This window comes from Rhizobium sp. IBUN, from assembly GCF_000510625.1.
GTDB classification, from domain to species: domain Bacteria; phylum Pseudomonadota; class Alphaproteobacteria; order Rhizobiales; family Rhizobiaceae; genus Rhizobium; species Rhizobium altiplani.
On sequence record NZ_AZNV01000021.1, the window covers coordinates 1 to 107,898 of the forward strand.

The following is a 107,898-nucleotide window of genomic DNA, read 5'->3' on the forward strand; positions in this document are numbered from 1 at the left end:
GACGAAACTGTCATAGACCATGCGCGGCAAAGGCAGGCGCGCATCGATCCACTTCTCAAGGCCGGTTGATGGCTCGTAGCTGGAATGGCCACTCATAAATCAGTCCCCCTCAACCGATCTTGATTACTTTATCGGAAACGAACGAATAGGTCGGGATCGCCAGGTTCTGCGGCGCCGGNCCTTTGCGGATGCGGCCGGCCGTGTCGTAGACCGAGCCATGGCAGGGACAGAACCAACCATTGTATTCGCCGGCCTGGCCGAGCGGGATGCAGCCGAGATGGGTGCACGAGCCGATCATGACGATCCAGTTTTCCTTGTCCTTGCCGGCCGAACGGTCGACGCCGGTCGCCTGCGCGTCGGACGGCAGGTTGGCGTTGCGCGCCACCGGGTCCTTCAGGTCGGAAAGCGGCACCTCATCGGCAGCCTTCACTTCCTCGGGCGTACGGTTGCGGATGAAGATCGGCTTGCCGCGCCACTTGGCCGTCAGCGACATTCCCGGCTCGAGGCTGGAAACGTCAACCTCGATCGAGGCCAGCGCCAACGTCGAAGCATCCGGACGCATCTGGTCGATAAACGGCCATGCAACCGCAACGGCCCCAACCGCCCCCGCCATGCCTGTGGTGAGATAAAGGAAATCACGGCGAGTCGGCTCGTTTGCGGCTTCCTGGTTCGTGCTGTCTGTCACGCGTTTGACCTTTCGACGCTTGGATCGATCGCTTCGCCGACTGGCGTCCCCTTGCTTAAGCAAGCGGCTGAACAGCGATTATGACCTAAATAGGTCGAAGGGCGCTGCCGGTATTTGCGCTCCCTCAAAGATCGCTCCGCTCGCCCGACCGCCCCGGCAAAACAGATCAACTTTCCTACGGTCCTTGCACGCAAGAGGAAGTGCAATTGAGACTTTGCTTCTCCAAAAACGTGTGCTACGGTTTTTGCTGTGGGGGAGCCGCCATGACCGATTTGATCGACAAAGCTCCGAAGGAAATCACTCCCCGCGGACGGCGGCGGGTCGAGGTCCTTGCTTTCCTCGTTTTGGCGTTTGGAATCTGGCCGCTCGTTGCCGTTGGCGTCGTCGGCGGATACGGTTTCCTCGTCTGGATGTTCCAGATCATTTACGGCCCGCCGGGGCCGCCTGCGGGTCATTGAGGGCGTCATGCGGACAGAGCCCATCTCACGTCGAGCGTTGTTTTTCGGCCGACCTGCCAGGAGAAACATCGGCATCTGTCCTCCTGGGGCGACGGCCGAAAGCCTCAACGGGTGCACGGGGTGCGGGCTTTGCGCCGAACGATGTCCGACCGGCATCATCCGGCTTTCGGACGGGATGCCATCGATCGATTTCGCTTTTGGTGAATGCACCTTCTGCGGCGAATGCAGCTCGGTCTGTCCCGAACCCGTCTTTTTGACCGTGAACGCCGATCGTTTCCCGCATGTCGCGGTTGTCGGCGACGACTGTCTCGCGAAGCGCCACGTCGCCTGCCAGTCGTGCGGCGAATGCTGTCCCGAGCAAGCGATCCGCTTCCGCCCGCGAATGGGCGGCCCGTTCGTCCCGGAACTGAACGAAGCGCTCTGCAGCGGTTGCGGCGCGTGCATCAGCATATGCCCGGTCAGCGCCATCGGCCTTCAGGCCCACGAAGCCGAGGCCGCCGATGTCTGAGCAGCCGCAGCGCTATCATATTTCCAGCGCGGTGATCGCGACGGTGCCGGCGCGAACCGAAGCCGTCCTGGCTGCAATCGCCGGGATGGAGAATGTCGAAGTCTATGGCCACGGCGGCGGCAAGATCGTCGTCGTGATCGAGGGAACGAATACGGGCATGCTCGGCGAATGCCTGACGCGCATTTCGCTCCTCGAGGGAGTGATCACGGCGAGCATGGTTTTCGAGCACGTCGAGACAGAGGAGATGCGAAGCGATGACCGGAACACTGACGCGGCGTGACATCCTGAAGGCCCACGCCGCCGGCATCGCCGCGGCGACCGCCGGTATAGCACTACCCGCCGCCGCCCAGCCGGTACCAGGTGGCGTCGAGGCACTCGAGATCAAATGGTCCAAGGCACCCTGCCGCTTCTGCGGCACCGGCTGCGGCGTGATGGTCGGCGTGAAGGATGGCAAGGTAGTCGCCACCCATGGCGACATGCAGGCCGAGGTCAATCGCGGCCTGAACTGCATCAAGGGCTATTTCCTTTCCAAGATCATGTACGGCGAGGACCGGCTGAAGACGCCGCTCTTGCGCAAGCGTAACGGCGTCTATGCCAAGGACGGAGAGTTCGAACCGATCACCTGGGACGAGGCGTTCGACGTGATGGCCGAGCAATGCAAGAGGGTGCTGAAGGAGAAGGGACCGACGGCAGTCGGCATGTTCGGCTCCGGCCAGTGGACGATCTTCGAGGGCTATGCGGCGACGAAACTGATGCGCGCCGGCCTGCGCTCCAACAATCTCGATCCGAACGCTCGCCACTGCATGGCCTCGGCGGCCTACGCCTTCATGCGCACCTTCGGCATGGATGAGCCGATGGGCGTCTATGACGATTTCGAGCATGCTGACGCCTTCGTGCTCTGGGGCTCGAATATGGCGGAGATGCATCCGATCCTGTGGACCCGCGTCGCCGACCGCCGTCTCGGCCACCCGCATGTCAGGGTTGCGGTTCTATCCACTTTCACCCATCGCAGCATGGATCTCGCGGACATACCGATGATCTTCAAGCCGGGGTCGGACCTGGCAATCCTCAACTACATCGCGAACCACATCATCCAGACCGGGCGGGTTAACCAGGACTTCGTGGATCGGCATACGCGGTTCGCCCGCGGAGTTACCGACATCGGTTACGGGTTGAGGCCGGATAATCCGCTGGAATTGAAGGCTGCCAATGCGACCGATCCGGCGAAGATGGAGCCAATTGACTTTGCCGCCTTCAAGAAATTCGTGTCCGAGTACACGCTGGAAAAGGCAGCTGAACTGAGCGGCGTTGATGCAGGCTTCCTGGAGCAGTTGGCGGAACTCTACGCCGATCCGCAACGCAAGGTCATGTCGCTCTGGACGATGGGCTTCAACCAGCATGTGCGCGGCGTCTGGGCGAACCAGATGGTCTACAACATCCACCTGCTGACGGGTAAGATATCGGAACCCGGCAACAGTCCCTTCTCACTGACCGGGCAGCCGTCGGCCTGCGGTACCGCGCGCGAGGTCGGCACCTTTGCCCATCGCCTCCCGGCCGACATGACCGTTACCAATCCCGAGCACCGCAAGCGTGCGGAGGAAATCTGGCGCATCCCGCATGGCATCATCCCGGAAAAGCCGGGCTACCACGCCGTTCAGCAGGACCGCATGCTGAAGGATGGAAAGCTCAATTTCTACTGGGTGCAGGTCAACAACAATATCCAGGCAGCACCCAACACGAGCAACGAGACCTGGCAGGGATACCGAAACCCGGAAAACTTCATCGTCGTCTCCGATGCCTATCCGACAATCACGGCGATGAGCGCCGACCTGATCCTGCCGGCTGCGATGTGGGTTGAGAAAGAGGGCGGCTACGGCAATGCCGAGCGCCGGACCCAGCTCTGGCGCCAGCTTGTCCAAGCCCCCGGAGAGGGACGGTCGGACCTCTGGCAGATCGCGGAATTCTCCAAGCGCTTCAAGACCGACGAGGTCTGGCCCGCCAATATCCTCGACGCCAATCCGGAATATCGCGACAAGAGCCTGTTTGACGTAATCTTCCGCAATGGCGAGGTCGACCGCTTTCCCCTCAGCGAACTCAATGCCGACTACGACAATCAGGAAGCGAAGGCCTTTGGCTTCTACATTCAGAAAGGCCTGTTTGAGGAATATGCCACCTTCGGGCGCGGACACGGCCACGATCTCGCACCCTTCAACATGTACCACGAGGTGCGCGGGCTGCGTTGGCCGGTGGTCAACGGCCAGGAGACGCTGTGGCGCTATCGCGAGGGCTTTGATCCTTTCGTGAAACCTGGCGAAGGCGTGAACTTCTACGGCCAGCCGGACGGCAAGGCGGTCATCCTGGCCGTCCCCTACGAGCCGCCGGCGGAGGCCCCGGATGATGAGTTTGACGTCTGGCTGGTGACTGGCCGCGTGCTGGAACACTGGCATTCGGGTTCAATGACGTTGCGCGTTCCCGAGCTCTTCAAGGCATTCCCGGGTGCACGGGTATTCATGAACGCGGAGGACGCCCGCAAGCGAGGCATCAACCAGGGTGCGGAAGTGCGGATTGTGTCACGTCGCGGCGAGATCCGGTCGCGTGTCGAGACGCGCGGGCGAAACCGCATGCCGCCCGGCGTCATCTTCGTTCCCTGGTTCGACGCAAGCCAACTAATCAACAAGGTTACTCTCGACGCCACCGATCCCATCTCAAAACAGACGGATTTCAAAAAATGCGCGGTCAAGATTCTCCCCGTCGCCATTTGAGGCGGCCTGATTGGATGCTGGTCACGGCGGGTATTCTGCTTTTCGTCGCGACGGCCACGATTGCCCAGGTATTGCCGGAAACGGCACCGCAACTGGTTGGGCGAGTGCCGTCGATGGCGATCGGCCCGGCGGCGCCACTGCCGAAGTGGATCGTGGACGACCGCCGCAGGATGCGCGCCTATCCCGACCAGCCGCCAGTGATCCCTCATTCGATCGAGGGATACGAGCTCTCGGTGAACGCGAACCGATGCCTTTCCTGCCACAAACGCGAGTTCACCCAGGACTCCGGTGCGCCGATGATCAGCGTGACACACTACATGACCCGTGATGGCCAGATGCTCGCGGATGTCTCGCCCCGTCGCTACTTCTGTACCGCCTGCCACGTGCCGCAGGCGGATGTGCGTCCGCTGGTGAACAACCTGTTCAGGGATATGAGCGAAATGGGCGTCAAGCCTGCCGGAAGCGAGTGACGCCGATGATCTCATGGATCAGGAAAGCGATTGTCTGGGCCTGGTCGATCCTGACGACGCCGGCGGCCACGATTGGGCTCGGCGTGCTGACGCTCGGCGGTTTCATTGGCGGCGTGATGTTCTGGGGCGCGTTCAATACGGCGCTGGAACTCACCAATACCGAGAAGTTCTGTACCTCCTGTCATGAGATGCATGACAATGTTTACCAGGAACTGTCTCGCACGATTCACTTCTCGAACCGCTCAGGCGTCAGGGCTACCTGTCCGGACTGTCACGTGCCGCATCAATGGACCGACAAGATCGCTCGCAAGATGCAGGCATCCAAGGAGGTGTGGGGCAAGATATTCGGCACGATCAATACGCGGCCCAAATTCCTGGAGAAGCGGTTGGAGTTGGCACAGCACGAATGGGCGCGTATGAAGGCCAACGACAGCCTGGAATGCCGCAACTGCCACACCGCGGTGGCAATGGATCTGCAGAAGCAGACGCAGCGCGCTGCCGAGATTCACACCCGATATCTGCTATCTGGACAGGCAACCTGTATCGACTGCCACAAAGGGATCGCACATGAGCTTCCAAACATGGAAGGCGTCGACCCCGGCTGGAAGATGCCGAAAGAGCTGGAAGGCAATGCGATGACGAGATCGACGCCGATCGAGGATCTGCAGGATGCCATAGCCAGAGCGCATGGATCCGCCTCCTCGCAGATGGTTGATTGATCTGCCGCGGAAACCGCACGCGAAGTGGCCATTCATTGGAAGGACGGCAAGTGGATGAGACCGCCTTCCGCCGAGTGACTGACAGCCGAACACGATCGCGGTGAGAACCTCGCCCTCCCCCGTGAGAGGAAATGTTTTATCGGTCGTTCTTCTTCACGTGGCGTGTAACCACACGGGCGCGATCGAACGAGATGACAGTCGCCATTCAAGCACCGTTCGAAGCCCCGGCATTTTGACGACACTGCGACGGATCGGTTCATTCGGTGGACAGATAGGGCGGCGGCTGGTTTGCATAGTACCGGCCTGCCTCTTCAATCTCTTCGGGCGTCATCGCGCGCGCAACGTTGCGCATCTGACTGCTGATGTCGTTCTGCCGCGAGCCAGATACGAAGGCCTGGAGCTGGGTCTTGAGGTAAAGTTCGGACTGGCCCTCGAGCCACGGACTGCCCAGCTTGTTTTCAATAGTGCCATGACACGAACCACAGGGCGCGATTCCTCTTGTTGGCGCGCCGCTGATCACGATGCGCGGGGCCGGATTGGCCCCGGCGGGATGAAAGCCCGGCAGTCGCGGCAAGAAGGCGTAGTATGCGGCAAGGTCCTGCATGTCCCGCTCGGTCAGTTTCGCCGTGAACGGGCTCATGACAGCGTTGACACGAACGCCGTCCTTGAAGTCGCGAAGCTGCTTATAGACCACGCTCGCATACTGGCCGGCCAGATTCGGGGAGTCTGCGCGGCTTATGCCTGTGGGGCCGTGACAGATGGCGCACTGCTGCGCAAGCGTGGCTCCTCTGCCTATCGCCTCCTCGTTGCGAGTTCGCGAAACTGCGGTTGCAATCTTCACAAGAGACGTCTTGTAACCTGGCTGCACGGGTTCAGAAGCTTCTCCGCGCTGCGGCAGCCCGGCGGCCCGGCAGATGGTATCCCATAAGCCCACCACCTGCTCCCTTGCGTCAAGGCGCGGAAGCAGCACAAAGCCCAATAGCGCGGCGACAACGAAGATTGCGGCTGTGACGAAGACGCTGGTCAGCGTCCACCGGTTCCGAAAGCTGGTCAGCCTGTCGCCGTTCATCACCTTTCTCCCACATATACCGCTGGCACGGAGGTGTCATTGCGTATGGCAAGTTGAAGGATCGGATATCCATAGTTCGTGATCGTCAGTGCTACCATCAGGCCAACCCAAAGACCGTAGCTGTTCAGGGCAGCAGGAACTCTCGTGGTAGGATGGACGGCCAGCGCGAACCGATACTCCTCCGGCTGGCTCGGCGAAGCGAGATGCGAGCGGATAAGAACGACAAGGAAAAGAATACCCGAGGCAACGAGAATGAACCCGCCAATTGCCGAGAGCACGACCGAAACCGCCTCGTTCGCAAGCGCCGGATCCGTATAGTCGAAGAAGGACATCCGGCGCGGCATGCCGAGGATCCCGACATAGTGCCAGGGAAAAGTCGTCACGATCATTCCGATGAACCAGAGCCAGAGCTGGAGCCTGACCAGACCAAGGCTGACGAGAGGACGTCCCGTCAGATGGGGCCACAGGTCATAAGCGATGGCGAAATACATTATGACGATCGCGCCGCCGAAAATGAGATGAAAGTGTCCGGTGATCCACTGTGTGTTGTGGATCGACGCGTCGAGCTGGTAGCTCATGTTTATGAGCCCCCCGGCCCCGCCGAAGCCGAGCATGATGAAGGAGAACGTCACCGCCAGCATCATGGGGTTGCGCCAGGGGAGCGCTGTCAGCCAGCCGAAGGCGCCTCTGCCACCTCGCGCACGCGCCGCGATTTCCACAGACGCCAGTATGGTGAAGACGGTCAGCAGCGTTGGAAGTGCGACCAGGGCGGTGAAAGTGGAATGGATGAACTTGAAACCTGCACCGACCTGAGGGTCGGCGAAGGCGTGGTGGATGCCGATCGGCATGGCAACCACGAGAAAAAGTATGAACGAGATACGCGCCATGCTGTCGCTGAAGACGCGACCGCCGATCGCCCGCGGAACGATCGTGTAGTAGGCGATATAGGTCGGCATGAGCCAGAAATAGACGATTGCGTGCAATGTCCACGAGAAGAACACGCGCGCAAGTCCGGCGTCGATCGTCGATTTGAACCCGAGTGCAACCGGGATGATTTGCAGCAGTAGCTCCAGGGCGGCGCCGACGGCGGTCCATGCCCATAGATACGAGCCGGCCACGTTCGCAAACATGGCGAGTGGCACTGGTGCGCCCGGATTGGCCCTTTTCCAAACCCTTAGATTGATGGACATGAGAGCCACCCAGATCCAGGAGCCGACAACGACCATCACAACGCCGATATAGTAGAGCGCGCTTCCGATCAAAGGCGGGTAGAAGGTGTAAAGCACTGACGCCCGACCAAGGGACACGGGGATCATCGCGATAACAGCGCCGACCGCAATCAGCCAAAAACCAGTCCAGGCCCAGCGGACTCCAACGAGGGCCTGTTTCAGGGAAGCCTCGCTGATCGCATAGCCGAAGGCCATTGCGACGAGCGTTGGGAACACATAACCCATCACCGTGCCATGAGCGGTCAGGGAACGGTAATACCATTCAGGATTGCTGATCCAGGGGGAGAGCGGACTGCGGACGTACATCTGCCAGGCGCCGAGCGGCAGGGCAAGGCCAAAGGTCGCGAAGGCGAGCCAGAAGTGCGCCAGAATTAGCCTGCGATTATGGAGCACAGGAAAGCCTCCTCTTGTCCGCAATTTCCGAAAGGAACTGCTGCTTGTCGACGGCCTTCACTTTCGCCCACATGCCTTCGTGGCCAACACTGCAGAACTCCTGGCATGGCATGAGGTGTTCACCGGGTTGGTCGAAGCTGGCCTTCTGAACCGATACGTAACCAGGAACAAGCATCGTGTTGATGTTGGTGCCCTGGATGAGGAAGCCATGCACGACGTCGGCGCTGGTGGCCCTGAAGGTAACCGGGGTCTGAGTTGGAACGACGATGCAGGGCGGGGAGAACGAATACTGCTGGCCGATCGCCCTTACCGTCACGGAGCCATCCTGCTCAACCGCGCTGCCCAGATTGGATTCAATGAACTCGCCCTGGAGATGGATCGTGGTCGGGTCGATGGTTTCGACTGCTGTCTGCGGCATGGTCGTCTGATGTATCCCGGCGAACGCCGCCATCCCCGCCAAAAACACAATAATCAAGATCGCAACGGTCGCCCAGCGCCGTTCGACGCGTTCAGCGACCGCCGCCGCTTCGTTGTGAACATCGCTCATCAGACACTCCGGGGCACGAACACAAGCAGATAAAACAAGACCCACATTGCAACGACGGCGGCGGTCGCAATCCCGGCCACAACAACTGCTCCTCGTGGCCCTTCAGCGACAATGCGTTCGACCATCCGGTCGTCGGGGATATGGGCAGGCTCGTCAGGATTGATCATGTCGTCCTCATTGCAGTGGAGCAGATCGAAGCTTGTTCGCCTCGGCGGCGCTGACCGGGGTGCCACGGTTGCCCCATGCCGTCCTGATATATGATGCTACCGCGGCGACCTCGTCATCGGAAAGCGTGACGGCAAATGGCGGCATGCCATGCGGCATGGGGTTCTTGGCGGTAGCCGGCGGATATCCGCCGTTAAGAACCATGCGAATACCATTTACGGCCGATTCCATCTGGATCGACTGGTTTCCGGCTAGCGGCGGGTAATGAGGAGGCTTTCCTTCGCCCTCAGCCCCATGACAGCTCGCGCAGTGCTTGTCATAGACGGTCTTCCCGAGACTGATGAGGAGGCTTGCTTCTTCGGTCCTGACGGAAGGTTTTGGCGGGGAAGGTTCATCCTGCGCGATGCTTTTCAGATAGACGGCCATCGCGCGCGTGTCCTCGTCGGTCATGTACTGAAGACTGTTGTACACGACCTCGGCCATCGGCCCGTAGACCGCTCCGCGCGTCGATATTCCCTTCTGCAAAAGATCCGAGATCTCCTCGATCGACCAGTCGCCCAAACCAGCTTCCTTGTTCGATGTCAAAGATGGAGCATACCAGTCCTGCATCGGAATCAAGCCGCCCTGAAATGCTTCGGATTCGCGGCTCCCACCGAGTGCGTTGATGGGCGAATGGCACATGGCACAGTGGCCGAGCCCCTCCACGAGATAGGCGCCCCGGTTCCACTCGTCAGACTGTTTTGGATCCTGTTTGAATTCACCCTCGTTGAAGAAAAGGGTTCGCCAACCAAGGATCAGAGACCTGTTGTTATACGGGAATTGCAAGTCATGCGGCCGGTTCGTCTGGCGCACCGGCGGAATCGTCTTCAAATAGGCGAAGATCGCATCGCTGTCGTCCCGCGTGACCTTTGTGTAGGAGCCGAAAGGCATCGCGGGATAGAGGAGACCGCCGTCCGGGAATCTCCCGCTGTGCATCGTCTTGTAGAAATCGTCGGCCGACCATTTTCCAATGCCCGTTTCGGCGTCGGGCGTGATGTTCGAAGTATACAACGTGCCGAAAGGCGTGGGCATCGAACGCCCCCCAGCAAATAATTTGCCCTCGGGCGCCGTATGGCATGCGACGCAGTCCCCGGCTCGCGCCAGATACTCTCCCTTTTTGACGACATCGCCCGATTGCGGCGACTGTGCGGCAGCCGGCACCAGCGTTGCGGCTATCGCCAACATCGATGACACGACAAGAGCGGTTGATATTCGAAAACGCGCGCTCATGGCGTCCTCCCCTTCTCGGGCTGGCTGCCGCACGCAAAGGGCAACGAATAAGAGCCGGCGGCAGATGGCGCAGGATCGGCGGGCTGAGCCTGATTGGCGAGATAAGCTGCGACGGCTCGAACATCGTCTTCCGTCAAACGTCCCGCGACGAGCTGCATGCAGTCGGGCGCAGTGGCCGTGCGTGTTCCATAGCGCCATCCTCCGAGCTGAGCACTAATGTAACTGGCGCGCAAACCGAGGAGGCCGGGAATACCAGGCTCCTGGCCAGTCAGGGAGCCGCCGTGACAGCTTACGCAGGCCGGAATAGAGCGGTCCAGGTCGCCCTGCGTCACAAGCGCGTGCCCGTGATCAAGGGCTGCCGCGCTGGCATCGGTTGGCGGCTTCTCGGGAAGCGCCGGCCGCTGATCGGCGAAATATGCCGCAAACTGCCGCAGATAGTCGTCCGTCAGGAACGCGAGGAGATAGTTCATTGGCGGATATTTCCGCCTGCCCGATTTGAACGCTTCCAGCTGGTTGTAGAGATATCCGGCGGGCTTGCCCGCAAGCCGTGGGAAATACGGATCGTTGGTGCCCTTCCCCTGCTCCCCGTGACAGGGTGTACAGGCCTGGACACGGTCAGCCATGTCCGGAGGATAGGTCTCCTCCGCAGACGCCACCGCGCCCAGGAGGCTTAGACAGCTTGCAAGGAAAACCCCTCGTACGAACACCAGCGCCCCCCACAGCATCGCACTTAAAAATCGTGATGCGATAGGATATCGCGCGAAGGCGCCTGTCAAGTGTGCCGAGGTATAGCTTTTCAGTGGGCGGTCGGTCGGCTAACCAAAGGACTTGGTCAAAGTATTTTTGTCGCTTAAAGGCAGAGTTTCTTTAGCTGACTTTGCCAACGAAGCCGCGCTTCGGCACGGCTGCCAAGATGGCAAGCCGTAGAGATGTAGTTGACGACACGGCGTACCCCGAAGACGCGTTCCACCGGTGCCTCGGCAGCGCTTCATGTTGATGCGCTCGCAAGCGTTCTGCGCAATGTAACCACGCCGACCGACGGTCGCCCTGACGATTTGATGGATAAGTCCAAGCTTTGGTTGAATTTGATTTCGCATTGCTGCCTGGCGGGTTTCCGACACGCGTGAAACGATCTCGACAGGCTGATGCGACTTCCTCAATCGACCGGACGTGCGGGTCGGTGCTTCGACCTCTCCGGGAGCAGCACATGAAGCGGGACGAATACGGTTCCAATGCAGGAAGGAAGCGCTGGAACAGCTCGAAAAAAGTGATCTTCAGAACGCGGTCGTATCGATGATGGGGAACATGAAGCGAGGTCCCGGCGCTATTCCTGTCGCGGGATTGGCCGTGGTGTAACCCTTGGTGGCATGTGAAAACATGATTACACCTATCTTCGTACCGAAATTGGAAGCTAACCGATAGTCCGACATACAAGCTTAGCGCGATTATTTACGATTTTACTGATCTCGATAGCATCAACGGACATGATGCGAGATTCGCCACTCTCCTGCATGATTGCGCCGCACAGTTCGGATACACGTCGACGAACCAGAGCAAGGCCAACTCCGACGTCTTTCGCGAATATCCGCCATCCTTCGGCGTCTATCTCGGCAATGTTTGCCCGCTTGCCGATTCTCATCGCCATCTTTGGCGAAAGGTCAGGATAGGCTACCGTGGAAAGCAAATCATACAACGGCGCCATTCTCGGCCCCTGGCTGTCGTAGAGGATCGAATAATTCTTGCCATGAGCGTCGGCATTTCCGACAATCAGATTGAAAATTGCTGCGTCCAAGAGTTTAGCGATATCAGTTGCAGGCCTTGCCGATACGCGCCGCAGCAGCTCGAAGCAGTCCTTGAAAGTCGGCCCGCCTTCGCTGGCATATTTGCTTTCCGGTGGCACACCGAGCGCCTGACAAAAGTCTTCCTGATGGATGCGGCGCATGATGCCGAGGTTATCCCGCACGCGGTCATACCGCTCGACCAAGAGAAATGGACGGCCCTCCACAGACCTTGCTTCGACAGACGCAACGTCGAGGCCTATCTCGGCGGCAAGGCTCATCACAAATGCTTCGTTTTCAGTCGTCCCTTTAAAGCGCGCTATTGGCGGCTTCAGGATGTGCGTGGTCGGCTGCCCCGGCAGTGGGAGAGCAATCTGGCCATCTACGACAACAACAGGGACCTTCGATTGCGCGCCAGCCAAGGATAGCCTCAATCCCTCCTCGCCGGCCAATAGCGGCCTGTTCGGAAGGGCGTCCAATATTCGAACGATCCCGGCGTTATCCAGAGGCGTCGGCTGGTTTCCAGCATTCATCGTTGCATCAGGCGGAACTTCGCCTTCCGGCAGCAACTGTAGCGCGCCGGCAACGTCGCCGCCCAAACGATCGAGAAGCGCGAAGTCATTGCCAGGTGAAACGCCCAAAGCCTGTGCCGCAACCAGGCGCTGGCTTTCTTCGGGGAGAAGCCCCCCGAAAAATGGGCGGCACTCACGGCGCGAGAACTGTTCCGGCCGCTTCGGTAAAGAGGCGGAAAGTGGCGGCGTAGTCTGGTCGCCAAGCCATGCCTCCGCGTACTGAAAGGCAATATCGCCGTGCCTGTCCTGGGTAAACTGGCCAACGACACGATTGTCCCACCATACGCTGAGAACCTTCGTCATCATCGTCTGCGCTCACCAGGTTCTAAGATATCGATGGAACAACCAAGCGTCTGCAGAACTTGCAACACTTTCCCAATCTGTGCTGTCGGCTTGCCGGCTTCAAGATCGACAATGAACCGCAGGCCAACTCCGGCAACGCCGGCAAGCTCGTCCTGCCGCAGGTTTTGCTCCTTGCGTGCTGTCCTGACCAAGGCGCCGATATCGGCTGGACTTCTGACCTGTTTCGCCATCTTGAATTTCCCGATCGGGAAGATAGCAGCATATTTGCTGCGTTGTCGAGAAAATTTTCCCGATCGGGAAAACAATCCAAGTTAGCGCGGAAAATACTCACAAATTTCCCGAACGGGAATATGCTCACGCAGCTAACTGACGGTCCAAGAACTTGATCGCTTTCGCGTCTCATGGATTGAACCGACAAAATTCTTCTAGTCGATCATAGGTCAAGAGAGTTACGGCATGCGCAATTTGGTCCGCCGCGAAGCTCATTGGTACTGTATGTGCAAACACAAGCGCACCGTCCACTATGGTTTCGCCAAGCTTCAAGTGAGCGCTGAATGCCGCTTTATGCTCATTTGTCAGCCTTACGCGCTTCAAAATGCCTGGCCAACAAATCCGGCCGCCCTTTCTCGTCGGTTTTGCCGCGGAATTTTGATAACTGCTTTGCAATCTCGCTTGGCGTTTTAGCAAACTGAAGATCTTCGCATTCCAAGAGCATGACACGGCCATCCAAGTGCCACGCCAGAACGTCAATGTCGCCAGGATCTTCCGATAGGCCCCTTCCGAGAACTTGCGAAAATTTCCCGCCACGGCGAGCATCCCAGCTCTTGCAGACGGGCAACAACGTGCTCCTCCGCACGTCGGTACGCCGCGACCTGCGACACGAAGTGGAAGAAGGCGAACGACACCTCGACCGCCGGCGGCAAGATCCTGGAGCTGGCAAGCTTATGGACGGAGCAGCGCGCACTTGCGAAGCCCACTCGGTCAGTCTCCTCGCCAACACGCCAGCCATTGCCGTCGATACGCGCGAATTTAGACACGATATATCCGCCGAGAGTGTTGGCGACTGCTGCTGATTGTTCGGTGGCAGAACTATCAATGTGGAAGGAGTGAGTGGCTAGTCTAGCCATAACTGTGCATATATTCGTCTTCTTCGAAATCCTCGAAACCTTGGGACCAGCGCTTGCCGGGCCAGATATAGTCCACTCTCCCTTCCACGGGGCGGTAGACGGCAGTGTAAAGCGTCGGAAAGGAACCGTTCCTGGAATACAACGGCGGTAAAAGAAATAGATCGGTCAGTCGCGAGAGTGTCATGGTTGGATCATCGATCGCCTGCTGAATCAGATGCTGGCGCGCCAATGATGACGATGAGGGCCTGGCGGTTCGCTGATGGTTCGTGCAGGCCTTCAACCTTGTAACTATCGGCCGCTGGTGGGGAGCGAGCAGCACTGTGGCGTAGTGCCCTGAACGGTCGAGGACGGTCACGTTTTGTGGGAGCGCTACTGGTATTCGGCAGAGCGTCGCCACCGCCTGACTTACATCGTGGCAAGTTTCGAGGATGTAGCGGATGATCAAAATGATCGAGAAGCCAAGTCCTTGAGCACGGCTGCCGCCAAGGGTGACACTGGCGACAAGTCCGTCCTCGTTCATACCATCGACACAGCCTCCCCAGGGCCGCTGCGCCTTGCAGATCACCCGCATTCCCGACCAGGCTGTGATCTCAAATCGTTCCGAAACAATATCGGGTGGGTAATCGAAATTGCGGATGAGGGCTGGCCCTCCTCTTCCCAACCAGACGGCCTGACTGCAGCCGTGGCGTTCTGGCGCAGGACGGAAGTGACTGAGCATTCGATGCGCCACGTCATCGTCGCCAACGAGGTCGCACGCGCGGTCGTAGTGGAGCGTCAATTTCGGCATGTAATTCACCAAGGCCGCGCGGCAATCCTTCGCCGTTGGCGTCGGTGATACTTGATGGCCGAAATACCATCGTTCTGCTTCCGCTCGCCCAGCAACGAACCGGGAAAGCCAAGCCTTTCCGGGGCGATCTTCCCGTTCCATGAGAAATCTCTTGAACATTGTGCAGCTATTGTAACCCGCTGCAAGCGGTGCGGCTACGTCGCTCTATTGCTCTAAACAACAACCGATCGTTCGGCTCTGCTGCGGCGGCAACTCGGCGTAGTCACCCGGTTCAAGTTCAGGCTGCACCCGCCAGGCCCGGTTGCCTGGTCGCGCGCCGCTACAATTGGAAAGGAGGATTTTGGGCGGATATCACAGATGAGGCGATTGATTCGTGGCCCGGTTGAAGATTGGCGGCCTCATTGCCGAGCTGTTCGAGGGTGGCGTCGGTTCCGCCTTTAAAAGGTCGCCGGCGACGACGTCACAATCACCCGAAGCATACTGTTCAAACAGACGCACTTAGACGATCTCAGTCGCGAGCTGCGCGTCCAGAACGGTCATGCCCTCATGTCGCGCAAGTGCTTTCCGGATCTGCCCTACGATTTCCCGTTCGGCCTTGATGCGTCGCCGCATCAAGCAGAAGAACGATCGCAGGAGATATCCGATGGCATCCCACGACAGCCTGCAGTCGCCGTTCTTCAAAGCCAGCAGGACGTCGACAACCTCTTGCGCGGCATCCATGTCGAACAGGCGTTCGGTGGATCGTCTATTTTCGGCCTCCACGCGATCATGGTCCGGCATGATTGCATGCAGTGACGCAGAAACAACATGTTCCTCCAGGCCATGGGTTGCCTGGAGCAGCGGGATCAGGCCGCCCGTCACGGTGTCACACAGCCTCTCGTCTACGTGGCAGGGAAGAAAATCGGCAATCGCTTCCAGAAGGTCGCACCACGATACAAGCTGCCCGTAGCAGGCCTCGAGCTCGGCGAATTTGTTCGGCATTTGCATGATCGCCATCTACCTTTGCAGAAAGAGGCTTGCGGCGATCGCAACGGCGGCAAGGACGGCTGACACGACGCCCGTCCGCTGCAGGACGCCCATGCGGTAGAGCGTGATTGCGAAAATGACGATCACAGGGGTGGCTATGGAAAGTCCGATCTGGGCGTCGGTCATCATGTTCTCCTTTGAATCGGACCATAGGCCGGTCGAGAACAGACGTCTTTGAGATCGATCAAAGAGACAACAGCAGGCCCGGAGGCGACGGAAGGAGCGAGAAGAAGTCGGGGAACGGGCTGGCTACTCAATACGAAATGCCAGCCTTTGCCGTCCCGGATATCGTCTAGGACGGCACCAAGGTCTCATGTCTTGGTAAACAAAACCTTGCCGACAGGATTGACCGCTGATGCGAGGACCCTGGGGTTTTTGCGTTTCCTCAAAGAAGAAAGCAGATCCATTGCCTATCGAGGGCGCATGACCTCGACGACATCAGACGATCTCGCGGAGCCTGGAACTGGCGACCTGCTTGTTTGGATTCTTGCCTGGAGCGAACTGGCCGCGTTCGGGGCTCTCCTGGCTGCGTTTGTGATAGCCTCCTGGATCAGTCCGGAGGACTTCCTCGCAGGCAGGGCAAGGCTGGACACCACCATACCCATGGCAAACACCGTCGTCCTGCTTGCAAGCGGTTGGTTTGCCGCAATGGCCGCCCGGCAAACGAGATTGTTGGGGCGGCGGTTATTGTTGCTCGCAGCTGCGGCAGGAGGGTTTCTCTTCACTGCCCTGAAGATCCATGAGTACGGTCAGGAGGGAGCGACCCTTCTTTCAAACGACGCGTTCTCGACGCTCTATGTGCTGATAACGGGCTTCCACCTGGCGCATGTGCTCTTCGGCTCTTGCGTGCTCGCCCTGATAGCTCGCTTCCCTTCCCGTGAGAACGTCCACCTGATGACGACCCTGTGGCACGTCATCGACATTGTGTGGCTCGTAATGTTTCCGCTGGTTTACCTTCTATGAAAATCGAAAACCGGACTTCCGCAGGTCCGACCAAGGCGCTTGCCTATCTCTTCGCGCTCACCGGATGCATTGCCATCGGCTCGACCTATCTGGGCGTCGCATCAAGACCGGCGTTCATGGCGCTTGTGGTCGTTGTTGCGATCGCAAAAGTCAGATTGGTTGCTGCCGATTTCCTTGGACTTCGCGGTCGCCGTTCGCCGATTTACCCAGCCTTGATTGCATGGGCGATGACCATCCTTTCCATGGCATTGCTGAAGACCCTCGCTTCGGGCACGTTTTTCTAGATCGCACTGGTCCAGAGCAGACAAAGCAATCCGTCGAGCGCGGCAAGGTAATCGGGTCGGTGCCGGCGCAGGTGCCCCTCGCAATGGACGCTATTTTGCGATCGACCGAAGGTGCCGTCGGAGCGGGCTTCGACGTCTTCCCGGTGTCCAGCCCGGCCACGTTGGCCTGTCGACATCCGGCTGCCTTTCTATGACGCCCGCCGCCAAGCTCAGACCTCACCAACAATGCGTAATCCTTCGCTTACTTGCGAATTGACAAAGACCCCCCGGCGGAATTCGGCCATCCACCAATAACGAGCCCCTGGCTCGATTTCCGACGTCACGGCGGCACCGCCACTGACATGAAAGGATGATCGATGGCTGAACGCCTGACCAAAACCGCGGCCCGAAACGTGTTCTACGGCGGGTCCGCTTTCTTCTTCGCTATATTCGTGGGCCTTACGGCCCACAGCCACTATTACATTCGAACGGTGTCCACCAACGAGGCGACCCTGACAGAAGGCGTCGCCCGCGGAAAACACATCTGGGAAAAGAACTCCTGCATCAACTGCCATACGCTTGACGGTGAAGGCGCCTACTTCGCGCCGGAACTGTCGAACGTCTGGATACGCTGGGGCGGCGACAAGGATCCGGCAAGTGCCCGCGAGGCGCTTCATGCGTGGATGGCCGCTCAGCCATCAGGCATCGAGGGGCGCAGGCAGATGCCACAATTCAATTTGACTGACCAGGAGGTCAACGACCTTGCCGATTTCCTCGAATGGGTCAGCAAGACGAACACCCAAAACTGGCCGCCGAACCAAGCCGGCTGACAGGGAGAGGTTTTTAAGATGAAGTACAAAACTCAGAGCGTTGCGATGCTCTACTTCTACGGAGCGCTCGGCCTCTTCATGGCACAGCTCCTGTTCGGCGTGATCGCGGGCACAATCTACGTGTTGCCCAACACTCTCTCCGTCATGCTGCCTTTCAACATCGTTCGAATGGTACATACGAACGCACTGATCGTATGGCTGCTCATGGGCTTCATGGGCACCACATACTTCCTCCTTCCCGAGGAGTGCGAGACGGAGCTTTACAGTCCGAAACTCGCAAAGGCGCAGTTCTGGATCTTCCTCGTGGCCGCCGCACTGGCGGTCGTCGGATACCTCTTCCATATTCACGAAGGCCGGGAATTCCTGGAGCAGCCCTTTGCCATCAAGGTCGGTATCGTCATTGTCGCCCTGATGTTCCTGTTCAACGTTACGATGACGGCTCTCAAGGGGCGCAAGACCACCATCACCAACATCCTTCTGTTCGGTCTATGGGGCGTTGCAATCTTCTTCCTGTTCGCCTTCTACAACCCCGTAAACCTTGCGCTGGACAAAATGTACTGGTGGTACGTCGTTCACCTGTGGGTCGAAGGCGTGTGGGAACTGATCATGGCCTCGGTTCTGGCCTTCCTCATGATCAAGTTGAACGGTATCGACCGCGAAGTCGTCGAAAAGTGGCTCTATGTCATCATCGGCCTGGCCCTCTTCTCGGGGATCCTCGGCACCGGCCACCACTACTACTGGATCGGCGCACCGGGATACTGGCAGTGGATCGGCTCGCTGTTCTCCACCCTCGAAGTCGCGCCGTTCTTCACCATGGTCGTCTTCACCTTCGTCATGACCTGGAGGGCTGGACGCAAGCATGAGAACAAGGCGGCCCTCCTCTGGTCGATCGGATGCTCGGTAATGGCCTTCTTCGGGGCAGGCGTCTGGGGCTTCCTGCATACGCTGTCGTCGGTGAACTACTACACCCACGGCACGCAGGTCACCGCCGCTCACGGTCACCTCGCCTTCTTCGGTGCATACGTGATGCTGAATCTCGCCGCCATGGCCTACGCCATCCCGCAGATCCGCGGACGCGCGCCATACAACCAGTGGCTCTCGATCAGCAGCTTCTGGATCATGTGCGGGGCAATGTCGGTCATGACTTTCGCGCTGACCTTCGCGGGCGTCATCCAGGTTCATCTGCAGCGCGTTCTCGGTCAGTCCTACATGGACGTCCAGGACCAGCTCGCCCTCTTCTACTGGGTCAGGCTCGGCTCCGGCGTCTTCGTCTTCATCAGCGCGCTGATGTTCATCTGGTCGGTGCTTGTCCCCGGACGCGCACGCATGCCCAACGCAGCAGTACAGCCCGCCGAATAAGGCGGGCCCCCTCACTGGAGATCAGTCATGACAAAAGCCCTCAATCATCCGCTGCATCCAAAGGACGAAATTCCCTACTATGCGCCTCAAGGCAATGAATGTGCCCTTTTCGAAAGCGCCTGGACCCGGCAACTTCCGGTCCTGCTGAAGGGCCCGACAGGATGTGGCAAGACCAGGTTCGTGCAGCATATGGCAGCCCGCCTGGGGCTGCCCGTTTCGACGGTATCCTGCCACGACGACCTGACCGCGGCAGACCTGACCGGTCGCTACCTCCTGAAGGGAGGCGAGACCGTATGGATCGACGGCCCGCTCACAAAGGCGGTTCGCAACGGTGGCATCTGCTATCTCGATGAGATCGTCGAGGCGCGCAAGGACGTGGCAGTGGTCCTCCATCCGCTCACCGACGATCGCCGGATCCTTCCCCTGGAAAGAACCGGCGAGCTTCTCGAGGCACAGTCGGGCTTCATGGTCGTCGTTTCCTACAATCCCGGCTACCAGAACCTTATGAAGGCGCTGAAGCCCAGCACGCGGCAGCGTTTCGTCTCGATCGAATTCGACTTTCTGCCGCGGGACAAGGAAATCGCCACCGTCTCGCGCGAGAGCGGGCTTCCTGAAGCCAGGGTCGCGTCTCTCGTCGATCTCGCCCGACGGCTCCGCTCGTTGAAGGGACAGGATCTCGAGGAAGGCGTTTCGACCCGGCTCCTGATTTATTGCGCGACGCTTGTCGAGGCCGGAATTCCCATGGTCGAAGCCGTCAGGGCCGCAATTATTGAACCACTGACCGACGAGGCCGATGTCAAGGCGGCGCTCGTTGAAGTTGCCAAGGCGACGATAGGCTAGGTGCGAGATGCTTGAGTTTCTGGAGCTGGAAGAAACCGTTGGACGCACCTGGCATCGCCTCGTAGGCGATACCAGCTCCTGGAAGCGCCATCCGGAGCATGCTGTCCATCTTGCCGACCTAAAGGCGCAGCTCGCGGTCTGCTTCCGCGCCTTTGGTGGTGGGCGCACGCTTCAGATCCAGAAGGCGCGCCAGAAAACCTCGTCTCATCGTCTGCGGCTTCGCCAGGTTGTCGGTCTCGGCGAGGAAAGAAGCGATCATCCATCCTGGGACAGTTCCGCGATCCATCTACCGGCCACGATCGACCTCTTCCACGACGAGAGGCTCAATCGTGACCTCTACTTCTGGCTCGCGGGATATATCGCTGTCGCACAGATGCCGGGGCCGGCCTCCAGCGACAGGATGCTGGGCGACATCGCCCGGATCGAGGCGGGGCGCAGCAATTGTGCGCGGTTGGTCAGGGAATTCCCCGGAATGGCAGAGCGATATGCCCGCCTCAGCCATGCGGTCCTTTCCTGCCGCGTTCGCGGGAAACTCCCTCAGGCAGAGATGCTTGTTGAAGATTTCGTGAAGAGTGCCCTCTCCTTCCCCTTGGAGCATGTCCTCCCGTCGGGGTGCAGGCCCGCTCTTGCGGCGGCTCCTCCCGGATACCTGCCGATGCTTCCCGTTCCCCTCTGGCCCGACTTCACCGGGCGGGCGGAATGCCAACCGACCGACCGAGACGACCTTCCATCCGACGACACATCATCTGATGACGATGGAAAGCGAGTTTCTCACGAGGCAAAGCGGAAGGACGATGCCGCCGATCGAAAGCGCGACCCGTTTATTCTCAACCGCTTCGAGAAGATCCTCGCCATGGCGGAAATGGTCAATGTAGACCGCCCGACAGACGACAAGGAGGACGACGAAACGTCGGCTGCCGACGAGCTCGACGACATCACGCTCAGCGGAACCAAGGAGCGGCCGAAGTCAAAGTTCCACTTCGATCTCGACCTCTCCCCCGAAGCCGTTGATCCTTCGCGAATAGAAGGCGAGTTGCTCTATCCGGAATGGAATTTCAGGACACAACAGTACGCTGAAGACCATTGCCGGGTTGTGCTCGGGACAATTCAGGACGCGGAGATTTCTCCGATTGCAGGCGACCAGTCCGTGATCCGGAAGGTACGCAAGCAGTTCGAGATCCTTCGGCCAAGACGTGAGATCTGCCGAGCACAGTTGGACGGAAACGAAATCGATCTTGAAGCGGTGGTGCGCTCGCGCATCGATCTTCTAGCCACCGGTTATCCTGATGACCGCATCTACGAATCGTCGCGTCCTGCGGCCCATGAGCTGGCCACATCCATCTTGGTCGACGTCTCGCTATCCACGGATTCGTGGCTCGACAATCGGCGGGTGCTCGACGTGGAGATGCAGGCGCTTAACGTGCTGGCTCGCGGCCTCGACGCCTGCGGCGACAGCTTTGCGATCGACACGTTCACGTCTCGCCGACATAGCTGGATCCGGGTGGACAGTGTAAAGCGCTTCGAGGAGAAGTTCTCCGCCACGACCGCCAGGCGCATCGCCAGCTTGAAGCCCGGCTATTACACCCGCATGGGCGCGGCGATCCGACACGTGTCTAAGCAACTCGATTTACAGGGGGCAAGGAAGAACCTGCTGCTGATTCTGACCGACGGAAAGCCGAACGACGTGGACCACTACGAAGGCCGGTTCGCGCTCGAGGACTCCCGGCGTGCGGTGATGGAGGCCCGCAATCGCGGCCAGGCTGTGTTTGCGGTCACCGTCGACCGCAATGCTGGCGATTATCTTCCCGCGATCTTCGGGCGGTCGGGCTTCTCGCTGGTCTCGAATATTGCGAAGCTTCCGAGTGCTCTTCCTGTGATCTACCGAAACCTGACGGCATAGCGGGACTACGATCACTGCCAGGGGGCTTATGTGCGGGCGTCTGTGCGGGCGATCCAGGCGGTTCTTCTGACATTGGATGGGGGCCGACGTCGAGGCTGAGGGGTTGGGACGATTTCCGACGGCGATCGCGCAAAGCCAAGTCGCCCTTGGCTCTGCGACTGGTCGCCCGCAAAAGGGGCGCCGGAAAGGAGCGTCGAAACAACGATGTTGCCATCTCGCGGACCATCCCATGTCACGCCGACCGTTTGACGAACGATGGCGCCTTCTGGCGGTGAGTTTCACCGAAACTGGCTCACCGCGAACTTCCGTCCACGAGATGCTGCGCGACAGGATTGAGATCGGCAGGCCGGCGACGGTGCTCGCAAGGGGAGCCTGGCCGCCAACCCTGCCAATGGCGACGAGCGAGACCCCAGAGATTGCCGGAAATGGCGGATACGGTCTGGCGGGTTGCGTCTGGCCGAAACCGTCCCGGCCAGCAGAGAAGGCGAAAGGTCAACACCCCATGAAGAAGCGGGCGCCGATCAGGTTAGGCTGCCTTGCTGTGAGATCGTCCCAAGGACCCGAAATAGGCGTCGAACGCGGCAGCAACCGCCCTGACCATAAAGCGGGAGCTGCGGGAAACGACCACCCGGCCCTCCTCGATCGTGACGACGCCGTCCGAGACAAGCGCCTGCAACCGGTCGTTCCTGTCGAGCAGAAAACCGCTCTCGTATCCTGATTCCTCGGCCAGCTTCGGCAGATCCACCTCGAAGTCACACATCAGGCGCTCGATCACTTTGGCACGAAGCTTGTCTTCCCCGGTTAGCATATAGCCTTTCGCTGTGGGCAAAACACCGGATGCGACCCGTTCAGCATAGCGGCCCAGCGCCACGTGATTTTGGTAGTAACCGGACGGCAGCCTTCCTATCGCGGAGGCGCCAAGGCCGATCAGGGTGGCACAGTCATCCGTGGTGTAACCTTGGAAGTTCCTGTGGAGGGTGCCGGCGCTGGAGGCAACTGCGAGCTCGTCACCTGGCAGCGCAAAGTGATCCAGGCCAATGCGGACATAGCCACAGTTGACAAGTTCCTCCGCCACCGCCTCGGCCTGCTCGTTTCGCTGCGCGGCATCCGGCAACGCGGCTTCATCTATAAGCCGTTGATGCTTCTTGAAGGCCGGGACATGAGCATATCCAAAAACAGCGAAGCGCTCGGGGCTCAATTCGACTGCCTGTCTGACCGTATCCACGCACGATTGGACAGTTTGATGTGGCAGGCCATAGATCAGGTCGAAATTGATGCTCGTCACCCCGAAGGAGCGCAACCCTGCGACGGCTGCCTGGGTCTGGCCAAAGGTCTGGATGCGGTTGATGGCCTTCTGTACGACGGGATCGAAACTCTGCACGCCGAGGCTGGCACGATCAACGCCATTCTCTCCCATCGCCGCGATCATTTCTGGCGCGAGTGTGCGCGGGTCGATTTCGACGGCCACGCTGGCGTCGTGCTCGAGCTGAAAGGCGCTCCTGAGTTTCATCATGAGCGCCGCGAACTCGTGGGGCTTCATGATGGTGGGTGTTCCGCCTCCGAAGTGGACGTTCTTGACCGGCACATTGTTTCCGGCCGCAAACGACACCAGTTCGATCTCCTGGCTCATGACGTCGAGATATTCCAGGATCGGTGCGTCCTGCCGGGTGATGGTCGTGTGGCAACCACAGTACCAGCACATCGAGCGGCAAAAGGGTACGTGCAGATAGATCGAGACAGGGTCCGAGGCCGATATGGCTTGAAGTCCTTGCGCGTATTCGTCAGGTCCCACTGTCGCAGCGAATGCCGGTGCGGTTGGATAGCTTGTGTAGCGCGGGAGTCGGGCGTCACCGTACTTGGCGACCAGAGCTTCCGACATGTCGATCTCCTTTCTTGAGGATCATCGCGCTCTTATGTCTGCCCGCCGCCTGCATTTCCTTGTCATATGTCAATGAAAACGAATTCGCACGGGTCAAACCTCCTCGATGTTTGTTCGCTGTCAAAGTGCCCCAATCCGCGCAAGCCTATCGTTGCCAACTGACAACGGATGCGCCGCGGTCCCGTCGATCATCATGCCAGCGGCTGAAGGAACAATCACATGACTGACGCGCCCTCCACGCGAAGCGAAATCACGCATATCGACGTGCGTGTCCTGCCGCCATTTGAGCGTCATCCCCAAATCTTCGGCACGCTGCATACGCTGACGCCTGGAAAGGTTTTGCATATCACCAGTGATCACGAACCCCGGCCGCTTCAATACCAGTTGGAAACGGCACTTCCTGGAAAGTTTTCCTGGGAGTACCTCGAGCAGGGGCCGGAGGTCTGGCGTGTGGAGATCACCCGTCTCGACGCCGGCTGCGACTGCTGCTGCGGCAGCCACTAGCACCGGAGAAGCACGATGATGCCAATCGGCGCCAGTCTGTCGCGATGGACCATGTGCTACTTCGGCGCAGCGCTCCTCTTTCTGCTGTTTGCGGAGGTTCTGCTGTCAACAGGAAGCTGGGCGCCATCCGTCGACGTCAGCGATCCTCGCGCCCTCATCGTCGTGCACTCTGTAACGATTGGATGGCTTGCCCTCTTGATGATTGGCGCGCTGCTCCAGTTCGCACCGGTTCTTACGGGGTTGAGCCTTCCCAAAGGACGGTACGACGTCCTTGGCCTCGGCGGCATCGTCGCCGGGCTTGCTCTTCTGCTGCTGGGCTTCCATTTGATCGACCGTGGATCCGAACTCTCGGGCGGGGTGATGCTCGCTGCGGTCGCCACTCTGGCGCCTTCGCTTTCCTGGGTGGGAACTGCGTTGCTGCTGGTGCTGTGGCGCGGTCGCAAAAGCCATCCGGCATCGCCCCTCGTCCTGATCGCAATCGGTTGCCTCGCGGCAACAGCCGCCCTCGGCTCGCTCTTTGCTGTCACCGTTTCGGGTGTCTCCCAGGCACCGGTTTTCATCGTCCTTCTGCTCCACGGGATTCCCTTCCACGCAAGCTTCGGCCTCGGGGGGTGGATGACGCTGGCGGCCATCGGCGTAAGCTATAAATTGCTCCCGATGTTCCTGTTGTCCGACGACATGAAGCGGGCGCAGCTTATCGCCAACATGGCTGGCGTGAGTATGGTCGTGCTGGCGGTGGCGACTGCGATTTCACTGACGTGGCCGACCGTTTCCCAATGGTTGCTCGCAGCGGCAGCAATAGTGTTCGCCGTAGCGATCGCCATCTATGTACTGGAGTTGATATCGGCCTACAAAGGACGCCGCCGCGGGCCTCTGGAGGTGAACATGTCCGGATCACTTCCGGCCTTCACGCTACTCGGACTGTCAATGTCGATGCTGGCCACAGGCCTCGCATCCAACGTGGGGAGCCATTTTCTCGCAGCCGCGGTCTATCTGTTCGTCTTCGGCTGGCTGACGGGCCTGGGTCTTGCCCAGTTGCTCAAGATCGTTCCCTTCCTGACGTGGATCGAGGTCTTCGGCCCCCTCCTCGGACGCCGGCAGACGCCGCGTCTCTCCGATCTCGTATCGGGAGGCCGGGCCGCGATCTGGCTTTGGCTCTTCTACGGCGCGGTTGTCGTCGCGTCGCTTGCAATATCTTTGGCTTTCGACGGCCTTTTCCGTGTTGCCGTCATCTTCCAGACCTTCTCGACCGCTGCCCTCATCATCGAGCTTGTCCTTGCTCGCTCACTCGCGAATATTGATGCTTCGATGAAGACAGCACCATTCAAAAAGCCGGCGCTTCTTTTCGCCGTTCATCAAAGGGGTAACGCCAATGGTTCAGCTTCGTGAACTCGACGTACGTCAGATCCTGCGGGACGGCGGGATGCCGTTCCAATTGATCATGGATACCGTCTCCAGCCTTGATCCTGGCGAGGGACTTAGGCTCCATGTGATATTCCAGCCGGTTCCCCTGATCCGTCAGCTCGAGCAGCGGGGCTACTCGCACGTCGCTCGAAAGCTTTCGGAGGATGACTGGGAGATCGATTTCGTCCCCGGCGACCAAGCTGTCGAACCTGAGCCGGCGGCCCCGGCGACCGAAGCCATCTGGCCCGATCCGGTTTGGAACCTCGATCTAACCGACCTTCCGCCTCCCGAACCGATGGAGCGTATCCTCGCGCGGCTCGAGACGATGGAAAGCGGCGAAGTCCTTTTCGCCCTGCTGAACCGTGAACCGGTTTTTCTCTTCAATGAGCTGAAGGACCGCGGCCATGAGTGGATCGGGAACTTCGACGACAGCGGAAAGGTCTACAGGATCATGATCAGAGCGACGCCGGCAGGTTCGGATGGCTGATCTCTCTCGGAATATGATCCTCGACGTGCTCCGGGGAATCAAGGACCCGGAGGTAGGAACCAGCATCGTGGACCTGGGTCTCATCTACGAGATAGATACCGACCCCACAGGCATCGTAAGGATCAAGATGACCACGACCACGCGCTTCTGTCCGGTATCGGGCTTCATCGTCGAGGCGGTAAAGAACCGTGCCGCCGAGGTCGACGGCGTGATCGATGTCGTTGTCGATCTCGTCTACGATCCTCCATGGTCGCCAGACATGGCCGCGCTGTTTTCAATCGAACAGCCAGCCTGACGACGGCCAAGATAGAAAGGCATCAAACTGTGAACATCGACCTTGATAACCTGGCCGTAGATGCTTCCTATCTGGCAGGCCGGTTTGGCCTGTCGGCAGAGACGCTTCGAGGCTACATGAAGCGGGGCCTTGTCCGTGGCACAGTCGAGGCCGGTGTTGGTGACGACGCCGGCAGGACGCGCCTTTCGGTCCGTTTCGGCAACCGCATGTGGATTGCAATCGTGAGCTCAAACGGCAGCATTTTGAGCGAAGAGACAAGATTTGTCGCAAAGGGACCGCAGGGCTCGTAATCGGGTACGAAGCGGTTGCCCCGCCCTGTCGCTTGTTCCCGCCCGTCTCTCTGGAGCGTTCGCTTGCTGATGGCCCCGACCTCGTGAGCGCCACAGGACCGTCATCGCGCGTCTTTCCGCTTCCCCTTTCGGCTGTCGGACGACCGCGCCGAAACGCTCGGCGCGGAACGCTGCCCGACACTCATTTTCCCCTGACGGTCAACGGCTTGCGGCCAGTGCAGAGCATCGGGGCATGCTCGAATGCAAACATTGCCAACGCAGCCATCCATCCGATCGCCGAAGTCATCAATATCTGTGCAGTGAACGATGGCGCGATTTCTGCAAGCGGTCGCAGAAGAGCCACGAAGGCAAGAACGACATAGGATGCGTTCGTCATCCTGCTCGATTTGAGCTTGCGTCCGGTATGGCCGCGAGTGGCACGCGTCATGACGGCCAGCATCATCAGCGAAATGGCGCCGATGGCGAAGACATGCAGCACTGCGATCTGGGGTAGTCCTGCGGCACCAAGAGCGACGGCGGCAAATCCCAATGGAACGAAGGCAAAGGCGGCATGTAGAACGAACACGATCGGCTCCGCCCAAGTGGTCCAGCCGCGCCAACGGTACAGGCGAATGACATTCATCACCGTCGCGACAGCGGCGACGATGCCGGTCGCGATCGCGTCTGGCCGGACCGCCCAGGATCCGAGCGCGACTGCGCCCACGATGATCGTTGCCGCGTCATACCGATTGTACGGTACGGGAAAGTCGGTTCGCCCGAACTGGTTCAGCCAGTTGCGGGTAAAACTGGGAAGGATTCGGCCACCGACGATTGTCACCAACAGCACGTAGGCGCTCAGCCCGAGACGAATAGGCAGCTCGGGGTTTATCCCGTTGATTGCCTTCACCTGGAAGCAGATGTTGGCGACGGACAGGATGAAAAGCCCGGCGACAACCTTCAGGTCCTTCCATTTCTTGCCTGCGACTACTTCTCGCGTGCACAGGACAAGCATTGCGGGCAAGAAGAGGGCGTCGACAAAAGCGGCTGCCACAACCCCTGTAAGACCGCTCGCCAACATCGCGAGGCGACCAGCGCACCAGATCGAGAACAGGAAGGCCAGCGGTCGCCCAGCTATCGGAAGTCTGCCCGTCCAGTTCGGTATTGCCGTGAGCAGAAATCCCGCCAGGATTGCCGGCGCGAAGCCGAACAGCATCTCGTGGGCGTGCCAATATAGTGTCCCATAGTCTTCAGCGACCGGAACGCCAAGCGTCAGATAAGCGGTCCAGAGGCCCATGCTGACAATGCCCCAAAGCGCGGATGCTAGAAAGAATGGCCGGAAGCCATACGAGAAGAGGACAAGGCCGGTCCGCGACATGCCGCGGGGGACGCGCGTCTCGGCGTCCATGGTCTTCTGCATGATCGTAGTCTCCAAATTGACGGCCAAGCAATGCCAAGTTTTGGAGCGCAGGTCGTTGATATTACGCAAATAGGGACAGTACAACTTTGCGCTGCCACAAATAGCAAATTTGCGCCAAGTCAAAGAGTTTGACCGCCTTTTCTCTACTCTCCTTCTCGACAGGGCGGGGTTCGCTCGCTCTTCGACCACAGGAGTTGGGAAATGACAAACACAATGCAAATGACCCGGCGCACCATGCTGACCGGCGCCGCTGTAGGGGCGCTTACACCCATCATCGTCGCGAGCACCGCTGCCCATGCCGACGATCATGCCGCCCCCGCGGAACTCAAGGGTGCCAAGAAGGTCGACCTGTCGAAGCTGGCTCGTGAAAAGGTCGAACTCGTAAAGCCGCCGTTTGTGCACGCCCACGATCAGAAGGCCAAGGGTGGCCCAAAGATCAAGGAATTCACGCTTACCATCGAGGAAAAGAAGATGGTGCTGGACAAGGACGGCACGGAAGTGAACGCCATGACGTTCAACGGCTCGGTCCCCGGCCCGCTGATGGTTGTCCACCAGGATGACTATGTCGAATTGACGCTCGTCAATCCCGAAACCAACACGATGCAGCATAACATCGACTTCCACGCCGCGACCGGCGGCCTTGGGGGTGGCGCTCTGACCGTCGTGAACCCCGGTGAAAGCACCGTCCTGCGCTTCAAAGCCACGAAGGCAGGCGTCTTCGTCTATCACTGCGCTCCTCCCGGAATGGTGCCTTGGCACGTGACATCGGGGATGAACGGGGCAATCATGGTGCTGCCGCGTGAAGGCCTGACAGACGGTCACGGAAAGCCGCTCGTCTATGACAAGGTCTATTATGTTGGCGAACAGGACTTCTACATCCCTCGGGATGAAACCGGGAAATTCAAGAAATACGAAAGCCCCGGCGAGGCCTACGAGGACACCGTTGCGGTGATGAAGACCCTTACGCCGACCCATATCGTCTTCAACGGCGCGGTCGGTGCATTGACTGGCGACAACGCGATGACCGCCAAGGTCGGCGAAACGGTCCTGATCATTCATTCGCAGGCCAACCGTGACACGCGTCCGCATCTCATCGGTGGCCATGGCGAATACGTCTGGGCAACCGGCAAGTTCGCCAACGTGCCCGACATCGACCAGGAGACCTGGTTCATTCCGGGCGGTACCGCAGGCGCTGCGATTTACACCTTCGCTCAGCCTGGCATCTACGCCTACGTGAACCACAACCTGATCGAGGCGTTCGAACTTGGTGCGGCGGCCCACTTCAAGGTCACGGGGGACTGGAACGACGATCTCATGACGTCGGTCAAGAGCCCGCAAGCAAGTTGACCATTGGCGGGGGAGGTGCGCGGACGGGGGTGGTCCGCGCACCGTTTTTTATAAGGAGGCGCTACTCGCGAAAAGACCATGAACAGGCACGCTGAGACTGGATCGGTTTCAGGCATTTCGATCGCTATTCCACTCGCTCTTCTGGCCGCGCTCTCCGGAGCGGTTGCCGTGAAGACGGGTTTTGCTTCGTCCGGTCAACACGACGGTGGAGTTACCGCTCCGGAAGTGGTCACCATACAGCCTCATTCTTTCGAGTATCGCGAGGCGACCGAATACTTTCGCAAGGGGCTTGCCGTCGACGCGCCAAAGCACGACGCGAAGGTCCGCCTCCCGCTCGACGTCATGAAGTTTCAGACGAGCCGCGCAGAATATCAGCGCTGCGTGCTGGACGGCGCGTGTGCACCGGCCGAATATGAAGGCCAGGCCGGGCCTGACCTGCCGGTTACAGGGGTGAGCTACGACGATGCAGTGCAGTACGCGGCATGGCTATCGCAGCAGACAGGCGAGAACTGGCGCCTGCCGAGCGACTTTGAACTTGCATACGCCGCAGCCGACCGCTTTCCTGACGATGCGCTCGGCATCGACGCCGACGACACGAACCCGGCGACACGTTGGCTTGCCGATTACGAGCGCGAGGCCCGCCGCGCGGCGTCGACCAACCCCAAGCCGCAGCCGAGAGGTTCGTTCGGCATCAGCACGACCGGCCTTGTCGACTTCGCGGGCAATATCTGGGAATGGACCTCCACGTGCAACAGGCGCGTCGATCTAGACAAGGCAGCAGAGACGGAGACACTGGATCCAGCCGGCTGCGGCATTATAATAGCCTCTGGTAAGCACAGGTCGCCGATGAGCAGCTTCGTTCGAAATCCCAAGGGCGGGGGCTGCGCAGTCGGAGCGCCGCCCGACAATCTCGGTTTCCGGCTCGTCCGCCGTCCCACGTTTTTCCAGAGCGTGGTGGCGTTCGCCCGCAGGGCCGCAACGGACGCTCTTGGCCCCCATATCAGCGCCCAGACGGAGCAGAACGAAAATGAAGGTTGATCGCGCAGTAGTGAAGTCCCTGCCGCTCTTCGAGCGGATGACGGACACCGACCTCGACACGATGCTCGAGCATGCTGTGCCGCGTCGCATCGCCCAAGGAGATACCGTTTTCGAGCAAGGGGCACAGGCGAAGTCGTTCTTCCTGCTGCTGCATGGGCGGCTCAAGGTGACGCAGGTGACGCAGGACGGCCAGCAGATCATTGTCCGGATGGTACACCCCGGCGACTTGTTCGGTTTCGCCATGGCGTTTCGCAGGACCGACTACCCAGGCACGGCCCGTGCCGCGGCCGAGAGCTTGATCCTCGGATGGCCGACGGACATGTGGGGACGCTTCGTCGAACAGAACCCACGCCTGGCGATGACTGCGATGCAGACCATCGGCCAGCGGCTTGAAGAGGCCCACGTCAGAATTCGCGAGATGTCGACGGAGGAAGTTGAAAAGCGCGTCGCGCACGCCGTGCTCCGCCTGTCCAAGCAGGCGGGAAAGGCCGACGGTGTTGGCATCCGGATCGACTTCCCGATATCGCGGCAGGATATCGCGGAGATGACCGGAACGACGCTTCACACGGTCTCACGCATCCTCAGCGCGTGGGAATCAAAGGGTATCGTCGAGGGCGGGCGGCAGAAACTCACCGTCACCGATCCGCAGCGCCTTCTGAAACTGGCCGACGGCGAACGCGAGTAGACCGCCATGGCCGTGATGTTGGACAATGGCATACGGCTGCTTCTTTTGGCCGCTGGGCGCCATCCCTTCCGGGTTACGATCGCCGAGACCGCCGAGGCTTTCGGGGCGTCACACCCACACCTTGCGAAGGCAGCGAACCTTCTGGTTCGTCGCGGTTTTTTGGCGAGCCGGCGCGGCAAGAGAGGAGGCCTTTTCCTTGCGCGGTCGCCAGAGACGATCTGCCTTGCGGAGGTTGCCGCAGCGCTCGTTTCCTGCGAGGCCAGGTCGGATGCGCTGGACACTCTCCAAGGATGGCGGACGATAGAGCAAGGAGCTGCCCTCGCCTATAAAGGTCATCTGGCCAGACATACGCTCGCTGACCTCCTTAAACCCGCCAATTCCAGGTAGCTCCCCCTTACACCTTTGAAGCGCTGCGGCATGCGGGATGTCTTCGCCAGGGGCGTATGCGTCGATATTCGCCTTCCGTTTCCCGATAACTTTGATGGAGGTCAAAGTGCGCTCTTGCCTGCTTCGCTAGGCTTCGTGCAGGCACTGAATCAATTGCTCGCCCAAGCGGGTTCAACGGAAAAGAAGTGAAAAGAACCATGAGACCACAGCAGAAGCCGTTCGTCGTAGAGATCAAGAAGCGCAGAGCTCCCCGTGCAGCCGGAGCCGAACACAAGCACGACCTTGATGCGCGCACCGGCAAGGTCGACACGGACAAGCTTTGCCGGCTGGTCTTCGGTCGTCTGCAGCGTTCCTGAAACAGGCTGATGCCTTGTGCGCGGCCGGCGATTTTTCCAATCCTTCCGGGGCACTCAGAAATCCCTCCGCTCCAGCGGTTTTCCATCTCGATAGTGTTTTGCGATGGAGAGCTTTGATCGGTCGCAATCGATGGTCACCCCATCTGATTGGTTTGCCTCGCCGACGGCTGAATGATGCCCTCTTCCCACAAGAGGTGTCCTTTTCAACAGGCCGGCAACCCTGGAGCGTCGCTAGCTGAACGCCGCCCGGCCGACTGCAAAGGTCAACGTCGGAAGCGCCAAGAGGCACGTCGCCAGGAGCCGCCGGCCGAAACACCGGTCGTACAGACCAGTGATCTGATGGCAAAGTGCGACAGACCAGACGGCGGCCGCCAGAACCAGCGCGGTTCTTAGATCGTCGGCGATGGGCAACATGATCCCGTCCATCCGCAGCTGCGATATCGTGAGCGACAGAAGGCCCGTGAACAACGAAGCGGAAGCAAGGGGAATGAGGGATTGTGCGAGGTGATGCATCGGGCGGACGCGATTGCGAAGGATCCAGGCGCTCGCTGCCAGAGGAAACCCAAAAGCGATGGTCGCCAAGGCAGCTGACAATGCGAGAAGCGCAAGCAGGGACACCGCGTCGACGATCGTCATGATATCGCTGGCTTCAGGGTAGTTGGTCAACAGCCACCATGGCAGCCGTAACGAAAGCGGCCACATCAGCTGTGCGTCGAGGCAGGCTTCCACCAGCCACTGGCGTATGGCCAGAAACCAGTCGCTGCCCGACCAGGTGAGCGCTGCCGGGACGAGACCAAGCATGACCGGGAGCAACATCGCAGTCTCCCATCCGGTCGCCATCCGGCCGGATCCTCGCACGATGTCGATCGCCGGCTTTCGCCACGCCAGCCGGATCGCGCCCCTATGTCCGGAACAACGGCCGCACATGTGACAGGCGGCAGCGCCCTGCATGGTCTTGATGGGGACCAGGGGCGCACAGTTCACGGCGTCGGGTCGGCCGCCTGGCGCGTGGCGCCAGCTCGCGGGATCCACCCTGAAATGGAGGGGCGCAATCTTCGACACGATGCCGAATACGCCGCTGACAGGACACAGGAACCGGCACCACACTCTCTTGGCCTTGCCATATCGAGCGCCTACGGCGATTGCTGCGAATGTCGAGCCGCCGAGCAGAAGCGCGGCCGGCTTGGGATACTGATAAATGCTCGTAAGCTGACCGTACACTGTGGTGGAAATGAACGACAGGACCGGCCAACCCGACCACTTCATCCAGCCAGGAATCGCCCTCCCCGCGCCCCGCTCACTGGCAAACTCCGAAAGCGCGCCTTCCGGGCAGAGTATCCCGCACCAGAACCTGCCGACGAGCGCCGTTGCAAGGATCACAAACGGCCACCAGAGGCCCCAGAACACAAATTGAGCAAAGCGCGTCAGGTTCGTCCATATGAAATCGGTACTCGCAGGAAGAGGCAGGACGACGGGCACGGCCAGAAGCGCCGCATAGCCTGCCACGATCCCCCATTGAAGGCGCCGGATGAACACCTGCCACCGCAGGAGAAGATCGCCGAAGCCGCCAAGAAGCGCCTGCGCGCCAATCTGGATGGAGGTCATGCAGGAGCCTTCGCGCGTAGCGGCGGCATGTAAGCCAGAGAGGCGGTGAGCCAGTAGGCGCCGATGCCCAGAAGAGGAAGAAGTTCTGGACGGGCCCGATAGCCTGCGAGCCCGGCGAGGAAGGCGCCGGCCCCCCTGCCATCGTCGAGAAGCCAGCTCAAGTCCCATAGCGGTGCGGTCAAGGGCGTCAGGATGCCAAGGGAAATCGACTTGTCGATGACGGTCATTGCCAGGCCGCTTCCGAGGATGATGAGGAGCGCCTGACTGATCCGCGACAACACCTTCTTGGATGCCATCGCCGCACCGGCCCTAAACGCCCAGAACGTTCCCGCGGCCAGCACCAGACCAACTGCTCCCGACACGACGACAATGCCGGTCTGCCACCCTTCGGACGCAGAGAGCATTCCATAGAGAAAAATGACTGTTTCGGCTCCTTCCCGGGCTACGGCAAGCGCCGCCAGGGAAGCCAGACCCAGCCAGTTGCCAGCCCGTACATGCCCGAGCGCCTCATTGCGCAGTCCCCCGGTATCGCCCTGTTCCATCCGGCGCATCCAGAACACCATTCTCAGCATGAGGACTGAGGCCAGCGACGCCATGATCATCTGGAGTATTTCCTCGGCATCCCCGTCGAGCAGTGCGGAGGCCCGGCTCATGATCAGCGCCAGGGCGGCGGCGAACAGGATGCCGGAGGCAACGCCCGCCGCAATCCATCCGACGGCTGTTCTTTGAGCGGAAGGCCCCTCCCGCAACGACCAGGTCAAAAGGATTCCGACGACGAGCAAGGCTTCCAATGTTTCCCGCCAGACCACGGATGCGATCTCGAAGGACTGCAGATAAAGGTTCGCGCTCATTTGGCGACCATGCTCGCCGGTGGCATGTCGAGGTGAAAGTCGTCGAAGAAGGCATAGGTTCCGACATCCAACGAGCGAAACACGAGAAAGCTTGAGGCGCCTGGAGCGAGCACCTTTTCCTTGCGCAGCGGAATGCTTTCGAATTCGACCGGCGTCGAGCCGTCGTTGTGAAGCTCAAGCTTGAAACGCGTGTTGGCTGGCACCTCGATGACGGACGGCGAGATCATCCCATTGCTGAAGTGAATCTGGATGACCGGATCGTCGCCCTGCGCAACGGCGGGCGTGACCGCGAGGCAGACCGAGAGCCCCGAAACGAGTGTTCGCAGCCACATCAGTAGCCGCCCTTCTTTCCGACGCCGGCAAACACGAATTCATATTTCAGGGTAAATGCTTCAGGCCACGCGGCCACTCCGGTCTCCTTGTCGACATGCCGGCCGAACGACATCATGCCGTGACCGCCGGGGTGCACGGTGAGTTCAAGCGCATAGCGGCCCGGCCCTGAGAGCTTGACGTTGTCGCCGTAGTGCGGCCCGTCGCTTGCGACCATCGCCTCAAGGGCACCCCCCTGTTCGGCGCCGTTGTCCAGGTTCTTCACCCTGTATTCGACATGAAGACCCGGCACCCAGTCGCCCTCGGCAAAGCCATTCGCGTTCTCGGCCGTGGCGTGTATGTCCGCTTCCAGATGAACGTCGGATTCGGCCGTTGCAAGCATCATTCCCGGAGGATCCATTTCGACCGGCTGAAGATAGACGGCTGCCACTTCCATCCCACTCGCGAGCTGCGGCGCTCCGATCGGATATTCCGCGGCGCGCACAGCAAAAGGCATGGCGGCGAGAAGAACAGGCGCGAGGCAAAGGCAGGTAGCTCGAAGCATTGTGTGCGATCCGTAAAAGGTGACTGAACGGCTCACCTTTATCAGCGCAATTGCTCCGCTCTTTGCGCTGGCGCAAAGATGAGGACTTCGCAAGGCTGATTTGACATTCCTCAACGCCCGTTCGTGCAGATCGTGCCATCGACAAGAAAAAGGAGGCGAGCGTGACCGAATTTCTAGCCGCGTTTGTGGTGTTTCTGGCGCTTCATTCGATCCCTGCTACACCAGCGGTTCGAGCAGGCATCATCAGTCGGATTGGCAGGCGGACCTACTTCGTCGCCTATTCAGCGGCCTCGCTGCTGGCCCTGGCATGGTTGTTTGCCGCTGCGCTAAAACTTGACTACGTGCCTTTGTGGGACCTGCAGCCCTGGCATGCGGCGATCACGTTTGTCCTGGCCCCCCTGGGCGGCTTCCTGGTGATTGCAGGACTTATTAGTCCCAATCCCCTTTCGATCACCGTCCGGTCATCGGAAAGACCTGGCGCCGTGGTTGGCATCACCCGCCATCCGGTACTCCTCGGGTTCGCGATCTGGGCAGCGGGACACATCATCGCCAATGGCGATCTGCGGTCCATTCTGTTGTTCGGCGGTTTCGCCCTCTTTGCCATCGGCGCCATACCGATGATCGAGAAGCGGGCAAAGCGGCGGCTTGGATCACGGTGGGAGAGCCTGGCTGCGCCGACCTCGATCCTGCCTTTCCGGGCGTTTCTGGCTGGAAGGCGACCCGCCTTCGACGTGCCCTTGGTCGCCTCCATTCTCCTGACCGGTATCCTTGTTGGCTGGCTCTTGTTTGGCGGCGGTCATGCCCTGCTTTTCGGCGCCGACCCTTTTGCAATATTCGGCTGATCGAATAACGCCTCGCCAAGCCAGGCGCGCGATTGATGCGGGACAGGAAGTCCAAGCAGATCGACTGCCCGACGAGCGAGGTGGTCTACCACGTCCTGGACGGACTCGGGCCGATTGTAGAATGCCGGCACGGGCGGCATGACGATCGCTCCCATTTCCGTGACGGTGACCATGTTGCGAAGGTGTCCGAGGTGCAACGGCGTCTCGCGGGTGAGCAGGACCAGCCTGCGCCTTTCCTTCAGTTGAACATCCGCCGCCCGAGAAATCAGGTTTTGAGACAACCCCGTGGAGATCGCTGCCAGCGTCTTCATGGAGCAAGGTGCAACAATCATGCCGGTGGCCGGAAACGAACCACTCGCGATAGCCGATCCAATGTCGTTGTTGTCGTATGTCCTATGTGCCTTGATCAGCATGCGCCCGTGGGCTTCAGCCCCAACTTCGTGAGCGAGTGTCCGGCAGCCACTGTCGGAAACAACGAGATGCACCCTTACATTCAGCGAGACCAGCAAATCGAGCGCGGCGACGCCCAGCGCTGCGCCTGACGCTCCTGTCACGGCAAGCACGACATCCTTGTGTTCAGATACCCGCATCACGTCGCAGCCTTTCCCATGTTTGCGCGGCCTTTTCCTCAAGGTTTTCGTGCATCTCCAGCACTCGACCCCATTCCCTTTCGGTCTCAGCGCCGATCTTGTTGGTGGCGTCCAAGCCCAACTTGGCGCCGAGCCCGGACTTCGGAGACGCGAAGTCGAGGTAGTCGATTGGCGTATTTTCCAGCACCACCAGGTCCCGCGAGGCATCGAACCGGGTTGCGACCGCCCACATGATCTCCTCCCACTTCCTGACGCTGATATCCGGATCGACGACGATGATGAGCTTCGTATAGTTGAACTGCGGGAGCATCGACCACAGCCCCATCATGATGCGGCGTGCCTGACCCGGATAGCGCTTGTCGATCGAAACGACGACTGCCCGGTAGGAGCAAGCTTCCGGCGGAAGCCACAGATCCCTGATCTCCGGAAACTGGCGCTTCACGATCGGGATGAAAAGCTCGGTCATCGCCTCGCCCAGCCGTGATGGTTCGTCTGGCGGGCGCCCGGTATACGTCGAGAGATAAACCGGCGAGCGCCGCGTGGTTATCGCACTCAACCTGACGACTGGAAACGGCTCCACGCAGTTGTAGTACCCGGTATGATCTCCATAGGGTCCCTCTGGCGCAGTTTCCTCCGCGGAAACGTAGCCTTCGAGAATTATTTCGGCATTTGAAGGAACCGCAAGCGGGACAGTGAGCGCGCTCGAGACCTCGGTTCTCGATCCGCGCAGAAGGCCGGCGAAGTTCAGTTCGCTCATGCCTTCGGGAAGTGGAATGACGCCGGCGAGAAGCGTCGCCGGATCGGCCCCGACCACAACGGCGATCGGCATATCGAGGCCCTTACGCTGCCACAGCCGAAAATGCTTCGCGCCACCACGATGGGCCAGCCACCGAACGATCAGCGACGAGCGGTCGCGGACCTGCATCCGGTATATGCCCACGTTCACGTCCCTGGGGTCGTCGGGATTGCATGTAATCACCAGCGGCCAGGTCACGAGAGGCGCCGGCTCGCCTGGCCAGCACCATTGTACCGGAAACTGCCCGAGATCGATCTGCGGTCCCTTGTAGACGACCTCCTGCGAGGCAGCCGCCCTGCGCAAGCGAGGTCGCATGCTGCCCACCGCCTTGAGCATTGGCAGCTTGCTCCAAGCATCGGCGAGCGACACGGGTGGTGTCGGCCGCTGAAGCTCGGCCAGGTCATTCGCGAGGCCCGTCAATCCCGCTTCGCCGACGCCAAAGCCGAGCTCGATCCGCTGCCTTGTACCGAACAGATTTACAACGACGGGTATCGGGGAGAACCGTCCGTCGGCGTGTACGGGTTTTTTGATGAGGAGGGCGGGGCCACCCTCGGAAAGCACTTTCTGGTGCAGGGCGGTCAGTTCATGCACGAGCGACACCGGCTCCTCCACGACAAGCAGCAGCCGTCGCTGCTGCAGATCGAAAAGGAAGGACTGCAGGTCGCCATGCCGTTTGGCTTTTGGTTCTTCATTACGCATGACGCTGAAATCGACGAGGAAACCGTCCTTGTCTTTGTCTCAGATCAAACAGAGCCTCGCCAAGAAAAACTAGGATGGCTTGTTCAATCTGAGAGGCCGTAATGCTCGCCCCATCTCGCCTGATGGCGACCGCCCGCATCATTCCATTGCCGATCGTCGGGCGCATCGCCGACTTCCTGCTCAAGGAGGTTCTTTCAATTCATCCCAAACTCTTCGACCGGCTCGGTGAGTACAGCCAGTCCCGCTTTGCATTCGTGCCGTCGGACTTCCCGTTTTCATTCCTGATTTGCCCAAAAGATCGCACTGTCCAAGCCTTTCGTCGCGGTACCCACATGGCCGCTGACACCACCATCTGCGGACCGCTGGTCCTGATGCTGGCCCTTGCCGAGGGCAGGATCGACGGCGACGCCATATTCTTCGCCAGAAAGCTCACTGTCACGGGTGACATGGAAGCGGTGCTGGCACTTCGAAACGCCCTTGATGACAACGAAATAGACCTCGTTGACGCCGTCGGGAGATTGTCGGGCCCGATGACCCGTTCCATCACCGGAGCCCTCGGTTCGGTCCGTCGGCAAGCGCTGAAGGCGCATGGTGTCCAATGGAGCTGATCTGCCCTGCAGGAACCCCTGCATCATTTCGCGAGGCCGTCGATGCGGGGGCTGATGCCGTCTACTGCGGCTTTCGCGACGAGACAAACGCGCGCAACTTCCCGGGTTTGAACTTTGATGTCGCCGAGCTTCGTGATGCAATGGGCTACGCACGCGCGCGAAAGGTGAAGACGTTTGTCGCTCTCAACACTTTCATGACCGCTGGCAAGGAAGATCTCTGGTACCGCAGGGCAAGGGAAGCGTCGGAAGCGGGCGCCGACGCCCTCATCGTTGCAGATTTCGGATTGATGGCGCATGTCGCGGAACATCACCCGGCACAGCGCCTCCACATCTCCGTTCAGGCGTCTGCCTCCAATCCCGAGGCCCTTTCATATCTGGTCGACTGTTTCGGTGCTGCCCGCATCGTGCTGCCGCGTACCCTCACCATCCAGGACATCGCCCGCATTGCACGAAGCGTAGACTGCGAATTGGAGGTTTTTGTCTTTGGCGGATTGTGCGTCATGGCAGAGGGGCGCTGCTCGCTGTCCTCCTACGCGACCGGCAAGTCGCCAAATATGAACGGCGTATGCTCGCCAGCCAGCCACGTACGCTACCGGCAGGCCGGCGTCGACCTGGTGTCTGAACTGGGTGGCTTCACCATAAACCGGTTTTCCGAAGAAGAACCCGCTGGCTATCCGACGCTGTGCAAGGGTCGCTTCGCAGTCGGACAAAGCGCGACCTACGCTTTCGAGGATCCGGTGTCGCTGGACGTCATGGACCAGCTCGACGAACTTCGGGCGGCCGGCGTCAAGGCATTGAAGGTCGAAGGCCGTCAACGCGGCAAGGCCTACATCTCGGAAGTCGTTTCCACGCTTCGCGCCACGCTGAAGGCGGCGCCCGCGGACCGCCCGGTCCTCATGTCACGCCTTCGCAAACTCAGCGAGGGACAACAGACGACAAAGGGCGCCTATGAGAAGCGCTGGAGGTAGTCGATGAAATCTCCCTTGAAGCTTACCTTGGGGCCGCTCCTCTATCTTTGGCCGACAGAGCGCTGGCGCGACTTCTATTTCGAAATCGCCGACCAGTCGCCTGTCGACGTCGTGGTGCTTGGCGAGACCGTCTGTTCCAAGCGGTTGCATTTCATGGAACCCGAGTTCGTGGCTGTCGTTGAACGCCTGGAGGCGGCGGGAAAGGAAGTCCGTCTCTCCACGCTCGCCCTTGTAACCCTCGATCGTGAATCGAAATATCAGAGATCAGTTGCAGCCGATGAAGATCACCTGGTCGAAGCCAACGATCTTTCCGCCCTTCAGATGCTGAAGGGCCGGCGTCACACCGTCGGCCCCTTCGTCAATGTCTATAATGGACCGTCGGCCAAGCTTCTCGCACGAAACGGCGCGGCCAGCATCTGCCTGCCCCCGGAGCTGCCGGCAGCGTCGGTCGCCGAGATCACGCGATCCTGCCCCGGAGGCGATTTCGAGCTCTTCGCGTTCGGCCGCTTACCCCTCGCCATCTCGGCGCGCTGCGCGCATGCCCGATCCAAGGGAAAGACCAAGGACAATTGTCAGTTCGTTTGCCAGGAAGACCCCGACGGCCTTTCCGTAGGCACGCTTTCAAACCAGCCGTTTCTCGCATTGAACGGCGTACAGACGGTCTCCCACTCCTGCCAGGCGCTCCTGGAAGGGCCGGAGGAGTGGGACGCACTGGGCGTCAGCTCACTGCGCCTCTCGCCGCAGGATTGCGACATGGTTGCCGTGTCCGCGCTCTATCGAAAGATGCTCGACGGTCACCTCGAGCCGGCGGAGACGGGCTCAAGAATACGAAGCCTCTATCCCGACGTCCCGTTGTCGAACGGATTTCATCACGGGCGCGCCGGTGCGGAATGGATCGCAAGACAAAGGAACACAGAAGGAGCGAGCAGATGACAGGGAAGCAATCGCGAAGCGGCAGTCTCGCCGATAATCATATTCTTGCAGCGGTTCGCCAGATCAAGGCTTTTGCGAAAAATCCGGCGCTCGATTGCGGTTGCTCCACGGTTGTGGGCCAGGTCCTGGTCAGCCTGGTGCCGAAACAGCGCGCTGCAGTCGTCCAGGAGCTCTTTCTGTCTGCCATGCGACAACGGGACAAAGTGTCGACCCTTATGGAACTTCTGAAGGAACTCGACCAGTTCGGACCGGCAACAGAGATCGGGGAGGTTGAGGAGGCGGCGTTGATCTTCGACGACCTGGCCCAGCAGGCGCGGTTGGGATCGCAGCTCCTGAGAGCCTTCGCCTTCAATCGAAACGACATACTCGCTCCATCAACCAAGCATGTTGAGGTGCAGGAGGCCTTGTCGTGAATTCCGAACGGAGCTGGCAGAGACATATCGACGCTCTGGAGTTCGTCAGCCTTTGGGGAGCGTCTGGCGGCGAGCAGCGGGCCGTCCTGGAGGCGTTCCTTTTCCATTCCCGCGGGTGGTTCTCGAAAGATCCGGGTGACCTGCAAGACCGGCTTTGCAGGGAACGCTCCGGTGAATAGCCTTCATTCCAGTTCGCGTTCATCGAGTGCGAGTTCGAGCCGGCTTCACGAAGGTATTTGGGCCCGGCAGGTATGATGTCACGGTTTGACCCAGATCAAGGTTTTGGGAGAGCGCATCGCTCATCTTCGCAGAACTTCGGCAAGGGATCGGCGTCAGCGGCGCTTTTGGTGCGCGGCAAGGAGGGAGCAAGTTTTGCGGTATACGGTAGTCGCTGCGTGGCTGGACGGAAAGGAGAGATCCGGGCGCATCGTTTTGCAGGCAGCCGGTCGTTCACGGACGATCGTTGTCACGCGACGCGCGCTCCTCAATGTCGACACCCCTCCCCGCGCCACGGAGGAACGTCTCCTTCAACATCTTGATAGTTTCTGTGAGATGGCGCTCGCCTTCATCGGCGATCGCCAGGACGACTGCGAGACGCTCCTTGTCAGAGCGACCGACGTTCGCAACCGCAGAAAAGCAGAACCGGTTCCGGAGCCGCTGTGGACCTGGCAAGACCAGTGGGGCTCCTGGAAACAGAAAGGCAGTCGTTCTCGGCTCGGGTTGGTCTGAGCGGCAGGATCGCCCTGGTCGTCAATATCGCGCCGCTCGGCGCTCATGCCTTCGGCTTTGCGCATTTGCGCCGGACTTTCGGCGTTCAAGGTTCATCAAGCCACAGCGCCGTCGCCAGGTAACCGGCAGCGATCGTGCTGCCGAACAGATAGACAAACATGCCCTGGGCGACATAATAGTCGGGCACTTCAATACCTGCGCCCCAGGAGCCGACCCTCCAGATAGCCAATCCAGCCACGGATCCGATTGCGAATCCGGCCGAAAGGCGGGTAAGCAGAAACCAGATCAAGTGAGGCATCGCGGTACCTCCATCCATGTCCCAGCATAACACGTCGTGTGGCGACAAGTTCTCCCAAAATGATCAATGTCAATGTGGCCGACGTCGCATCGTGCGAGCGGCGAGTTTCACAGGATACGGACCATGAATGACCTCAGCTTTGCACTTGGTGCTTTCACACTTCTGATACTGCCGGGACCGACCAACGCATTGCTCGTCATGGCGTCGCACGGCCTATCTCGCATTGGCTTACTTGAGGTGCTCGCCGCTGTTGTCTTCGCTTACCTTGCGATCATAATTCCCGTTTCAAGCGTCGCTGGTCCTTTCCTGCATGCTCACCCTCTCGCGCTGCAAGTCGTGAAGGCCATCTCCGCCGTCTGGGTGCTCTATCTTGCCTTCAAGCTTTGGGGGCGCAGTACCGTCGCCTCGACGGAATTTGCGGGTCCCCGGCACGTGTTCGTGACGACATTGCTCAATCCGAAGGCAATAATAATCGGATTGACGATCATTCCCTCCGCGCAGGATGGACTTGCGCTCAGCACGATGATGGCGTTCGTCGCCGTGGCACTCTCGACTTCCCTGATTTGGCTTGCCGCCGGCAGGCTGGTGATCGGCGAAAGCGATCACATGCCCTTGATCGCCAGGCGTTGCGGTTCAGCAGCCTTGATGATCTTCTCCATCGTTTTGACGGCGAGTGCTCTTCGCTAGGAGACGAGCCGTCTTTCCCCAGCAATTTGCGCTGGCTCAATGAAGGGATCCGGGAGGTCGCTACTATTCGCTCCGTTCATACCGGAGGAAATGCGATGCTCGGCGACGACGGCGAACTCGCTGCATATTTCTCGGCGCTCGCGAATGCCCATCGCCTGGCCGTGTTGAGAACACTCGCCGAGGGCGAGATCTGCGTCAGGGAACTCGCGTTCCGCATCGGTCTGGGTCGGTCTGCCCTGTCGCAGCACCTGAACATCCTTCGACGGCATCAGCTGGTCAAGCAGCGTCGTGAAGCGCAGACGATCTACTATTCTCTGTCTGGCAGCAGAAGCGACAAGGCGCTCCTGCTCGTTAACACCATTCTTTTTCCTTATGGGGTCCAGTTGTCGATGTTCGGGTTTTCGGACGTCACGCGGGACGGCGTGTAGGCATTCGTAGAAGCGGATCCGGCTTGCGCCCTGGAGGTGCCCGAAATGCGCGTAAGTCAAATCATGACAGAAGGCGTCATCACGATCACTGAGCGGGCGACCGTGATCGATGCTGCAGAACTGATGCTCTACCATCGCATCAGTGGCCTTCCGGTGCTTGATGCGCGGGGCGGCCTGGTGGGCATGCTGAGCCAAAGCGACCTGGTGCGGAGGACGGAGGCGCAGACCGAGACGCGCCGTTCATGGTGGCTGCAACTCTTGACGGGTCAGGACTGCCTTGCCGACGAATATGTGGCCTTGCGCGAACGGCGCGTTGGTGAAGTCATGTCGCGTCCGCTTGTGACCGTCTCTCCTTATGCGACGCTGACCGAGGCGGCAGAATTGATGGAGCAGACAAGTGTAAAGCGGCTGCCGGTGGTCGTGGGGGACAGCCTCGTCGGCATCATTGCCAGAAAGGACTTCCTCAAGCCGCTTCGACAATCGCGATCGGTCTCGGTCTTTCCGATTGATGACAGGACGATCCTATCGAACGTCGAGGCGGAATTGCAGACCAGGGAATGGGCTCGATGTGGACAGATCCGCGTCAGCGTCAATGCCGGCATTGTCGTGTTGAGAGGGACGGTTCCCGACGAACGGGTGCGGGCGGCCGTAAGAGTGGCGGCGGAGAATGTCGCCGGCGTGCAGGACGTTCGGGACGAACTCACCTGGATCGATCAGAGCTTCAGGATTTTGGCGCCGTCACCGACCGTCGAAGAGAGGCTGAACTGAACGCGCCTCAACCGGCGGCTTGACCGTTGCAAAAAGCCGCATGGCCGGCCCCGACCCGATGACGGGAGAGGCAAAAGTGCTGACGCCAATATGCATTGCGGCAGTCTTGCCGGCGATGGCGAGCTTGCTGCGATATTCTAAGACATCAACCTTCTGCAGCACGTTTTGCGTGACGTTCGGTTGCGTTCACTGGCGAGCCACGAAACTCGGGTAGGAGACTTGCGCTTCGAGGAACCAGGTGCCTTGCTGACAACGCCGTCTGACAAGGCCGTTCGCTATTGCGACGCCGGGGTGAAGCGCGCTACCAGTGCGTGCCGGTCGCCGGGATAGGTGAAGCGCACGTGAGTGACTGGCCCGACATTGCTCCAGGTGCGGCGTTCGACGACCAGACAGGCCGTGTTGCGCGGGATGTCCAGGGCGGCAGCCTCGTCCGCGCCGGCCGATACGGCATGGATGCGGTGCTCGGCGCTACTCCATGGGATCTGATTGATCAGCCAGGCACCGGGTGCCATCTCGGAAAAATCGGCGTCGGCTGCCTCGGGTACGGTCGACAGACTGATTAGCCTTTCCTCGAGGCAGAATGGCCGTCCGCCCGCGTGATGAATGCAGGCCACGTCGACAACGGAAGAGCCCGGCATGACGTCCAGGCGTCCGATGTCCTCGGCCCTGGCCTTGCGTTGCACGCGCTTTGAGACCGTGAAGGCATAGGCGAGATTCAATGACTTGACCTCGGCGCCGATGTCGTGGATCTCGAGGACGGCCGATTGTGCCTGCGGCTGTGTGACGAAGCTGCCGGACTTTTTCCGACGCTCGATGAGGCCCGCCTTGGCGAGCTGGGTCAGCGCCTTGTTCACGGTCATGCGCGAACAGTCATATTGCTTGGTGAGATCCACTTCGAACGGGATGCGGTGACCCGGTGGCCATTCGCCCGAGACGATGCGGCCTTCGATGTCACTCACGATCCGCTGATGCAAGGTGATGTCCTTGCTTTGGTTCATCGTCACGCTCCGGTTATACCTCCCGCTCTAATGTGAATGTCGGGACCTGGAAAGCCCTATGCTGAAAGAAGCTCGCCCATCGCCTTCAGGAACCGGCGATTGATCGCCTCGCGCGCTACGTGGCGGCCGCCTTCCACCTGCTTGCGGCCGAGCGCCCAGACACTGTCGACCGCGACACCGCCGGCAAAAATCCAATGATCGAGCAACTGGTCGCCTGAAAGGTAGGGCACGGCCGTCGTGTCGAGCGAGATGAGATCGGCGTGATGACCGACGGCAATTCCCCCAGGGGCCTTCAGGGCGGCGCCGCCGCCGGTTATTGCATGATCGAACAGGCTGCGCGCCGTTGAGCCGCCGGGTGCAGCCACCACATTGCGGGCCCTCAACGCCAGACGCTCTGAGTATTCAAGCTGGCGCAGTTCGCCGGAAAGCGAGATCGCCACGTTGGAATCGGAGCCGACGCCGAGACGTCCGCCTTGTTCGATGAAGAGCGGTGCCTCGAAGGTGCCATCGCCGAGGTTGGCCTCGGTAATCGGGCAAAGGCCGGCGATGGCGCCGCTACGGGCCATGCCACGGGTTTCCTCGTCGCTCATGTGCGTCGCGTGGATCAGGCACCAGCGATCATCGACGGGTTGGTTGGCAAGCAGCCATTCGACGGGCCGGGCGCCAGACCAGGCAATGCAATCCTCGACTTCCTTGACCTGCTCGGCAATGTGGATGTGGATCGGGCCGTTACCGGCAAGCGGGACGACCGTCGCCAGTTCCTCGGGCGTGGCGGCGCGCAGGCTATGTGGGGCAAGGCCGAGCTCGGCACCTTGAAGCCTCATCGTCACCTTGCGGCAGCCGTCCATCAGGGCGGCAAAACTGTCCAGCGAATTGATGAAGCGCCGTTGACCCTCGATCGGTGCGGCGCCGCCGAAGCCAGAATGGGCATAGAATACGGGAAGCAGCGTCAGGGCGATGCCGCTGACATTTGCCGCCGCCCCGATGCGCTCGGCCAGCTCGGCAATGTTGGCGTAGGGTGTGCCGTTCTTGTCGTGGTGCAGATAGTGGAATTCGCCGACCCGGGAAAAGCCGGCCTCCAGCATCTCCATGTAGAGCTGGGCGGCAACGGCTTCGACATGTTCAGGCGTCATCGACAATGCGAACTTGTACATGACGGTGCGCCAGCTCCAGAAGCTGTCATTGGCTGGTCCCCGCACTTCGGCAAGGCCGGCCATGGCGCGCTGGAAAGCGTGGCTGTGGAGATTGCCCATCGCGGGCACAAGCGTGCCGTGACGATCATCGGCTGGCGTCGGAGCGACGTTGGCCTCGATGGTCGCAATCAGGCCGTCCTCGATCGTCACGCGCACGTCCTTGCGCCATCCCTGCGGCAGAAGTGCCGCGCTCGCATGAAGTCTGGTCGCCACCGTCTGAGCCATAACGCTTTTTCTCCTCTTTGGCGCCGCGCATCTTTCTTTTCCATGGAAGCGCACAAAATTTCACTTGTCATCGGTTTATTATGTATATACATGTTTCCGCATAAGGAAAGGCGCAAAGCTGATGAATGGGAACAAATTTTCAAGCCATGAGCCATCCGGCGACGTCCGTCCGCATCTGTGGCGGAATGTGCGCTTGGCAACACTCGACCCGCAAAAGCAGGGCCTCGGCATCGTCGAAAAAGGCGCCCTCGTCACCGAGGGTGGGCGCATAAGCTACGTCGGCTCCGAGGCCGAACTGCCGGTTGCCGCGATCGAGCGCGCCGAGATCACGGATCTCGAAGGCCGCTGGATTACACCGGGCCTCGTCGACTGCCACACCCACATCGTCTTTGGCGGCAATCGCGCCCGCGAGTTCGAGATGCGCCTCGAAGGTGCGACCTATGAAGAGATTGCGCGCGCCGGCGGCGGCATCGTCTCGTCCGTCAAGGCAACAAATGCGCTCTCGGTCGAAGGCCTCGTCAAAGCGGCGCTTCCCCGCTTGGATACGCTGATCCGCGAGGGGCTGACGACGATCGAAGTCAAGTCCGGCTATGGGCTGAACGTCGATGGCGAGCTGAAGATGTTGCGCGCTGCCCGCCAGCTTGAGCGCCTTCGCCCGGTGCGCGTCGTCACGTCCTATCTCGGCGCTCATGCAACGCCGATCGAGTACAGGGGGCGCAACAGCGACTACATTGCCGAGGTCGTCCTCCCAGGCCTCGAATACGCCCATGCCGAGGGCTTGGTCGATGCAGTCGACGGGTTCTGCGAGGGCATCGCCTTTTCCACCGCCGAGATCGCCCGGGTCTTCGACAAGGCAGAGGCACTCGGTCTGCCAGTCAAGTTGCATGCCGAACAATTGTCCAATCTTGGCGGCGCCAAGCTCGCCGCCTCCCATGGTGCGCTCTCTGCCGACCACCTCGAATATCTCGATGCCGAGGGTGCTGCCGCCATGGCTGCGGCCGGTACGGTCGCTGTTCTCTTGCCTGGCGCTTTCTACGCCATCAACGAAAAGCAGAAGCCGCCCGTTCAGGCGCTGCGCGACGCCGGCACCCGTATTGCCATTGCGACCGACTGCAATCCCGGCACCTCGCCGCTCACCTCGCTGCTTCTGACGATGAATATGTCAGCCACGCTCTTCGGCCTGACTGTCGAAGAATGCATTGCGGGGGCGACCCGTGAGGGTGCACGCGCCCTTGGGCTTCTGGGCGAGACAGGAACGCTCGAGACCGGCAAGTCCGCGGACTTTGCGATCTGGGACGTCGAAAGCCTCGCGGAGCTCGTTTACCGCATCGGCTTCAACCCGCTTCATGCACATGTTTTCAAGGGCGAAAGGATCGACCGTTGACCATTACCCTTCATCCAGGCTCCGTTTCGCTCAGGGATCTGGAGACGATCTACTGGACCGGTGAACCGGCGAGGCTCGACGCATCTTTTGATGCCGGTATCGCCAAGGCCGCTGCCCGCATTGCAGAGATCGCGGCCGGCAATGCACCGGTCTATGGCATCAATACCGGCTTCGGCAAACTTGCTTCGATCAAGATCGACAGTGCTGACGTGGCGACGCTCCAGCGCAATCTTATCCTGTCCCACTGCTGCGGCGTCGGCGCGCCATTGCCCGAAAACATCGTTCGCCTGATCATGGCCTTGAAGCTCGTTTCGCTCGGTCGCGGCGCCTCCGGCGTCCGGCTCGAACTGGTGCGGCTGATCGAAGGCATGCTCGAAAAAGGCGTCATCCCGGTCATCCCGGAAAAGGGTTCCGTGGGCGCTTCGGGCGACCTTGCGCCGCTGGCCCACCTGGCCGCCGTGATGATGGGCGAAGCCGAAGCCTTCCTTGCGGGTGAACGCCTGTCCGGCGCGGCCGCCCTTGCGAAGGCTGGCTTGAAGCCCGTTGTGCTGGCGGCCAAGGAAGGCCTTGCGCTCATCAACGGCACGCAGACCTCGACGGCATTGGCGCTTGCCGGTCTCTTCCGGGCTCACCGCGCAGCTCAGGCAGCACTGATCACCGGCGCCATGTCGACCGATGCGGCGATGGGCTCGTCCGCGCCTTTCCATCCCGATATTCACACGCTACGCGGCCACAAGGGCCAGATCGACACGGCCGCGGCACTTCGCGCGCTCCTCGAAAGCTCCGTCATCCGCCAGAGCCATATTGAGGGCGACGAGCGTGTGCAGGATCCCTACTGCATTCGTTGCCAGCCGCAAGTCGATGGTGCCTGCCTGGATCTTCTGCGCTCGGTCGCGCGCACACTGGAGATCGAGGCCAATGCCGTCACCGACAACCCGCTGGTGCTTTCGGACAACTCGGTTGTCTCGGGCGGCAATTTCCATGCCGAGCCGGTAGCCTTTTCAGCCGACCAGATCGCCCTCGCCATCTGCGAAATCGGCGCGATCGCGCAAAGGCGCATCGCCTTGCTGGTCGATCCCGCGCTTTCCTATGGACTGCCGGCCTTCCTGGCAAAGAAGCCGGGCCTCAACTCAGGCCTGATGATCGCCGAGGTAACGTCGGCAGCGCTGATGTCGGAAAACAAGCAGATGTCGCACCCGGCCTCCGTCGACTCGACGCCGACATCCGCGAACCAGGAAGATCACGTTTCGATGGCCTGCCATGGCGCGCGTCGTCTGCTCCAGATGACCGACAACCTCTTCAGCATTATCGGCATCGAGGCATTGACCGCAGCGCAGGGCGTGGAATTTCGTGCGCCACTCACGACAGGTTCCGAACTGCAGAAGGCGATCGCCACCATCCGCAGCGTGGTACCGACTCTGGAGCTCGATCGCTACATGGCGAACGATCTGAAGGCGGCGGGCGACCTCGTCGCGACAGGCGCGCTGAATGCATCAGTCTCAAGCGGCATCCTGCCGGCTCTGGAGGTCTGAGATGGCTGTCGTCGACGTCAAACAGGGTTCTTCACCCATTATCCTGGGTTTTCCGCACACCGGAACTGACGTGCCCGCCGGCATCTGGGAGCGTCTGAATGATAACGGCAGGATTCTTGCCGATACCGACTGGCACATCCACGACCTCTATGACGGCCTGCTTGCCGATGCGACGACGGTGCGCGCGACGTTCCATCGCTATGTCATTGACGCCAACCGAGATCCGGCAGGCGTCAGCCTCTATCCCGGCCAAAACACCACCGGCCTGGTTCCTGAAACGGACTTCGACGGCAAGGCGATCTGGAAGGATGGACAGGCACCTGATGAAGCCGACATTGCGGCGCGGCTCAGGGACTTTCATGCTCCCTATCACGCAGCCCTTGCCGCCGAGGTCGAGCGTGTGAGAGCAATTCATGGCGTGGCGATCCTCTATGATTGCCACTCGATCCGCTCGCATATTCCTTTCCTTTTCGAAGGCAAGCTGCCGGATTTCAACATCGGCACCGATATGGGCAAGACCTGCGATGGGGCCATCGAACAGGCGACGCTCACGGTCGTCGAGGCGGCCGAAGGCTATGACTGCGTGCTCAACGGCCGCTTCAAGGGTGGGTGGACGACGCGCCACTACGGCCAGCCTGAAACGGGCGTGCACGCCATCCAGATGGAACTGGCGCAATCGACGCATCTTGAGACTGAGGCGCCGCCGTTTGCCTACGACGCGGCCAAGGCAGAGCGCCTTCGCGTCCACCTCAAAGACATTCTGGTGCGTATCGAACAGATCGCGCCGGGCCTGAAACGATAACGATCACTCGACAGGGGGAACCCCGCATGACCTCAAATCCACGTCACAACATTCGCGAGATCCGCGCCCCGCGCGGCAGTGAACTCAACGCCAAGAGCTGGATGACCGAAGCGCCGCTGCGCATGCTGATGAACAACCTCGACCCTGACGTCGCGGAAAATCCAAACGAACTGGTGGTTTATGGCGGCATCGGCCGTGCAGCCCGCACCTGGGACGATTTCGACCGTATCGCAGCGACCCTGAAGACTTTGAACGAGGATGAAACGCTCCTCGTGCAGTCCGGCAAGCCAGTCGCCGTGTTCCGCACGCATAAGGATGCCCCCCGCGTGTTGATTGCCAACTCGAACCTCGTGCCGCACTGGGCGACGTGGGATCACTTCAACGAGCTGGATAAAAAGGGCCTTGCCATGTACGGCCAGATGACAGCCGGCTCATGGATCTATATCGGCACGCAAGGCATTGTGCAGGGAACCTACGAGACCTTCGTCGAGGCCGGCCGCCAGCACTACGATGGCAACCTCAAGGGCAAATGGATCCTGACCGGCGGTCTTGGTGGCATGGGGGGCGCACAGCCGCTCGCAGCCGTGATGGCGGGCGCCTGCTGCCTGGCCGTCGAATGTGACGAGACGCGCATCGATTTCCGTCTGCGTACACGCTACGTCGACGAGAAGGCGAAGACACTCGATGAGGCCCTGGCGCTGATCGACAAGTGGACGAAGGCCGGCGAAGCAAAGTCGGTCGGACTGCTCGGCAACGCTGCCGAAATCTTCCCGGAACTCGTTCGCCGCATGAAGGCCGGTGGCCCTCGCCCCGATATCGTGACCGATCAGACATCCGCGCACGATCCGCGCAACGGTTACCTGCCAGCCGGCTGGACTGTCGAGGAAGCCAAGGCCAAGCGCGAGAGCGATCCGAAGGCTGTCGAAGTGGCCGCGCGCGCTTCTATGAAGGTCCACGTCGAAGCGATGGTTGCCTTCTGGGATGCTGGCGTTCCGACGCTCGATTACGGCAACAACATCCGTCAGGTTGCCAAGGACGAGGGCCTGGAAAACGCCTTCGCCTTCCCGGGCTTCGTGCCTGCCTATATTCGCCCGCTGTTTTGCCGCGGCATCGGTCCCTTCCGCTGGGCAGCCCTGTCGGGCGATCCTGAAGATATCTACAAGACCGACGCCAAGGTGAAGGAGCTTCTGCCTGACAACAAGCATCTGCACAACTGGCTGGACATGGCCCGCGATCGCATCGCTTTCCAGGGATTGCCGGCGCGCATTTGCTGGGTCGGTCTCGGCGATCGCCATCGTCTTGGCCTTGCGTTTAACGAGATGGTCAGGAACGGCGAGTTGAAAGCACCCGTTGTCATCGGCCGCGACCACCTCGACTCCGGCTCCGTCGCTTCACCGAACCGCGAGACCGAAGCGATGAAGGACGGCTCGGATGCTGTCTCCGACTGGCCGCTTTTGAATGCGCTCCTGAACACCGCATCGGGTGCGACCTGGGTGTCGCTCCATCACGGTGGCGGCGTCGGCATGGGCTTCTCGCAGCATTCCGGCATGGTCATTTGCGCCGACGGCACTGATGAGGCGGCGCGCAGACTTGAGCGTGTTCTCTGGAACGACCCGGCAACCGGCGTCATGCGCCATGCCGACGCTGGCTACGAGATCGCGATCGAGTGCGCCAAGGAACAGGGCCTGCGCCTGCCCGCGATCCTCGGAAACTAAGCCTCACATCAGTCGAACAAGGCCGCCGCATCGTGCAACGGTCTTGTCGACGATGAGAAGGATCAATGCCTCCGAAAGCCTGTGCCATGAGGAGAGGATCGAAGGCACCTCCCTAAATAGGGGGAAAGGTTTCCACTGTCGCTCAGTTCCAGCCGGTGACAGTGAGTTCACAATGATGGAGCAAAAATGACCCGTGCCGCCGTCCTCAGAGCCAGCAATTATCGCCGCATGCCGTGGAAGAACGGCGGCGGCGAGACCGTTGAGGTCGCCGTCTCGCCCGAGGGGGCGGCCCTTTCTGATTTCGACTGGCGCGTCAGCATGGCAACGGTCGCGACCGATGGCCCCTTCTCGATCTTTCCCGGCATCGACCGGACGCTTTCGATTATCGACGGCAACGGCATGCAGCTCGCAATCGATGGGGATGATCCGCTGTTGCTGACCCAGGACAGCGCTCCCCTTGCCTTTGCCGCCGATGTCGCTGTCGCTGCAGCGCTTGCCGAGGGACCCATCACGGACCTGAACGTCATGACGCGTCGCGACGGATTGCGCCACCGGGTCGAGAGGGTTGATATCGATTCCAGGGCCACCTTTCAGCCCGCAGCGCCGACGTGGCTTCTCCTGTGTCATCGGGGCGCGCTCACCGTTGAATGGAGTGGCCAAAGCGTGGATCTTGGCCAAGGCGATACGCTTCTGCTCGAGCAGGTCGGGGATGCCGAGCTTCTGCTCGAGCAACCCGGGGATGTCGAGCTTCTGCTCGAGCAACCCGGGGATGTCGAGGTGAGCGGCAGAGCGCGCTGCTTCCTGATCCTTATCGATCCGGTCTGACGCCATTTCCCAATTATGGTGCCGATCGAGGACCCTCAGCCGGCCGAGGCGCGAATGTTTGCGCCTCAACTCAATCAAAAAACAATATTGTTCTTATATTCTATAAAATAGATAGTTTTTCCTGTGTCCGCTGAAGCATCCGCCCTACGGTTCCAAGCGTCGAAACAAGTTCAGGCGCTGAAGCTGACGCTCAGCTGCAAGGGGGCGAAACATGAATATCAGGACATTATTGGCGGCGATCACACTCGGTTCCGCGAGCCTGCTGGCAACATTTTCCGTAGAGGCAGCCGACAAGAAGGTCGTGGTGGCCTATCAGACGGATGCGCTGCCGTCGTCGGTCGCAATCGCCAATGGCGAATTTGCGAAGGCAACCGGCTACGACATCGATTTCCGCAAGTTCAACTCCGGGGCTGAAATCTTCGCGGCCATCGCTTCGGGCGATGTGCAGGTCGGCTACGTCGGCTCGAGCCCGTTCGCAGCTGCGACCTCGCGCGGACTGGAGGTCAAGGCCTTCTACCTTTCCTCGATCTCCGGCATCGACGAGGCGCTGGTTGTTCGCAACGGCTCGGGCATTGCGTCTCTGTCCGACCTCAAGGGCAAGAAGCTCGCTGCCGCGCCGGTATCGACCGACCACTATCAGCTTCTTGCGTTGATCAAATCTCTCGGACTGACGGAAAAGGATGTTCAGGTCTTTGCAATTCCTCAGCCCGAGATCGTCGCCAGCTACAACCGCGGCGACATTGACGGTGGCTTTGTCTGGGATCCGGCGCTGAGCGAGCTGAAAAAGAACGGCAAGGTGCTTGTCACCTCCAAGGATGTCGCCGACAAGGGCGCGCCCACTTTCTCCGCATGGGTTTCCGCATCGAAGTTCGCCGATGAGAACCCGGCGTTCCTGAAGGGCTTCGCCAGCGTGGTCAACAAGTATTACGCCTCCTTCGCGGCAGACAAGAAGGCCTGGGACGCAGACAGCGAAAATGCCAAGCTGCTTGCCAAGACACTTGGTGGCACACCCGAGCAGCAGGCTGCCGCACTGAAGAACCTCACGCTGCTGACCCCTGAGGTGCAGGCGTCCGAGGCCTGGCTCGGTGGTGGCGAAAAGTCGGGCGCTGCCAAGATCCTCAAGGACACAGCCGCCTTCCTGAAGGACCAGGGCAAGGTGAGCGAGGTGCTGCCGAGCTACGCGGCTTTTGTCACGCCGGATGCACTTGTCAACGCAAGTAACTGAAATAACGAACCAATCTTCCCATCCTGCTACGCTGGCGCGATATCGCGCCAGCGCCACAACATGAAGAGACGGCACATGCTCAAAGTCGATCACGCAAGCGTCTATTTCCGGACGCGGGATGGCCGGACGGTCCATGCCCTGGATCGCGTTTCTCTCGATATTCCAGACAACAGCTTCGTCGTGGCACTTGGTGCATCGGGTTGCGGCAAGTCCACACTCCTCAATGCGATCGCGGGCTTCCTGCCGCTTTCCTCGGGCACGATTACTCTTGATGGGCGACCGGTCACGCGCCCTGGCGCGGACCGAGGCGTCGTGTTCCAGAAGGATACCCTGCTGCCTTGGAAGTCGGTCGTCGACAATGTCGCACTTGGCCTTCAGTTTACGGGTACTCCAAAAGCTGCGCGGCGTACCCGCGCTGAAGAGCTTCTGTTTCTCGTCGGTTTGAAAGACTTCGCGAAAGCCTTTCCCTACGAATTGTCGGGTGGCATGCGCCAGCGCGTCGGGATTGCCCGCGCCCTTGCCGCCGATCCTGATGTTCTTTTGATGGACGAGCCTTTCGGAGCCCTGGACAGCCTGACGCGTGAACAGATGCAGGAACTCCTCGTATCGATCTGGAAAACAACGGGAAAACGCATTCTCTTCATTACACATTCGATCGAGGAAGCTCTGTTCCTCGGGACGCAGCTTGTGGTGATGTCGCCGCGTCCCGGCCGCATTGTGGCGCGCTTCGAACTCGATTTCGTTCGCGAATTCGCCCGCACTGGCGACGCCCGATCGATCAAGATGGCACCGGAGTTTGCCGGTTTGCGAGAAGAAATCCGGACCATTCTGCATGGCTCCGACGAGATCAGGAGTGCGGCGGAATGAGCAATGTCATCGAAACGGCGGGCGTGGTCGTGCGGGCCGAAACGGATCAACCGAAGACCGTCGAGATGAACGGGTTCGGCGTCGGCGAACGCAATACGCCTGTCATCAGCTTCGCGACAGCCGTCGCTTTGATTGGAACCTGGTGGCTGATCGCCAGGCTGGGGTTGGTACCGCGTCTTTTCCTGCCGACACCACAGGAGGTCGCCACGCAGATCGGAGCCGTCTATCGTGACGGCTATGCCGGTGCGTCGCTCGGCGAACATATTTCGGCAAGCCTGTTCAGGATTGCAACGGCAGCTGCCATCGCCATCGCCGCCGGCATCCCGATCGGCCTGCTGATGGGGCTCAATCGCTGGGCGAAGGGCATCTTCGACACACCGATCGAATTCTACTGGCCGCTACCGCCCCTCGCCTATCTGCCGCTGATGATCATCTGGCTCGGCATCGGCGAGACGTCGAAGGTAACGCTTCTCGTGCTTGCCATGTTCGCACCGATCTGCCTTTCGGCGCAGGCTGGCGTGCGCGCCCTGCCGATCGAGCGCGTCAACGCGGCGCGGTCCCTTGGCGCCCGGCCCTGGCACCTTCTTGTCAGCATCGTTTTGCCATCGGCTCTGCCGGAGATCCTGACGGGTATCCGCATTGCGCTTGGCGTCGGATGGGGCACGCTCGTCGCTGCGGAGTTGATCGCCTCCAACCGCGGCATCGGCTACATGATCATGTCGGCGTCCCAGTTTCTGGCAACCGACGTTGTCTTCGTTGGCATCGGCATCATCGCTGCCTGTGCATTTGCCTTCAGCGCTGCCGTTCGCCTCTTGGAAGCAACCCTCGTTCCGTGGAAAGGTAAGAGCTAGGGGGTACGCAAAGCGTCCCTCGTGGCTCAAGACGGTGCCGGGTCTACCGGCCCAGGGAATGATTGTATGGAGCAAATGCAGATCTACGCGTTCGACATGAACTGCGTCGGTCATATCAATCACGGCATGTGGACGCATCCACGCGATACGTCCCTTCACTATACCGACCTCGACTACTGGGTGGACTTTGCCCAGACAGCCGAGCGGGGCAAGCTGGACGGGATATTCCTGGCGGATATCGTTGGAGTCTACGATGTCTACAAGGGAAGTCCGGCACCCGTCATCGAGGCTGGCGCGCAGATCCCGGTCAACGACCCGCTGATGCCGATCTCGGCAATGGCCTATGTCACCAAGCATCTCGGCTTCGGGGTAACGGTCAACACGACCTACGAGCCGCCGTACCTGTTGGCGCGGCGCATGTCGACGCTCGACCACCTGACAAAGGGTCGCATCGGATGGAACATCGTCACCGGCTATCTCGACAGTGCTGCGCGCGCGATGGGTTTCGACAAACTGCCGGAACACGACGCGCGCTACGACGCGGCCGAGGAATATCTCGAAATCCTCTACAAGCTCTGGGAGGGCAGCTGGGACGACGATGCGGTACTTGGTGACAAGGCGCGAGCTGTCTTCGCCGACCCGTCCAAAGTCCGAGCCGTCAAGCACGACGGCCAATACTACGAGATGGAGGGCATTCATCTCTCGCAGCCTTCGCCACAGCGCACGCCGCTGCTCTTCCAGGCAGGCGCTTCGACGCGCGGGCAGGATTTCGCGGCCCGACACGCCGAATGCGTCTTCATCGCGACGCCGACCCCGCAGGCGGCAAGGCCGACCGTGGCGGCCCTGAAGCACAAGGCGGCGGCATCAGGGCGCGGGGCGGATGCCTTGCGCGTTCTCGGCCTTGTGACGGTTGTCGTTGGTCGCACCGAAAAGGAGGCATTCGACAAGCTCGAAGACTATCGCCGCCATGCGAGTGTCGAAGCTTCCCTGGCGCATTATTCGGCCTCGACAGGCGTTGATTTCTCGAAATACGGCCTCGACGATCCGATCGAGCAGAGGTCCACCAATGCCAATCAGTCTGCGCTCGCCGCAATCACCAGGGAAGCCCCAAAGCCGGTGACGCTGCGCCAGATCATTGATCAAATGGTACTCGGCAGCCGTATAAAACCGATTGTCGGCTCGGCCGAGCAAGTGGCGGACCGCCTGGCGGCATGGGTTTCCGATGGCGGTGTGGACGGCTTCAACCTGGCGCGCACGGTGGCGCCGGAAAGCCTGCGCGACTTCGTCGATCTCGTCGTTCCGGTGCTGCAGGAGCGCGGGCTGTTCAAGGCGGACTACACCGAGGGACCTCTCAGGCAGAAGCTGTTTGGCGGCAGCGGCAGGCTGCCATCCTCGCACCCTGCCGCTGCGTTTCGCCGCTGACTACCTGTGGTCAAGCCTTTCGACCAGTCGATCGCCGAGCCACTGAATGCCGCAGACAAGCACGATCAAGACGGCAACGACTGCCACCATGACGGTCGTCTCGAAGCGCTGGTAGCCATAGCGGATGGCAAGGTCGCCGAGACCTCCAGCGCCGATCGCACCGGCCATTGCCGAGGCCCCAATCAGGGTCACCAAAGTGACCGTGAAGCCGGCCACGATGCCGGGTAAAGCTTCCGGTACCAATACTTCGCGAATGATCGTCCAGCGATTGCCGCCCATGGCGCGCACCGCATCAATCAGTCCGCGATCGACCTCGCGCAGCGACACTTCCGCGATCCGTGCATAATAGGGCGTTGCGGCAATGGCGAGCGGGACGATGGCCGCCCAGGTGCCAAGCGCAGTGCCGACGATCAGGCGCGTCACCGGGATCAGGGCCACCAGCAGGATGATGAACGGCACAGAACGGAACCCGTTGATGATGGCCCCAAGGATGCCGTTTATCCAGGCGTTCTCGGCCATGCCGCCTTTGTTCGTGAGAACGAGCGCGAGACCGAGCGGCAGGCCGAAGACCAGCGAAATCAGTCCGGATGCACCCGTCATCAGGATCGTTTCCCAGAGGGAACGAAGCAGAAGATCAAACATGATCGGTGTCATAGCCAAGGACCTCCACCCGCGCAGAGCGAGCCTTCAGAAACTGCAGAACCTTGTCCTTGAGCGCAGGGTCGCGCATCGGGACAGCAATGAAGAACCGCGCCACCGGCTGGTTCTGGATATGGTCGATACCGCCGTGGACGAGCCGGAAAGATTGCGGCAGCGCCGCAGACAGGTCGGCAAAGACCGCGCCCTGTGCGGCGAGGCCCGCCATGTCGATGCTTAGGATCGCTTCCTCCCCTGATGTCGGCGAAAGGCGAGCGGCGATATGCTCCGGCAATTGCGGGCGGCTGCCGGACAGCAGACTCCGGGTGATCGGCGCTTTTGGGTCAGCGAACACCGACCATACCTGTCCTTCTTCGACGATCCGGCCGGCATCGATGACGGCGACGCGATCGGCAATGCTGCGGACGACTTCCATCTCATGCGTGATGAGGATGATGGTGAGGCCGAGCTTGCGGTTGATGTCCTTCAGAAGGGCCAGGATCGACCGTGTGGTCTCGGGATCGAGCGCCGATGTCGCCTCGTCGGACAAGAGCAAGGCAGGGCGTGCGGCAAGCGCGCGCGCAATGCCTACCCGCTGCTTCTGGCCACCGGACAGGGACGATGGATAAGCCTTCGCCTTACCCGCGAGACCGACAAGCTCCAGCAATTCATGTGCGCGCCTCAGGCGCTCCGTCTTTGCCACGCCGGCGATCTTCATCGGCAGAGCGACATTCTCCTCGACCGTCCTGGAGGCCAGCAGGTTGAAATGCTGGAAGATCATTCCGACGCGGCGGCGAAGCGGCTGCAACTCATTTTCGTCGAGACCAACGATGCTGCGCCCCTCGATTTCGATTAAGCCGCGATCCGGACGCTCCAGGCCGTTGAGGCAGCGGATCAATGTGGATTTGCCGGCTCCACTGCGCCCGATTACACCCAGGATTTCTCCCTTGTGGACGGTGAGCGCTACGCCATCGAGGGCCGGGGTGGTGCCGAAATGCCGATGTACGTCGACCAGGCGGACCACCGCCTCAGCAGTTGCTTGCGGCGCCTCGATTACAGAGGCCGTTACGATTGTATTCATAGTCATTCCCTTCGGAAACGCCCAAGGCGGCCCGGGCAAGGAACGCCCGGGCCGCCTTGTTCAACGCGCCTAACCCCTCGGCGCGAATGTCGATCAGTAGGCGCTAAGGCCGGTTCCCTTATAAACCTTGTCGAACTCCGCCTTGACCGCATCGTTCTGGTAGGACGAGACCAGCGTCTTCACCCAGTCTTCGTTCTCGCTGCCCTGCTTGACAGCGATGAAGTTGCGGTACGGATTGTCAGCGATAGGTTCCTGCGCAATGCGGTCGGCCGCCGAGAGCCCGGCCTTCAGGGCCCAGTCGGTGTTCACCACTGCCGCATCCAGATCATCGATGGCGCGGCCGACCACACCGGCATCAAGCTCCTTGATCTCGAGGTTCTTCGGGTTCTCGGTGATGTCGGTAACGGTCGCGAGGATGCCTGTGCCGTCCTTGAGCTTGATGATGCCTTCGTTTTGAAGAACGCGGAGCGCACGACCTTCGTTTGACGGATCGTTCGGCACGCCGATCGCCGCACCTTCGGCGAACTCGGCGATGGTCTTGTGCTTCTTCGAATAAAGGCCGATCGGCCAGACGCCGGTATATCCGACCGGGGCGATATGATAGCCATGCTGCTTTATCTGATTGTCGAGATAGGGCTTGTGCTGGAAGGCGTTGGCGTCGATTTCGCCGCGCTCCAGCGCCTCGTTCGGCTGCGTATAATCGTTGAAGACGATCGCTTCGATCGTCAGGCCCTTCTTGGCGGCTTCGGCGGCCACAACGCGCCAGACGTCTTCGTCCTCGCCACTCATGATGCCAACCTTGATCGACTTGTCTTCGGCGAAGGAAGCGACAGGCGATGCAAATGCAATCAGAGCGATCGTGGAGGCGGCGATCGCGGCAAGGCTTGCGCGACGCGTCAGGCTGGATTTGGACGTCTTCTTGTTCATTGTGGTGTTTCCCGTCTTGAATTGATGAGGCAAGCCTCGAACGGCCCGATAATTTCAAAATCGCCGAGGATAAACCAAGCAAGCCCATCTCTATTGCGCTGCAGCACGGAAAAACTCTTCGATGCTTTGGCGGGATAGCGGGATAAAAATTCTACTAATTTTATAGAATATTGAAGTTGCTGTCCTGGCTGTGAGCCTTTAAATTGAACCATCGGGGCGCGAAGGACAAAAACGCGCCTTACAAGAAAGGCGATCTGGGTCGCGATCAAGTGAAGCAGGGCAGCGTGACATCTCGACAGGACACCCGTGGCAGGACGTGTCGCCCCGTCGTGGCGATTATCGGCGGAGGCGTCTCTGGTGCGGGCGTTGCGTACCATCTGGCATCCTCCACATGCAGCCCGCCACCAACAATCGTGGTTTTCGAGCCACGAGAAGAGCTTGGCAGAGGGCTCGCCTACGATACCACCGATCCAACGCATCGGATCAACGTTCCCGCCGCCCGCATGAGCCTGTTGCCGGATCGGCCGGAGGACTTCCTCGAATGGATAGCCCGCAACCATGCTGTCGCGGACGATCCGGACGCGTCTCGGCCGGATGGCAACCTCTTCCCCCGACGCCATGTCTTCGGCACCTATATTGCTTCGGCGCTCGCTCCCCTGGTGCAAAGCGGGAGCGTGCATCATCGCCGTGCGGCCGTTGTCGAGGTACGGCGGGACGGCAGGCGCTGGGAGATCTTCGATGACGAGGGCGGACGAACGGTTGCCGATTTCCTGGTGATCGCCACCAGCCATCCCGCGCCGTCAGCGCCTCGTGCTCTCAGAGTTCTTCAAGGACACCCCCGCTTTGTCGCCAACTCCACCGTTGCCGGCGCGCTTGACGTTGTCCGTCCGGCGGACCGGGTGCTGGTCGTCGGCAACGGCTTGACCGCAGCCGACATCGTCGCTTCGCTGACGCGTACTGGCCACCGCGGACAGATCACATCGATTTCGCGCCGCGGATTGAGATCGAGAGGGCATGCTCCGTATCCACAGGAGCCGTTCGGTGCGTTCGAGACCGCCCCGGCTCATAGCGCGACGGCGCTGCTGCGGGGGATCCGGCGGACCATTGCAGAAGCCACAGCCGCGGGATTGACGTGGCACGCCGTGATCGACCAGGTTCGCGGTCACGGCCACGCGATCTGGCAGAGCCTGCCGATTGCCGAACGCTGCAGGATCGTACGCCATATCAGGCCTTATTGGGACGCTCACCGGTTCCGCATCGCTCCGCAGGTGGAAGAGGTGCTGGAGCGAGCGATTGCCGAAGGAAGGATGGAGGTACTGGCGGCCTCCGTCGCTCGGGTGCAACGTGACGGCGAGGCAATCCATGTGGAACTGAGACGGCGACACGGCGCACCACTACAGAAGACCTTTGATGCCGTCATTGTCACAACCGGTCCCGCGCATGGAAGCATTTTGGAAAGCCAGGCGTGGCTCGCTCGCCTGCGCGATCAATCACGCTTGCAGCTCGATCCGACCGGCCTCGGCATTGCGTGTACCGAACGATCGGAGGCGATAGGTGCCGATGGCCGTCCTGATCCGACCTTGCTGATTTCCGGCCCCTTGGCCCGTGGGACATTTGGGGAGTTGATGGGACTGCCACAGATTACAGAACATGCCGTCCTTGTGGCCCGTGAGTTGGCCACAAAGGTGACGGCAACCGGCGAATACGCTTAGGCTCGCCTGACCTCGACAGGATGCGGCACTCGTCAGGACGCCGTTCGGCCGGTTTCGGCGAAGGGCTCGAGCTCTGGATCGAAGTCAACCTCCACGACATTGTTGAAGACCGCTGTTGCGAGCATGATGCCGGCAAAGGCCACGAGATCGACCAGCGTCTTGGCATCGTAACGCCCTTTCAGCTGCGTCCAGATCTCGGCGGGAACCGCGTTGGAATTGGCAACGATCGCCGTGCCGAAGGCATCGAGCAGCGCCTCTTCCTCGGAGAGTACCAAGGCCTGCGGCTCGAAACCTGCATTGATCAGTGCCCGTCGAAAGAAAGTGATTGCGATCCTTGAGTTCGCAGCCTTTGAAATGGAATGCGAGAAGATCCAGATCGGTCGATCCGCGATTGCAGAAAGCTCTGCGCGCAGCGTGAACCATTCGGCATAGATGCGGTGGGCGGCGGGCGAATGCAGCAAGGTACGCTTCATGTTCGTCATGCGCCCCCGTACCCTCATCTCCTCGTCATGCGCGGCCCGAATCTCTTCAGAGGCTGTGGTGTAGTCGATCTGCGGAATATGGCTCATGGCGGTGCTCGTTCGGTGGGTAAATCTGAATGACGCTTGAAAAGTCGGAAAGGCCAGTGCTGCCCCAGCTGCTTCAAGCACGGTGCAAATCCGCCGGACGAGACGAATCTCTCCGTTCGCGCTGGATATAGCAGGAAATCTCCAGGGCGTTCTTGACAATGTTCGGCCATCGAGACACGATGAAACCGGTTTCACTCGTGCTCATGGAGAGATCGTGCGGCTCGACCTGTCGATTCTCTTGCCCCATCTTGGCTTTCTCGCACAAGGCGCGCTGCTGACAGCAGAAGCGTGTGTTCTCGCGCTCGTCGGCAGCGTCATCATGGGCGCGTTCGTGGCGATCGCCCGCACATCCTCGTCAGCGGCGCTGCGGCGAATTGCCTTCGTCTACGTCGATATCTTCCGCAACGTGCCATTCATCGTGCAGCTGTTTTTCTTCTACTACGGCCTGCCCGAGATCGGTCTTTACATCGATGCGTTCACAACAGGCGTGATTGCGCTGTCGATCGCAGGCGGCGCATACGCGTCCGATATCATCCGCGCCGGCATCCTGGCGATCGATCAGGGCATCATCGAAGCAGCGGAGGTGAGCGGCTTGTCACGCAGGGTGATCTTCACCCGCATTGTCCTGCCGATCGCACTCAGGACATCCGTGCGCCCGCTCGGCTCGGTTCTGATCAACATGATCCTCACCTCGTCGATCCTGTCCACGATCACGCTCAACGAACTGACCGGCTCGGCGCAGATCGTGGTGTCTCAGACCTACCGGCCGTTCGAAGTCTATGTTGTGCTTCTCGTCGTCTATGCGGCCTTGACCTATCTCGTATCGCTCGCGATTGCGATCCTCCATCGCCGTCTCAACCGTGACATGATGGAGGCGGTTGCCTGATGCGCTTTGCCGATTTTACAGCCTTTGATCTGGTTCTTCTCGCACAAGGGCTCGGGGTCAATATCGCGCTCTTTCTCGCGACCTCGCTGATCGGACTGGTGATCGGCATTGCCTGGGCAATTGTGCGCTACTACCGTGTGCCAGTCCTCAGCGAAGTGATCACCTTCGTTTCTGAACTCCTGAAGAATTCGCCGGTGCTGGTGCAGCTGTTTCTGGTGTTCTTCGGTCTGCCAGGGCTATTCCATATCCGCGTCACGCCGGTTACCGCGGCGACGATCACGCTGTCGGCAAATACAGCCGCCTTCATCTATGTCATCGCGGTTTCGGCAATCGAGTCCATCGGCCGTGATCAGATCGAGGCGGCAAGAGTCTTCGGCCTTACACGGTGGCAGGTCCTTCGACATGTGCTCGCCCCGCAGGCTGCCGCCTTCGCGGTCGGGCCACTGATTGCACTTCTCGTCAACCAGTTGCAGGTCACATCGCTGATCTCGGTGATCGGCGTGGTCGACCTTACCAAGATCGGCAACATCCTCAACATGCGAACGCTGAAGCCGTTTGTTGTATGGACGGCCGTTGGCTTGCTCTATTACGCCGCCGCCAAGCTGGTTGCCTTGCTTGGGACGCGCTTCGAAAATCGCCTTCGCGCCCACAGCGCCTGGAGGGGGCTCTGACATGATCAAAGTTGAAAACGTAAAAAAGGCCTTCGGCCAGACCACCGTGCTCGATGGTATCGATCTGACGATCGAGCCGGGCGAGGTCGTCTCGATCCTCGGCTCCTCCGGCTCGGGAAAGTCGACGCTGATCCGGTGCATCAATGGCCTGGAAAAGCTGAACGGCGGCCAGATCACGGTCGATGAATTCGATGTCGGCAAACCCCGGGAACTGGCGGAGGCCCGCAAGCGGTCAGGTACGGTCTTCCAGCTCTTCAACCTCTATCCGCATATGACGGTGCTCGGCAACATCACGCTGGCGCCGATCGAGGTGTTGAAGAAACCGCGCGCTGAGGCGGAGGCGACGGCGCGCGCACTGCTTGAGTCGGTTGGTCTCGGGAGCCGGGCTGATGCCTATCCAGCGCAGCTTTCGGGCGGTCAGCGCCAGCGTGTCGGAATATGCCGGGCGCTTGCCATGCAGCCGCGCTATCTGCTGCTCGACGAAGTGACCAGCGCGCTTGATCCGGAGATGACGGCAGAAGTGCTGGCGATCCTTGCAAAGCTCGCCCAGCAAGGCACGACGATGCTGTTCGTGACGCACGAGGTCGAGTTCGCCAGGCAGATTTCGGATCGTATCGTGTTCCTCGACAAGGGCCGCCTGCTTGTCGACCTGCCGACCAAAGAGTTTTTCGCCGCCGACGGCGGCATGGCACAGCCGCGCGTCGCCCAGTTCCTTTCCAAGATGCGCAAAGATTAGAGGTTCAGATGCTGCTTTTGGCCAATAAAGAAGCCTGGCCGGGTTTCCCGACCTCCGTGGAGATGCTGCGGGACGGTGCAATCAGCCTTGATGCAATGGTCGCCGGGATCAGCAAGGTGGAGAGCGAAGTCAAGGTCCGCAGCGTCGGCTACGGCGGCTGGCCCAACATGCTCGGCAACATGGAGCTGGACGCTGCGGTGATGGACGGCAACACACGTGATGTCGGGACAGTCGGTGCCGTGCCGAATACGCTGCCGGTGGCGCGTCTTGCCTATGAGGTGATGAAACGCCTTCCGCACGTCATGCTGACCGGCGACGGCGCTCGGCGCTTTGCAACTGAAATCGGTTTCGCCGAGGACGACGTGTTGTTCGAGGACAGCAGGCGGGTCTGGTGGGAACGATTGGAAAAGGAACTTTCGCCGGAGGATCTGGCGAAGTTTCCCAATATACCGCTCGTGCCGTTGAGCCGCGCCATCACTGATCCGGAGCGTGTGCGCGATACGACCGTCTTCCTGTCGGCTGATTCAGCGCGCGGCATTCACGCCGCAACGTCCACCTCCGGCTGGGCGTGGAAATATCCAGGCCGCCTTGGCGATAGTCCGATCCCCGGCGCCGGCTTTTATGCCGACAGTCGCTATGGCGCGGCTGCCTGCACCCACACGGGTGAGATGACGATGCGCTCATCGACAGCGCGCACCGTTGTTCTTGCAATGAAGCTTGGCTATTCGCTCTCCGACGCGGTGAAGCTCGCCGTCGATGAGCTCGATGAACTCTCCACCGGATTTCTCGCCGGCGTCGTGATCCATGCAGTCGACGCCAAGGGAAACCATGAGGTCGTGAATTTCAGATGCGAGGGCGAAATTCGCTACTGGCTCTGGGAGGAATCGATGCCCGAACCGGAACTTCGGGCAGCGAAACTGGCATAATCAAAAGAGGGAATGAAACCATGAAGCGTATTCTGACTACCCTTGCCGCCCTCGCCATCGCGGCCGGCTCGGCATTTCCGTCCTTTGCGGGAATGATCGATGACATCCGCTCGCGCGGCACCGTTCGGATCGGCGTATCGCTCGGCGGCGAGCCGATCGGCTTCCGTGACGCGCAGAACAATCCTGTTGGTTACGATGTCGACGTTGCGACGCTGCTCGCCCAGAAGCTCGGCGTACCCGTCGAATTCGTCGACGTCTCGGGTGACGCCCGGATCTCGATGCTCGTTTCGGGCCAGATCGACGTCGCCGTTGCCAACACCTCGGCAACGCTCGAGCGCGCCAAGACGGTGAACTTCACTATTCCCTACAATCGCGCTGGCTTGCGCATCATCGTTCAGAAGGATGCAGATATCAAGGAGTTGAAGGACCTGGCCGGCAAGAAGGTTGTGGTCGGACGCGGCACGACGGGCGAGAGCTTCCTGAAGACCGCCGTTCCTGATGCCCAACTCGTCTACGTCGATCAGTTTGCTCCGGATGGCGTTCTGCAGCTGCAGCAGAAGCGCGTCGATGCGGCCATCGAAGATTCATCGCTGCTCGACTATCTGGCTACCAAGAATCCGTCGCTGGTGACGCTGCCGGGCCTCTATTCCAACGATCCGATCGGCATTGCCGTTGCCAAGGGTGACCCGGAATTCGTGCGCTGGCTCGACATGTTCGTTTCCGATTACATCCAGTCGGGTGCTTATGCGGCGAACTACAAGAAGTGGTGGGGTCCGGAATCCAATCCCCCTGCCCTGAACCCCCTGTGGTAACTTGAACTGCGGGCTGCCTCCTGGCAGCCCGTTTTCGTCAAGCGGTGAGGCGAGGCACAAAACGTGTGGGCACCGTGATCGGCGGTTGACCCGGCGTGAAATTGCCGGGGTTGGCAACGGATTCAACGATATGGCGAACATAGAGCAGCTTGTCGTAGCCAATGGACGAGATCGGATAGGCGTCGAAATCGGTCAGCGACAGATTGTCGAAACCGTAGAGCCGGAACCGCGATGGCCGACCAGCAGGAAAATCGGTCCGACAGACGTCAAGGATGCCCATCGCCATGGCATCGGATGTGCAGAAGACCGCATCAGGACAATCGGCGCCGGCCAATGCGTTGGCCGCGGCATGCCCGCTCTCATAGGAATAGTCGCCCTGGACCGTCCGGGTAAGATTGATGCCGTAGCGCGAAAACGCCTCGTGGTAAGAGCGAATGCGTGCCTGCTCCACGGGAGAGGAGGCGCGGCCGGTGACGAGCCCGGCTGTGCGCACCATCTTCGACGCAGCGTCGGCCACAGCTTCCGCAATGCCAGCATCTTCGTCCGGGATGATTGCGGGGGAGAACTCGTCGTGCAGACCGTTCAGCATGATAACGCTGTCGGAACGGAACAAGCGACGGACAGTCGGGGCGTCTGCAAAGTCGGAGAAGACCAGCGCTGCGTCGACATGGTAGGCGACGCCGTTGCGCAGGAACTCGTCCACGCGCGCAACCGAGCCGATCCGGATCAAGATGACCTGCTTGCCAATCGACTGGACCTGATCAATGAGCCGGTCGAACAGGTCGAGATCCGACAGATCGTGGATGTGGTTGACCACCACGGCGACCAGGTTGACGGTTTTGGTGGTCAGGCTCTGTGCCAGGAGGTTCGGCTTGTAGCCAAGGCTTGCGGCGGCGGTAATTACGCGCTCGCGCTTCTCGGACGAAACCGGTCGCGGCTCGTTCGACAGCGCCCGGCTCGCGACGGCGCGCGAGACACCCGCCAAGCGCGCGACATCGGCAATCGTGGGAGGAGCGTCGCGGCTATTGTCGTGATTCATGATCGAGAGCTTTCCACCTTTGAAGCGGTGATATCGCAACGTTGCGTGCTTCGGCTATGCTAATCTTTTGTTGCTTGGCGGCCAGGCCGCGGCTGTACACGTTTTTGCGCCTTTATCTTTGACTGGCTTTGATTTTCGCTTGGAGGAACTTGATGTCGATTAGTCTAGCACCTGTTGCATTGCCAAATTTCGGACCACTTGGAGCGCAGCCGAAAATCCCGTCGACGACCTACGCCGCGCGCGCGGACGCAGCCCTTCAGGCCGCTGGCACCGATTGGCTGGTCGTTTATGCTGATCGCGAGCATTTCGGAAACATCATGCACCTTTCCGGCTTCGAGCCCCGTTTCGAGGAGGCCCTGCTACTCCTCGGTCCTGGTGAGCGTCGGATCATCATCACCGGAAACGAATCCGAGAGCTATACGGCAATTGCCGGTCTTCCAGGTGTCGACGTATTGCGCGCGCAAACCTTCAGCCTCCTCGGACAGGACCGAAGTCAAAACCCGCGGCTCAGCGATCGACTGCGCGAGGCAGGGATCAAGAGCGGAGATTCCATTGGACTGGTCGGCTGGAAATATCTCGCGGCCGAGGAGGACGAAGAATATGGGCAGAGTTTCTTCGTTCCCCATTTCATCGTGAATGTGCTGCGCCGGGCGATCGGTCATTCGGCGCGACTGGTCGATGCGACGCCTGTGCTCATGCACCCGGAAACCGGTCATCGCGCGATCATCGATGTCGATCAGCTCGCGAACTTCGAATGGGCCGCCGTGCGGTGCTCGGACGCGCTCTTCAGGGTCGTTTCCGGCGCAAGGGAGGGAGATACGGAATTCGAGGCTCTTGGCCGCCTCGGCTACGAGGGAGACCCTGTAAACGTCCACACGATGTTTGCTTCCGTCAGTGCCGGCGAGAACATCATTGGTTTGCGAAGTCCGACGGCCCGCCGCCTGAAGAAGGGAGATGGCGTAACGACAGCACTCGGTTACTGGGGGGCGTTGTCTTCGCGCGCCGGCCTGCTCACCGACCATGACGAGGCATTCCTGAAGCCCTCGAAGGCCTATTTCGAAGCCTTGATCACATGGTATGAGACCGCAGATATCGGCGTGACCGGCGGTGATCTGTTCTCCGCGGTCACCGAAAAGCTCAAATCCGCGGGTCTCAACTCAGCGCTGAATCCCGGTCACCTTGGAAGTCACGAGGAGTGGCTTCATTCACCCGTACGCCCCGGCTCGACGGAGCGCTTGCGATCCGGCATGCCGTTCCAGGTCGACGTGATACCGGTGCCGATGCCTGCCGGTTGGGCTCTCAATTGCGAAGACATGGTGGCCTTCGCGGACGTTGGGCTGCGCGAAGAGATACGCCAGCGCTACCCTGACATGCATGCCCGCATTGCCGCACGACGCACTTTCATGGAAGATCAGCTCGGCGTTACACTCTCCGACAATATTCTGCCGTTCTCTTCGACGCCGCTCTATCTGCCGCCATTCTGGCTGCGGTCGGGCAACGTCCTCGTACGGGAATAAGGGAGGCTGGTGGCGATCGATCGGGAATAAGTTGCGTGGTCTGCCCCCTGAAAAGTGGTCCTTCTTGAAGTATGGCTTTTGAGCCTCAGAAGGACAATGAAATGGCAGCGAAATGACACAAGGCAGAAGAGATCGTCACGAAGCTTCCTCAGGTTGATGAGACGTCAACAAATACCAAGTTGACCAAGCGCACCGGATGGTGCGCCAAAGAACCCATGCGCCATTGGGCAAATGGAGATCCAGACCTTCATTGCCGGACTGCGGTGCCACGGCTTGACCGCTCCTGCTGATCTTCGAAGCCTGGATCGAAACACAGCTCATTCCGACATTGTCGAAGGGCGATGTCGTCGTCCTCGACAATGTCGGCTTTCACAAGAGCGAGCGCGCTGCCCAACTGATCAAGCAACGAGGCGCAAGGTTACTGTTCCTGCCAGCCTATTATCTGAACTGGTCGGGGAAATGGGGCGTTTTGCCACCCAACGTCGGTGAGACTGCGGTAGGATTGTCGCCCGCCCTCTCCTGCGCGGTATGGCTTGCTCAAATACGAAATTACCCAAAAGCCTCTGGCCTCGGTCGCGTCGATCTTGGAGCCGGCCCCAGCCCTTCCGAGGTAATGAGCGTTCGGAGTTCTAGGCGATTTTCTCCGGTTTGCGCTCCCCGGGCGAGCGTACGCCTCGCCCAGACTATGTTTCATCACGTGGGTTCCTGATAGCCAATTGTCGCTGCAGCCGAGCGCTGGCCCCATCGCCGTCCTCGATCGCAACAATTTCGACGGTTTGACCATAGCGGGACACGAAAAATGCGCGCTCCCTCTCTGCTTTTGCGAGAGAGTCGGAAACCATGCATATGTCAGACCCTTTTAGCAATGCGTATCGCATAAGTCTGCCCTCAATTGCCGGCTTCACAATCATAGATTGGCATTCCGGAAAATCAACTCTAGTCAGCACTGCTGGCGAACTTTGACGCAGCGATCCACTCAGTTCTCTCCAGGCCCCCGAAGAAAAGAGGCACAGAGAAAATCAGCTCCCCTATGCCGATGGCAATGCATACGAGAGAAATCGCGATCAGGAGCTTTTCCATGCGCGACCTTAGCCGCTAACTCGCCCATGTGCGAGCAGAAGATTCCGCGCCCGTCTGCTGTCATCCTGCAAAGGAGAGAACCATGACCGATGCCCGAACCAATATTCTCGACTTAAGCTTGGACGGCAATGATCGTCGGCGAGAGTGGCATTTCTGGCATTGAGAAGATGACAAGCCGATCGAGATCGAGACGCTGGCTCCTGAATGGCAGAAGGCGCTTGGGTGGCTCTCTCCACAGGCATCACCGCCAGATACCGAAACGCTCCTGCATATACTCAATGCATCGACGGTTGGCTTCGGCGCGATTTGCACCCTCAATCGTTGCCCTGTAGAGCGAAGAAACCTCATGGGCGCCGGTCGAAAATGGCTCGGCGAGCCCGGCCGGAAGATAAATCGGGATCCCCTTGACCGCGAGCATGCCGGATAGCCAGTAATCGTCGACCGTCCAAAGAACGTTTGGAATGTCGTAGGCTATATCGCTGAAGAACTCGGGCCGGACGACAACACCGCCGAGGCCTTGGAAAATATCGGCATACCCGCCCCTTTCTATGAGGGTCGGCATCGGCCGGCGCACCTCGGCCCCGAAAACCTTCGTGGCGACCTTGTAGTGAAGCCTGCGGGCGCGAAGCGCCAAGGTTAGCTTTCGCTTGCGCACTGCCCTAGGCAAAAACGGGGTCGAGGTTGCAAAGGCTTTCGGAACATCTTTACCGATCAGCGCGACACACTCGTTCGGCCGCTCTTTCTGCACCAAGAATAGTCGCGAGGCCCAGTCGGGCTCGAAGACCTTATCGTCGTCGCAAAATAGGATCTGTGCGGCCTTCCCGCGAAATTCACGGGTAGCAAAAAGCACCTTGGACGCCGGTCCCATGTCATCGTCGGGACGCACAATCGTAATCCCGTCCGGAACGGCAGGAAGTGACCCATCATAATCTGGGAACCGCCGATATCGCTTTGGAATGTAGAGCCGTATTTCGTTGATCGGGCCGATCTGATCAACGAGACTCTTTAGGGTCGGAGCGAGCTTGGCGAACCGAGGGGGAATGCTGGAGAGTGATATGATCCGCAATGGGTGCTCGATGAAAATGTAACCCGCTGATCAAATTCAGGTGTCGCTACCGTGCCATTCGCGGTCACGACAAGTCAAGGCCAGAACACCTGTGAAGCATCATATGCGGATCACGGCAACTGACGAAGCAAATTGGCCTCGTATTCTGACTTGGAACGCACTGCTAGGGGCCTACCGGCCGAATACCACCATCACGACTCGCCGGCCGAGCCTTTCTTGAAGCGACATACACAGCGAGAAGCCCGGCAGCACACGCATTCTTCCAGGTTCTGCGATAAGGTGGGTGTTACTCAGGCAGATGCCTTTTGCTCCTCACCGCGGACACCGACGCCGATTTCAACGTCGTTCGGGTGCATCAAGCGGCGCATCGTCCGCAGCCGCTCGATGAGGTCACTGCCGTCGACCGAGGCCCGGGTCAGCTCGAGCTGCTGATACTCGCGTGCCGCCTGCTGCCAATGTTCGCCACCGCGCCCCTCCGGCCGTCCTTCGGCTTCCCAGAGTGCGTAAGCGCGCTGATTGATCCAGTCGTCTTTGCTGCGTGACATAACAAGCCCAGCCGTGAAGGAACGTATTGTTGCCTTCAGGCTGACAAACGAGCATTACGGAGTCGTTACCGCAGTGCAAAAAATACGCTTCGGGGCCTTCTCGTTTGCGATCAGTCGAGCTTCCGTTCATCACGGCGTTCGGCGAGCTCGACGATGATACCATCGGGGTCGCGAAGGAATGCCACCCGGTCGAGCACCTCCGAATTGACGGCGGGACGCGGTCGCTCCTTGATTGCCACTCCGGCAGCCTCCAGCTTCGCGAAGCTTTCATCGACGTTATCGACAAGGAAGGTAATGTGCAGCACGCCCGATGTTGCGGCTGGAAGATCAGAGGCAGGCCCCGCGCCGCCGGGCGGCGCAAAAATCTCAAGCATGCCATTGCCACTATCCAGGAATGCCACTTCAGTGCCGTTGGCCATCGTCTTTCGTAAATGAAGGCGCAGACCCAGGAGGTCGCGGTAAAAGGCCAGTGACCTGTCCATGTCGCCGGTGACCATGCCGACATGCTCGAAGCTCTTGATCATGGATCAGGCCCCGGCCGCCAGACGCCGCTCTTCTTCCGGCAACCAGGAATGGTAGAGCGGATGATCGGAAAGGATCGGCAGCGGTGTCGGCTTGCCGGTGCGCTGCGAATGATAGGCCGCCGTGACGAGCTCCAGTGAGTTGCGAGCATCCTCCAACGTCACCGGCGGCTCGCCTCCCGATGTCAGCGCATGGTGGAACAGTTCGAACTGTCTGGTATAGCCGTCTTCCTTGACCACATAACCGGCCAGCGCCTCATCGACACGCTGCTGATGCTCCCCGGTCCCGGCAACGAAGCTCCACGGGTCCCGGCCCATCGTGTAGGGCTCGAGAATACTTTCCGCGACGAGATCCGAAAAGCAGAACCGCAGACGCGAGATTTCTTTCCGTGAGCCCAGTGTCATCGACAGCGTCGCCAGCGAGCCGTTCTTCATCTTTACCGAAAGGGCTGCCGTATCCTCGACCTGGATCGGGTTTACGAGTGTCGCCCCGTAGGAAAAGATTTCGGCGCAGGCGCCGTGAACATAGTTCAGCATGTCATGCGCATGGATCGCATGACCAAGCAGGCCGCCGCCCAGCTCGGTCACCCATTTTCCGCGCCACGGGACGGCATAATAGTCGGGGCCGCGCCACCAATGTGTTTCGATCGTGGTGAGGAACGGCGTCCCGGTCAAGCCTAGATCGATCAGCATTTTCAGCTTCTGAAGTCCCGAGCCATACCGGTACTGAAATATCGGCATCAGTTGCGGACCTTCGGCGCGCGCTACGATCCTAGCCATCTCGTCCACTTCGGCGATAGAGCCGAAAAGTGGCTTCTCGCAGATGACATGTTTTCCCGCCTCGATTGCCTTGCGGCAGAGCTCGAAATGCGAACTTGGCGGGGTGCAGATATCGATGACGTCAAGATCCGCACGAGCGATCATCGTCTCGGCATCCTGGGTATATTCGGGAATGCCAAACTCCTCGCAAAGCGCTTGGCCGCGTTCCTCGTCCAGCGAACAAAGGACCGCAACCTCAAACAGATCGTTGTTCCAGGCAAAGCCTGTCAGGTGGCGCGAGGCGATCCCCGCTCCGATGACGCCGACACGAAACTTCTTGGACATGGCGGATTCCTCAACGATGACCCAGGCGCGCTGCCCTTGATTGTGCTTCCAGCGAAAGGCGGCAGACTTCGTAAACATGAGCCTGGGACATCGCCGTCTCCGTACGGTCGCGCACGTCGGCGGCGAAGGCATCGAAATAGTCGAGCTTTTCGCCGCTGCAATCGATGTGGGTCATCTCCGTGCCGTTGACGAGGAAGAGGTGGTCCTTGCCGGGCCGTCCGGCGATATCGATGTATTTGCGCAGTTCGATGTAGCCTTCGGTGCCAAGGATGGTCAGGCGACCATCACCCCAGGTCGGCAGCGCCTCTGGGGTGAACCAGTCGACACGCACATAGCCTGAGGCTTTCTCGGAGCGAAGCAGTACCTCGCCGAAGTCCTGAAAGGCTGGCTTGTCGGACATGCCGAAGTTTCCGACCGAGCTTGCGACAACCTCGCCGCTGGTCGAGCCCGTATAGAAGAGAAACTGGTCGACCTGATGCGAAGCAATATCCACGATGATGCCGCCGAACTGCTCCGGATCGAAGAACCAGGCGGGGCGTGTGGGCAACTGCAGCCTGTGCGGCCCCATGCCGAGCGTCTGGATCACCGTGCCGATCGCCCCCTCCTTGACGAGCTTGCCCGCCTTGACAGCGGACCGCACGCAATGGCGCTCGGAAAAGCAGATCGAAAAGATGCGACCGGTGTCGGCGACGGTGCGCTTGACTTCCTCGAGTTGGGCAAAAGTCGTCACGCCTGGCTTGTCGGTCATGACATCCTTGCCGGCTTTCATCGCACGGACGGCCAATCCGGCGCGGTCGCGCGGGATTGCGGCGATGCAGATCACGTCGATCGAAGGATCAGCGAAGATCTTATCGCGATCGATCTGCGGCGTATCCGGATAGGTCTTCTTGAAGTTTTCCAAGAGCGCTGGCACTGAGGTCTGCGGGCAGTACCCAACGAACTCGGCACCGGCCGCAAGCAGGCCCTTCACATGATCAAACGTGTGCCCATGATCGATCCCGACGACGGCAAATCTCAACATAACAGCAATGTCCTCCTGGAAATTCTTAGCGTGCAGTCTTGAGCCCTGCGCGGTCTCCTCTGGTCGAAGCAGACAGCGAAACTCAGAGGCTGTCAAGCTTGGAAAGGCAGTGGAATTTCGGAGAAATCACGCTAACAATAGGAAAATACATGAGATTTTTTGTATCTAAATAGTTATTTAATTGATTGAGGTGAGCTAAGGCATGTCGGCGCGCTGCTGTCTGTGCTTGTGGTTATCCCGCGAGCTTTGTTCGCTGCGGGCACAGGTTGTTCGTTGATCGCGCGTAAACCGAGCGGGCTGTCACGCACCTAAAATTCAAGACAGTAGGTTGCCTCTTGCCCGGATCAACAGGCGAAACCGGTCAACGCTGCTTGACGCTTGGGAGGGGAAGGAAAAGGGTGACCCCGCGCAGAAGCCTGATACTCAGCCGGGCGAAACCGCAATCGCGACCTCACGTCGGCGAACATGTTAAGGGTTGAACCGGCGCCCTGAGCGCTAGAAATTGTAGGCGCGCGCCTGCACAAATGGAAAATCCGGTGGTATCATCGAACTAAAATGGTGTGGGGTGCAAAATCCGTGCTTGCCCCATTTCCATCCTCAATCGTGATCTCGCGGACGCACGCGGCTTTTGACACTAGGGGGTTGTTTTACCATCCCTTCGCGGTCGCAACCACTGCGCAACGATGATGTCTTGATCAACAATTCTGGGAGGATCATCGATGCCTGCCACAGTAACCGTCTGGGAGAAGGATCCTGCGTTGGCGGCCAGAATCACGGTCGTGCCAGCACCAGACATAACAAAAACGCCATTAGCATTTCGCCTAATTCCATCGCTCGGCAACAACCCTCCGCAGGCGGTGGAGTTCCGTTACTGGAACGCCGCTGCAACACTACGACGGGCTGCGGACTTCTGGGCGGCCAGCAGCCAGGCGCCTGTCACATGGCGCGGCGGCCAGGTAATAGACGTATTTTTGGATCGGAGTGAGGGCCTAAATTCCGAGTATGATGGAACGACTTTGAGCTTCTACCACGGTTCAACTGTCGCGCACCCAACTCTCGTCATCTATTCCGGCGAAAGTCCTGATCTGCTTTGCCACGAACTCGGTCACGCCATTCTAGATGCAATCCGCTCAGATCTGTTCGACGCCGAGGGGTTGGAAGTCGAAGCCTTCGGCGAAGCTTTCGGTGACATGAGCGCGATCCTGTGTGCAATGCAGCTTCCAACGTTCTGTTCCTTCGTACTCGCGGAAACCTCGGGCAGGAGTTTTTGGAGTAGTTCGAGCCTCTCGCGAGTTGCGCAACAGTTCGGCTCCGCCCTGCGTTTGGTAAAGCCCGCAGACGCGGACGAGGATTGCCTGCGGAACGCGTGGAATAACCATTTCTACGTCGACCCCTCAACGGTCAGCAAGGTTGGCCTGGCGGACACGATCTGGAACAACGCGCACTCATTTTCCAGGATATATACTGGGGCTTTCTTCGAAGCGCTTTCTGCCATGCTGCCAGTCAAGGCCGGTGGTAACGCCCCGGGACCTGAAACGCTGCGGCAGGTCAGCGATGACATGCGCGATATATTGGTCGATGCCACGAGAAGCGCGCAGCTTGTTCCCGGTTTCGCGGCGGAGATCGCCGCTGCCATGATCGAGGAAAGCGATAAGTACCACCACGCCTACCCGGATGTTTTTCAAGGAGTGTTCATCCGGCGTAACATCCTTCCACAGGCCATCAGCTGAACGATGAATTGCGCGCAGCCTGTTCGCGCAGAAATTGCTTCTCCTGCAGCAATCCGTAGTGTCTTGGTTGTCATAGCTAGTTATTTAGTATATTCTAATATTTAATCTACGAACCCGGACGACGGCGCCGGCGACCGACCGGATTTCGCCCGGTGCGTTGAGCCGGGAACCGGCTATCCACTTAACATTCGATTGAAAATCGTTAAGCAAATTGATTCATATCAAGGGGGCATTCCATGGCATTCGTACGGAAAAGGTCCGCAATTCGATGGCCATCTTTCGCGCTTGGGGTGGGAATTTCGCTCGTCATGGCGAGCGCGGCGCTAGCGCAAGCTCTTCCCTCATGCACCTACGAACTTAATCGAGAATATCTGAGGACTGTTGTGAACCCCCCGCCATCTGATCGACAGGAGATTATGGATCTTTTGCATCGCTACAACTGGGCGCTTGATGACGCAAGTACTCAGGGCGTGGAAGCCATGCTGCTGGACGATGTCACGTTTGAGTTGTGCACAGGCCGCAAACAGTTGCAAAGAAAAACCAACAAGACCGAGCTTCTTGATTACCTCGATACAGTAAATGCCGAGATGGGAACGATCAGCAAAAGGCGGCACATTGAAAGCAACACCCTACTAAACGCCGTCGACCAAGATACGGTCCAGGGCAAGTCGACAGTCGTGGTTACGATTCAATTCACAGCGATCGAGACACCGGTGCTCGATTACACCGCGACAATGGTAACCACGTTCAAGCGAGTCGGGGGCGCTTGGAAATTCGCGATGATCGTTCTCTTGCCGGATTCACCGAGAGTTACGTTGAGCGCCCGTTGAAGCTGTTGGTCCTCGAACCCGGAGGAGGCAGTGCGGTCTATCGCTTTTGGATTGCTCGGCGCGTTCTCGGTGGCGGTGCTGCTATCGGGCTCTTACTCGTATGCGCATGTTGCAGTTGATTCGAGCCGATTTGATCATCCTGGTTTCAGCTTAGGACACGGCGTACATCTTGCCGATGACGCAAAATGGCGAGATCTCAATCTTTGCGCCCCGTGGTCCGTTTGTACGGTCCCGGCACGGCCAGCGGCGCCGTTCGCAAAAGCGCTTTCTGATGGTCCACCATCTCGGCAATGCGTAAATGACCTGAAAGCCTACCTGATCTGCAGGAAATTCCGTCTAGCCGCGGCCAACGACCAAATTGAAATCGGTCCGGTGCGCGCCCCGGATGACAACGCCGAGGCTACTTTCTTCGCCGAAGCCGTAAGGCGCTGGAACGGCGATTTTCAGTGGAAACCCGCTTCAGCAAGCCCCGACATCATCACGCGATTTGGCGACGAGGCACGCTCCGTTTTTGGCCCGATCCCGGACGTAGATTGCGGCAACGCAGCTGCGAAGGTCATACCGCTGGAAATTGACGGCAATATCGTCGACCTGAAACCGAATCCAAATGTTGCCGGCAGCCCTCTGCAATTCGAGCATCGCGACCCCAAGGGCAGAATCGTCAAGTGGACCACCCAGATCGCTAAATGCGATAAGCCCTCGCTGGCGGGAAACGTGACCTACTGCGGAATGAATTCACGCATAATCCGTACCGTGGCAGGCACGGTTGAGTGGGTCTCGCTCTGCCGGAAATCTACCCCTCACCTTGAAATCGAACCGGAATCATACTGGGAGAAAGACAACCCTACATTCGCTCGACTTGGTATCATTGGTTTCAATCGAGAAAGTGGAGAAATCGTTTTTTTTGATGGCGACAAGGATCAGCAACGCTTCGACTGGACTACACCCATCGTCCCTCCAGGCGGTCGATCCTATGCGGACGCCGGAGGGCGCGCTGCCGCCACCAAAATGTACGACCCTACATTTCAGATCCAATGTTCTGCATGTCATGACAACAAGGGTCCGTATGTGGTTAGCCCGCACATCGGCCAGGCCCGCATCGGATACCCGGGGGGGGCGGCAAGCGAGAGAGCCCTCGCTTTCAGCCTTGGGGACTACGTCCCGAAGATGAAGCGGGACGAAAGCCTACCATTTCGGGTCGTAGGTTCCGCTTACACCGCCGTTTACGCAACCGACATTGTTCGAGCGAGAACGGTCGAGGACCCTTCTGGAAATTGCACCAAGTGTCATACGCTCACGACGCAAATTACCGGGCAGCGCATTGCGGCAGATGCCGCCGGGCGACTCCCGGAGGTCACGAATCCGACTTGGACACAGGTCGTCAGTGTTCGGGCGGAGTTGCTGAAGCTCAGAGAAATCGATGCCCATCGAACGGAATGGGCCCGACGGTCAGGGGAAGGCAAGATCCATCCGTGGATGGTCCCACACGAGGGCAGTAACGTCGCCGTGGAGAACGGCCAGATCAGCGAAGACGACTGGCGGCAATTGAGCAACTGCATTTGGGAGGCGGGAGGCGAAGAATGTCGATATCGCCCGCTCTTCACAGCCTGTCCCGCACCCGGCGTGCAATCAGGTGGAGACGGCTCCCAGCCGACCGGCCTATCGTCGGCGGTACTCCCGGTCCCAACCGGAGCAGTCGGCGCGGACCGAATTCTTCGACTGAGATGGCACTACCTCAATGACTACGGGCACGTTTCCCAGCGCGATGATGTCCGGTTCAACATTGCGATTAGGGCGACTCAAATTCCGCGATTCAGACAGGCACCCTTGGAAAGCGATTTTCCAACACTCGACGAAGCTAAGAGTGGCACGGACGAAACATCGGCCGGCAATGGGGTCGCCTCTGGCCGCGCGATGTTCATTGGCGACCTATCATACTTCGGCCACCTGAAATTCACCGCCCCTGCACCGGCCACTACGCCGCGCGAATTTCGCGCCGATCTGCCGGCCATGTGCAACCGTCGGTACCTCGCGCGTATTCTTCCCAAACGATTCTGTTTCGATCAAAGTGGCGTCCGCTATGGAGATCGGGGGCAACTGATTTTCGCTGATGTGGCATGCAACTGAAACCCGGTGGGACGAGCGTATGTAAGCTCTGAGGCGAAAATCCAACAGCTTCTTGGACGCACGGAGAAGTGCTATCCTTGGAACGCATGAATACCCAGGGAGCGAGCGAGTTCATCACCGGTTTGCTGGGAGTTCCGATGGAAGACGTGAGGAAATGGCTGGAGGGGTTGGGGCTTGAACACCTCGCTGGCATATTCGCGCAATCGCAGATCGATGGCGACAGCCTCCGCATGCTGTCGGAGGACGATTTGCGCGAGATGGAGATCCCCGTCGGTCCGCGCAAGAAAATTGCTGCCGCCATAAAGTTGCTAAATGCCGACGATGCAGCCAAAGCCTTCGCGACCTCGGCGGAGCGGCGACAACTCACGATACTGTTTTGCGATCTGGTCGACTCCACCGGCTATGCAACTCGTCTCGATCCCGAGGACTTCACCAGACTGACGAAGGCCTACCTGGCTGAATGCACTGCCGCGGTGCGAAACCACAACGGAATTGCCGCTAACTATGTCGGCGACGCTTTTCAGGCATTGTTCGGGTATCCGATTGCGGAAGAAGATGACGCCGAACGTGCTCTTGAGTTGGCCTTTGAAATTCTCCAACTGGTCCCCGAGGTAAAGGTGGCCGGTGGGCCGCCATTGCGTGTCCGCATCGGTATCGCGAGTGGGCTTGTCGTTGTCGGAGACTTTGTCGGTGCCCCGGCAGGCGTTTCGACGGTTGCTCTGGGATCGATTCCCAATTTGGCTCAACGCCTTCAGACCATCGCAGAGCCCCAAACCATCATGACCGACCAGCGGACCTACGATGCCGCCGCCGGCGCCTTCGAGTTCACCGATTTCGGGTCCCAAACCCTCAAGGGTTTTCCGAGTGCTGTTCATGTCTGGCGAGCCGACAGGCCCAAAGTCCTGGAGAACCGCTTCGCGAAGAGACGAGAGCTAACCGAGCTTGTCGGGCGCAAAGCAGAAATCGCGGGTTTGCTGGAGCTGTGGCAGGAGGTCATCGCGGGTAAGCGCGCTCAGGCAGCCATGATTGTCGGCGAACCTGGTATCGGCAAATCGCGGCTGATATTTGAGGTTCAACGGCGGATTCCGCAGGGCACCTACCTGACGCTTCAATGCTCCAGCACTTATTCAAATAGTGCCCTCTTCCCTTTTTTGACCCTTCTCAAACGATACGCCGGCATTGAGGGCAGCGACCCACCGGAAATCGCCATGACGAAGCTTGAAGCGGTTGTCGCCTTGAGCACCGTGCCCGTATCCGATTCATTGCCTGTATTTGCAGAACTTCTGGCAATCGACCGCCACAAACTGACGGACGGCCGCCCTTCCGCCCGACAACGCGGCCTATCCCACAGGGTCCTGATCGACTGGTTGCATTATCTCTCGCAAATCGGACCGGTTCTGCTGTCGATCGAAGATGAGCAATGGATCGACCCTTCATCGAGCGATCTGCTCGAGGCTCTGCTCGCCGAAGCGGGACCATTTCCCCTTTTAATCCTGATTACCTCCCGCGAAACGCAACGACGAACCGCAACCGGGGCGGTCCTCAGCAAAATCGCACTGGGTCGCCTCTCCGACGAAGACTCCCGCATGCTCTTGCGTAGCCTCATGGCGGGGCGCGATATCGCGGATGAAACGGCCGGACTTCTGCTGGAAAAGAGCGAGGGAGTCCCGCTCTATGTCGAGGAATTAGCCCGAGCTGTTCTGGAGAACAGCCCTCTTATTGAGGAAGGTGGCCAGCATTCACATAAGTTATCCGTCGGCGTTCCTAGCTCCATCCAGTCATCGCTGTTGTCGCGCCTCGACAAGATAGGTCCCGGAAAGGTGATCGCTCAAGTTGCAGCTGTTGTCGGGCGCGAATTTGACCTGCCGATTGTTGCCCGGGTTTGTGGCCTGTCGCAAGATATCGTGGAACCGACGCTGCAGCGTTTGGTCGAAGCTGGTCTGGTGATGCGGCAGACGACGGCCAGTGAAGCGCGCTTCGCATTCACCCATGCGCTCTTGCAAGAGGCCGCACGGGAAAGTCTCCTCAAGGAGCGGTGCCGTGAGCTTCATGCCGAAGTTGCCCGAACTGTTGAAAGTATCAATCCAAAGCTCGCGGCCGAGCACCCTGAGATCCTCGCGCAGCACCTCGCTGAAGCCGGGCTTTTCGAGGAGGCGGCCGATAAGTGGCTGGCCGCAGGTCTCAACACCGGTAGGACTTGGGCCAAGGTCGAAGCCGCAAACATGTTTGCCAATGGGCTCGCCTGTCTTGCCAAATGCGTTCCATCGGAAAAGCGCGATCGCATGGAGCTGGAACTCGAACTCGAACGGGGCGACGTCCTATACGCCACCTTCGGCTATGTCACCGACGAGGGCAGCGCCGCCTATCGCAATGTCATTCGGCTTAGCGAGGAGCTCGGTGATGTGGAAGCGCCGATCCGCGCGCTCGATGGCCTCTTTGGCACCGCCCTCAACTCCGGCCGCTTCGCAGACGCCACATGGGCGGGCGACGAACTGCTGGTAATCGGCAATACCCGCAATAGCTTGAAGGCACTTGTCCTCGGGATGCAATTCAAGGGCATGTGCTTTTTTTCGCAGGGACATTTCGGTCCGGCCCGCGACTATCTTGAACAGGCGCTTCGCCACGTGGACCGGGCCGATGAGATCGGCAGCGATTTTCCGAGCATGGCAATGCTTTACCTGTCATGGACATTGCAATTGACCGGGCATGAGGCAAAAGCAATCGAACTCTACGCGGCAGCGGAAGCCGACGCGCGCCGCCATTCCGCGTATCAACTGGCGGCGTGCCTTGGCAACTGCTGTATCCTTTATGCGCTCCGTGACGAATTCCAACCCCTCCAACACAAGCTTGACGAGTTGTTCACGCTTGCAAGGACGAATGGCTTTCGCATGTGGACGAACGTCGCGTCCTTCTTCCAGGGATGGATTATGGCGCGCGGAAACGATCCTCTTGGCATTGCGAAGATGGAGCAAACCTGTTCGAATTTGGGGGATCAGGAAATCGACAAGTCCTGCTACCTCGGATTGCTCGGCGAAAGCTATCTGCAAGCGGGTGATTTTACACGGGCCGCCGCCACTCTGGATGAAGCCTTGGCGCTCGTTAAACAGACAGGGGAAAACTACTTTACTGCCGAGCTTCTTAGGCTGCGAGGGAAAGTTGAACTTCGTTCCGGCCGGGAAAGTGGCGCGGCGCATTACATTCGTGCAGCGCTGGCCTTTGCTCGTCAGCAAGGTGCCACAACCTGGGAACGGAAAGCAATTCAGACCCTTCAAACACTGACGGAGGGGTAGACGGTGCCCTGCCCGGGCGTCCCACTGGAGTATAATCTCTCCAGTTCGACACTCGGCTCTAAGCTTTTCGTTCGCATTCCAGACTCGAGATAACATCTTTCCCTCCCCGGATATCAGGAGTTCCCGAAAAGTCGCCGCGGCGGAAGTTCGGACAGTAGCCCCGCCGCGGCGTTGTGCGCTTGGGGGTACCGAACGCACAAGTTGGAAAGGAGAACCTATGAGCGATTTACGCATCCGCATGTCTTGCCTGCTCGAATTCGACCAGCGTTCCAAAGAAGTCTGCTGGATGAGCAAACACGACCGGAAGGCCATGTGCGCCGATTTTCGGCGAGCCGGAGCCTAGAATTCGAGCTCCGGCCTCTACCGCGCATGGCCGCTGACACTGGTCCCCGAGCAAAGTCAAGCTCGGAAACGTCAGTGCTTATCTCGGTAGTTTGGGAACGCCTGCGCCGAAGTTTTGCAGTCGGCGACGCTTTGCTTCCTGAGCCATGGCGATTGTCCAAGACATCGTGAATGGGGCTCCACAAGTGCTGCGGAGCCATGGTGGCGAAGCTGTCGATCTCGCGCCATTGGCCGCTTGTGCGAGGTACAAGGCGCAGTGGACGCTCTTGTTTCCGTTCCAGGCGTTGCGTTAACGATATCTTAACGTGAAATTTGACGTCGCCTTAATTTCTGCGATGTTCACCCCGGGGGCATTGAGGGGTTTTATCACAGTGAAAATGAATGAATTGGCTCGGCGTCTCGGCGCCGTGGCGATCTCGCTCGCGCTGGCGAGTTGCACGACAACGCCAGCTGAATTTAATAAAAAGCCGTCCGCCGTTAGCAAGGCTGCGCTCTGCAAGACCGCACTTGAAACGCAAGACCCACTATTTCAGCAGCAATTGGTTACGGAACTGGGCAGGCGCGGCCTAGATATTCCGGCGTGTGAGAAGATGGTTCTGCAGCAAAAGCAGGCAGCGGCGGCGCTGGTAGCGGTCGCATTGGTTGGAACCGCTGTTGCAGTCTGTGCGAACGGCAACTGCGGAGGAGGAAACTACTACAGCCCTCCTCGGCGTTATCCGGGAAATTGTTATTCCTATTACGATCGAGCAGCGGACGGCTCGCTTTGCGGTGACAGAAGCGCGATGTCTCGGCCTGGCGGATGGTGATCGATCTCTCTTTCGCGACCACGTAAGGCGCCAAGAGTCCGGCTATTTGTCGAAAGAAAAACGAAACCATAGGGTTAGACTCTGTCGTTAGTCCTTTATGGGAAAACCACCACGCGAAAAGGAAATCATGGATACGACTGCACGAAAATCCGGCGACACGGACAAGGAGATGGGCGAGCGCGTTCGGGCGATGAGGTTGCGCGTTGGAATGACGCAAACGGAATTGGGCGCTGCGCTTGGGGTCTCATTTCAACAAGTTCAGAGATATGAACGCGGTGTAAACCGGCTCTCCATCGGCATGTTTATCGCCGTCTGCAGGACACTCAAGGTCGATCCCATGGACTTGATTGGCCATTATTTCTCTGAGGGGACCGTGTAAAACTCGTCCCCAGGAGTGAAAATGAAGATCGGTTGGAGCAAGTACCACGTTCGAACGAAGCGATCGTGGCCACCAAGTAGCTCCGGTCCAGGTGGATATCGGGGCGAACTGGGGGCGTTTCCGCTATTGTTCGAAGCGCCGTGACTTCTGTAGGAAATGGATTTCTCCAACTCAGTCAGACGCAGCTCGACTTCGGGTGAAAACCGGGCATGTTTCATTGTCCCACAGAAGCCGAACAAAGCCGAGCATTCACACCTCGCGCTCTACAGCGGATACCGCCACTAATGCGCTGAATCCTAAGCTCATTCACGCTTCGATGCCACCAACAATCGGAAGTCGTTTGCGACGCCCCGACAACACAACGAGCGGGCTTCCCGATTGGACCTCCTCGATGCGCCGCCGCTCGCGACGAGTGGTGAGCCAGATGCTAGTCCTCGCCCTTTGAATCCTTGGCCTTGCGTCCGGCAAGATCGATATCGTGGGCTGCCTGTTCTATGAGCTTGCTCGCAGCCGCTCCGGCACCATCGACATCGCGCATGCGCAACGCTTCCACCACGGCGTGATGACACCGAACGGCATCGTCACGATTGAAGACGGTCTTGTTGGAGGTCTCGAACGAGTAGGTAAGGGCTGCATCGATCAGGCTGCTAATCTGTCTCAGAACGGGATTGTGGCTGGCTCGATATAGAACACGGTGAAACTCGACATCGGCAGCTGAGAACTTCTCGACGTCCTCGCTGGCTTCTTTCATGAGTTGCCAAGCGCCATCCAGGTCAGCGATCTCGCGGAGGGTCGCACGCTCGGCGGCCAGACTGGCGGCGAGCGGCTCAAGCACACGTCGGGTTTCCAGGACTGCGCCAAGGAGGTTAGCATCGAAGAGCTCTGGTCCGTGCCAGCTGATCACCTGAGGATCCAGCAGGCTCCAATTGTCCGGGTCAGAAACGACCGTACCCACCCGGGGCCGCGTCACCACCAGACCCTTAGCGGCGAGAACCTTGATCGCCTCTCTTATGACCGTACGACTGACTCCGTACGATGTCCCCAATTCGTTTTCAGTGGGAAGCGCAGTGCCGGGAGCGTATTTTCCCGACAAAACTTCCTCAGCTAGCGCTCTTGTCACATCGGGCATCACCCGGGGGCGCTGGCCTCCAGAAGCGCTCGTTTCTCCGATGTTTTGCGCCGAGCGCATCACGATTCTCCTCACTCTTTGACGCCACTTTTCTATCAGATCGCGGAGTCGGGAAAAAAGCTAGTTAGGCCAGCGATATAAATTCATCGGACAAGCCTGACCGCGGGGACTCACGCCGGATGCTGTTGGACACTCAAGCCCCCATCTACGGTCAGGCATGTAGCGTTCATGAACGGGCACTCGTCGGAGATCATAAAGACCGCCGCCATTGCAATCTCTTCGGGAGATGCAATTCTTCCGCCGGGATGAAGCTTCATCGTCTCGGCCTTCGCAGCCTCCGGATCGGGAAAGTTATTCCAGTAGTCGATAACCTTCTGCGTGGCGACATAGCCAGGAGCCAGCGCATTCACGCGAACGTTCTTGGCCGCGTATTCCAGGCCCAGCGACTTCGTCATGCCGAGAAGCGCGTGTTTGGCCAGGGGGTATGGAAACGTATGCGGAATGATCGTGAAGGCATGGGTGGATGCGATGTTGAGGATCACCCCACCCCCCTGCTCGATCAGCCCGGGTAAAACCGCCTTCGAGCAGTTCCATGCCCCTTTCAGGTTGATGTCGAAGCAACGGTTCCATTCGTCGTCTGTCGTTTCTAGCGGCTCCGAGAAGACATTGACCCCGGCATTGTTCACCAATGCGTTTATCTGGCCAAAATCGTCGGAAGCTTGGCTGGCAGCCTGTCTGATCGCGGCGCCATCCGTGATGTCCACCGCGTGTGCTATCACTCGATAGCCCTCTTCTCGCAGCTTCAACGCCTCGGCGTTCAGGAGAGCCTCGTCACGGTCGATGAGAAGCAGGCTTGCGTCTTCCCGGACAAATCCTTTGGCAATGGCAAGGCCAATGCCCTGTGCCGCGCCCGTTATCATGATGCGCTTGCCTGACAGCCGCTTCGACATAAGTGTTTACTCCTCCGACTTTCCTGTGATGCCGCCGTCCGGTTCACACCTGATGTGCGGCAACCGTTGTATGCCTGTACCGTATGCCATCCGTCAGTTTGTCTCGACCCGCAAACGGAAACCTCCCATAAGCGACTCGCCCTGAGCGAGAACCCTAAGCCCATCAAGGCCCGGTAAATTGTGCCCGTTCGCCAGGTGAGACATGGGCTCGAAGCAGAAATAATCCCGCTTGAACCCGGGATCGAAGGTCGTGTCCGACAGGAAAAGGATAGCGTGCCGAAGTATCGGATCAGCCTCCATACTGAGAGCGACGCCATGCTCGGGCCACGAGATTCTCGCGTGGCCGTTCCAGTTCTCAAATCCGTTGTTGACCCATCGATGAGGCAGACCGATGGCTCGGTTGAAGTCCAGATCCGCTGGAATGCTCGTCCGCTCTCCTGGCAACCATCCCTCGACCTCCGTCCAGAATGCCTCGGCGCGGGCCTCAAGTGTGGTCTGGGGCGTCAGCGGAAAATATGGATGCCAGCCGAGACCGAATGGCAATCTTTGACGACCGCGATTTTCGACCGTCATCGCGATTGTCAGGCTGTCGTCGTCGATCGTAAAGCACTGGCTCGCCAGATACTCATGGGGCGTGTGCCCGCCCCTGTGCTCGAAGCTCATCTCGATTGACCTGTCGGTCTGACCGCCGAGGTGCCAGTCAGCGAGCCAACCGTCTCCGTGGAGGTAGTGAGGGTCCCATTCGGTATTCGGGCTAAGGGTAAACACAGCTCCGTCGAAGACAAACCTGTTGTCCCTAACGCGATTACCGAAGGGGACAAGCGGAAAGCAGGACGCTTCGGGTGCGCCTGCATCGACTTTGGGTGCAGCTCTGAGCAGCGGCACTCTCCGGCCGTCGCCCTGCTTCCACAGGCCAAGGATCGATCCCCATGGGTGCTTACACGAAGCGAAAGTGATCCTGAGCCGATATCCACAAGTGTCACAGCTTAGCCCTCTGGACCCTGATCCATAACCGTCGATCGAGACGTGTCCTCAGCTGGGCTTGAGAGATGCGCACGATCACCACTCGGCAAAGCTGCCGTCTTCGTGACGCCAGATGGGATTGCGCCAGCGATGACCTTCCTTGGCACGCTCGATCACGTACTCCTCGTTCACCTCGACACCCAAACCTGGGCCTTGCGGAATGCTGACGAAACCGTCGGCATAATGGAACACCTCCTTGTTGGAGATGTAATCCAGAATATCGTTGCCCGTATTGTAATGGATACCCAGGCTCTGCTCCTGGATGAAGGCATTGTAGCTGACAGCATCGACCTGGAGGCACGCAGCAAGAGCGATCGGACCGAGCGGGCAATGCGGCGCGACGGCGACATCATACGCCTCTGCCATCGCGGCGATCTTTCTACACTCTGTGATACCGCCAGCGTGGCTGAGGTCCGGCTGTATGATATCGACATACCCGTCCGCCAGCACGGACTTGAAGTCCCAGCGCGAATAGAGACGTTCCCCAAGCGCGATCGGGGTCGAGCAATGGTTGGCGATTTCCTTCAGCGTCTCGCGATGCTCGGAGAGCACGGGCTCTTCAATAAACATAAGCTTGTAGGGTTCCAGTTCCTTGGCGAGAACCTTTGCCATCGGCTTGTGAACGCGACCATGGAAATCTACACCGATTCCGACGTGCGGGCCGATTGCTTCCCGGATTGTCGCGATTGTCTGGACAGCCTTGTCGATTTTCTCGTTCGTATCGACGATCTGCATCTCTTCGCAGCCATTGAGCTTGATCGCTTTGAACCCGCGAGCGACGACGTCCCTGGCATTTGCTGCAACATCTGCCGGGCGGTCCCCACCAATCCAGGAGTAGACCTTGATCTTATCGCGTACCTGGCCGCCGAGCAGCGAATGGATCGGCTGCCCCAGCGCCTTGCCCTTGATGTCCCAGAGCGCCTGATCGATTCCCGCAAGCGCCGACATGTGGATGGCTCCGCCACGATAGAAGCCGCCGCGGTACATCACCGTCCAGTGGTCCTCGATCAGGAACGGGTCCTTGCCGATAAGGTAGTCTGCCAGCTCATGCACTGCCGCCTCGACGGTCAGAGCACGCCCTTCGACGACCGGTTCACCCCAACCGACAATGCCCTCGTCGGTCTCAATCTTCAAAAACAACCAGCGCGGCGGGACCATGTATGTCGTCAGCTTTGTAATCTTCATCCGTACTCTCCTCAGCGCGTCGAAGTCAGCTCAAACGCGGTTCTATGGTCACATCGACGCGGCATTCCTCCCGCTACCAACGCATGTAGCCAATTTTTCATACAATAGCAATTGACTGGTATGATAAATTGAAATAGTTCATCTACATGCCAGGGAGGCATAGTGTTTCCACCAGGAGGGAGAGAGAAATGCGCATTTTTCGTGCAGCAGTTTTGTTCGGGACCGTGGCTCTGATGGCCGCAAGTTCGGCTTTCGCGGCCGACGTCAAGATTGGCTTCATCGTCAAGCAGCCCGAAGAGCCGTGGTTCCAGGACGAATGGAAGTTCGCCGACGTAGCAGCCAAGGAAAAGGGCTTCACGCTCGTCAAGATCGGTGCGGAAGACGGTGAGAAGGTTCAGTCCGCCATCGACAACCTGGGAGCACAGGGTGCTCAGGGCTTCATCATCTGCACTCCTGACGTCAAGCTTGGACCAGGCATCGTAGCCAAGGCCGCGGCCAATGACCTCAAGATCATGACCGTCGACGACCGCCTGGTAAACGCCGATGGCAGCCCGCTTGAGGATGTGCCTCACATGGGTATCTCGGCGACCAAGATCGGTGAGGCCGTTGGCCAGACGATCGCCGATGAGGTCAAGAAGCGCGGTTGGGACGTGAAGGAAGTGGGCGTAATCCGCGTCTCCTACGATCAGCTTCCGACTGCCGTTGACCGTGTGAACGGTGCCCTCTCTGTGCTCAAGGCTGCCGGGTTCCCGGAAACCAACATCTTCGACGCCCCTCAGGCCAAGACCGACACGGAAGCCGCCCTCAACGCAGCCACGGTCGTGCTCAACAAGAACGCCGGTATCAAGAAGTGGGTCGCAGTCGGCCTCAATGACGAAGCCGTGCTTGGTGCTGTTCGCGCGACCGAAACGGTTGGCATCCCCGCCGACAGCATGATCGGCGTCGGCATCGGCGGTGCGGATTCGGCAATCAACGAGTTCAAGAAGCCGACGGCAACGGGCTTCTTCGGCACTGTGATCATCTCGCCGAAGCGCCATGGCTACGAAACCGCACTGAACATGTATGAGTGGGTAGCCAACGGCAAAGAACCTGAGAAGCTGATCCTGACGGCTGGCCAGCTCGCGCTGCGGGACAACTACGAGGTAGTCCGCAAGGAACTGGGTATCGAATGATCAGCTTCTAAGATGAATTCAGTCCGGCGGCTTTCTGTCGCCGGACCTTCTCATGGGATGCTGTCATGCAGGACTTTCTCGAATTCAAAGCGATATCCAAGGGATATCCCGGCGTGCAGGCGCTCGCCGATGTTTCGTTCTCCGTAAAGAAGGGAGCGGTCCACGGCCTGATGGGCGAAAACGGAGCTGGCAAGTCAACGCTCATCCGCGTTCTCTCCGGTGACCAATCCGCCGATACCGGCGAAATCTCGATCAATGGCTCGACCCAGCACTATCGCTCGGTTCGTGATGCCTTCGATGCGGGCGTTATTGTCATTCACCAGGAACTGCAGCTCGTCCCCGAACTGACGGTAGCGGAAAATCTCTGGCTCGGGCGCTTTCCCGGGAAGGCCGGGGTCATCGACCGCAGCCGCCTTACGAACGTTGTTCGAGAAAAGCTCAGCGAGATCGGGATTGAGATCGAGCCTGGTGCCAAGGTGGCCTCGCTATCGATTGGCGAACGCCAGATGGTGGAAATCGCGAAAGCCGTGATGGCGGATGCTCGCGTGATCGCACTCGATGAGCCGACGTCGTCGCTGTCCTCGCGGGAGAGCGAAATTCTGTTCTCCCTGATTGAACGCCTGCGCTCTCAGGGCAAGGTCATCCTTTACGTATCGCACCGCCTCGACGAGATATTCCGTCTTTGCGACAGCCTAACGGTCCTTCGTGACGGCAAGCTTGCAGCACATCACGCGGACATCACCGCTGTTACTCGCGAGCAGATTATTTCGGAAATGGTCGGGCGCGAGATATCCAACATCTGGGGATACCGGCCGCGCGAGTTCGGCGACGTCCGTCTTGAGGTCAAGGACATTGCAGGCCGCAAGCTCCGCACACCAATCCGCTTCTCGGTTCGCCAAGGAGAAATTCTCGGGTTCTTCGGCCTGATCGGTGCTGGCCGCAGCGAGATGACGCGCCTCGTGTATGGCGCGGACGCACGATCGCAAGGCACCGTCAGTGTCGACGGCGTCCAGGTCACCGCCGACAGCCCGCCGCACGCAATTCGGGCCGGAATTGTTCTGTGCCCGGAGGATCGGAAGTTCGACGGCATCGTGCAGGGCCGCAGTATCGAAGAGAACATGGCGATCTCCTCTCGCCGGCACTTCTCGCCGTTCGGGATCCTTCAGCCGAAGAAGGAAGCCGAACTCGCCGAGCAGTTCATTGCCAAGCTGCGTGTACGCACGCCGTCCAGGAAGCAGGACATCGTCAACCTGTCCGGCGGCAATCAGCAGAAGGTGATCCTTGGCCGCTGGCTGTCCGAACAGGGCGTGAAGGTACTGATCATTGACGAGCCCACACGCGGTATCGACGTCGGTGCGAAGTCTGAAATCTATGAAATTCTCTACGAGCTTGCTGCACAAGGCATGGCAATAGTCGTTGTCTCAAGCGAATTGCCGGAAGTGATGGGCATTACCGACCGCATCGTCGTGATGTGCCAGGGTCGCGTCGCAGCAGATATCGAGCGCGACGACTTCGACGAGCGGCGAATTCTCGCCGCCGCCCTCCCCGATGTGGCCAATGCCAGCGAACTCCCCAACCAGCAGGTCCAGTAGCGATGACGTCTTTGAAAAAACTCCTACTCGGCGAGCAAGGCCTCGTCGTTATTTTTGCCATCGCTTTCGCCATCGTGGCAGCAACCGTTCCAAACTTCCTCACCGAGCGAAACATGCTTGGGCTTCTGCAGTCGGTCGTCACCATCGGCATTGTCGCCTGCACCATGATGTTCTGCCTTGCATCCCGCGATTTCGACCTTTCGGTCGGATCGACCGTCGCGTTCTCGGGGATGATAGCCGTCATGGCCTCGAACGCCACCGGTTCGATCGTACTTGGACTTATAGCAGCGCTCCTCTGTGGTGGTGCTGTTGGTCTCGTAAACGGTGTGGTTATCGCCCGTTTTCGGATCAACGCCCTTATCACCACGCTGGCGACGATGCAGATCGTTCGCGGTTTGGCGCTGATCGCATCCGATGGCCGCGCAGTCGGTATCAACGATCCCGGCTTCTACCAGTTGGCACTCTCGAAGTTCTTGGGCATCCCAACTCCGATCTGGGTCATGGCGATCTTCTTCGTGATCTTTGGCTTCGTACTGAACCGGACGGTCTTCGGGAAGAACACGCTGGCGATCGGCGGCAACCCGGAAGCGTCGCGTCTCGCGGGTGTCAACGTCTCCAGAATGCGCATCTGGATCTTTGCGCTGCAAGGACTCGTTTGCGCCGTGGCGGGCGTCCTGCTTGCGTCGCGCATCACATCGGGTCAGCCGAATGCTGCAACCGGGCTGGAACTATCGGTCATTTCGGCCTGTGTTCTGGGTGGCGTGTCGCTCGCGGGTGGTCGTGCGGCTATGACCGGAGTGATCGTCGGTGTCCTGATTATGGGCATTGCAGAGAACGTGATGAACCTCCTCAATATCCAGGCTTTTTATCAGTATGTCGTGCGTGGATTGATCCTTCTGCTCGCCGTTCTGTTGGACAACCTGAGATCTGCTGCGGCTGGGAGGCGCGGTTGATGTGAGGCGGCGCATTACGGCAATCTCAGACCGATTCCAGCGTAAGCCAACCACGGCACCGTGTCCGAAAGCCTTTGGTGAACAAGGTTGTTAAAACCGCGCGTTGGGAACGGGCTTGTCGAAATCGCCGCCACCCCATATCCGCTGGGCCTTCGTCTCCTGATAATCGATTATATTGATTATCGGATGCCAAGTGCAACAGCCCATCCCGAAACTGAGGGCCAAGGTAGCAGCTCCTGAGGTTGCTCACTCTCGCGGTTTGACGGACCATACATTTAATGGGAACGGCGTGCGCGGATCTCATCATGGCCTGGCTGCAACAGCAGCCCTCTCGGGAGAGGCCGGATACATTCACGCAACTGGAGTCGTCATTTTACGATGTCGCGGCCCCTCGCACGGACGAGGCGGACCATACATTTTTTGCGAGAAGCTCGCGGAGTGAGCTGCATCCAACATCTGTTCGGCGAGCAGCTTCTTCAGCCTCGCGTTCTCGTCCTCGAGCGCCTTCAGCCGCTTCGCCTCTGATACCTCCATGCTGCCCGCTCGATATTGCCCACAATGCGCGACGGCGATGCTATCATTTGCATACTCTCGGGTGCTAAAATCCCCGCGACGAACAGCGAGGGCGACTGCCAGCCCATCAGACGCCAGACGAGGAGCCCGTGTCTTGAGATTGCTGACGCGCCTTTTTCGGAGGTTTCTGGTTTTCTGTCTGGGTGTACTCAGCGTTTGGCTGATCGTCTTCGTTGTTTTCGATACTGCGGACAACAGGTTTCCATGGCTCGTTGCGGTGTGCCTCACATATGGCCTGGCTGCTTACGTCATTCTTCCGAACGTGGTCCGATTGTCACTCAAGGTTCTTCATCGGGGGCTGATCCCCAGATACACGATCACGGCGGATGGCCTGCCCGGCGATCCTATAAATTTCGCCCTCATCGGCAATCTTCAACAACTACGCGAGGCCTTTGCAACGGCGGGCTGGACCACGGCCGACCATTTGGGGATCGCAAGCACGTTGCGAATGATACGCGCTTTCCTGATGAACTCTGCCTATCCCACCGCACCTTTCAGCACCTTCTATCTCTTTGGACGACGGCAGGACATAGGATTCCAGGAGCCCATCGACGATAGCCCCCGCAAGCGCCATCACATCCGTTTCTGGGCCCTTAGTCTTGCCCATTCCGAGGACGACATGAGCACGGCGAGCTTCTGGTTGAATACCGACAGGCCATCGCCCGAGGAGCGCGTCCTGTGGGTTGGGGCGGGCACCAAAGATACTGGGATTTCTCTGACTTGGCTGACATTCCAGGTCACACATAAGACCGATGCCGATACGAACGCCGAGCGCGACTACATTGTCAATGAACTGAGGGCAAAGCAAGTAATCGGGGAGGTCGCGCGGCACCAATCCGGCTCCCGTTTGAACACCGGAAAGGTCAACCATTACATTACCGATGGCGAGATCGCGTTTGCCACCTTGACTGTCAGTGTCACGGGCGCCGGTCACGCCGGTGCCGTTGTCGGGCAGGATACATGCTGATCCGACCAACCAGACCGAATGAGTTCAAAGTGCCGGGCGCTCTTGATCAAGAGAAAGACCGAACTTGACTAAGGCTTAACAAGAGAACAGAATGTGAACAAACGCAATTAACCTGACCATTCGACTGCATTCTCCACGAGAGCGCCGTCGCGGCGACGGAGATTCCCATGCTAATGCGCGTTCAAAAACGGACCACGGAAACGGAAACAGCCTTTAACGACTGGTGGTCGGCGCAATCCAGCGATTTTAAAGCGCTTCACAATATGGATGAACTCCTGCGTGGTTTCAAAGCTGGCTTTACTGCCGGACGGAGAAAGAAGGTTCGCCGCTTCACGTTCACTGCCGGTAAAATGAGGGTCACCGTCTGGGCCGCGAACCAGGCCACTGCAAAGGCCATGGCAATGAGGGAGGCAGACAGAAGAGCGCAAGCCATCGGTATTTCACCGCCAAAGGCTGGTTGGACATTGCGCATTGTTGGGATTGCCGCGCCGTGAGTAGCGACGGACGCAGCAGCGCGGCAGCAGCAACCATTCACTTGAACCATTGGTGTTCCGTTGCTGGCTGCGAGACGTGGGGCGGTTTTGGCCATGCTTCATCGAAGTCGATTGAGACGCAATGGTGGTGCTGGGAGCACTATCCCTACAAGCCTAGTGCAACGACAGCTGTTGCAGATGCTCTAGCCACCCAGTTGCCGCAAACTGGCGACTGACAATTTTCTCGTCGTTTCTTTTTTGCTGTTGCAACGAGTCCTCGGACATCTCGACGGGTTAGCGGTGCCCGGTCGGCCATGACGTTCATCGACGGACAATGTTCGGCGCCTTATCATGTACAAAATTCTGGTCGCAAACCGCCTTTATGACCAATCAAATGAACAAAATTTGACTAGAGGCCGACCGCAATGCCAGAATGTACAGAATTCTGGACGTGAGAAGGTTTCATGTCCACTCAAATGAACAAATCCGTATAACTGTGCCTCGTCAGAGAAGCTACTCTAGAGTCACGCGCCAGGCCCTCACGATGCTCGGCAAGCTGATCCGCGTCGCCCGCGCCAAACGGGGCCTAACCGCGCAGGAACTGGCCGACCGCGCCGGCATCAGCCGTACAACGCTCTCCAGCATTGAAAAGGGCGCGCCGGGCCCTGAGATCGGCATCGTCTTCGAGGTCGCTTCGCTCGTCGGCGTTCGCCTGTTCGACTACGACGAGCGCACCCTAGAGATGCATAATGCCCGCCTCGACGAAAAACTGACCCTGCTGCCCAAGAGCGTCCGCCACGCCGTGAAGGAGGTCGATGATGACTTCTAAGGCGGATACTCCCGAAGCCTTTGTTTGGAATTGGCTGCCGGGGGCGACGGAACCGGTGGTCGCGGGCCGCCTCGATCAGGACGGCGATCGCCTGCTCTTCACCTATGGCGCCAGTTACCGGCGCCGTAAGAGCGCCATTTCCCTCTATGAGCCGGAACTGCCGCTTCAGGAGGGCACGATCGCCCCGATCACCGGCCTGTTGATGGCAAGCTGTATTCGCGACGCCTCGCCTGACGCCTGGGGCCGCCGGGTCATCATCAACAGGCTGACGGGCAAAAGGCCCGACGCTGCCGGCGTACCGGAGATCAGCGAACTGACCTTTCTGCTCCAGTCGGGCTCCGACAGGATTGGCGCACTCGATTTTCAGGCATCGGCTACCGACTATGTCCCCCGCCTTGCCGCGCAAGCTTCGCTCGCCGAACTCCTCGAAGCGGCCGAACTCGTTGAAAGAGGCGTCCCTCTTACCCCGGCGCTCGACCAGGCTTTCAATAACGGCACCTCGATCGGCGGCGCGCGTCCCAAGGCTCTGATCGATGACGACACGAAGAAGTTCATCGCTAAATTCTCGGCGATCAACGACACCTACGGCGTCGTGAAGGCCGAGTTCATCGGGATGAAGCTGGCGACCGCATGCGGTCTCAACGCCGCTTCAGTCTCCATGACTCGCGCCGCACAAAAAGACGTCCTCTTGATCGAGCGCTTCGACCGCACACACACAAAGGACGGCTGGATACGCCACGGCATGGTCTCGGCCCTGACCATGCTGGGCCTGGATGAGATGATGGCCCGCTATGCCTCCTACGAAGACCTTGCAGAACTCATCCGCCACCGCTTCACCGATCCCAAGGAGACCCTCAAGGAGCTTTACGGGCGGATTTGCTTCAACGTGCTGTGCGGCAACACCGACGACCATGCCCGTAACCATGCCGCGTTCTGGGACGGCAAGAAGCTGACCCTGACACCGGCGTATGATATCTGCCCGCAAGGCCGCACCGGCAACGAAGCCACGCAGGCCATGCTGATCAAGGGCGAGAGCCGCGCCAGCACGCTCGCCACCTGCCTTGCCGCCGCGCCGGACTATCACCTGAAAGAGGCGGAAGCCGCCGCGCTGATCGAACACCAGATCAAGACCATCGCCGAGCATTGGCAAGCCGCCTGCGATGAGGCCGAACTGAGTGCCGTCGACCGCAAGCTGTTTGCCGGCGCCAGTTTCTCAATAGCTATGCCCTTGACCGGCTCGAAGGTCACAAAGCGCTGCAAGACTCCTTCGCTGCCGCCCGGGCTGCGCTGATCGCCAGCGGAGGCGTCCAGGGATGAAACGCCCAGGCAGCTCAAAGGACGCGCATGACCGGGAGCCCCCGACCCCGCTGTTTGAGGTCGTTGTGGATACCTCGGGGGGCATACCGGGCACGAGCTTGGATTTTCATGGGAGGTTCTCCATGAAACCGATCGCCATACTCAAACGCCTCCAGCTCGGCCGGAATGTAGCCAATTGCTGATAAAAGGCACAGTTGCATAGAATCTTATCTATCGCGTTACATTCCTATGAATGTTTCGGCGCTAGAACACCCAAAAGATCGCGGAATGGATGCGAATGGGGTGTTTCGTGAGGGGACTTGTATTGACGCGTTTCCGCACCTCGGTGGACGGAGCGACCGCAGTCGAATTCGCAATCATCGCTCCCGTTCTTATTTTCCTGACATTCGCTATTGTCGAGTCCGGTATTGCCTTTGCTGCCGACATCGTTCTCAAAAACGCTACCTATGACGCAGCGAGGACCGGCCGAACGGGGTTTGTGTCGGAAAACTCGACACAGGATGCGACCGTAAAGGCGAAAATTCGCAACCAGGCGGGCGTATTCATGGATGCCGACAAGCTCGTCATCACCAGCCTGTCCTACAAGGGCTTCGATGCTCTCAAAAAGCCCGAGCCATTCACAGACAAGAACGGCAACGGCGTTCGCGACGATGGCGAAAACTTCACCGACGTCAATGGGAACGGTGTCTACGACATCGACCAGGGGGCGAACGGCTACGGCGGTACGGCACAAGTCGTCCTCTACACCGTAACCTACCCATGGACCTTCCACACTCCGGTTCTCAAGCAGCTTGTTGGCAACGGCGGCACCGTCGAACTGACGGCAACAGCGGTGGTGCAGAATGAGCCGTACTGACCTGATCTCCAAGCCCTTGCGCGTTCTCTCTTCCGTAACCCGTCGGCTGGCGGGAAACGAGGAGGGCGTCGCGGGTATCGAAATGGCGATCATCACGCCCGTGCTGCTGCTCCTTCTCTGCGGCGGCAGCGAAGTCAGCCTCTATGCCCGCTCGCACTTCCAGACAGCGCAGATGGCATCGACGGTAGCGGATGCGGTTGCGCGCTACGAAGCGATCACGTCGTCGGACATCACTTCGATCTTTTCGGTGTCATCCGAGGTCATGGGAAACGAAGACTTCAAAGAGAACGGCTACGTGATCCTGACGTCGGTTTCCCGCACGGGCGGCGCGGCACCGGTCGTTGCCTGGCAGTGCAAGGGCGGCTCTGACGCCCAGACGAGCAAGATCGGTGTTGTCACCAAGGCCGCCACACTTCCGGGCAACCTCACCCTCGATGCTACCGACAATGTGATCGTCGCCGAGGTCTTCTATCGCTACACCCCGCTATTTTCCAATTTCATGCCGGTCGAGACGCAACTCTACAAGACGGCGGTCTTCCGCCCCCGTCTCGGCAGCCTCACGAGCGCGCCCGGTTGCTAGTCCACAAGGAAAGGATGATCCAATGTCGTTGATGTCCATGATCTCCCGCTTCCGCAAGGCCGAGGAAGGTGCCGTCCTCCCCTTCGTCGGCATCGTCAGCCTGGCGCTGATCGGGGCAACGGGGTTCGGCATAGACGCGGCCCGCCTGATGCTTCTCCATTCGAGCCTTCAGCGCGCCATCGACGCCGGCGCTCTTTCGACCGTCGCCAAGCTGGACACCGCCACCATCGACGTGGAACTGCGAAAGTTTGCGGTCGCCAATTTCAACGATGGGGAGATTGGCGGGACGCTCGACAGTCTGACCTGGACCATTAGCTCGGACAACAAGACACTGACCGTCAAGGCATCGGCCAGCGCTCCCGCGACGTTGATGAAAATCCTCGGCGTCCAGACGATCAGCACCAGCGCGGAAAGTGTCATCGAACGATCGACCAATGGCCTTGAACTGGCGCTTGTTCTCGACAACACCGGCTCCATGAAGGGAACGCCGCTCACGAGCCTCAAGTCCGCGGCCAACACGCTGGTGAACACCCTCTATGGCAACGACGCAGTTGCCAAAAACCTCTATGTCGGCATCGTTCCCTTCTCGCAGTCGGTCAATGTCGGGACGAGCCATACCAGCTGGATGAAGTCCGGCTCCATCGCCGCGCTGGACTGGGGAGGGACATCATGGGGCGGCTGCGTCGAGGCGCAAAGCGTCAAGGCGGACGACATTTCCGACACGGTTCCCTCCAGCAAGCCGATCACGCCCTATTACTGGCCAGACGGCACGGATACTAACAACTGGATCAGCGTCGACCAGAATGGCAAAAAAACATACGCCAAGAATCTCGGCACGTCCCTCGGTCCCAACATGAACTGCCCCGCCGAGGTAACGCGCCTGACACCCAAGAAGGCAACGGTTGTTGCCGCCATCTCGGCGATGAAGGCGGTGGGCAACACCCACATCAACTTCGGGGCCGTGTGGGGCTGGCGGATGTTGTCTCCCAAATGGCGTGGTCTCTGGGGCGGCGACATGGCAACCTACAACCTGCCGCTCGACTACTACACGAAGAACATGAACAAGGCGGCAGTCATCATGACCGATGGCGAGAACACGATGACCGAAAAGGTCTACACTGCCTACGGCTGGCTGGCCGACAAGAAACTCGGGACGGCCGACAAAGATGCCGCGGTGACGGAACTCAACGACCGCCTGGCCACGGTCTGCACGGCGATGAAGAACTCCGGCATCATCATTTACACAATTGCCTTCAATGGGCCCGACGAAACCACCCAAAAGCTTTTGAGCAGCTGCGCCAGCCAGAACGCCTTCTACTTCAACTCGCCGACAACGGCCGCGCTCCAGTCGGCCTTCAAGCAGATCGCGGATTCACTCTCCAACCTCCGTGTCAGCAAATAGAAATCGCGCGATAGTGTCGAATGCCTCCTCATCAGACGCGGATCCACAATATGTCCGACTGTAGGAAACAGATGCTGGCTGCCGATAGGCACTCTTCACTACTGAGAGCAATACGGTCACATCTTCGGCTGTGTTATCCGGCTGTCCTTTTGGGAAGATCGTCCTGATCAGTGTTGGAGCGGATCGACGTAAGTCGAGGTGGCACCCTATAGTTGCGATTGGGAAGCTCTGCTACCGGGAAGTCCAAAGCCTTAGTTGCAAAACGCGGTACTGCGGCGCGTTAGAGGGAGTCTCCAATCCAATCTTCGTGACCATGACGGATACGGATCACGAGAACGCTCCCATCATCGTTGATCCGATAGATTACCAGGTGAGCCTTGAATGTATGGATTCTGACAGGCGGCGAAATCTCATGGCGCTCACGCGTCATTCGAGGACTCGCGGCTATGAGATCGAGCACATCAAAAAGCTCATCGTGATATCGTTTGGCGGCCAAGGATCCGAAGTTGCGGATACCTTGTTCGGCGATTGAGACGATATCCTCTTCCGCTTCAACAGAGAGCCTGAATGGCATCAATCACGTCTGCGGGTGATCTCGGCACGCGCAACGGCAGCGGAAAACAATTCGTCCTTCGAACGGCCTCCTACGCCGCTTTTGATTCCGTCATCGACGAAACGTTGCATCTCCGCAATTTTGTTAGTCCGGGCCTGGTCTCTGCGGATAAGGTCTCGAACGTAGTCACTCGCGTTCGAGTATCGACCGGTCTTGGCTTGCGCTTCGACCCAGTCTTTCATCGGGTCCGGGAGGGATACATTCATGGTTGCCATTAGAGTCTCCTTGAGGTCTCAGGCTATCCTGTGATGGCAAAGTTTGTCAAACTATTGAAGCCCACTAAGAAAGCTCCTGAAAGGGGTTCTGCGATTGGCGGCCTAACCCCAACTGCAAGTCCAGCGCATTCCGCGGCCAGGACGGCGACAAGAAAGGTCGCGGCCACAGGAATGCGCAAAGGTCATTGCGGTTCGCCCACGTCCACTGCCGCGCGGAATTGCCTCGCGTGCAGCGATGTGAGCGTCCGCGGGGCAGGTGCCTGAGCTTGCCTTTTGAGTTTTTGTCGGTGGGGTGACTGGGTTTTTAATTGTGCGTTTTGCGGGTGCTGTTATTGCCACGCAAAGACCGTCTCGTTCTTGGTAATTTTGGGCACAGACGAGCGGGCAGATCCGGATCTTCTGCATGCGAAGTTGCTCAAGGATCACCGATTCTTGACCCATGTGTGTCAAAGCCTCTTGCGCGATTTGTAATGCGTTCGCGCCGAGGGCTACGCCGCACGCCTTCTCATCGTTCCCGGCCGCCATCAACCCCTACGGCAGGCACGTTGTTGATCCGATCACAATCGCCCCGATCTCGACTCCATTTCCATAAATTCTGCAAAGGCGTCTCGTGCGCAATTTCGACGTGGCGTGGTTGGTAAAGCAGGAAGCAGGGACGCAATCGCAATGTCACAAGGGACGAATGGGTAAGTGCCGTCTCGCGAGTTTCATGCCGACATCAACGGCGGAAATACCAGGTGATTGTCGTGGAACTCCAAGCAGCTGGCCAGGCAATCCGGCATGCCAATGGTCCCTGTACGCTCCCCAATAAGCTTATGCTTCCGTCCAGTTGGAGAACGTGGCAGCCTGCCCCAGCCGCATTCCGGCTTCTGACCGCAGTTCCCAGACGAGCCCGTCCTCCATCCAAAAATGCGCGCCGGACTTGCGAACTCTAAGCCCACGATAATTCGCGATAAATCCGTGCCGTGCGACTTCATCGAGAAGCGCCTGGCGCTCCAGTCGATCCGGAGCTTCAGCAGATAATCGAGAAGGCAATTTCGTAAACTCGTCCCACGAGTATCCGAAACATCGCTGTGCCGTGAGATTTGCATAAATGAACCGAGGATCCGGCTCGGTATTGTGAGCGACAACCACAAAAGGGGCGTCAAGGTAGAGCCATTCGGCTCCCTGCCCTGGCTCAACAAGCGGTCGGCCGACAGCACGCAGAAAGCTTTGCGCAAGGAGTTCGAAGAAGGCTTGACCGGTTGAAGGCTCATCAGGCGACATTTGGCTATCCTTGCTCCAGTTTAGGCTCTTGTTGAGGCGCGCCATGATGCCGCCGACTTTGACACCAAGAACCAGGATAAGGTCGCTGGCGTGTGATCCGGCCACCTTAAGCTTTTTTTCAAATCCACTACCCGATATCGGAGTTGCAATGAAAACGATACTTACCTGGGCAGTCATGGCCTCTTGCGGCGTTGCCGCTCTGTTGCCGATGGCCGCGCCTGCGTCTGCCCAGGAGTGGCGAAGGCCACATTATGACAATCCGCCGCCTCCACCGCAGCGCCATCACCATCACGACAATGGCGCCGCGATTGCCGGTGGTCTGGCTGCCGGCGTCATCGGTGGGTTGATCGGTGGCGCGATCGTAAACAACAGCGGGCCGCGCTACATCGACCCGCCGCCTCCACCACCGCCGCGTTGCTGGTTCGAAGACCGGCGGGTGCCGAATGCCTACGATGGTGGATGGCATATGGAGAGCTTGCGCGTCTGCCAGTAGCAATTGGCTGATGTTTCTCAGGTCTCAGCGCCTCGTTGCAACGTCAACGTGGCGCTGGCCACGGCCTTGGCGAGGACTGCAAACGGGTGTGAGCTTGAAAACTACTCATTCGCCAAGGCGAAGTTTCCATCCTGATGGTTTCTCGTTCAGTGTTGGTCGGTCATGTCGGCCTTCGCTGGCGGCCCAAAGGTTCAACGAGGATGACAGCTTGAGCTGAGGGATGCAGCCGGTCTTCCTGGATCTGCTCAAGGAAGCTCGGACGCTAGATATCAACGACAATTTCGGGATGGCTTCAAACGCGCTCGCAGGTACCCGGCCAGCGCGCCTGGCTGCGCAAGAAATGGCCGGGATCAGATTTCTTGCACGACTGAAACCAATGGCCATTGGCGCTCAGGACGGCAGGCAGCACAATCACTTGTGAAGCGCAGCGGTAAGCCACGACGAGGCCCGGTCGATCGCCACCGTCCTTCTGGATTTCAATGGCAGCAGGACATTGTACCGGCCTTCCGGGGACAGTCTCGTCTCATCGAGCGCCACCAACGTGCCGTCATCGAGGAATGTCTGAACAAGGGTGCCCCAGCCAAGCGCAACCCCCTGACCGGCGCGCGCAGCGAAGATCGTCTCCGTGTAGTGACTGAAGCGCAGAGACGGCTTCACCTCGAAGTGCACGCCAAGTTCGGCGAGCCATTGGCCCCATGACAGCCAGGATCGGTCTTCAGCATCGGTCTCGATGAACTCGTCAGTCGTGGCCAATGGGCCGCTGCCTCGCCGGTCGAGGTAATCAGGCGAGCAGACGAGCATTATGACGTCGCCGCGCGAGGCGATCACCGTTGCGTCGTTGAAAGGTGGCAGCCCGAACCGGATGGCAAGATCGACGGCACCGCTGTCCAGATCGATTTTCGCATCCTGGGAGATCACGCGGATCTGAATGCCCGGGTTCTGAGCGCGAAAATCGGCGAGCCGCGGAAGCAGCCAGAAAGACGAGAAGGCCACGGTCGCGCCGATGGTGACCACATCCTGGGCCGCCGCCTTGATGGCATCGATCGCATCGGAAATGTTCGAGAAGCTCTGCGCGAGCGACGCCCCCAGCACGAGGCAGGCGGCAGTCGGCTCGATCGCGCGGTGCTTGCGCACGAACATCGGCTGGCCCAGCTCTTCTTCCAGCAGCGCGATTTGCCTGCTGACGGCCGCCTGGGTAACCCCGAGCTCGCCTGCCGCAAGGGTAAAGCTCTTTCGGCGAAGGACCGCTTCCAGCATGATCAGCGCCGTCATCGACGGCAAACGCCTGCGAAACTGCATTTCATGCCCTCACATTACCATTCGTTATGCGAACGTGAGAATTAATGCCGTTGAAGAGCCTTGGGAGCAAGAGCAGTCTGCATGAAGGCAAGCATAAGGGGCTCTCATGCTAAACAAACTTCCCTCTTCCATCTCCGCCCTTCTCGACGCTCGCACGAACGAGCACTCGCTGCCCGCCGGCCTCTATACGCGCGAAGACGTCTTCGAAGCGGACATCGACGTTTTCTTCCACAAACACTGGATCTGCATCGGTCTCGACTGCGATGTGCCGGAAGCTGGCGATGCCACTGTCATCGACATCGGCAAGACGAGCCTCATCCTTTTGCGAGATGACGACGGCGACATTCGGGTGCTGCACAACGTCTGTCGCCACCGCGGCTCGCGCCTGTTGGACGCAGGAAAAACGATCGTTTCAAAGCTGGTCTGCCCCTATCACACCTGGACCTACGAGCTTACGGGAGAGCTCAGCTATGCTCCCCACATGGGCAAGGACTTCGACAAGGACTGCCACGGACTGAAGTCCGTGACCTTCAAGTCGATCGGCGGGCTCATCTATGTCTGTCTTTCCGACACCCCACCAGAGGACATCGACGTCCTCGAACGCACGATGGTCGAGCGCCTTGCTCCCTACGACATCCGCAATGCGAAGGTTGCGCATCAGACAGACGTGATCGAGGAGGGCAACTGGAAGCTGACGATGGAGAACAATCGTGAGTGCTACCACTGTTCGGCAAACCATCCCGAGCTCTGCGTGTCCTTCGTCGACCTCGACTTCGGCTTCGACCCGGAAACCTTGAGCCCGGAGGATCGCGCGCAGGCTGAAGAGCATTTCCGGCTGTATGAGGAGCAGACGAAGGCATGGGAGGCGGATGGCTTCCCATCTGCCGCCGTCGAGCAACTCTCCGACTGCGCCACGAATTTCCGCACGCAAAGGCTGATCATCGCCGGCGCAGGCGAGTCCCAGACCCATGACGCCACCGCCGCGTCATCGCGGCTGCTCGGCCAGATGACGCGGAAGGACCTGGGGGACACCCATCTCTGGGGTCACAACTCCTGGAACCACTTCATGGGCGATCACGCCGTGATCGCCATCGTGATTCCGCTGTCCGCGGGCAAGACGCTCGTGCGGACGAAATGGCTGGTGCACAAGGATGCAGTCGAGGGTGTCGATTACGATCACGACAAGCTCACTGACGTCTGGATTGCCACAACCGACCAGGACGCTGACCTGGTGGCTCGCTCCCATGCCGGCGCGCTCGATCCTGCTTACCTGCCAGGCCCCTACTCGCAATTCTCGGAGACGAACCTCGACAAGTTCGCAACCTGGTATATCGATCGGATGCGCGCAAATGGATATTGATTTCGCACAGAAGCAGGACGGTTCAGTCTCGCGCGATACATGGGATCCCGAGCACGACGACACACTGGTGTGCCTGGACGTCCATCAGGAAACCCACGACGTCAAGAGCTTCACCTTTGCGTCGCCGCAAGGCAAGCGCTTCAGTTTCGATGGCGGGCAATACTTCCTCTTCGACTTCCCGATTGGCGATGACGCGGAGGCCCGCTGCTACAGCATCTCCTCGTCACCGCACCGCTCCAACGCTTTCACCGTGACGGTGAAGCGCGTCGTGAACGGAAGAATATCGAACTGGCTTCATGACAACATGCAAAGCGGGATGACCGTGAAGGCTCAGGGCCCGCTCGGCTATTTCGTATGCCCGCGCGTTGCCGCCCCGAAGCTTCTGCTTCTTTCCGGCGGCTCCGGCATTACGCCCGTGATGTCCATTCTGCGCGGTCTGGCGGATCGCTGCGAGCCTGCCGACATCGTCTTTCTTCATGCCGCCCGCTCGCCGATCGACCTGATCTTTCGCAATGAGTTGAGCTGTCTTGCGGCACGAATGAAGGGTCTTCGCCTGCAATTTCTGCCTGAAAGCGTCGATGGAGAGCCATCCTGGCCGGGGCTGACGGGGCGCATCTCGCCCGAATTCCTGAAGCTCGCCGTGCCGGATATCGCGGAAAGAACCGTCATGTGCTGCGGCCCAGCACCTTTCATGGCCGCGGCACGCTCGATCACCGCACAACTCGGCGTGCCCCAGGGGAGCTACATCGAAGAGAGCTTCGATGCCGCCATCATCGAGGAACCGGCGGCCCTCGGCGAGGCCACGATGCCAAGCAAGGTTTTCCAGGTCGAGTTCGCCAAACAATCGAAAAAGATAGAGGTCGCAGACGACCAGACGGTGCTTTCCTGCGCCAAGAAATCGGGCGTGCGGCTGCCGTCATCCTGCTCCAACGGCGTCTGCGGCACCTGCAAGTCGAAGCTGGTTTCCGGTGCGGTGGATATGAACCACAATGGCGGCATAAGGCAAAGAGAGATCGACGCCGGATTATTCCTGCCTTGCTGCTCCAAGCCTCTCAGCGACTTGGTGATTGACCGCTAGGGCCGGCACAGGCCCGGCACCCTCTCCTTCGACAACAATTAGGGATCGACCATGCTGCTTAGCGACAGCATTTCCGACCAGGGCTCCTCGGTATTCAAGGACGAACGCAAGCAGGCCTATCTCAATCCGGCAGGAGCCGACCGGCCGCTCATCAGTCCGATCCCCCACCAGACGCTCGATGCCGCGCGGCGATATCGCCTGAACCGCCTTCGATCGAAAATGCGGGAATGGGATTGTTCGGCGCTACTCTTATACGATCCCGTCAACATCCGTTATGCGTTCGATTCATCGAACATGAGCATCTGGACGATGCATAACCCCTCCCGATATGCGCTCATTCTGGCTGATGGGCCTGCAATCATGTTCGAATTCGAGGGCGCGGAGCACGTCAATGACGGACTTCCCGGTATCGATGAAATCCGGACGTCGAAATCCTTCCTGTTCTTCACGTCAGGCAATCTGGTCGAGCAAAGGATGCAGGACTGGGCCGACGAGATCGCAGATATCCTGACGTCCCACGGTCGCAACAAGAGGCTCGCGGTCGACAGGCTGGAACCAGCGCCGGCATCCGAGCTTCGAAAGCGCGGTTTTCAGTTGCTCGACGGCCAGGAACTGGCCGAACGAGCGCGCTCGATCAAAAGCCCCGAAGAAATCGAACTGATGCGCTGGACGATCCGGGTGTGTGAAGCCGGCATGGCGCGCATGTACGAGATGTCCGAGCCCGGACGAACCGAGCGGGAAATCTGGGCGGAGCTACACTTTGAAAACGCCCGAAGCGGCGGCGAGTGGCTCGAGACGAAGCTGTTGACCGCCGGCCCACGGACCAATCCCTGGTACCAGGAGTGCTCCGACTACGTGACAAAGCGCGGCGAGATGATCTCTTTCGATACCGACATGATCGGACCATACGGATATTGCGCCGACCTCTCGCGCTCATGGACCTGCGGCCATGTGGCAATGAATGACAGGCAAAGGGAGCTTTATTCCGCAGCACTGGACCAGATCGAGCACAACCTGTCGATCATCCGACCCGGCATGGCATTCGTTGAATTCAACGAAAGGAGCTGGCGCATTCCTGAAAAGTACCAGCCTTATCGCTATACTCTGGCAGTGCATGGGACAGGAATGGCCGACGAATGGCCCGGCATCCTGCTCCACCCCGATTTTGACCAGAACTTCGGCGGTTTCATTGAAGAGAACATGGTTCTCAATGTCGAAAGTCTGATCGCGGAGGCATGCTCGGAGAGCATCAAGCTGGAAACTCAAGTGCTTGTCACATCCCGTGGGGCCGAGCGGCTGGACTCTTTCCCCTGGGAGGACATCTGAAGCAGTGGGTGCGCCCGGTCTGGCAACGCATCAGGATTGGCAGATGACCGGAAAGGCGAATGAGCGACTTCACCATCTCGTCTGCACTGTTTTCAGAATGTGGCTGCTACCGTTACCGGCTGGAGCGGCAGTGGGACCCTCGGAAGGAAGCCGTCGGTTTCCTGATGCTCAATCCGTCCACCGCCGACGCCCACAGCGTCGATCCGACGCTTCGCAGATGTATCGCCTTTGCAAGATCATGGGGGTTTGGTGGTCTTGTTATCGGAAATCTCTTTGCTCTCCGATCGCCAAAGCCAAGACTGATCTACGAATGCGCGGACCCCGTGGGGCCGGAAAACGATCGCTACTTGCGTAAGATGCCCGAAAGCTGCGAGCGCATCGTCTGCGGTTGGGGACGACATGGCGCCTACCTTGATCGAGCCTCCGGCGTTTGTCGAATGCTTGCGACATCGAAGCTCTACGCGCTTGAGGTCACGGCGGGCGGGTACCCGTCCCACCCGCTCTATATTTCCGCCGCAGCCGAGCCAAAGCCGTTCCAAATCGTAAACCCGTGACTTTCCCCTGCCGCACCCGATCGACAAGGCGCATTATCGCGCGGCTAGACTGACTGCCCCAATTCCGGCAGGACGTCGAAGAGATCGGCGACGAGACCATAGTCGGCAACCTGGAAGATTGGCGCCTCCTCGTCCTTGTTGATGGCGACGATGACCTTCGAATCCTTCATGCCGGCGAGGTGCTGGATGGCACCCGAGATGCCGCAGGCGATGTAGAGATCAGGAGCGACGACCTTGCCGGTCTGGCCGACCTGCCAGTCGTTCGGGGCGTAGCCGGCATCGACGGCAGCGCGCGAGGCGCCGACGGCAGCCCCGAGCCTGTCGGCGACCGGCAGGATGACTTCCCTGAACTTCTCGGCAGAGCCGAGCGCACGGCCACCGGAGATGATGATCTTCGCAGACGTCAGTTCCGGACGGTCGGAGGCCGACAGCGCGTCCCTGACGAAGGTCGACAGTGGCGATGAAGAAAGAGCTGCCGTCGAGATTTCCTCGACGGCAGCAGTTAGGCCTTGGGGAACGGCCTGGGAGAACGAGGCGGTGCGCACGGTGATGACTCGTCTGGTGTCGGTCGCCTGCACCGTCTGGATGGCGTTGCCGGCATAGATCGGCCGCTTGAAGGTGTCAGCCGAAACCACCTCGATGATCTCGGAGACCTGCGCGACATCGAGCAGGGCGGCGACGCGCGGCATGACGTTCTTGCCGGTCGAGGTGGCGGCGGCGATGATCGTATCATAGCTTGCGGCCAGCGAAACGATCAGGGCGGCCAGCGGCTCGGCCAGATTGTTGGCAAGGCTTGCGTCCTCGGCAACCAGCACCTTGGACACGCCCGACAGCTTGGCAGCCTGTTCGGCCGCGGCCTTGGCGCCGGCGCCGGCGACAAGCACGGTCACTTCGCTTCCCTGTTCCTTGGCGATCTGTGTCGCCGCNGTCAGCGTCTTGGCGGTCTGGTCGGAAAGGTGGTTGCCGTCGTGATCAGCCAGAAGAAGAATGGCCATGGATATATCTCCCTTTCTCGAACCTTTAAAGCACGCCGGCTTCGACTTTAAGCTTCTCGACCAGCTCGGCGACCGACTTGACCTTGACGCCCGCCTTGCGGCCGGACGGTTCCTCGGTCTTCAAGAC

General features: G+C 59.5%; 112 protein-coding genes and 3 pseudogenes. 69 read left to right on the forward strand and 46 right to left on the reverse strand.

Features of this window, described 5'->3' with window-relative positions:
• Nucleotides 1–109: 109 nt before the first annotated feature.
• Nucleotides 110–685: a ubiquinol-cytochrome c reductase iron-sulfur subunit gene (petA, locus tag RHIBUN_RS0118890; protein ID WP_025660751.1), complete on the reverse strand. Its 576-nt coding sequence runs from the start codon at nt 683–685 to the stop codon at nt 110–112.
• 263 nt (nt 686–948) lie between these two features.
• Between petA and napE the strand changes: the two genes are divergently transcribed.
• From napE to RHIBUN_RS0118920, 6 genes are read left to right on the forward strand one after another with little or no spacing between them, the layout of a single operon-like run.
• On the forward strand, nt 949–1,143 hold the full coding sequence (napE, locus tag RHIBUN_RS0118895) for a periplasmic nitrate reductase, NapE protein (protein ID WP_025660752.1): 195 nt from the start codon (nt 949–951) through the stop codon (nt 1,141–1,143).
• 7 nt (nt 1,144–1,150) lie between these two features.
• Nucleotides 1,151–1,651 (forward strand): ferredoxin-type protein NapF, encoded by a 501-nt coding sequence (locus RHIBUN_RS35475; RefSeq protein WP_084659737.1) that lies wholly within the window; start codon nt 1,151–1,153, stop codon nt 1,649–1,651.
• Nucleotides 1,644–1,931, forward strand: coding sequence for a chaperone NapD (locus RHIBUN_RS0118905; RefSeq protein WP_025660754.1), 288 nt, complete (start codon nt 1,644–1,646; stop codon nt 1,929–1,931). The genes RHIBUN_RS35475 and RHIBUN_RS0118905 overlap by 8 nt, the downstream gene beginning before the upstream one ends.
• A complete protein-coding gene (gene napA, locus RHIBUN_RS0118910; RefSeq protein WP_025660755.1) occupies nt 1,906–4,413 on the forward strand; it encodes a periplasmic nitrate reductase subunit alpha in 2,508 nt (835 codons plus the stop codon). The genes RHIBUN_RS0118905 and napA overlap by 26 nt, the downstream gene beginning before the upstream one ends.
• Nucleotides 4,380–4,883 (forward strand): nitrate reductase cytochrome c-type subunit, encoded by a 504-nt coding sequence (locus RHIBUN_RS0118915; RefSeq protein ID WP_037089420.1) that lies wholly within the window; start codon nt 4,380–4,382, stop codon nt 4,881–4,883. Before napA ends, RHIBUN_RS0118915 begins: the two co-directional genes overlap by 34 nt.
• Before the next feature lie 8 nt (nt 4,884–4,891).
• Nucleotides 4,892–5,602 (forward strand): NapC/NirT family cytochrome c, encoded by a 711-nt coding sequence (locus RHIBUN_RS0118920; protein WP_025660756.1) that lies wholly within the window; start codon nt 4,892–4,894, stop codon nt 5,600–5,602.
• Between the two features lie 256 nt (nt 5,603–5,858).
• On the opposite strand, the gene RHIBUN_RS0118925 is transcribed toward RHIBUN_RS0118920, so the two are convergent.
• The 12 genes from RHIBUN_RS0118925 to RHIBUN_RS36885 form a co-directional block, all read right to left on the reverse strand.
• Entirely contained in the window at nt 5,859–6,671 is an 813-nt protein-coding gene (locus RHIBUN_RS0118925; RefSeq protein ID WP_025660757.1) for a c-type cytochrome, read from the reverse strand.
• Complete coding sequence (locus RHIBUN_RS0118930) at nt 6,671–8,293, reverse strand: b(o/a)3-type cytochrome-c oxidase subunit 1 (protein WP_025660758.1); 1,623 nt, start codon at nt 8,291–8,293, stop codon at nt 6,671–6,673. The genes RHIBUN_RS0118925 and RHIBUN_RS0118930 overlap by 1 nt, the downstream gene beginning before the upstream one ends.
• The gene (locus tag RHIBUN_RS0118935; RefSeq protein ID WP_025660759.1) at nt 8,283–8,840 is read right to left on the reverse strand and encodes a cytochrome c oxidase subunit II; all 558 of its coding nucleotides are present in this window, start codon (nt 8,838–8,840) and stop codon (nt 8,283–8,285) included. The genes RHIBUN_RS0118930 and RHIBUN_RS0118935 overlap by 11 nt, the downstream gene beginning before the upstream one ends.
• The gene (locus RHIBUN_RS36880; protein WP_018856232.1) at nt 8,840–9,007 is read right to left on the reverse strand and encodes a hypothetical protein; all 168 of its coding nucleotides are present in this window, start codon (nt 9,005–9,007) and stop codon (nt 8,840–8,842) included. The genes RHIBUN_RS0118935 and RHIBUN_RS36880 overlap by 1 nt, the downstream gene beginning before the upstream one ends.
• A gap of 7 nt (nt 9,008–9,014) precedes the next feature.
• Nucleotides 9,015–10,274, reverse strand: coding sequence for a cytochrome c (locus RHIBUN_RS0118945; RefSeq protein WP_025660760.1), 1,260 nt, complete (start codon nt 10,272–10,274; stop codon nt 9,015–9,017).
• The gene (locus RHIBUN_RS0118950) at nt 10,271–10,897 is read right to left on the reverse strand and encodes a c-type cytochrome (protein ID WP_245271691.1); all 627 of its coding nucleotides are present in this window, start codon (nt 10,895–10,897) and stop codon (nt 10,271–10,273) included. The genes RHIBUN_RS0118945 and RHIBUN_RS0118950 overlap by 4 nt, the downstream gene beginning before the upstream one ends.
• A 788-nt stretch (nt 10,898–11,685) precedes the next feature.
• Nucleotides 11,686–12,930 (reverse strand): type II toxin-antitoxin system HipA family toxin, encoded by a 1,245-nt coding sequence (locus RHIBUN_RS0118955; protein ID WP_025660762.1) that lies wholly within the window; start codon nt 12,928–12,930, stop codon nt 11,686–11,688.
• Entirely contained in the window at nt 12,927–13,157 is a 231-nt protein-coding gene (locus RHIBUN_RS0118960) for a helix-turn-helix transcriptional regulator (protein WP_025660763.1), read from the reverse strand. The genes RHIBUN_RS0118955 and RHIBUN_RS0118960 overlap by 4 nt, the downstream gene beginning before the upstream one ends.
• A 338-nt stretch (nt 13,158–13,495) precedes the next feature.
• The gene (locus tag RHIBUN_RS0118965; protein ID WP_156932724.1) at nt 13,496–13,765 is read right to left on the reverse strand and encodes a hypothetical protein; all 270 of its coding nucleotides are present in this window, start codon (nt 13,763–13,765) and stop codon (nt 13,496–13,498) included.
• A gap of 281 nt (nt 13,766–14,046) precedes the next feature.
• Nucleotides 14,047–15,000, reverse strand: a complete 954-nt coding sequence (locus RHIBUN_RS0118970; protein ID WP_025660765.1) for a C45 family autoproteolytic acyltransferase/hydolase — start codon at nt 14,998–15,000, stop codon at nt 14,047–14,049.
• Nucleotides 15,001–15,339: 339 nt separating this feature from the next.
• Nucleotides 15,340–15,828, reverse strand: coding sequence for a hypothetical protein (locus RHIBUN_RS0118975; RefSeq protein ID WP_025660766.1), 489 nt, complete (start codon nt 15,826–15,828; stop codon nt 15,340–15,342).
• Nucleotides 15,829–15,837: 9 nt separating this feature from the next.
• Entirely contained in the window at nt 15,838–15,993 is a 156-nt protein-coding gene (locus tag RHIBUN_RS36885; protein WP_018856222.1) for a hypothetical protein, read from the reverse strand.
• Between the two features lie 297 nt (nt 15,994–16,290).
• Between RHIBUN_RS36885 and RHIBUN_RS0118985 the strand changes: the two genes are divergently transcribed.
• The 6 genes from RHIBUN_RS0118985 to RHIBUN_RS0119010 all read left to right on the forward strand — a co-directional run bounded on the left by RHIBUN_RS0118985 (nt 16,291) and on the right by RHIBUN_RS0119010 (nt 22,022).
• Nucleotides 16,291–16,830: a cytochrome c oxidase subunit 3 gene (locus RHIBUN_RS0118985; protein ID WP_025660767.1), complete on the forward strand. Its 540-nt coding sequence runs from the start codon at nt 16,291–16,293 to the stop codon at nt 16,828–16,830.
• Complete coding sequence (locus tag RHIBUN_RS0118990) at nt 16,827–17,114, forward strand: hypothetical protein (protein ID WP_025660768.1); 288 nt, start codon at nt 16,827–16,829, stop codon at nt 17,112–17,114. The genes RHIBUN_RS0118985 and RHIBUN_RS0118990 overlap by 4 nt, the downstream gene beginning before the upstream one ends.
• Nucleotides 17,115–17,470: 356 nt before the next feature.
• On the forward strand, nt 17,471–17,923 hold the full coding sequence (locus tag RHIBUN_RS0118995; protein ID WP_018856218.1) for a cytochrome c: 453 nt from the start codon (nt 17,471–17,473) through the stop codon (nt 17,921–17,923).
• Nucleotides 17,924–17,941: 18 nt separating this feature from the next.
• Entirely contained in the window at nt 17,942–19,282 is a 1,341-nt protein-coding gene (locus tag RHIBUN_RS0119000; protein ID WP_025660769.1) for a cbb3-type cytochrome c oxidase subunit I, read from the forward strand.
• A gap of 27 nt (nt 19,283–19,309) precedes the next feature.
• On the forward strand, nt 19,310–20,122 hold the full coding sequence (locus RHIBUN_RS0119005) for a CbbQ/NirQ/NorQ/GpvN family protein (RefSeq protein WP_025660770.1): 813 nt from the start codon (nt 19,310–19,312) through the stop codon (nt 20,120–20,122).
• Nucleotides 20,123–20,129: 7 nt separating this feature from the next.
• On the forward strand, nt 20,130–22,022 hold the full coding sequence (locus tag RHIBUN_RS0119010; protein WP_025660771.1) for a VWA domain-containing protein: 1,893 nt from the start codon (nt 20,130–20,132) through the stop codon (nt 22,020–22,022).
• A gap of 526 nt (nt 22,023–22,548) precedes the next feature.
• Here RHIBUN_RS0119010 and hemN read toward each other — a convergent pair.
• Nucleotides 22,549–23,901: an oxygen-independent coproporphyrinogen III oxidase gene (gene hemN / locus RHIBUN_RS0119015; protein WP_025660772.1), complete on the reverse strand. Its 1,353-nt coding sequence runs from the start codon at nt 23,899–23,901 to the stop codon at nt 22,549–22,551.
• A gap of 219 nt (nt 23,902–24,120) precedes the next feature.
• Between hemN and RHIBUN_RS0119020 the strand changes: the two genes are divergently transcribed.
• Genes RHIBUN_RS0119020 through RHIBUN_RS0119040 form a run of 5 tightly spaced genes read left to right on the forward strand, consistent with a single transcriptional unit; the run spans nt 24,121 to nt 26,881 of the window.
• A complete protein-coding gene (locus RHIBUN_RS0119020; protein ID WP_025660773.1) occupies nt 24,121–24,405 on the forward strand; it encodes a DUF2249 domain-containing protein in 285 nt (94 codons plus the stop codon).
• 15 nt (nt 24,406–24,420) lie between these two features.
• Nucleotides 24,421–25,794, forward strand: a complete 1,374-nt coding sequence (locus tag RHIBUN_RS0119025; protein ID WP_025660774.1) for a hypothetical protein — start codon at nt 24,421–24,423, stop codon at nt 25,792–25,794.
• Nucleotides 25,778–26,296 carry a DUF2249 domain-containing protein gene (locus tag RHIBUN_RS0119030; RefSeq protein ID WP_025660775.1) on the forward strand — a complete coding sequence of 173 codons (519 nt, stop codon included), beginning with the start codon at nt 25,778–25,780 and terminating at the stop codon, nt 26,294–26,296. The genes RHIBUN_RS0119025 and RHIBUN_RS0119030 overlap by 17 nt, the downstream gene beginning before the upstream one ends.
• On the forward strand, nt 26,289–26,591 hold the full coding sequence (locus RHIBUN_RS0119035) for an iron-sulfur cluster assembly protein (RefSeq protein WP_025660776.1): 303 nt from the start codon (nt 26,289–26,291) through the stop codon (nt 26,589–26,591). Before RHIBUN_RS0119030 ends, RHIBUN_RS0119035 begins: the two co-directional genes overlap by 8 nt.
• 29 nt (nt 26,592–26,620) lie before the next feature.
• Nucleotides 26,621–26,881, forward strand: a complete 261-nt coding sequence (locus RHIBUN_RS0119040; RefSeq protein WP_025660777.1) for a DUF6522 family protein — start codon at nt 26,621–26,623, stop codon at nt 26,879–26,881.
• 181 nt (nt 26,882–27,062) lie between these two features.
• Here the strand turns inward: RHIBUN_RS0119040 and RHIBUN_RS0119045 are convergent, their stop codons facing one another.
• Nucleotides 27,063–28,277 (reverse strand): NnrS family protein, encoded by a 1,215-nt coding sequence (locus tag RHIBUN_RS0119045; protein ID WP_025660778.1) that lies wholly within the window; start codon nt 28,275–28,277, stop codon nt 27,063–27,065.
• A gap of 201 nt (nt 28,278–28,478) precedes the next feature.
• Here RHIBUN_RS0119045 and nirK point away from each other — a divergent pair, with 201 nt between their 5' ends.
• The 4 genes from nirK to RHIBUN_RS36440 all read left to right on the forward strand — a co-directional run bounded on the left by nirK (nt 28,479) and on the right by RHIBUN_RS36440 (nt 32,090).
• A complete protein-coding gene (gene nirK / locus RHIBUN_RS0119050; RefSeq protein ID WP_025660779.1) occupies nt 28,479–29,624 on the forward strand; it encodes a copper-containing nitrite reductase in 1,146 nt (381 codons plus the stop codon).
• Between the two features lie 78 nt (nt 29,625–29,702).
• Nucleotides 29,703–30,662, forward strand: coding sequence for an SUMF1/EgtB/PvdO family nonheme iron enzyme (locus RHIBUN_RS0119055; RefSeq protein WP_025660780.1), 960 nt, complete (start codon nt 29,703–29,705; stop codon nt 30,660–30,662).
• Nucleotides 30,652–31,347 carry a Crp/Fnr family transcriptional regulator gene (locus RHIBUN_RS0119060; protein ID WP_025660781.1) on the forward strand — a complete coding sequence of 232 codons (696 nt, stop codon included), beginning with the start codon at nt 30,652–30,654 and terminating at the stop codon, nt 31,345–31,347. Before RHIBUN_RS0119055 ends, RHIBUN_RS0119060 begins: the two co-directional genes overlap by 11 nt.
• 584 nt (nt 31,348–31,931) lie before the next feature.
• The gene (locus RHIBUN_RS36440; RefSeq protein WP_156932725.1) at nt 31,932–32,090 is read left to right on the forward strand and encodes a hypothetical protein; all 159 of its coding nucleotides are present in this window, start codon (nt 31,932–31,934) and stop codon (nt 32,088–32,090) included.
• A 231-nt stretch (nt 32,091–32,321) separates the two neighbouring features.
• Here the strand turns inward: RHIBUN_RS36440 and RHIBUN_RS0119075 are convergent, their stop codons facing one another.
• Genes RHIBUN_RS0119075 through RHIBUN_RS0119090 form a run of 4 tightly spaced genes read right to left on the reverse strand, consistent with a single transcriptional unit; the run spans nt 32,322 to nt 35,420 of the window.
• The gene (locus RHIBUN_RS0119075; protein WP_025660784.1) at nt 32,322–33,695 is read right to left on the reverse strand and encodes a 4Fe-4S binding protein; all 1,374 of its coding nucleotides are present in this window, start codon (nt 33,693–33,695) and stop codon (nt 32,322–32,324) included.
• Nucleotides 33,692–34,546 (reverse strand): FTR1 family protein, encoded by an 855-nt coding sequence (locus RHIBUN_RS0119080; protein ID WP_025660785.1) that lies wholly within the window; start codon nt 34,544–34,546, stop codon nt 33,692–33,694. The genes RHIBUN_RS0119075 and RHIBUN_RS0119080 overlap by 4 nt, the downstream gene beginning before the upstream one ends.
• Nucleotides 34,543–34,878, reverse strand: a complete 336-nt coding sequence (locus RHIBUN_RS0119085; protein ID WP_025660786.1) for a cupredoxin domain-containing protein — start codon at nt 34,876–34,878, stop codon at nt 34,543–34,545. The genes RHIBUN_RS0119080 and RHIBUN_RS0119085 overlap by 4 nt, the downstream gene beginning before the upstream one ends.
• Nucleotides 34,878–35,420 (reverse strand): iron transporter, encoded by a 543-nt coding sequence (locus RHIBUN_RS0119090; protein ID WP_025660787.1) that lies wholly within the window; start codon nt 35,418–35,420, stop codon nt 34,878–34,880. The genes RHIBUN_RS0119085 and RHIBUN_RS0119090 overlap by 1 nt, the downstream gene beginning before the upstream one ends.
• Nucleotides 35,421–35,581: 161 nt before the next feature.
• On the opposite strand from RHIBUN_RS0119090, the gene RHIBUN_RS0119095 reads away from it, so the two are divergent.
• Nucleotides 35,582–36,262, forward strand: a complete 681-nt coding sequence (locus tag RHIBUN_RS0119095; RefSeq protein WP_025660788.1) for an NnrU family protein — start codon at nt 35,582–35,584, stop codon at nt 36,260–36,262.
• Here RHIBUN_RS0119095 and RHIBUN_RS0119100 read toward each other — a convergent pair.
• Together RHIBUN_RS0119100 and RHIBUN_RS0119105 are read right to left on the reverse strand one after the other, a co-directional pair.
• Nucleotides 36,217–36,852: a UbiX family flavin prenyltransferase gene (locus RHIBUN_RS0119100; protein ID WP_037217196.1), complete on the reverse strand. Its 636-nt coding sequence runs from the start codon at nt 36,850–36,852 to the stop codon at nt 36,217–36,219. The genes RHIBUN_RS0119095 and RHIBUN_RS0119100 overlap by 46 nt on opposite strands.
• The gene (locus RHIBUN_RS0119105; RefSeq protein ID WP_025660790.1) at nt 36,839–38,347 is read right to left on the reverse strand and encodes a UbiD family decarboxylase; all 1,509 of its coding nucleotides are present in this window, start codon (nt 38,345–38,347) and stop codon (nt 36,839–36,841) included. Before RHIBUN_RS0119105 ends, RHIBUN_RS0119100 begins: the two co-directional genes overlap by 14 nt.
• Nucleotides 38,348–38,448: 101 nt before the next feature.
• Here RHIBUN_RS0119105 and RHIBUN_RS0119110 point away from each other — a divergent pair, with 101 nt between their 5' ends.
• The 6 genes from RHIBUN_RS0119110 (at nt 38,449) to RHIBUN_RS33600 (ending at nt 41,998) form a co-directional block, all read left to right on the forward strand.
• The gene (locus RHIBUN_RS0119110) at nt 38,449–38,955 is read left to right on the forward strand and encodes an SCP2 sterol-binding domain-containing protein (RefSeq protein WP_025660791.1); all 507 of its coding nucleotides are present in this window, start codon (nt 38,449–38,451) and stop codon (nt 38,953–38,955) included.
• On the forward strand, nt 38,946–39,923 hold the full coding sequence (locus tag RHIBUN_RS0119115; RefSeq protein WP_025660792.1) for a peptidase U32 family protein: 978 nt from the start codon (nt 38,946–38,948) through the stop codon (nt 39,921–39,923). Before RHIBUN_RS0119110 ends, RHIBUN_RS0119115 begins: the two co-directional genes overlap by 10 nt.
• Before the next feature lie 3 nt (nt 39,924–39,926).
• On the forward strand, nt 39,927–40,856 hold the full coding sequence (locus RHIBUN_RS0119120) for a U32 family peptidase (RefSeq protein ID WP_025660793.1): 930 nt from the start codon (nt 39,927–39,929) through the stop codon (nt 40,854–40,856).
• Nucleotides 40,853–41,269 carry a hypothetical protein gene (locus RHIBUN_RS0119125; protein ID WP_025660794.1) on the forward strand — a complete coding sequence of 139 codons (417 nt, stop codon included), beginning with the start codon at nt 40,853–40,855 and terminating at the stop codon, nt 41,267–41,269. The genes RHIBUN_RS0119120 and RHIBUN_RS0119125 overlap by 4 nt, the downstream gene beginning before the upstream one ends.
• Complete coding sequence (locus RHIBUN_RS0119130; protein ID WP_018856190.1) at nt 41,266–41,448, forward strand: hypothetical protein; 183 nt, start codon at nt 41,266–41,268, stop codon at nt 41,446–41,448. The genes RHIBUN_RS0119125 and RHIBUN_RS0119130 overlap by 4 nt, the downstream gene beginning before the upstream one ends.
• 193 nt (nt 41,449–41,641) lie before the next feature.
• Nucleotides 41,642–41,998 (forward strand): hypothetical protein, encoded by a 357-nt coding sequence (locus tag RHIBUN_RS33600; protein ID WP_025660795.1) that lies wholly within the window; start codon nt 41,642–41,644, stop codon nt 41,996–41,998.
• Between the two features lie 85 nt (nt 41,999–42,083).
• Here RHIBUN_RS33600 and RHIBUN_RS0119140 read toward each other — a convergent pair whose 3' ends face one another.
• Nucleotides 42,084–42,296, reverse strand: coding sequence for a hypothetical protein (locus RHIBUN_RS0119140; RefSeq protein WP_018856187.1), 213 nt, complete (start codon nt 42,294–42,296; stop codon nt 42,084–42,086).
• Nucleotides 42,297–42,419: 123 nt separating this feature from the next.
• Here RHIBUN_RS0119140 and RHIBUN_RS0119145 point away from each other — a divergent pair, with 123 nt between their 5' ends.
• The 3 genes from RHIBUN_RS0119145 to RHIBUN_RS0119155 all read left to right on the forward strand — a co-directional run bounded on the left by RHIBUN_RS0119145 (nt 42,420) and on the right by RHIBUN_RS0119155 (nt 44,179).
• Nucleotides 42,420–42,983, forward strand: a complete 564-nt coding sequence (locus RHIBUN_RS0119145) for a threonine transporter RhtB (protein ID WP_025660796.1) — start codon at nt 42,420–42,422, stop codon at nt 42,981–42,983.
• Between the two features lie 95 nt (nt 42,984–43,078).
• On the forward strand, nt 43,079–43,411 hold the full coding sequence (locus RHIBUN_RS0119150; protein WP_025660797.1) for a metalloregulator ArsR/SmtB family transcription factor: 333 nt from the start codon (nt 43,079–43,081) through the stop codon (nt 43,409–43,411).
• Nucleotides 43,412–43,456: 45 nt separating this feature from the next.
• A complete protein-coding gene (locus RHIBUN_RS0119155; RefSeq protein WP_025660798.1) occupies nt 43,457–44,179 on the forward strand; it encodes a CBS domain-containing protein in 723 nt (240 codons plus the stop codon).
• Nucleotides 44,180–44,454: 275 nt separating this feature from the next.
• Here RHIBUN_RS0119155 and hutC read toward each other — a convergent pair whose 3' ends face one another.
• A complete protein-coding gene (hutC, locus tag RHIBUN_RS0119165; RefSeq protein ID WP_025660800.1) occupies nt 44,455–45,177 on the reverse strand; it encodes a histidine utilization repressor in 723 nt (240 codons plus the stop codon).
• A gap of 56 nt (nt 45,178–45,233) precedes the next feature.
• Nucleotides 45,234–46,595: a formimidoylglutamate deiminase gene (locus RHIBUN_RS0119170; protein ID WP_037217199.1), complete on the reverse strand. Its 1,362-nt coding sequence runs from the start codon at nt 46,593–46,595 to the stop codon at nt 45,234–45,236.
• A gap of 121 nt (nt 46,596–46,716) precedes the next feature.
• Here RHIBUN_RS0119170 and hutI point away from each other — a divergent pair, with 121 nt between their 5' ends.
• The 9 genes from hutI to RHIBUN_RS0119220 all read left to right on the forward strand — a co-directional run bounded on the left by hutI (nt 46,717) and on the right by RHIBUN_RS0119220 (nt 57,218).
• Entirely contained in the window at nt 46,717–47,979 is a 1,263-nt protein-coding gene (hutI, locus tag RHIBUN_RS0119175; RefSeq protein ID WP_025660802.1) for an imidazolonepropionase, read from the forward strand.
• A complete protein-coding gene (hutH, locus tag RHIBUN_RS0119180) occupies nt 47,976–49,511 on the forward strand; it encodes a histidine ammonia-lyase (protein WP_025660803.1) in 1,536 nt (511 codons plus the stop codon). The genes hutI and hutH overlap by 4 nt, the downstream gene beginning before the upstream one ends.
• A 1-nt stretch (nt 49,512) precedes the next feature.
• Complete coding sequence (hutG, locus tag RHIBUN_RS0119185) at nt 49,513–50,313, forward strand: N-formylglutamate deformylase (protein ID WP_025660804.1); 801 nt, start codon at nt 49,513–49,515, stop codon at nt 50,311–50,313.
• 26 nt (nt 50,314–50,339) lie between these two features.
• Nucleotides 50,340–52,028 carry a urocanate hydratase gene (gene hutU, locus RHIBUN_RS0119190; protein WP_018856178.1) on the forward strand — a complete coding sequence of 563 codons (1,689 nt, stop codon included), beginning with the start codon at nt 50,340–50,342 and terminating at the stop codon, nt 52,026–52,028.
• A gap of 186 nt (nt 52,029–52,214) precedes the next feature.
• A complete protein-coding gene (locus RHIBUN_RS0119200; RefSeq protein WP_025660805.1) occupies nt 52,215–52,853 on the forward strand; it encodes a HutD family protein in 639 nt (212 codons plus the stop codon).
• A gap of 211 nt (nt 52,854–53,064) precedes the next feature.
• The gene (tauA, locus tag RHIBUN_RS0119205; RefSeq protein WP_025660806.1) at nt 53,065–54,078 is read left to right on the forward strand and encodes a taurine ABC transporter substrate-binding protein; all 1,014 of its coding nucleotides are present in this window, start codon (nt 53,065–53,067) and stop codon (nt 54,076–54,078) included.
• Between the two features lie 75 nt (nt 54,079–54,153).
• Nucleotides 54,154–54,945: an ABC transporter ATP-binding protein gene (locus RHIBUN_RS0119210; RefSeq protein ID WP_025660807.1), complete on the forward strand. Its 792-nt coding sequence runs from the start codon at nt 54,154–54,156 to the stop codon at nt 54,943–54,945.
• Nucleotides 54,942–55,796: an ABC transporter permease subunit gene (locus RHIBUN_RS0119215; protein ID WP_025660808.1), complete on the forward strand. Its 855-nt coding sequence runs from the start codon at nt 54,942–54,944 to the stop codon at nt 55,794–55,796. Before RHIBUN_RS0119210 ends, RHIBUN_RS0119215 begins: the two co-directional genes overlap by 4 nt.
• Before the next feature lie 66 nt (nt 55,797–55,862).
• On the forward strand, nt 55,863–57,218 hold the full coding sequence (locus RHIBUN_RS0119220; RefSeq protein ID WP_025660809.1) for an LLM class flavin-dependent oxidoreductase: 1,356 nt from the start codon (nt 55,863–55,865) through the stop codon (nt 57,216–57,218).
• Here the strand turns inward: RHIBUN_RS0119220 and RHIBUN_RS0119225 are convergent, their stop codons facing one another.
• The 4 genes from RHIBUN_RS0119225 to RHIBUN_RS36890 all read right to left on the reverse strand — a co-directional run bounded on the left by RHIBUN_RS0119225 (nt 57,219) and on the right by RHIBUN_RS36890 (nt 60,239).
• Nucleotides 57,219–57,872, reverse strand: a complete 654-nt coding sequence (locus RHIBUN_RS0119225; protein WP_025660810.1) for a methionine ABC transporter permease — start codon at nt 57,870–57,872, stop codon at nt 57,219–57,221.
• Nucleotides 57,853–58,935, reverse strand: coding sequence for a methionine ABC transporter ATP-binding protein (locus RHIBUN_RS0119230; protein ID WP_025660811.1), 1,083 nt, complete (start codon nt 58,933–58,935; stop codon nt 57,853–57,855). Before RHIBUN_RS0119230 ends, RHIBUN_RS0119225 begins: the two co-directional genes overlap by 20 nt.
• Nucleotides 58,936–59,028: 93 nt before the next feature.
• On the reverse strand, nt 59,029–59,862 hold the full coding sequence (locus RHIBUN_RS0119235) for a MetQ/NlpA family lipoprotein (protein WP_025660812.1): 834 nt from the start codon (nt 59,860–59,862) through the stop codon (nt 59,029–59,031).
• Nucleotides 59,859–60,239 (reverse strand): hypothetical protein, encoded by a 381-nt coding sequence (locus RHIBUN_RS36890; RefSeq protein WP_025660813.1) that lies wholly within the window; start codon nt 60,237–60,239, stop codon nt 59,859–59,861. Before RHIBUN_RS36890 ends, RHIBUN_RS0119235 begins: the two co-directional genes overlap by 4 nt.
• Between RHIBUN_RS36890 and RHIBUN_RS0119245 the strand changes: the two genes are divergently transcribed.
• Nucleotides 60,132–61,574 carry an FAD/NAD(P)-binding protein gene (locus RHIBUN_RS0119245; protein WP_245271693.1) on the forward strand — a complete coding sequence of 481 codons (1,443 nt, stop codon included), beginning with the start codon at nt 60,132–60,134 and terminating at the stop codon, nt 61,572–61,574. The two genes, RHIBUN_RS36890 and RHIBUN_RS0119245, sit on opposite strands and share 108 nt — an antisense overlap.
• A 32-nt stretch (nt 61,575–61,606) precedes the next feature.
• Here the strand turns inward: RHIBUN_RS0119245 and RHIBUN_RS0119250 are convergent, their stop codons facing one another.
• Nucleotides 61,607–62,143 (reverse strand): hypothetical protein, encoded by a 537-nt coding sequence (locus RHIBUN_RS0119250; protein WP_025660815.1) that lies wholly within the window; start codon nt 62,141–62,143, stop codon nt 61,607–61,609.
• A gap of 214 nt (nt 62,144–62,357) precedes the next feature.
• Here RHIBUN_RS0119250 and RHIBUN_RS0119255 point away from each other — a divergent pair, with 214 nt between their 5' ends.
• Genes RHIBUN_RS0119255 through RHIBUN_RS0119275 form a run of 5 tightly spaced genes read left to right on the forward strand, consistent with a single transcriptional unit; the run spans nt 62,358 to nt 66,174 of the window.
• The gene (locus RHIBUN_RS0119255; RefSeq protein ID WP_018856166.1) at nt 62,358–63,029 is read left to right on the forward strand and encodes an amino acid ABC transporter permease; all 672 of its coding nucleotides are present in this window, start codon (nt 62,358–62,360) and stop codon (nt 63,027–63,029) included.
• On the forward strand, nt 63,029–63,700 hold the full coding sequence (locus tag RHIBUN_RS0119260; RefSeq protein ID WP_025660816.1) for an amino acid ABC transporter permease: 672 nt from the start codon (nt 63,029–63,031) through the stop codon (nt 63,698–63,700). Before RHIBUN_RS0119255 ends, RHIBUN_RS0119260 begins: the two co-directional genes overlap by 1 nt.
• A 1-nt stretch (nt 63,701) precedes the next feature.
• On the forward strand, nt 63,702–64,436 hold the full coding sequence (locus RHIBUN_RS0119265) for an amino acid ABC transporter ATP-binding protein (protein ID WP_025660817.1): 735 nt from the start codon (nt 63,702–63,704) through the stop codon (nt 64,434–64,436).
• Nucleotides 64,437–64,444: 8 nt separating this feature from the next.
• Complete coding sequence (locus RHIBUN_RS0119270; protein ID WP_025660818.1) at nt 64,445–65,362, forward strand: N(4)-(beta-N-acetylglucosaminyl)-L-asparaginase; 918 nt, start codon at nt 64,445–64,447, stop codon at nt 65,360–65,362.
• Nucleotides 65,363–65,382: 20 nt separating this feature from the next.
• Entirely contained in the window at nt 65,383–66,174 is a 792-nt protein-coding gene (locus tag RHIBUN_RS0119275) for a transporter substrate-binding domain-containing protein (protein ID WP_025660819.1), read from the forward strand.
• A 37-nt stretch (nt 66,175–66,211) separates the two neighbouring features.
• Here the strand turns inward: RHIBUN_RS0119275 and RHIBUN_RS0119280 are convergent, their stop codons facing one another.
• Nucleotides 66,212–67,213, reverse strand: a complete 1,002-nt coding sequence (locus RHIBUN_RS0119280) for a LacI family DNA-binding transcriptional regulator (protein WP_025660820.1) — start codon at nt 67,211–67,213, stop codon at nt 66,212–66,214.
• Between the two features lie 152 nt (nt 67,214–67,365).
• Between RHIBUN_RS0119280 and RHIBUN_RS0119285 the strand changes: the two genes are divergently transcribed.
• Together RHIBUN_RS0119285 and RHIBUN_RS38020 are read left to right on the forward strand one after the other, a co-directional pair.
• Nucleotides 67,366–68,730, forward strand: a complete 1,365-nt coding sequence (locus RHIBUN_RS0119285) for a M24 family metallopeptidase (protein ID WP_025660821.1) — start codon at nt 67,366–67,368, stop codon at nt 68,728–68,730.
• A 328-nt stretch (nt 68,731–69,058) separates the two neighbouring features.
• On the forward strand, nt 69,059–69,439 hold the full coding sequence (locus tag RHIBUN_RS38020) for a hypothetical protein (RefSeq protein WP_348625986.1): 381 nt from the start codon (nt 69,059–69,061) through the stop codon (nt 69,437–69,439).
• A gap of 612 nt (nt 69,440–70,051) precedes the next feature.
• Here the strand turns inward: RHIBUN_RS38020 and RHIBUN_RS0119305 are convergent.
• The 5 genes from RHIBUN_RS0119305 to RHIBUN_RS0119325 all read right to left on the reverse strand — a co-directional run bounded on the left by RHIBUN_RS0119305 (nt 70,052) and on the right by RHIBUN_RS0119325 (nt 74,067).
• Complete coding sequence (locus tag RHIBUN_RS0119305) at nt 70,052–70,876, reverse strand: hypothetical protein (RefSeq protein ID WP_025660823.1); 825 nt, start codon at nt 70,874–70,876, stop codon at nt 70,052–70,054.
• A 290-nt stretch (nt 70,877–71,166) separates the two neighbouring features.
• Complete coding sequence (locus RHIBUN_RS0119310; RefSeq protein ID WP_025660824.1) at nt 71,167–71,421, reverse strand: DUF2934 domain-containing protein; 255 nt, start codon at nt 71,419–71,421, stop codon at nt 71,167–71,169.
• Between the two features lie 110 nt (nt 71,422–71,531).
• The gene (locus tag RHIBUN_RS0119315) at nt 71,532–71,945 is read right to left on the reverse strand and encodes a VOC family protein (protein WP_025660825.1); all 414 of its coding nucleotides are present in this window, start codon (nt 71,943–71,945) and stop codon (nt 71,532–71,534) included.
• Between the two features lie 3 nt (nt 71,946–71,948).
• Entirely contained in the window at nt 71,949–73,046 is a 1,098-nt protein-coding gene (locus RHIBUN_RS0119320; protein ID WP_025660826.1) for a Gfo/Idh/MocA family oxidoreductase, read from the reverse strand.
• Between the two features lie 10 nt (nt 73,047–73,056).
• Nucleotides 73,057–74,067 (reverse strand): Gfo/Idh/MocA family oxidoreductase, encoded by a 1,011-nt coding sequence (locus RHIBUN_RS0119325; protein WP_025660827.1) that lies wholly within the window; start codon nt 74,065–74,067, stop codon nt 73,057–73,059.
• 719 nt (nt 74,068–74,786) lie between these two features.
• Here RHIBUN_RS0119325 and RHIBUN_RS34810 point away from each other — a divergent pair.
• The 6 genes from RHIBUN_RS34810 (at nt 74,787) to RHIBUN_RS0119360 (ending at nt 83,571) form a co-directional block, all read left to right on the forward strand.
• The gene (locus tag RHIBUN_RS34810) at nt 74,787–75,797 is read left to right on the forward strand and encodes a hypothetical protein (protein ID WP_025660828.1); all 1,011 of its coding nucleotides are present in this window, start codon (nt 74,787–74,789) and stop codon (nt 75,795–75,797) included.
• Between the two features lie 308 nt (nt 75,798–76,105).
• Nucleotides 76,106–76,627, forward strand: coding sequence for a nuclear transport factor 2 family protein (locus RHIBUN_RS0119335; protein WP_280949579.1), 522 nt, complete (start codon nt 76,106–76,108; stop codon nt 76,625–76,627).
• A gap of 30 nt (nt 76,628–76,657) precedes the next feature.
• Nucleotides 76,658–78,754, forward strand: coding sequence for a hypothetical protein (locus RHIBUN_RS0119340; protein WP_037217203.1), 2,097 nt, complete (start codon nt 76,658–76,660; stop codon nt 78,752–78,754).
• Nucleotides 78,755–78,840: 86 nt separating this feature from the next.
• Nucleotides 78,841–82,044 (forward strand): adenylate/guanylate cyclase domain-containing protein, encoded by a 3,204-nt coding sequence (locus tag RHIBUN_RS0119345; protein WP_084659743.1) that lies wholly within the window; start codon nt 78,841–78,843, stop codon nt 82,042–82,044.
• Nucleotides 82,045–82,691: 647 nt separating this feature from the next.
• The gene (locus tag RHIBUN_RS35485; protein WP_348625987.1) at nt 82,692–83,192 is read left to right on the forward strand and encodes a hypothetical protein; all 501 of its coding nucleotides are present in this window, start codon (nt 82,692–82,694) and stop codon (nt 83,190–83,192) included.
• Between the two features lie 127 nt (nt 83,193–83,319).
• Complete coding sequence (locus RHIBUN_RS0119360) at nt 83,320–83,571, forward strand: helix-turn-helix transcriptional regulator (RefSeq protein WP_025660832.1); 252 nt, start codon at nt 83,320–83,322, stop codon at nt 83,569–83,571.
• Between the two features lie 427 nt (nt 83,572–83,998).
• Here the strand turns inward: RHIBUN_RS0119360 and RHIBUN_RS0119365 are convergent, their stop codons facing one another.
• The 4 genes from RHIBUN_RS0119365 to dgoD form a co-directional block, all read right to left on the reverse strand.
• On the reverse strand, nt 83,999–84,760 hold the full coding sequence (locus tag RHIBUN_RS0119365; RefSeq protein ID WP_051420071.1) for a FadR/GntR family transcriptional regulator: 762 nt from the start codon (nt 84,758–84,760) through the stop codon (nt 83,999–84,001).
• 110 nt (nt 84,761–84,870) lie between these two features.
• On the reverse strand, nt 84,871–85,650 hold the full coding sequence (locus tag RHIBUN_RS0119370; RefSeq protein ID WP_025660834.1) for an SDR family oxidoreductase: 780 nt from the start codon (nt 85,648–85,650) through the stop codon (nt 84,871–84,873).
• A gap of 93 nt (nt 85,651–85,743) precedes the next feature.
• Nucleotides 85,744–86,535: an aldose 1-epimerase gene (locus RHIBUN_RS33610; protein ID WP_348625988.1), complete on the reverse strand. Its 792-nt coding sequence runs from the start codon at nt 86,533–86,535 to the stop codon at nt 85,744–85,746.
• A 174-nt stretch (nt 86,536–86,709) separates the two neighbouring features.
• Complete coding sequence (gene dgoD, locus RHIBUN_RS0119380; protein ID WP_025660835.1) at nt 86,710–87,858, reverse strand: galactonate dehydratase; 1,149 nt, start codon at nt 87,856–87,858, stop codon at nt 86,710–86,712.
• Nucleotides 87,859–88,046: 188 nt separating this feature from the next.
• On the opposite strand from dgoD, the gene RHIBUN_RS0119385 reads away from it, so the two are divergent.
• From RHIBUN_RS0119385 to araH, 3 genes are all read left to right on the forward strand, one after another.
• The gene (locus RHIBUN_RS0119385; protein ID WP_025660836.1) at nt 88,047–89,030 is read left to right on the forward strand and encodes an arabinose ABC transporter substrate-binding protein; all 984 of its coding nucleotides are present in this window, start codon (nt 88,047–88,049) and stop codon (nt 89,028–89,030) included.
• Between the two features lie 65 nt (nt 89,031–89,095).
• Entirely contained in the window at nt 89,096–90,622 is a 1,527-nt protein-coding gene (araG, locus tag RHIBUN_RS0119390; protein ID WP_025660837.1) for an L-arabinose ABC transporter ATP-binding protein AraG, read from the forward strand.
• A gap of 2 nt (nt 90,623–90,624) precedes the next feature.
• Nucleotides 90,625–91,575: an L-arabinose ABC transporter permease AraH gene (gene araH, locus RHIBUN_RS0119395; protein WP_018856148.1), complete on the forward strand. Its 951-nt coding sequence runs from the start codon at nt 90,625–90,627 to the stop codon at nt 91,573–91,575.
• A gap of 447 nt (nt 91,576–92,022) precedes the next feature.
• Here araH and RHIBUN_RS38025 read toward each other — a convergent pair.
• Nucleotides 92,023–92,127, reverse strand: a pseudogene (locus RHIBUN_RS38025) (transposase); the annotation flags it as partial.
• Nucleotides 92,128–92,242: 115 nt separating this feature from the next.
• Here RHIBUN_RS38025 and RHIBUN_RS0119405 point away from each other — a divergent pair.
• The 7 genes and pseudogenes from RHIBUN_RS0119405 (at nt 92,243) to RHIBUN_RS0119440 (ending at nt 98,572) form a co-directional block, all read left to right on the forward strand.
• Entirely contained in the window at nt 92,243–93,115 is an 873-nt protein-coding gene (locus tag RHIBUN_RS0119405; protein ID WP_025660839.1) for an LssY C-terminal domain-containing protein, read from the forward strand.
• Between the two features lie 167 nt (nt 93,116–93,282).
• Nucleotides 93,283–93,609 (forward strand): hypothetical protein, encoded by a 327-nt coding sequence (locus tag RHIBUN_RS0119410; RefSeq protein WP_025660840.1) that lies wholly within the window; start codon nt 93,283–93,285, stop codon nt 93,607–93,609.
• A gap of 523 nt (nt 93,610–94,132) precedes the next feature.
• Nucleotides 94,133–94,417, forward strand: coding sequence for a helix-turn-helix domain-containing protein (locus tag RHIBUN_RS0119415; protein ID WP_025660841.1), 285 nt, complete (start codon nt 94,133–94,135; stop codon nt 94,415–94,417).
• A pseudogene (locus RHIBUN_RS33615) lies at nt 94,407–95,734 on the forward strand (type II toxin-antitoxin system HipA family toxin). The gene RHIBUN_RS0119415 and the pseudogene RHIBUN_RS33615 overlap by 11 nt, the downstream one beginning before the upstream one ends.
• Nucleotides 95,735–96,023: 289 nt before the next feature.
• Entirely contained in the window at nt 96,024–96,590 is a 567-nt protein-coding gene (locus RHIBUN_RS0119430) for a TadE family protein (RefSeq protein WP_245271692.1), read from the forward strand.
• Nucleotides 96,577–97,170, forward strand: coding sequence for a TadE/TadG family type IV pilus assembly protein (locus RHIBUN_RS0119435; RefSeq protein ID WP_025660844.1), 594 nt, complete (start codon nt 96,577–96,579; stop codon nt 97,168–97,170). The genes RHIBUN_RS0119430 and RHIBUN_RS0119435 overlap by 14 nt, the downstream gene beginning before the upstream one ends.
• A 22-nt stretch (nt 97,171–97,192) precedes the next feature.
• Nucleotides 97,193–98,572, forward strand: coding sequence for a Tad domain-containing protein (locus tag RHIBUN_RS0119440; protein ID WP_025660845.1), 1,380 nt, complete (start codon nt 97,193–97,195; stop codon nt 98,570–98,572).
• A gap of 280 nt (nt 98,573–98,852) precedes the next feature.
• On the opposite strand, the gene RHIBUN_RS0119445 is transcribed toward RHIBUN_RS0119440, so the two are convergent.
• The 3 genes from RHIBUN_RS0119445 to RHIBUN_RS0119455 all read right to left on the reverse strand — a co-directional run bounded on the left by RHIBUN_RS0119445 (nt 98,853) and on the right by RHIBUN_RS0119455 (nt 100,666).
• On the reverse strand, nt 98,853–99,146 hold the full coding sequence (locus RHIBUN_RS0119445; protein WP_025660846.1) for a type II toxin-antitoxin system RelE/ParE family toxin: 294 nt from the start codon (nt 99,144–99,146) through the stop codon (nt 98,853–98,855).
• The gene (locus tag RHIBUN_RS0119450) at nt 99,146–99,400 is read right to left on the reverse strand and encodes a type II toxin-antitoxin system ParD family antitoxin (protein ID WP_025660847.1); all 255 of its coding nucleotides are present in this window, start codon (nt 99,398–99,400) and stop codon (nt 99,146–99,148) included. The genes RHIBUN_RS0119445 and RHIBUN_RS0119450 overlap by 1 nt, the downstream gene beginning before the upstream one ends.
• Nucleotides 99,401–100,213: 813 nt before the next feature.
• On the reverse strand, nt 100,214–100,666 hold the full coding sequence (locus RHIBUN_RS0119455; protein WP_037217224.1) for an MEKHLA domain-containing protein: 453 nt from the start codon (nt 100,664–100,666) through the stop codon (nt 100,214–100,216).
• A gap of 175 nt (nt 100,667–100,841) precedes the next feature.
• Between RHIBUN_RS0119455 and RHIBUN_RS0119460 the strand changes: the two genes are divergently transcribed.
• Complete coding sequence (locus RHIBUN_RS0119460; protein ID WP_245271694.1) at nt 100,842–101,159, forward strand: hypothetical protein; 318 nt, start codon at nt 100,842–100,844, stop codon at nt 101,157–101,159.
• Nucleotides 101,160–101,570: 411 nt separating this feature from the next.
• On the opposite strand, the gene RHIBUN_RS0119470 is transcribed toward RHIBUN_RS0119460, so the two are convergent.
• On the reverse strand, nt 101,571–102,458 hold the full coding sequence (locus RHIBUN_RS0119470; protein ID WP_025660851.1) for a LysR substrate-binding domain-containing protein: 888 nt from the start codon (nt 102,456–102,458) through the stop codon (nt 101,571–101,573).
• A 106-nt stretch (nt 102,459–102,564) separates the two neighbouring features.
• On the opposite strand from RHIBUN_RS0119470, the gene RHIBUN_RS0119475 reads away from it, so the two are divergent.
• The 4 genes from RHIBUN_RS0119475 to RHIBUN_RS0119490 are packed head-to-tail and all read left to right on the forward strand — an operon-like array spanning nt 102,565 to nt 106,776.
• On the forward strand, nt 102,565–103,818 hold the full coding sequence (locus tag RHIBUN_RS0119475) for an aromatic ring-hydroxylating dioxygenase subunit alpha (RefSeq protein ID WP_025660852.1): 1,254 nt from the start codon (nt 102,565–102,567) through the stop codon (nt 103,816–103,818).
• Nucleotides 103,808–104,896 (forward strand): FAD-binding oxidoreductase, encoded by a 1,089-nt coding sequence (locus RHIBUN_RS0119480; RefSeq protein WP_025660853.1) that lies wholly within the window; start codon nt 103,808–103,810, stop codon nt 104,894–104,896. Before RHIBUN_RS0119475 ends, RHIBUN_RS0119480 begins: the two co-directional genes overlap by 11 nt.
• A gap of 51 nt (nt 104,897–104,947) precedes the next feature.
• Nucleotides 104,948–106,222: a Xaa-Pro peptidase family protein gene (locus RHIBUN_RS0119485; protein ID WP_025660854.1), complete on the forward strand. Its 1,275-nt coding sequence runs from the start codon at nt 104,948–104,950 to the stop codon at nt 106,220–106,222.
• Nucleotides 106,223–106,281: 59 nt separating this feature from the next.
• Nucleotides 106,282–106,776: a DUF1643 domain-containing protein gene (locus tag RHIBUN_RS0119490; protein ID WP_025660855.1), complete on the forward strand. Its 495-nt coding sequence runs from the start codon at nt 106,282–106,284 to the stop codon at nt 106,774–106,776.
• Between the two features lie 44 nt (nt 106,777–106,820).
• Here the strand turns inward: RHIBUN_RS0119490 and RHIBUN_RS0119495 are convergent, their stop codons facing one another.
• Together RHIBUN_RS0119495 and RHIBUN_RS35505 are read right to left on the reverse strand one after the other, a co-directional pair.
• On the reverse strand, nt 106,821–107,771 hold the full coding sequence (locus tag RHIBUN_RS0119495) for an electron transfer flavoprotein subunit alpha/FixB family protein (protein WP_025660856.1): 951 nt from the start codon (nt 107,769–107,771) through the stop codon (nt 106,821–106,823).
• Nucleotides 107,772–107,796: 25 nt separating this feature from the next.
• A pseudogene (locus RHIBUN_RS35505) lies at nt 107,797–107,898 on the reverse strand (electron transfer flavoprotein subunit beta/FixA family protein); the annotation flags it as partial.

Excerpts from the sequence above, each read along its gene's own strand:
- hutC (WP_025660800.1), bottom strand. The coding sequence starts at position 45,177 with ATGAACCAAAGCAAGGACATCACCTTGCATCAGCGGATCGTGAGTGAC.
- RHIBUN_RS0119385 (WP_025660836.1), top strand. The coding sequence starts at position 88,047 with ATGCGCATTTTTCGTGCAGCAGTTTTGTTCGGGACCGTGGCTCTGATG.
- RHIBUN_RS0119105 (WP_025660790.1), bottom strand. The coding sequence starts at position 38,347 with ATGCGTAATGAAGAACCAAAAGCCAAACGGCATGGCGACCTGCAGTCC.
- RHIBUN_RS0119035 (WP_025660776.1), top strand. The coding sequence starts at position 26,289 with ATGGCTGATCTCTCTCGGAATATGATCCTCGACGTGCTCCGGGGAATC.
- RHIBUN_RS0118925 (WP_025660757.1), bottom strand. The coding sequence starts at position 6,671 with ATGAACGGCGACAGGCTGACCAGCTTTCGGAACCGGTGGACGCTGACC.
- RHIBUN_RS0119315 (WP_025660825.1), bottom strand. The coding sequence starts at position 71,945 with ATGATCAAGAGCTTCGAGCATGTCGGCATGGTCACCGGCGACATGGAC.
- RHIBUN_RS0119360 (WP_025660832.1), top strand. The coding sequence starts at position 83,320 with ATGGATACGACTGCACGAAAATCCGGCGACACGGACAAGGAGATGGGC.
- RHIBUN_RS0118970 (WP_025660765.1), bottom strand. The coding sequence starts at position 15,000 with ATGTTCAAGAGATTTCTCATGGAACGGGAAGATCGCCCCGGAAAGGCT.
- RHIBUN_RS0118985 (WP_025660767.1), top strand. The coding sequence starts at position 16,291 with ATGACCTCGACGACATCAGACGATCTCGCGGAGCCTGGAACTGGCGAC.
- RHIBUN_RS0119030 (WP_025660775.1), top strand. The coding sequence starts at position 25,778 with ATGGTTCAGCTTCGTGAACTCGACGTACGTCAGATCCTGCGGGACGGC.
- RHIBUN_RS0119140 (WP_018856187.1), bottom strand. The coding sequence starts at position 42,296 with ATGCCTCACTTGATCTGGTTTCTGCTTACCCGCCTTTCGGCCGGATTC.
- RHIBUN_RS0118945 (WP_025660760.1), bottom strand. The coding sequence starts at position 10,274 with ATGAGCGCGCGTTTTCGAATATCAACCGCTCTTGTCGTGTCATCGATG.
- tauA (WP_025660806.1), top strand. The coding sequence starts at position 53,065 with ATGAATATCAGGACATTATTGGCGGCGATCACACTCGGTTCCGCGAGC.
- RHIBUN_RS0119415 (WP_025660841.1), top strand. The coding sequence starts at position 94,133 with ATGCTCGGCAAGCTGATCCGCGTCGCCCGCGCCAAACGGGGCCTAACC.
- RHIBUN_RS34810 (WP_025660828.1), top strand. The coding sequence starts at position 74,787 with ATGCCTGCCACAGTAACCGTCTGGGAGAAGGATCCTGCGTTGGCGGCC.
- RHIBUN_RS0119260 (WP_025660816.1), top strand. The coding sequence starts at position 63,029 with ATGCGCTTTGCCGATTTTACAGCCTTTGATCTGGTTCTTCTCGCACAA.
- RHIBUN_RS0119080 (WP_025660785.1), bottom strand. The coding sequence starts at position 34,546 with ATGAGCGCGAACCTTTATCTGCAGTCCTTCGAGATCGCATCCGTGGTC.
- RHIBUN_RS0119170 (WP_037217199.1), bottom strand. The coding sequence starts at position 46,595 with ATGGCTCAGACGGTGGCGACCAGACTTCATGCGAGCGCGGCACTTCTG.
- RHIBUN_RS0119060 (WP_025660781.1), top strand. The coding sequence starts at position 30,652 with ATGAAGGTTGATCGCGCAGTAGTGAAGTCCCTGCCGCTCTTCGAGCGG.
- RHIBUN_RS0119435 (WP_025660844.1), top strand. The coding sequence starts at position 96,577 with ATGAGCCGTACTGACCTGATCTCCAAGCCCTTGCGCGTTCTCTCTTCC.
- hutG (WP_025660804.1), top strand. The coding sequence starts at position 49,513 with ATGGCTGTCGTCGACGTCAAACAGGGTTCTTCACCCATTATCCTGGGT.
- RHIBUN_RS0119100 (WP_037217196.1), bottom strand. The coding sequence starts at position 36,852 with ATGCGGGTATCTGAACACAAGGATGTCGTGCTTGCCGTGACAGGAGCG.
- RHIBUN_RS0119225 (WP_025660810.1), bottom strand. The coding sequence starts at position 57,872 with ATGACACCGATCATGTTTGATCTTCTGCTTCGTTCCCTCTGGGAAACG.
- dgoD (WP_025660835.1), bottom strand. The coding sequence starts at position 87,858 with ATGAAGATTACAAAGCTGACGACATACATGGTCCCGCCGCGCTGGTTG.
- RHIBUN_RS0119230 (WP_025660811.1), bottom strand. The coding sequence starts at position 58,935 with ATGAATACAATCGTAACGGCCTCTGTAATCGAGGCGCCGCAAGCAACT.
- RHIBUN_RS0119445 (WP_025660846.1), bottom strand. The coding sequence starts at position 99,146 with ATGCCATTCAGGCTCTCTGTTGAAGCGGAAGAGGATATCGTCTCAATC.
- RHIBUN_RS0118935 (WP_025660759.1), bottom strand. The coding sequence starts at position 8,840 with ATGAGCGATGTTCACAACGAAGCGGCGGCGGTCGCTGAACGCGTCGAA.
- RHIBUN_RS0119310 (WP_025660824.1), bottom strand. The coding sequence starts at position 71,421 with ATGTCACGCAGCAAAGACGACTGGATCAATCAGCGCGCTTACGCACTC.
- RHIBUN_RS0119005 (WP_025660770.1), top strand. The coding sequence starts at position 19,310 with ATGACAAAAGCCCTCAATCATCCGCTGCATCCAAAGGACGAAATTCCC.
- RHIBUN_RS0118960 (WP_025660763.1), bottom strand. The coding sequence starts at position 13,157 with ATGGCGAAACAGGTCAGAAGTCCAGCCGATATCGGCGCCTTGGTCAGG.
- RHIBUN_RS0119115 (WP_025660792.1), top strand. The coding sequence starts at position 38,946 with ATGGAGCTGATCTGCCCTGCAGGAACCCCTGCATCATTTCGCGAGGCC.
- RHIBUN_RS0119010 (WP_025660771.1), top strand. The coding sequence starts at position 20,130 with ATGCTTGAGTTTCTGGAGCTGGAAGAAACCGTTGGACGCACCTGGCAT.
- RHIBUN_RS0118905 (WP_025660754.1), top strand. The coding sequence starts at position 1,644 with ATGTCTGAGCAGCCGCAGCGCTATCATATTTCCAGCGCGGTGATCGCG.
- RHIBUN_RS0119200 (WP_025660805.1), top strand. The coding sequence starts at position 52,215 with ATGACCCGTGCCGCCGTCCTCAGAGCCAGCAATTATCGCCGCATGCCG.
- RHIBUN_RS36890 (WP_025660813.1), bottom strand. The coding sequence starts at position 60,239 with ATGGTACGCAACGCCCGCACCAGAGACGCCTCCGCCGATAATCGCCAC.
- RHIBUN_RS0119490 (WP_025660855.1), top strand. The coding sequence starts at position 106,282 with ATGAGCGACTTCACCATCTCGTCTGCACTGTTTTCAGAATGTGGCTGC.
- RHIBUN_RS0119485 (WP_025660854.1), top strand. The coding sequence starts at position 104,948 with ATGCTGCTTAGCGACAGCATTTCCGACCAGGGCTCCTCGGTATTCAAG.
- RHIBUN_RS0119055 (WP_025660780.1), top strand. The coding sequence starts at position 29,703 with ATGAACAGGCACGCTGAGACTGGATCGGTTTCAGGCATTTCGATCGCT.
- RHIBUN_RS0119475 (WP_025660852.1), top strand. The coding sequence starts at position 102,565 with ATGCTAAACAAACTTCCCTCTTCCATCTCCGCCCTTCTCGACGCTCGC.
- RHIBUN_RS0119325 (WP_025660827.1), bottom strand. The coding sequence starts at position 74,067 with ATGTTGAGATTTGCCGTCGTCGGGATCGATCATGGGCACACGTTTGAT.
- RHIBUN_RS0119365 (WP_051420071.1), bottom strand. The coding sequence starts at position 84,760 with ATGCGCTCGGCGCAAAACATCGGAGAAACGAGCGCTTCTGGAGGCCAG.
- hutU (WP_018856178.1), top strand. The coding sequence starts at position 50,340 with ATGACCTCAAATCCACGTCACAACATTCGCGAGATCCGCGCCCCGCGC.
- hutI (WP_025660802.1), top strand. The coding sequence starts at position 46,717 with ATGAATGGGAACAAATTTTCAAGCCATGAGCCATCCGGCGACGTCCGT.
- RHIBUN_RS0119155 (WP_025660798.1), top strand. The coding sequence starts at position 43,457 with ATGCGCGTAAGTCAAATCATGACAGAAGGCGTCATCACGATCACTGAG.
- RHIBUN_RS0119265 (WP_025660817.1), top strand. The coding sequence starts at position 63,702 with ATGATCAAAGTTGAAAACGTAAAAAAGGCCTTCGGCCAGACCACCGTG.
- RHIBUN_RS0119215 (WP_025660808.1), top strand. The coding sequence starts at position 54,942 with ATGAGCAATGTCATCGAAACGGCGGGCGTGGTCGTGCGGGCCGAAACG.
- RHIBUN_RS0119275 (WP_025660819.1), top strand. The coding sequence starts at position 65,383 with ATGAAGCGTATTCTGACTACCCTTGCCGCCCTCGCCATCGCGGCCGGC.
- RHIBUN_RS0118990 (WP_025660768.1), top strand. The coding sequence starts at position 16,827 with ATGAAAATCGAAAACCGGACTTCCGCAGGTCCGACCAAGGCGCTTGCC.
- RHIBUN_RS0118915 (WP_037089420.1), top strand. The coding sequence starts at position 4,380 with ATGCGCGGTCAAGATTCTCCCCGTCGCCATTTGAGGCGGCCTGATTGG.
- RHIBUN_RS0119280 (WP_025660820.1), bottom strand. The coding sequence starts at position 67,213 with ATGAATCACGACAATAGCCGCGACGCTCCTCCCACGATTGCCGATGTC.
- RHIBUN_RS0119045 (WP_025660778.1), bottom strand. The coding sequence starts at position 28,277 with ATGCAGAAGACCATGGACGCCGAGACGCGCGTCCCCCGCGGCATGTCG.
- RHIBUN_RS36880 (WP_018856232.1), bottom strand. The coding sequence starts at position 9,007 with ATGATCAATCCTGACGAGCCTGCCCATATCCCCGACGACCGGATGGTC.
- RHIBUN_RS0119020 (WP_025660773.1), top strand. The coding sequence starts at position 24,121 with ATGACTGACGCGCCCTCCACGCGAAGCGAAATCACGCATATCGACGTG.
- RHIBUN_RS0119460 (WP_245271694.1), top strand. The coding sequence starts at position 100,842 with ATGGCCTCTTGCGGCGTTGCCGCTCTGTTGCCGATGGCCGCGCCTGCG.
- RHIBUN_RS0118955 (WP_025660762.1), bottom strand. The coding sequence starts at position 12,930 with ATGATGACGAAGGTTCTCAGCGTATGGTGGGACAATCGTGTCGTTGGC.
- RHIBUN_RS0119210 (WP_025660807.1), top strand. The coding sequence starts at position 54,154 with ATGCTCAAAGTCGATCACGCAAGCGTCTATTTCCGGACGCGGGATGGC.
- RHIBUN_RS0119270 (WP_025660818.1), top strand. The coding sequence starts at position 64,445 with ATGCTGCTTTTGGCCAATAAAGAAGCCTGGCCGGGTTTCCCGACCTCC.
- RHIBUN_RS0119110 (WP_025660791.1), top strand. The coding sequence starts at position 38,449 with ATGCTCGCCCCATCTCGCCTGATGGCGACCGCCCGCATCATTCCATTG.
- RHIBUN_RS0119470 (WP_025660851.1), bottom strand. The coding sequence starts at position 102,458 with ATGCAGTTTCGCAGGCGTTTGCCGTCGATGACGGCGCTGATCATGCTG.
- napA (WP_025660755.1), top strand. The coding sequence starts at position 1,906 with ATGACCGGAACACTGACGCGGCGTGACATCCTGAAGGCCCACGCCGCC.
- RHIBUN_RS36440 (WP_156932725.1), top strand. The coding sequence starts at position 31,932 with ATGAGACCACAGCAGAAGCCGTTCGTCGTAGAGATCAAGAAGCGCAGA.
- RHIBUN_RS0119000 (WP_025660769.1), top strand. The coding sequence starts at position 17,942 with ATGAAGTACAAAACTCAGAGCGTTGCGATGCTCTACTTCTACGGAGCG.
- RHIBUN_RS0119085 (WP_025660786.1), bottom strand. The coding sequence starts at position 34,878 with ATGTGGCTGCGAACACTCGTTTCGGGGCTCTCGGTCTGCCTCGCGGTC.
- RHIBUN_RS0119440 (WP_025660845.1), top strand. The coding sequence starts at position 97,193 with ATGTCGTTGATGTCCATGATCTCCCGCTTCCGCAAGGCCGAGGAAGGT.
- hemN (WP_025660772.1), bottom strand. The coding sequence starts at position 23,901 with ATGTCGGAAGCTCTGGTCGCCAAGTACGGTGACGCCCGACTCCCGCGC.
- RHIBUN_RS0119345 (WP_084659743.1), top strand. The coding sequence starts at position 78,841 with ATGAATACCCAGGGAGCGAGCGAGTTCATCACCGGTTTGCTGGGAGTT.
- napE (WP_025660752.1), top strand. The coding sequence starts at position 949 with ATGACCGATTTGATCGACAAAGCTCCGAAGGAAATCACTCCCCGCGGA.
- RHIBUN_RS0119450 (WP_025660847.1), bottom strand. The coding sequence starts at position 99,400 with ATGGCAACCATGAATGTATCCCTCCCGGACCCGATGAAAGACTGGGTC.
- RHIBUN_RS0119120 (WP_025660793.1), top strand. The coding sequence starts at position 39,927 with ATGAAATCTCCCTTGAAGCTTACCTTGGGGCCGCTCCTCTATCTTTGG.
- RHIBUN_RS0119455 (WP_037217224.1), bottom strand. The coding sequence starts at position 100,666 with ATGTCGCCTGATGAGCCTTCAACCGGTCAAGCCTTCTTCGAACTCCTT.
- RHIBUN_RS0119320 (WP_025660826.1), bottom strand. The coding sequence starts at position 73,046 with ATGTCCAAGAAGTTTCGTGTCGGCGTCATCGGAGCGGGGATCGCCTCG.
- araG (WP_025660837.1), top strand. The coding sequence starts at position 89,096 with ATGCAGGACTTTCTCGAATTCAAAGCGATATCCAAGGGATATCCCGGC.
- RHIBUN_RS0119150 (WP_025660797.1), top strand. The coding sequence starts at position 43,079 with ATGCTCGGCGACGACGGCGAACTCGCTGCATATTTCTCGGCGCTCGCG.
- RHIBUN_RS0119410 (WP_025660840.1), top strand. The coding sequence starts at position 93,283 with ATGCTAATGCGCGTTCAAAAACGGACCACGGAAACGGAAACAGCCTTT.
- RHIBUN_RS0119370 (WP_025660834.1), bottom strand. The coding sequence starts at position 85,650 with ATGTCGAAGCGGCTGTCAGGCAAGCGCATCATGATAACGGGCGCGGCA.
- RHIBUN_RS0119090 (WP_025660787.1), bottom strand. The coding sequence starts at position 35,420 with ATGCTTCGAGCTACCTGCCTTTGCCTCGCGCCTGTTCTTCTCGCCGCC.
- RHIBUN_RS0118995 (WP_018856218.1), top strand. The coding sequence starts at position 17,471 with ATGGCTGAACGCCTGACCAAAACCGCGGCCCGAAACGTGTTCTACGGC.
- RHIBUN_RS0119220 (WP_025660809.1), top strand. The coding sequence starts at position 55,863 with ATGGAGCAAATGCAGATCTACGCGTTCGACATGAACTGCGTCGGTCAT.
- RHIBUN_RS36885 (WP_018856222.1), bottom strand. The coding sequence starts at position 15,993 with ATGACCGACGCCCAGATCGGACTTTCCATAGCCACCCCTGTGATCGTC.
- RHIBUN_RS0119250 (WP_025660815.1), bottom strand. The coding sequence starts at position 62,143 with ATGAGCCATATTCCGCAGATCGACTACACCACAGCCTCTGAAGAGATT.
- araH (WP_018856148.1), top strand. The coding sequence starts at position 90,625 with ATGACGTCTTTGAAAAAACTCCTACTCGGCGAGCAAGGCCTCGTCGTT.
- nirK (WP_025660779.1), top strand. The coding sequence starts at position 28,479 with ATGACAAACACAATGCAAATGACCCGGCGCACCATGCTGACCGGCGCC.
- RHIBUN_RS0119480 (WP_025660853.1), top strand. The coding sequence starts at position 103,808 with ATGGATATTGATTTCGCACAGAAGCAGGACGGTTCAGTCTCGCGCGAT.
- RHIBUN_RS0119025 (WP_025660774.1), top strand. The coding sequence starts at position 24,421 with ATGATGCCAATCGGCGCCAGTCTGTCGCGATGGACCATGTGCTACTTC.
- RHIBUN_RS0119125 (WP_025660794.1), top strand. The coding sequence starts at position 40,853 with ATGACAGGGAAGCAATCGCGAAGCGGCAGTCTCGCCGATAATCATATT.
- RHIBUN_RS0119075 (WP_025660784.1), bottom strand. The coding sequence starts at position 33,695 with ATGACCTCCATCCAGATTGGCGCGCAGGCGCTTCTTGGCGGCTTCGGC.
- RHIBUN_RS0119145 (WP_025660796.1), top strand. The coding sequence starts at position 42,420 with ATGAATGACCTCAGCTTTGCACTTGGTGCTTTCACACTTCTGATACTG.
- RHIBUN_RS35475 (WP_084659737.1), top strand. The coding sequence starts at position 1,151 with ATGCGGACAGAGCCCATCTCACGTCGAGCGTTGTTTTTCGGCCGACCT.
- RHIBUN_RS0119235 (WP_025660812.1), bottom strand. The coding sequence starts at position 59,862 with ATGAACAAGAAGACGTCCAAATCCAGCCTGACGCGTCGCGCAAGCCTT.
- RHIBUN_RS0119335 (WP_280949579.1), top strand. The coding sequence starts at position 76,106 with ATGGCGAGCGCGGCGCTAGCGCAAGCTCTTCCCTCATGCACCTACGAA.
- RHIBUN_RS0118950 (WP_245271691.1), bottom strand. The coding sequence starts at position 10,897 with ATGGCTGACCGTGTCCAGGCCTGTACACCCTGTCACGGGGAGCAGGGG.
- RHIBUN_RS0119285 (WP_025660821.1), top strand. The coding sequence starts at position 67,366 with ATGTCGATTAGTCTAGCACCTGTTGCATTGCCAAATTTCGGACCACTT.
- RHIBUN_RS0118975 (WP_025660766.1), bottom strand. The coding sequence starts at position 15,828 with ATGCAAATGCCGAACAAATTCGCCGAGCTCGAGGCCTGCTACGGGCAG.